The organism is Streptacidiphilus sp. MAP12-33, from assembly GCF_041261265.1.
Taxonomy (GTDB): Bacteria; Actinomycetota; Actinomycetes; order Streptomycetales; family Streptomycetaceae; genus Streptacidiphilus.
Genome location: NZ_JBGCCA010000039.1, coordinates 1 through 101,790 on the forward strand (window position 1 = coordinate 1; position 101,790 = coordinate 101,790).

General features: G+C 71.3%; 91 protein-coding genes, 9 tRNA genes, 1 pseudogene and 1 riboswitch. Of the genes and pseudogenes, 53 read left to right on the forward strand and 48 right to left on the reverse strand.

What is annotated here, in order from left to right:
* Positions 1-143 precede the first annotated feature (143 nt).
* The 4 genes from ABH931_RS31760 to ABH931_RS31775 all read right to left on the reverse strand — a co-directional run bounded on the left by ABH931_RS31760 (position 144) and on the right by ABH931_RS31775 (position 967).
* Positions 144-219 (reverse strand) — tRNA-Gly (locus ABH931_RS31760).
* Between the two features lie 24 nt (positions 220-243).
* Positions 244-316: transfer RNA gene (locus ABH931_RS31765), tRNA-Gly, on the reverse strand.
* 97 nt (positions 317-413) lie between these two features.
* Positions 414-485 (reverse strand) — tRNA-Gly (locus ABH931_RS31770).
* Between the two features lie 158 nt (positions 486-643).
* Positions 644-967, reverse strand: a complete 324-nt coding sequence (locus ABH931_RS31775; protein ID WP_370121032.1) for an Lsr2 family protein — start codon at positions 965-967, stop codon at positions 644-646.
* A gap of 341 nt (positions 968-1,308) precedes the next feature.
* On the opposite strand from ABH931_RS31775, the gene purS reads away from it, so the two are divergent.
* From purS to ABH931_RS31795, 4 genes are all read left to right on the forward strand, one after another.
* Positions 1,309-1,560: a phosphoribosylformylglycinamidine synthase subunit PurS gene (gene purS / locus ABH931_RS31780; RefSeq protein ID WP_042453769.1), complete on the forward strand. Its 252-nt coding sequence runs from the start codon at positions 1,309-1,311 to the stop codon at positions 1,558-1,560.
* The gene (gene purQ / locus ABH931_RS31785) at positions 1,557-2,237 is read left to right on the forward strand and encodes a phosphoribosylformylglycinamidine synthase subunit PurQ (protein ID WP_111503152.1); all 681 of its coding nucleotides are present in this window, start codon (positions 1,557-1,559) and stop codon (positions 2,235-2,237) included. The genes purS and purQ overlap by 4 nt, the downstream gene beginning before the upstream one ends.
* Positions 2,234-4,489, forward strand: coding sequence for a phosphoribosylformylglycinamidine synthase subunit PurL (gene purL, locus ABH931_RS31790; protein ID WP_370121036.1), 2,256 nt, complete (start codon positions 2,234-2,236; stop codon positions 4,487-4,489). The genes purQ and purL overlap by 4 nt, the downstream gene beginning before the upstream one ends.
* A gap of 82 nt (positions 4,490-4,571) precedes the next feature.
* On the forward strand, positions 4,572-5,462 hold the full coding sequence (locus ABH931_RS31795; protein WP_370121039.1) for an RNA polymerase sigma-70 factor: 891 nt from the start codon (positions 4,572-4,574) through the stop codon (positions 5,460-5,462).
* Here the strand turns inward: ABH931_RS31795 and ABH931_RS31800 are convergent.
* A complete protein-coding gene (locus ABH931_RS31800) occupies positions 5,449-6,378 on the reverse strand; it encodes a DMT family transporter (RefSeq protein WP_370121042.1) in 930 nt (309 codons plus the stop codon). The genes ABH931_RS31795 and ABH931_RS31800 overlap by 14 nt on opposite strands.
* Positions 6,379-6,851: 473 nt before the next feature.
* On the opposite strand from ABH931_RS31800, the gene ABH931_RS31805 reads away from it, so the two are divergent.
* The 3 genes from ABH931_RS31805 to purM all read left to right on the forward strand — a co-directional run bounded on the left by ABH931_RS31805 (position 6,852) and on the right by purM (position 10,492).
* Positions 6,852-7,643, forward strand: coding sequence for a sterol carrier family protein (locus ABH931_RS31805; RefSeq protein WP_370121045.1), 792 nt, complete (start codon positions 6,852-6,854; stop codon positions 7,641-7,643).
* A gap of 101 nt (positions 7,644-7,744) precedes the next feature.
* The gene (gene purF / locus ABH931_RS31810) at positions 7,745-9,322 is read left to right on the forward strand and encodes an amidophosphoribosyltransferase (RefSeq protein ID WP_370121048.1); all 1,578 of its coding nucleotides are present in this window, start codon (positions 7,745-7,747) and stop codon (positions 9,320-9,322) included.
* Positions 9,323-9,415: 93 nt separating this feature from the next.
* Positions 9,416-10,492: a phosphoribosylformylglycinamidine cyclo-ligase gene (gene purM / locus ABH931_RS31815; protein ID WP_370121051.1), complete on the forward strand. Its 1,077-nt coding sequence runs from the start codon at positions 9,416-9,418 to the stop codon at positions 10,490-10,492.
* A 281-nt stretch (positions 10,493-10,773) separates the two neighbouring features.
* Here purM and ABH931_RS31820 read toward each other — a convergent pair whose 3' ends face one another.
* Both ABH931_RS31820 and ABH931_RS31825 read right to left on the reverse strand, forming a co-directional pair.
* Complete coding sequence (locus ABH931_RS31820; protein WP_370121054.1) at positions 10,774-11,025, reverse strand: DUF3073 domain-containing protein; 252 nt, start codon at positions 11,023-11,025, stop codon at positions 10,774-10,776.
* A 353-nt stretch (positions 11,026-11,378) separates the two neighbouring features.
* A complete protein-coding gene (locus tag ABH931_RS31825; RefSeq protein ID WP_370121057.1) occupies positions 11,379-12,506 on the reverse strand; it encodes a Glu/Leu/Phe/Val dehydrogenase dimerization domain-containing protein in 1,128 nt (375 codons plus the stop codon).
* A 265-nt stretch (positions 12,507-12,771) separates the two neighbouring features.
* Between ABH931_RS31825 and ABH931_RS31830 the strand changes: the two genes are divergently transcribed.
* Positions 12,772-13,788, forward strand: a complete 1,017-nt coding sequence (locus tag ABH931_RS31830; protein WP_370121060.1) for a hypothetical protein — start codon at positions 12,772-12,774, stop codon at positions 13,786-13,788.
* Between the two features lie 673 nt (positions 13,789-14,461).
* On the forward strand, positions 14,462-14,668 hold the full coding sequence (gene bldC, locus ABH931_RS31835; protein ID WP_033321412.1) for a developmental transcriptional regulator BldC: 207 nt from the start codon (positions 14,462-14,464) through the stop codon (positions 14,666-14,668).
* Positions 14,669-14,908: 240 nt separating this feature from the next.
* Here bldC and ABH931_RS31840 read toward each other — a convergent pair.
* Together ABH931_RS31840 and ABH931_RS31845 are read right to left on the reverse strand one after the other, a co-directional pair.
* A tRNA-Asp gene (locus ABH931_RS31840) sits at positions 14,909-14,982 on the reverse strand.
* 80 nt (positions 14,983-15,062) lie between these two features.
* Positions 15,063-15,803 (reverse strand): VIT family protein, encoded by a 741-nt coding sequence (locus ABH931_RS31845; RefSeq protein WP_370121063.1) that lies wholly within the window; start codon positions 15,801-15,803, stop codon positions 15,063-15,065.
* A 368-nt stretch (positions 15,804-16,171) separates the two neighbouring features.
* Between ABH931_RS31845 and ABH931_RS31850 the strand changes: the two genes are divergently transcribed.
* Complete coding sequence (locus ABH931_RS31850) at positions 16,172-16,891, forward strand: M23 family metallopeptidase (RefSeq protein WP_370121066.1); 720 nt, start codon at positions 16,172-16,174, stop codon at positions 16,889-16,891.
* Between the two features lie 154 nt (positions 16,892-17,045).
* Positions 17,046-18,143, forward strand: a complete 1,098-nt coding sequence (locus ABH931_RS31855) for an alpha/beta hydrolase (RefSeq protein WP_370121069.1) — start codon at positions 17,046-17,048, stop codon at positions 18,141-18,143.
* Positions 18,144-18,219: 76 nt separating this feature from the next.
* On the opposite strand, the gene ABH931_RS31860 is transcribed toward ABH931_RS31855, so the two are convergent.
* On the reverse strand, positions 18,220-18,912 hold the full coding sequence (locus tag ABH931_RS31860; protein WP_370121072.1) for an NAD(P)-dependent oxidoreductase: 693 nt from the start codon (positions 18,910-18,912) through the stop codon (positions 18,220-18,222).
* A gap of 81 nt (positions 18,913-18,993) precedes the next feature.
* Between ABH931_RS31860 and ABH931_RS31865 the strand changes: the two genes are divergently transcribed.
* Positions 18,994-19,641 carry a TetR/AcrR family transcriptional regulator gene (locus ABH931_RS31865; protein ID WP_370121075.1) on the forward strand — a complete coding sequence of 216 codons (648 nt, stop codon included), beginning with the start codon at positions 18,994-18,996 and terminating at the stop codon, positions 19,639-19,641.
* 118 nt (positions 19,642-19,759) lie between these two features.
* Positions 19,760-20,194, forward strand: coding sequence for a hypothetical protein (locus ABH931_RS31870; protein ID WP_370121077.1), 435 nt, complete (start codon positions 19,760-19,762; stop codon positions 20,192-20,194).
* A gap of 93 nt (positions 20,195-20,287) precedes the next feature.
* Here the strand turns inward: ABH931_RS31870 and ABH931_RS31875 are convergent, their stop codons facing one another.
* Complete coding sequence (locus ABH931_RS31875) at positions 20,288-20,488, reverse strand: hypothetical protein (RefSeq protein WP_370121080.1); 201 nt, start codon at positions 20,486-20,488, stop codon at positions 20,288-20,290.
* A gap of 62 nt (positions 20,489-20,550) precedes the next feature.
* On the opposite strand from ABH931_RS31875, the gene ABH931_RS31880 reads away from it, so the two are divergent.
* A complete protein-coding gene (locus ABH931_RS31880) occupies positions 20,551-21,549 on the forward strand; it encodes a helix-turn-helix transcriptional regulator (RefSeq protein ID WP_370121082.1) in 999 nt (332 codons plus the stop codon).
* Positions 21,542-21,829 carry a hypothetical protein gene (locus tag ABH931_RS31885; RefSeq protein ID WP_370121085.1) on the forward strand — a complete coding sequence of 96 codons (288 nt, stop codon included), beginning with the start codon at positions 21,542-21,544 and terminating at the stop codon, positions 21,827-21,829. The genes ABH931_RS31880 and ABH931_RS31885 overlap by 8 nt, the downstream gene beginning before the upstream one ends.
* On the opposite strand, the gene ABH931_RS31890 is transcribed toward ABH931_RS31885, so the two are convergent.
* From ABH931_RS31890 to lepB, 3 genes are all read right to left on the reverse strand, one after another.
* Positions 21,814-23,001, reverse strand: coding sequence for a damage-control phosphatase ARMT1 family protein (locus ABH931_RS31890; RefSeq protein ID WP_370121088.1), 1,188 nt, complete (start codon positions 22,999-23,001; stop codon positions 21,814-21,816). The genes ABH931_RS31885 and ABH931_RS31890 overlap by 16 nt on opposite strands.
* A 215-nt stretch (positions 23,002-23,216) precedes the next feature.
* The gene (locus ABH931_RS31895) at positions 23,217-24,899 is read right to left on the reverse strand and encodes a hypothetical protein (protein ID WP_370121091.1); all 1,683 of its coding nucleotides are present in this window, start codon (positions 24,897-24,899) and stop codon (positions 23,217-23,219) included.
* Positions 24,900-25,127: 228 nt separating this feature from the next.
* A complete protein-coding gene (gene lepB / locus ABH931_RS31900) occupies positions 25,128-25,874 on the reverse strand; it encodes a signal peptidase I (RefSeq protein WP_370121094.1) in 747 nt (248 codons plus the stop codon).
* A gap of 96 nt (positions 25,875-25,970) precedes the next feature.
* Between lepB and ABH931_RS31905 the strand changes: the two genes are divergently transcribed.
* From ABH931_RS31905 to ABH931_RS31930, 6 genes are all read left to right on the forward strand, one after another.
* Positions 25,971-26,141 (forward strand): hypothetical protein, encoded by a 171-nt coding sequence (locus ABH931_RS31905; RefSeq protein ID WP_370121096.1) that lies wholly within the window; start codon positions 25,971-25,973, stop codon positions 26,139-26,141.
* Between the two features lie 550 nt (positions 26,142-26,691).
* Complete coding sequence (locus ABH931_RS31910; RefSeq protein WP_370121099.1) at positions 26,692-27,390, forward strand: hypothetical protein; 699 nt, start codon at positions 26,692-26,694, stop codon at positions 27,388-27,390.
* A 66-nt stretch (positions 27,391-27,456) separates the two neighbouring features.
* Positions 27,457-29,628 (forward strand): N-6 DNA methylase, encoded by a 2,172-nt coding sequence (locus tag ABH931_RS31915; RefSeq protein ID WP_370121102.1) that lies wholly within the window; start codon positions 27,457-27,459, stop codon positions 29,626-29,628.
* A gap of 93 nt (positions 29,629-29,721) precedes the next feature.
* On the forward strand, positions 29,722-31,335 hold the full coding sequence (locus ABH931_RS31920; protein WP_370121105.1) for a type I restriction-modification system subunit M: 1,614 nt from the start codon (positions 29,722-29,724) through the stop codon (positions 31,333-31,335).
* Positions 31,335-32,573, forward strand: a complete 1,239-nt coding sequence (locus ABH931_RS31925; RefSeq protein WP_370121108.1) for a hypothetical protein — start codon at positions 31,335-31,337, stop codon at positions 32,571-32,573. The genes ABH931_RS31920 and ABH931_RS31925 overlap by 1 nt, the downstream gene beginning before the upstream one ends.
* Complete coding sequence (locus ABH931_RS31930) at positions 32,570-35,809, forward strand: type I restriction endonuclease subunit R (RefSeq protein WP_370121110.1); 3,240 nt, start codon at positions 32,570-32,572, stop codon at positions 35,807-35,809. Before ABH931_RS31925 ends, ABH931_RS31930 begins: the two co-directional genes overlap by 4 nt.
* A gap of 113 nt (positions 35,810-35,922) precedes the next feature.
* Here ABH931_RS31930 and ABH931_RS31935 read toward each other — a convergent pair.
* Together ABH931_RS31935 and ABH931_RS31940 are read right to left on the reverse strand one after the other, a co-directional pair.
* Positions 35,923-36,828, reverse strand: a pseudogene (locus ABH931_RS31935) (phosphorothioated DNA-binding restriction endonuclease); the annotation flags it as partial.
* Positions 36,829-36,950: 122 nt separating this feature from the next.
* A complete protein-coding gene (locus ABH931_RS31940) occupies positions 36,951-37,424 on the reverse strand; it encodes an NUDIX domain-containing protein (RefSeq protein WP_370121113.1) in 474 nt (157 codons plus the stop codon).
* Between ABH931_RS31940 and ABH931_RS31945 the strand changes: the two genes are divergently transcribed.
* Both ABH931_RS31945 and ABH931_RS31950 read left to right on the forward strand, forming a co-directional pair.
* Positions 37,423-37,659 (forward strand): hypothetical protein, encoded by a 237-nt coding sequence (locus ABH931_RS31945; RefSeq protein ID WP_370121116.1) that lies wholly within the window; start codon positions 37,423-37,425, stop codon positions 37,657-37,659. The genes ABH931_RS31940 and ABH931_RS31945 overlap by 2 nt on opposite strands.
* Positions 37,660-37,919: 260 nt before the next feature.
* Positions 37,920-38,510: a hypothetical protein gene (locus tag ABH931_RS31950; RefSeq protein ID WP_370121118.1), complete on the forward strand. Its 591-nt coding sequence runs from the start codon at positions 37,920-37,922 to the stop codon at positions 38,508-38,510.
* Here the strand turns inward: ABH931_RS31950 and ABH931_RS31955 are convergent.
* The gene (locus ABH931_RS31955; RefSeq protein WP_370121121.1) at positions 38,428-39,258 is read right to left on the reverse strand and encodes an IS5 family transposase; all 831 of its coding nucleotides are present in this window, start codon (positions 39,256-39,258) and stop codon (positions 38,428-38,430) included. The genes ABH931_RS31950 and ABH931_RS31955 overlap by 83 nt on opposite strands.
* A 299-nt stretch (positions 39,259-39,557) precedes the next feature.
* Between ABH931_RS31955 and ABH931_RS31960 the strand changes: the two genes are divergently transcribed.
* Positions 39,558-39,914: a hypothetical protein gene (locus ABH931_RS31960; RefSeq protein ID WP_370121124.1), complete on the forward strand. Its 357-nt coding sequence runs from the start codon at positions 39,558-39,560 to the stop codon at positions 39,912-39,914.
* Positions 39,915-39,990: 76 nt separating this feature from the next.
* On the opposite strand, the gene ABH931_RS31965 is transcribed toward ABH931_RS31960, so the two are convergent.
* The 7 genes from ABH931_RS31965 to ABH931_RS31995 form a co-directional block, all read right to left on the reverse strand.
* Positions 39,991-40,497, reverse strand: a complete 507-nt coding sequence (locus ABH931_RS31965) for a hypothetical protein (protein ID WP_370121126.1) — start codon at positions 40,495-40,497, stop codon at positions 39,991-39,993.
* A gap of 446 nt (positions 40,498-40,943) precedes the next feature.
* Positions 40,944-42,128: an NADAR family protein gene (locus ABH931_RS31970; RefSeq protein WP_370121129.1), complete on the reverse strand. Its 1,185-nt coding sequence runs from the start codon at positions 42,126-42,128 to the stop codon at positions 40,944-40,946.
* 34 nt (positions 42,129-42,162) lie between these two features.
* Positions 42,163-43,599 (reverse strand): SMI1/KNR4 family protein, encoded by a 1,437-nt coding sequence (locus ABH931_RS31975; RefSeq protein ID WP_370121132.1) that lies wholly within the window; start codon positions 43,597-43,599, stop codon positions 42,163-42,165.
* Between the two features lie 335 nt (positions 43,600-43,934).
* Positions 43,935-44,003: transfer RNA gene (locus tag ABH931_RS31980), tRNA-Phe, on the reverse strand.
* A gap of 96 nt (positions 44,004-44,099) precedes the next feature.
* Positions 44,100-44,618, reverse strand: a complete 519-nt coding sequence (locus ABH931_RS31985; protein ID WP_370121135.1) for a hypothetical protein — start codon at positions 44,616-44,618, stop codon at positions 44,100-44,102.
* A 450-nt stretch (positions 44,619-45,068) separates the two neighbouring features.
* A complete protein-coding gene (locus ABH931_RS31990; protein WP_370121138.1) occupies positions 45,069-46,313 on the reverse strand; it encodes a helix-turn-helix domain-containing protein in 1,245 nt (414 codons plus the stop codon).
* A complete protein-coding gene (locus ABH931_RS31995) occupies positions 46,310-46,630 on the reverse strand; it encodes a putative quinol monooxygenase (RefSeq protein WP_370121140.1) in 321 nt (106 codons plus the stop codon). Before ABH931_RS31995 ends, ABH931_RS31990 begins: the two co-directional genes overlap by 4 nt.
* A 218-nt stretch (positions 46,631-46,848) precedes the next feature.
* On the opposite strand from ABH931_RS31995, the gene ABH931_RS32000 reads away from it, so the two are divergent.
* Genes ABH931_RS32000 through xerC form a run of 3 tightly spaced genes read left to right on the forward strand, consistent with a single transcriptional unit; the run spans position 46,849 to position 49,762 of the window.
* Positions 46,849-47,163 (forward strand): hypothetical protein, encoded by a 315-nt coding sequence (locus ABH931_RS32000; protein WP_370121143.1) that lies wholly within the window; start codon positions 46,849-46,851, stop codon positions 47,161-47,163.
* Positions 47,160-48,551 carry a replication initiator protein RepSA gene (gene repSA, locus ABH931_RS32005; protein WP_370121146.1) on the forward strand — a complete coding sequence of 464 codons (1,392 nt, stop codon included), beginning with the start codon at positions 47,160-47,162 and terminating at the stop codon, positions 48,549-48,551. The genes ABH931_RS32000 and repSA overlap by 4 nt, the downstream gene beginning before the upstream one ends.
* Positions 48,536-49,762 (forward strand): tyrosine recombinase XerC, encoded by a 1,227-nt coding sequence (xerC, locus tag ABH931_RS32010; protein ID WP_370121149.1) that lies wholly within the window; start codon positions 48,536-48,538, stop codon positions 49,760-49,762. The genes repSA and xerC overlap by 16 nt, the downstream gene beginning before the upstream one ends.
* Positions 49,763-49,848: 86 nt before the next feature.
* Here the strand turns inward: xerC and ABH931_RS32015 are convergent.
* From ABH931_RS32015 to ABH931_RS32025, 3 genes are all read right to left on the reverse strand, one after another.
* A tRNA-Phe gene (locus ABH931_RS32015) sits at positions 49,849-49,922 on the reverse strand.
* A 28-nt stretch (positions 49,923-49,950) separates the two neighbouring features.
* Positions 49,951-50,024 (reverse strand) — tRNA-Asp (locus ABH931_RS32020).
* 56 nt (positions 50,025-50,080) lie between these two features.
* Positions 50,081-50,153: transfer RNA gene (locus ABH931_RS32025), tRNA-Glu, on the reverse strand.
* Between the two features lie 168 nt (positions 50,154-50,321).
* Between ABH931_RS32025 and ABH931_RS32030 the strand changes: the two genes are divergently transcribed.
* A complete protein-coding gene (locus ABH931_RS32030; RefSeq protein WP_370121151.1) occupies positions 50,322-50,672 on the forward strand; it encodes a metallopeptidase family protein in 351 nt (116 codons plus the stop codon).
* A gap of 271 nt (positions 50,673-50,943) precedes the next feature.
* Here the strand turns inward: ABH931_RS32030 and ABH931_RS32035 are convergent, their stop codons facing one another.
* Positions 50,944-51,144, reverse strand: a complete 201-nt coding sequence (locus tag ABH931_RS32035) for a hypothetical protein (protein ID WP_370121154.1) — start codon at positions 51,142-51,144, stop codon at positions 50,944-50,946.
* A gap of 297 nt (positions 51,145-51,441) precedes the next feature.
* On the opposite strand from ABH931_RS32035, the gene ABH931_RS32040 reads away from it, so the two are divergent.
* The 3 genes from ABH931_RS32040 (at position 51,442) to ABH931_RS32050 (ending at position 55,189) form a co-directional block, all read left to right on the forward strand.
* Positions 51,442-53,655: a DEAD/DEAH box helicase gene (locus ABH931_RS32040; RefSeq protein WP_370121157.1), complete on the forward strand. Its 2,214-nt coding sequence runs from the start codon at positions 51,442-51,444 to the stop codon at positions 53,653-53,655.
* A 434-nt stretch (positions 53,656-54,089) separates the two neighbouring features.
* Complete coding sequence (locus ABH931_RS32045) at positions 54,090-54,803, forward strand: DNA polymerase beta superfamily protein (protein WP_370121160.1); 714 nt, start codon at positions 54,090-54,092, stop codon at positions 54,801-54,803.
* A 313-nt stretch (positions 54,804-55,116) separates the two neighbouring features.
* Positions 55,117-55,189 (forward strand) — tRNA-Lys (locus ABH931_RS32050).
* 81 nt (positions 55,190-55,270) lie between these two features.
* Here ABH931_RS32050 and ABH931_RS32055 read toward each other — a convergent pair.
* Positions 55,271-55,771 carry a hypothetical protein gene (locus ABH931_RS32055; protein ID WP_370121163.1) on the reverse strand — a complete coding sequence of 167 codons (501 nt, stop codon included), beginning with the start codon at positions 55,769-55,771 and terminating at the stop codon, positions 55,271-55,273.
* A 186-nt stretch (positions 55,772-55,957) separates the two neighbouring features.
* Between ABH931_RS32055 and ABH931_RS32060 the strand changes: the two genes are divergently transcribed.
* The 6 genes from ABH931_RS32060 (at position 55,958) to ABH931_RS32085 (ending at position 61,270) form a co-directional block, all read left to right on the forward strand.
* Positions 55,958-58,933: a glycine--tRNA ligase gene (locus ABH931_RS32060; RefSeq protein WP_370121166.1), complete on the forward strand. Its 2,976-nt coding sequence runs from the start codon at positions 55,958-55,960 to the stop codon at positions 58,931-58,933.
* 74 nt (positions 58,934-59,007) lie between these two features.
* Complete coding sequence (locus ABH931_RS32065) at positions 59,008-59,511, forward strand: pyridoxamine 5'-phosphate oxidase family protein (protein ID WP_370121169.1); 504 nt, start codon at positions 59,008-59,010, stop codon at positions 59,509-59,511.
* 112 nt (positions 59,512-59,623) lie between these two features.
* Positions 59,624-60,061 (forward strand): hypothetical protein, encoded by a 438-nt coding sequence (locus ABH931_RS32070; protein ID WP_370121171.1) that lies wholly within the window; start codon positions 59,624-59,626, stop codon positions 60,059-60,061.
* On the forward strand, positions 60,058-60,285 hold the full coding sequence (locus tag ABH931_RS32075) for a hypothetical protein (protein ID WP_370121174.1): 228 nt from the start codon (positions 60,058-60,060) through the stop codon (positions 60,283-60,285). The genes ABH931_RS32070 and ABH931_RS32075 overlap by 4 nt, the downstream gene beginning before the upstream one ends.
* Positions 60,286-60,359: 74 nt before the next feature.
* Positions 60,360-60,533 (forward strand): hypothetical protein, encoded by a 174-nt coding sequence (locus ABH931_RS32080; protein ID WP_370121177.1) that lies wholly within the window; start codon positions 60,360-60,362, stop codon positions 60,531-60,533.
* 98 nt (positions 60,534-60,631) lie between these two features.
* Entirely contained in the window at positions 60,632-61,270 is a 639-nt protein-coding gene (locus tag ABH931_RS32085) for an alpha/beta hydrolase family protein (RefSeq protein ID WP_370121180.1), read from the forward strand.
* On the opposite strand, the gene ABH931_RS32090 is transcribed toward ABH931_RS32085, so the two are convergent.
* The gene (locus ABH931_RS32090) at positions 61,267-61,590 is read right to left on the reverse strand and encodes a cupin (protein ID WP_370121183.1); all 324 of its coding nucleotides are present in this window, start codon (positions 61,588-61,590) and stop codon (positions 61,267-61,269) included. The two genes, ABH931_RS32085 and ABH931_RS32090, sit on opposite strands and share 4 nt — an antisense overlap.
* Before the next feature lie 210 nt (positions 61,591-61,800).
* Here ABH931_RS32090 and argS point away from each other — a divergent pair, with 210 nt between their 5' ends.
* A complete protein-coding gene (gene argS / locus ABH931_RS32095; protein ID WP_370121185.1) occupies positions 61,801-63,531 on the forward strand; it encodes an arginine--tRNA ligase in 1,731 nt (576 codons plus the stop codon).
* A 210-nt stretch (positions 63,532-63,741) separates the two neighbouring features.
* Here argS and ABH931_RS32100 read toward each other — a convergent pair whose 3' ends face one another.
* Complete coding sequence (locus ABH931_RS32100) at positions 63,742-63,969, reverse strand: hypothetical protein (RefSeq protein WP_370121187.1); 228 nt, start codon at positions 63,967-63,969, stop codon at positions 63,742-63,744.
* 171 nt (positions 63,970-64,140) lie between these two features.
* On the opposite strand from ABH931_RS32100, the gene ABH931_RS32105 reads away from it, so the two are divergent.
* Positions 64,141-64,740, forward strand: a complete 600-nt coding sequence (locus ABH931_RS32105; RefSeq protein WP_370121269.1) for a DedA family protein — start codon at positions 64,141-64,143, stop codon at positions 64,738-64,740.
* A 17-nt stretch (positions 64,741-64,757) separates the two neighbouring features.
* Here the strand turns inward: ABH931_RS32105 and crcB are convergent, their stop codons facing one another.
* Genes crcB through ABH931_RS32125 form a run of 4 tightly spaced genes read right to left on the reverse strand, consistent with a single transcriptional unit; the run spans position 64,758 to position 67,575 of the window.
* Positions 64,758-65,126, reverse strand: coding sequence for a fluoride efflux transporter CrcB (crcB, locus tag ABH931_RS32110; RefSeq protein ID WP_370121190.1), 369 nt, complete (start codon positions 65,124-65,126; stop codon positions 64,758-64,760).
* Entirely contained in the window at positions 65,126-65,458 is a 333-nt protein-coding gene (locus ABH931_RS32115; RefSeq protein ID WP_370121193.1) for a DUF190 domain-containing protein, read from the reverse strand. The genes crcB and ABH931_RS32115 overlap by 1 nt, the downstream gene beginning before the upstream one ends.
* Positions 65,455-65,919: a CrcB family protein gene (locus tag ABH931_RS32120; protein ID WP_370121195.1), complete on the reverse strand. Its 465-nt coding sequence runs from the start codon at positions 65,917-65,919 to the stop codon at positions 65,455-65,457. The genes ABH931_RS32115 and ABH931_RS32120 overlap by 4 nt, the downstream gene beginning before the upstream one ends.
* 9 nt (positions 65,920-65,928) lie before the next feature.
* Positions 65,929-67,575 carry an LCP family protein gene (locus tag ABH931_RS32125; protein ID WP_370121198.1) on the reverse strand — a complete coding sequence of 549 codons (1,647 nt, stop codon included), beginning with the start codon at positions 67,573-67,575 and terminating at the stop codon, positions 65,929-65,931.
* Positions 67,576-67,829: 254 nt separating this feature from the next.
* Between ABH931_RS32125 and ABH931_RS32130 the strand changes: the two genes are divergently transcribed.
* The 3 genes from ABH931_RS32130 to ABH931_RS32140 are packed head-to-tail and all read left to right on the forward strand — an operon-like array spanning position 67,830 to position 70,284.
* The gene (locus ABH931_RS32130; RefSeq protein WP_370121201.1) at positions 67,830-68,963 is read left to right on the forward strand and encodes an ABC transporter ATP-binding protein; all 1,134 of its coding nucleotides are present in this window, start codon (positions 67,830-67,832) and stop codon (positions 68,961-68,963) included.
* Positions 68,960-69,619 (forward strand): ABC transporter permease, encoded by a 660-nt coding sequence (locus tag ABH931_RS32135; RefSeq protein WP_370121204.1) that lies wholly within the window; start codon positions 68,960-68,962, stop codon positions 69,617-69,619. The genes ABH931_RS32130 and ABH931_RS32135 overlap by 4 nt, the downstream gene beginning before the upstream one ends.
* Entirely contained in the window at positions 69,616-70,284 is a 669-nt protein-coding gene (locus ABH931_RS32140) for an ABC transporter permease (protein WP_370121207.1), read from the forward strand. The genes ABH931_RS32135 and ABH931_RS32140 overlap by 4 nt, the downstream gene beginning before the upstream one ends.
* 153 nt (positions 70,285-70,437) lie before the next feature.
* On the opposite strand, the gene ABH931_RS32145 is transcribed toward ABH931_RS32140, so the two are convergent.
* Genes ABH931_RS32145 through ABH931_RS32160 form a run of 4 tightly spaced genes read right to left on the reverse strand, consistent with a single transcriptional unit; the run spans position 70,438 to position 74,600 of the window.
* A complete protein-coding gene (locus ABH931_RS32145) occupies positions 70,438-71,070 on the reverse strand; it encodes an ATP/GTP-binding protein (protein ID WP_370121209.1) in 633 nt (210 codons plus the stop codon).
* Positions 71,009-71,470 (reverse strand): DUF742 domain-containing protein, encoded by a 462-nt coding sequence (locus ABH931_RS32150; protein ID WP_370121271.1) that lies wholly within the window; start codon positions 71,468-71,470, stop codon positions 71,009-71,011. Before ABH931_RS32150 ends, ABH931_RS32145 begins: the two co-directional genes overlap by 62 nt.
* A gap of 41 nt (positions 71,471-71,511) precedes the next feature.
* The gene (locus tag ABH931_RS32155; protein ID WP_042453731.1) at positions 71,512-71,952 is read right to left on the reverse strand and encodes a roadblock/LC7 domain-containing protein; all 441 of its coding nucleotides are present in this window, start codon (positions 71,950-71,952) and stop codon (positions 71,512-71,514) included.
* A complete protein-coding gene (locus ABH931_RS32160) occupies positions 71,949-74,600 on the reverse strand; it encodes an ATP-binding protein (protein ID WP_370121212.1) in 2,652 nt (883 codons plus the stop codon). The genes ABH931_RS32155 and ABH931_RS32160 overlap by 4 nt, the downstream gene beginning before the upstream one ends.
* 320 nt (positions 74,601-74,920) lie before the next feature.
* Here ABH931_RS32160 and ABH931_RS32165 point away from each other — a divergent pair, with 320 nt between their 5' ends.
* Entirely contained in the window at positions 74,921-75,883 is a 963-nt protein-coding gene (locus ABH931_RS32165; RefSeq protein WP_370121215.1) for an ABC transporter substrate-binding protein, read from the forward strand.
* Between the two features lie 90 nt (positions 75,884-75,973).
* Here ABH931_RS32165 and ABH931_RS32170 read toward each other — a convergent pair whose 3' ends face one another.
* The gene (locus tag ABH931_RS32170; RefSeq protein WP_370121218.1) at positions 75,974-76,540 is read right to left on the reverse strand and encodes a MarR family winged helix-turn-helix transcriptional regulator; all 567 of its coding nucleotides are present in this window, start codon (positions 76,538-76,540) and stop codon (positions 75,974-75,976) included.
* Between the two features lie 117 nt (positions 76,541-76,657).
* On the opposite strand from ABH931_RS32170, the gene ABH931_RS32175 reads away from it, so the two are divergent.
* The 5 genes from ABH931_RS32175 to ABH931_RS32195 all read left to right on the forward strand — a co-directional run bounded on the left by ABH931_RS32175 (position 76,658) and on the right by ABH931_RS32195 (position 81,932).
* A complete protein-coding gene (locus ABH931_RS32175; protein WP_370121221.1) occupies positions 76,658-77,962 on the forward strand; it encodes an MFS transporter in 1,305 nt (434 codons plus the stop codon).
* A 202-nt stretch (positions 77,963-78,164) separates the two neighbouring features.
* Positions 78,165-79,085, forward strand: a complete 921-nt coding sequence (locus tag ABH931_RS32180) for an undecaprenyl-diphosphate phosphatase (protein WP_370121224.1) — start codon at positions 78,165-78,167, stop codon at positions 79,083-79,085.
* A 68-nt stretch (positions 79,086-79,153) separates the two neighbouring features.
* Positions 79,154-79,726: a thioredoxin family protein gene (locus ABH931_RS32185; RefSeq protein ID WP_370121227.1), complete on the forward strand. Its 573-nt coding sequence runs from the start codon at positions 79,154-79,156 to the stop codon at positions 79,724-79,726.
* A 120-nt stretch (positions 79,727-79,846) separates the two neighbouring features.
* Positions 79,847-80,911, forward strand: coding sequence for a bile acid:sodium symporter family protein (locus ABH931_RS32190; protein WP_370121229.1), 1,065 nt, complete (start codon positions 79,847-79,849; stop codon positions 80,909-80,911).
* Positions 80,912-81,012: 101 nt separating this feature from the next.
* Positions 81,013-81,140, forward strand: a riboswitch (cyclic di-AMP (ydaO/yuaA leader).
* A 12-nt stretch (positions 81,141-81,152) separates the two neighbouring features.
* Positions 81,153-81,932 (forward strand): M23 family metallopeptidase, encoded by a 780-nt coding sequence (locus tag ABH931_RS32195; RefSeq protein ID WP_370121232.1) that lies wholly within the window; start codon positions 81,153-81,155, stop codon positions 81,930-81,932.
* 230 nt (positions 81,933-82,162) lie between these two features.
* Here the strand turns inward: ABH931_RS32195 and ABH931_RS32200 are convergent, their stop codons facing one another.
* From ABH931_RS32200 to ABH931_RS32225, 6 genes are all read right to left on the reverse strand, one after another.
* The gene (locus tag ABH931_RS32200) at positions 82,163-82,462 is read right to left on the reverse strand and encodes a hypothetical protein (protein ID WP_370121235.1); all 300 of its coding nucleotides are present in this window, start codon (positions 82,460-82,462) and stop codon (positions 82,163-82,165) included.
* A gap of 20 nt (positions 82,463-82,482) precedes the next feature.
* Positions 82,483-84,072, reverse strand: coding sequence for a hypothetical protein (locus ABH931_RS32205; protein ID WP_370121237.1), 1,590 nt, complete (start codon positions 84,070-84,072; stop codon positions 82,483-82,485).
* Positions 84,073-84,187: 115 nt separating this feature from the next.
* Complete coding sequence (locus ABH931_RS32210; RefSeq protein WP_370121240.1) at positions 84,188-86,023, reverse strand: PrsW family glutamic-type intramembrane protease; 1,836 nt, start codon at positions 86,021-86,023, stop codon at positions 84,188-84,190.
* Between the two features lie 62 nt (positions 86,024-86,085).
* Complete coding sequence (gene trmB, locus ABH931_RS32215) at positions 86,086-86,832, reverse strand: tRNA (guanosine(46)-N7)-methyltransferase TrmB (RefSeq protein ID WP_370121243.1); 747 nt, start codon at positions 86,830-86,832, stop codon at positions 86,086-86,088.
* A 29-nt stretch (positions 86,833-86,861) separates the two neighbouring features.
* Positions 86,862-88,055 carry an L-2-hydroxyglutarate oxidase gene (gene lhgO / locus ABH931_RS32220; RefSeq protein ID WP_370121246.1) on the reverse strand — a complete coding sequence of 398 codons (1,194 nt, stop codon included), beginning with the start codon at positions 88,053-88,055 and terminating at the stop codon, positions 86,862-86,864.
* Positions 88,056-88,269: 214 nt separating this feature from the next.
* Positions 88,270-89,766 (reverse strand): MFS transporter, encoded by a 1,497-nt coding sequence (locus ABH931_RS32225; RefSeq protein WP_370121249.1) that lies wholly within the window; start codon positions 89,764-89,766, stop codon positions 88,270-88,272.
* A 697-nt stretch (positions 89,767-90,463) separates the two neighbouring features.
* Between ABH931_RS32225 and ABH931_RS32230 the strand changes: the two genes are divergently transcribed.
* From ABH931_RS32230 to ABH931_RS32240, 3 genes are all read left to right on the forward strand, one after another.
* Entirely contained in the window at positions 90,464-93,196 is a 2,733-nt protein-coding gene (locus ABH931_RS32230; RefSeq protein WP_370121252.1) for an asparagine synthase-related protein, read from the forward strand.
* 248 nt (positions 93,197-93,444) lie between these two features.
* A complete protein-coding gene (locus ABH931_RS32235; RefSeq protein WP_370121254.1) occupies positions 93,445-93,933 on the forward strand; it encodes a universal stress protein in 489 nt (162 codons plus the stop codon).
* A 73-nt stretch (positions 93,934-94,006) separates the two neighbouring features.
* On the forward strand, positions 94,007-94,642 hold the full coding sequence (locus ABH931_RS32240; RefSeq protein WP_370121257.1) for a DsbA family oxidoreductase: 636 nt from the start codon (positions 94,007-94,009) through the stop codon (positions 94,640-94,642).
* Between the two features lie 39 nt (positions 94,643-94,681).
* On the opposite strand, the gene ABH931_RS32245 is transcribed toward ABH931_RS32240, so the two are convergent.
* Together ABH931_RS32245 and ABH931_RS32250 are read right to left on the reverse strand one after the other, a co-directional pair.
* Positions 94,682-96,580, reverse strand: coding sequence for a sigma-70 family RNA polymerase sigma factor (locus ABH931_RS32245; RefSeq protein WP_370121259.1), 1,899 nt, complete (start codon positions 96,578-96,580; stop codon positions 94,682-94,684).
* 304 nt (positions 96,581-96,884) lie between these two features.
* Complete coding sequence (locus tag ABH931_RS32250; protein WP_370121262.1) at positions 96,885-97,634, reverse strand: TetR/AcrR family transcriptional regulator; 750 nt, start codon at positions 97,632-97,634, stop codon at positions 96,885-96,887.
* 287 nt (positions 97,635-97,921) lie between these two features.
* Between ABH931_RS32250 and ABH931_RS32255 the strand changes: the two genes are divergently transcribed.
* Positions 97,922-99,250, forward strand: a complete 1,329-nt coding sequence (locus ABH931_RS32255) for an NAD(P)/FAD-dependent oxidoreductase (RefSeq protein ID WP_370121264.1) — start codon at positions 97,922-97,924, stop codon at positions 99,248-99,250.
* A gap of 276 nt (positions 99,251-99,526) precedes the next feature.
* Positions 99,527-101,470 carry a SpoIIE family protein phosphatase gene (locus ABH931_RS32260; protein ID WP_370121267.1) on the forward strand — a complete coding sequence of 648 codons (1,944 nt, stop codon included), beginning with the start codon at positions 99,527-99,529 and terminating at the stop codon, positions 101,468-101,470.
* Positions 101,471-101,790 lie beyond the last annotated feature (320 nt).

Genomic DNA, 101,790 nt, shown 5'->3' on the forward strand with positions numbered 1-101,790 from the left:
TCCCACCCCGCGGCGACCGCCCCCCCCCCCGGCCCCGCCGGGCGCCCCCCCCGGGGGGGGGGGCCCCCCCGCCCCCCCCCACCTCGGGCGTGCACTGTGAGGCAATGCAAGAAGGGCACCTCATTCGAGGTGCCCTTCTTTGCTGGAGCGGACGACGAGATTCGAACTCGCGACCCTCACCTTGGCAAGGTGATGCTCTACCAACTGAGCCACGTCCGCACGATATGAGGTTGTGAGATTGAGAGCGGACGACGAGATTCGAACTCGCGACCCTCACCTTGGCAAGGTGATGCTCTACCAACTGAGCCACGTCCGCAGTTACACCCGGGACCCGTGGGCCTCGGTGTGTCCTCCACTCTACCCCATCCCCGAGGGGGCTTTCGCCACCCTTTTGGTGAAGTAGAACGGATGAGAGCAGGTGACAGGGATCGCACACTGTGCCTTCCCCCTGGAAGAGGGACGCTCTGCTACTGAGCTACACCTGCGAGAGCCGCCCCGCTGACCTGCGCCTTTCGGCGCCGTCCGCGGTGCGTTCCGCTGAGAAGAACATTAGCCCATCTCGCGGGCCGTGATCACCACGGCGGGGCGGTATGTCCGTATTGTCCCGAAAGTCGCAATCGGGGAAGTGAGGGTCGGGGAGTTCTCAGCTCGCCTGCGCGAACGCCTCGTAGACGTGCTTCGGCAGGCGGCCGCGGGCCGGCAGGTCGATTCCGCGCGACTGCGCCCACGCGCGGACGGTCGCCGGGTCGGGCGCGATCTCGGTGCGGCGCGGGGCCGCCTTCAGGGCGCCGCGGGCCTGCTTGCGCCCCGCCTGCACATAGGGAGCGAGCGCGGTACGGAGTTTTTCCGCGTTCTCGGCGGACAGGTCGATCTCGTACGACTTTCCGTCGAGACCGAAGGAGACCGTTTCCTCGGCGGTTCCTCCGTCCAGATCGTCGGAGAGCGTGACCACAACGCGCTGAGCCATGGGAGCCAATCCTCTCGGGCTTTGCCGTGCGACCGCAGGTGCTGGTCGCGACCGGCGCAGCCATTCTGCCCCGCCGACCCCCCGGAATCGAAGAGGCAAGTTTTTCTGCTTCTATTTTCGTGTCGTTTCGGTACCGCGTCGATACCGGTGCGAAACCTCAGAATCGTGCATTTTCGGCAGGCGTGTCGCCGAGGCGAGGAGTCGGACCCCGGGAGCCCGCCTTGTGTGAACCTCCGCACGATCCGCTGTTCTACGCGCGTCACGCTGGATGAGTCTCCAAGATCGCATTTTCGCCCCGGTAGGCTGGGAACTCCCCGCACCACTTATCACCGGGAGTACCCGTGGCACGCGTCGTGGTCGACGTCATGCTCAAGCCCGAGATCCTCGACCCGCAGGGCCAGGCGGTGCAGCGCGCACTGCCGCGTCTGGGCTTCGAGGGCATCGCCGACGTCCGGCAGGGCAAGCGTTTCGAGCTCGAGGTGGAGGGTCCGGTCGACGAGGCCGCGCTCGCCCGCATCCACCAGGCAGCCGAGACCTTCCTCGCCAACACCGTGATCGAGGACTTCGTGGTCCGCGTCGAGGAGGGGCAGTGACCGCCCGCGTAGGCGTCGTCACCTTCCCCGGCAGTCTCGACGACCGTGACGCGCTGCGCGCCGTGAAGCTGGCCGGCGCCGAGCCGGTCGCGCTCTGGCACCGCGACAAGGACCTGCACCAGGTCGACGCCGTGGTGCTGCCGGGCGGCTTCTCCTACGGCGACTACCTGCGTGCCGGTGCCATCTCCCGGTTCTCGCCGGTGATGGAGACGATCATCGAGCAGGCCAAGGGCGGGATGCCGGTCCTCGGGATCTGCAACGGCTTCCAGGTGCTGACCGAGTCGCACCTGCTCCCGGGCGCCATGCTGCGCAACAACCACCTGCACTTCGTCTGCAAGGACCAGAAGCTGCGGGTCGAGAACAACACGACCGCCTGGACCAGCGACTACGCGCAGGGCCAGGAGATCATGATCCCGCTCAAGAACATGGACGGCCGGTTCACCGCGGACCGCCGCACCATCGACGAGCTGGAGGCCGAGGGCCGGGTCGTCTTCCGCTACCTGGACGGCAACCCGAACGGCTCGATCGACGACATCGCCGGCATCACCAACGCCGCGGGCAACGTCGTCGGCCTGATGCCGCATCCCGAGCACGCCGTGGAGCCGCTCATCGGCACCGGCGGCACGGACGGCACCGGCTTCTTCACCTCGATTCTCAAGCGACTGGTGAACGCATGACTCTCGACACCGTCAAGAACGCCTCCGAGACCCCCGACGTCGCGCTCCCCTGGGCCGCGCTGGGTCTCAAGGAGGACGAGTACCTCAAGATCCGCGAGATCCTGGGGCGTCGTCCCACCGGCGCCGAGCTGGCCATGTACTCGGTGATGTGGTCCGAGCACTGCTCCTACAAGTCGAGCAAGGTGCACCTGCGCCAGTTCGGTGAGAAGGCCCCGCAGTCCGACGCCATGCTCGTCGGCATCGGCGAGAACGCCGGCGTCGTCGACGTGGGCCAGGGCTACGCGGTCACCTTCAAGATCGAGTCGCACAACCACCCGTCGTACGTCGAGCCCTACCAGGGCGCGGCCACCGGCGTCGGCGGCATCGTCCGCGACATCATCTCGATGGGCGCCCGCCCGGTCGCCGTGATGGACCCGCTGCGCTTCGGCGCGCCGGACCACCCGGACACCAAGCGCGTGCTGCCCGGCGTCGTGGCCGGCATCGGCGGCTACGGCAACTGCCTGGGCCTGCCGAACATCGGCGGCGAGGTCGTCTTCGACGCCTGCTACCAGGGCAACCCGCTGGTGAACGCCCTCGCTGTGGGCGTCATGAAGCACGAGGACATCCACCTGGCCAAGGCGTCCGGCGCCGGCAACAAGGTCGTCCTCTACGGTGCCCGCACCGGCGGCGACGGCATCGGCGGCGCCTCGATCCTGGCCTCGGAGACCTTCGAGGGCGGCACGCCCACCAAGCGTCCCGCGGTCCAGGTCGGCGACCCGTTCCAGGAGAAGCTGCTGATCGAGTGCACCCTGGAGGCCTTCCGGGCGAAGCTCGTCGTCGGCATCCAGGACCTCGGTGCGGCCGGTCTGTCCTGCGCGACCAGCGAGCTCGCCTCCAACGGCTCCGGCGGCATGCGCTGCGACCTGGACGACGTCCCGCTGCGCGACAACACGCTCACTCCTGAGGAGATCCTCATGAGCGAGTCGCAGGAGCGCATGTGCGCCGTCGTCGAGCCCGAGAAGATCGAGGCGTTCCTCGCGATCTGCGAGAAGTGGGACGTCACCGCGACCGTCATCGGTGAGGTCACCGACGGCGACCGCCTGGAGATCTTCTGGCACGGCGAGAAGATCGTCGACGTGGACCCGCGCACCGTCGCCCACGACGGCCCGGTCTACGAGCGCCCGTACCACCGCCCGTCCTGGCAGGACGCCCTTCAGGCCGACGCCCCGACCGCCGAGCGCCTCGCGCGTCCGGCCACGGGCGACGAGCTGCGCGCGGCCGTGGTCGCGCTGGTCGGCTCGGTCAACCAGGCCGACAAGAGCTGGATCACCAGCCAGTACGACCGCTTCGTGCTCGGCAACACCGTGCTGGCCATGCCGGAGGACTCCGGCATGATCCGCGTCGACGAGTCCACCAACCTGGGCGTCGCGATCGCCACGGACGGCAACGGCCGCTACACCAAGCTCGACCCGTACACCGGTTCGCAGCTGGCGCTGGCGGAGGCCTACCGCAACGTCGCCGCGACCGGCGCCAAGCCGCTGGCCGTCTCCGACTGCCTCAACTTCGGCTCCCCGGAGGACCCGGAGGTCATGTGGCAGTTCGCCGAGGCCACCCGTGGTCTCGCCGACGGCTGCCTGGAGCTCGGCACCCCGGTCACCGGCGGCAACGTCTCGCTCTACAACCAGACGGGCACGCAGGCGATCCACCCCACGCCGGTCGTGGCCGTGCTCGGTGTGATCGACGACGTCACCCGCCGCACCCCGATGGCGTTCGCGGAGGAGGGCCAGCTGGTCTACCTCCTCGGCACCACCGAGGACGAGCTCGGCGGTTCGGCGTGGGCGCAGGTGGCCCACGACCACCTCGGCGGCCTGCCGCCGAAGCTGGACCTCGACCGCGAGAAGCTGCTCGCCGAGATCCTGATCGCCGCCTCGCGCGACGGCATGATCGACGCGGCGCACGACCTCTCCGACGGCGGCCTGATCCAGGCCGCGGTCGAGAGCGCGCTCAAGGGCGGCCAGGGCCTGCGTCTGATCGTCCCGGACGGTCTGGACCCCTTCGTGTTCCTCTTCTCCGAGTCGGCCGGCCGCGCGATCGTCTCCGTGCCGCGCAGCGAGGAGCTCCGCTTCACCGAGATGTGCGGCGTCCGGGGTCTCCCGGCCACCCGCATCGGTGTCGTCGACGGCGATGTCGTCGAGCTCCAGGGCCAGTTCACGCTGCCGCTCGCCGAGCTGCGTGAGGCGAACACCGGCGTGATCGAGGCGCTGCTCGCCTGACGGGTGCGAGAACCGCCACGGGCCCGGCCGCATCACCTGCGGTCGGGCCCGCGGCACGTTCGGCGCGGGTAACGTCGAAGGCGTGACCGACAGCGCCGTTCTGACGACCTTCGAGGAGCACCGTCCCACGCTCTTCGGTATCGCCTACCGCATGCTCAGCAGCGTCGCCGACGCCGAGGACATCGTGCAGGACGCCTGGCTGAAGTGGAGCTCGGTCGATCTCGACCGGGTCGAGAGGCCCCGCGCCTACCTCGCACGGACCGTCACCAACCTCTCGCTCAACAAGCTCCAGTCGGCCGCCGTGCAGCGTGAGTCCTACGTCGGGCCGTGGCTCCCCGAGCCACTGGTGACCGCGCCCGACGCCAGCGGCGACGTCGAGCAGGCGGAGACGGTCTCGCTGGCGATGCTCGTGGTGCTGGAGACGCTGTCGCCGCTGGAGCGGGCGGTCTTCCTGCTCAAGGAGGTCTTCGGGTTCTCCTACGCCGAGATCGGCGGCATGCTGGACCGCTCCGAGGCAGCGGTCCGTCAGGTCGGCAGCCGCGCCCGCTCGCACGTGCAGGAGCGGCGTCCCCGCTACGACGCCCCCGTCACCCAGCGGAAGGCGGTGACGGAGGAGTTCCTGGCGGCCTGCGTCGGCGGCGACCTGAACCGGATGATGGAGCTGCTCGCCCCCGAGGTCACCGCATGGTCCGACGGCGGCGGCAAGGTCCGCGCGGCGCTGCGCCCGCTGCACGGCGCGGACAAGGTGGCCCGCTGGATCCTCGGCGTGCTGCAGACCCCGATCCCGGATCTCGCGATCCACCAGGTCGACGTCAACGGCCGGTTCGGCCTGCTGTTCACCTCGGCCGGGGTGGCCGACGACGTGGTGACCATGGAGCTGGACGAGTCCGGCGCGATCGCGGAGATCCGCCTGGTCCGCAACCCGGACAAGCTGCGGCGCGTCACCGCGCCGCAGGCGCCTACCGCTTCGTGAAGCGGGCCACCGCCACGCCGCCGAGGCAGAGCACGCCGCCGCCGACCGCCACCCAGGTCGGCGTCTCGCCGAGCATCAGCCAGCCCAGCAGGATCGAGATCGGCGGCACCAGATAGGTGGTCACGCCGAGCCGGCCCGCGTTCGTGCGGGCCAGCGCGTAGGCCCAGGTGGTGAACGCGATCGCGGTCGGCACCGCGCCGAGGTAGACGGCCCAGGCGAGGGCGGAGGTGTGTGCCTTCGGCATCTCGTGGACCAGCTGCGGCGCGTACGGCAGGCAGGCGAGCATGCCGACGGCGCAGGCCAGGAAGGTCATCTGCAGCGCGGATACCCGGCTGAGCGCGGGCTTCTGGACGATCGTCGCGGTCGCGTAGGCCACGGCCGAGCCGAAGCAGAGGCCCGCGCCCAGCCAGTCCGTGTGCCCGTGCCGCGCCGAGCCGAAGCCGATGACCAGCACACCGGCGAAGGACACCGCCATGCCGAGGAGCAGCGACTTCGGCAGCCCCTCGCGCAGCACGATCCCCGCGATGACCGCGATCAGGATCGGGCTCACGTTCACCAGCATCGACGCCGTGCCGGCGTCGACCCGCTGCTCGGCGGCGTTCAGCATCACGTTGTACGCGCCGAACCAGAGCACCCCGACGATCACGATCCGCGGCAGGTCCCTGCGGGACGGCCACGCCTCACGCCGCACCAGCACCATCGCCCCGAGCAGGACCGTCCCGACGGCGAGCCGGAGCAGCGCCAACGGCCCGGCCGAGAGATCGTGCCCGGCGGACCGGATCCCGACGAAGGCGGAGGCCCACAGCACGACGGTGACACCCGCCGCGAGGGCGGCGAGCCGCGCGGGCCTGGCGGCGACGGGGGAGACGGCGGGGGAGTCGGAGGCGAGGGGCGGGGTGGTGCTTTCCGTGGTCACAGCTCCAGGGTTCCCGCGTCCACAGGGTGGGGACAAGCGGTAAACCGCCATGACACTACTGACATCCCGCCAACGTGAGGATTCGCTCCCGCAGCTCGCTGCGCCTCCCCGGGGGCGCGAGCGGTGGTATTCGCTCCCGCAGGTCGCTGCGCCTCCCCGGGGGCGTGAGCGGTGGTATTCGCTCCTCCCGCAGGTGGTTGCACCTCGCCGGGGGTGTGAGGCTGTGCCGATGTGCGGCTCCTCCCCCAGCCTTCGGCCGGGAGGTGCCCCTGAGGTGGCCCCTGGGTGGGCGCGAGAATCCCCCAGCCTTCGGCCGGGAGGTGCCCCCTCCGGCGTGCGGATGGTCCTCATCGGACAGGGCCATCCGCCTCGGGTGGGTTGTTCGCGCCCACCGGCGGAGCCGCACATCGCCACAGCCTCGCGCCCCCGGACAGTGCGACGTCCTGCGGGAGCGAAGCCCTAGAGTGCCTGGCATGCCGTCCCGTGCCCGTACCTACGACCGTCTCAAGTCCCGTGCCGCGCTGCGTGTGCAGGCGCGGGCGCTCGGGGAGGTGGTGGCCGGGCTGGACGACGCGCAGCTCGAGCTGCCCACCCGCCTCGGCGGTTGGCGGGTGCGGGAGCTCGTCCTGCACGTGGCCGGCGCGCTGGACGCGCTGCCGCGGTTCCTCGCCGCGCCCGACGACGGACGCTCCGCGTCCACGATCGGGGACTGGGCCGCCGGGACCGCCGGCTCCGCCACCGCGATCGAGGAGGACGCGTTCGAACGCGCCGGGGCCGCGGGTGATCCGCGGGTGGCGTTCGCGGCGGCCGTGGGCGCGGCCCTGGCGGTGCTGGACGCCGACCTCGGCCCACAGGCGCGGATCGTCCACCGCCGGGGCGCCATGCTGCTCGACGACTACCTGGTCACCCGTCTCGTCGAGACCGTCGTCCACGCCGACGACCTCGCGGACGCGCTGAAGCTCGACGCCTTCCCGCACGACCGGCACGCCCTCGCCTCCGCGGTCCGCGTCCTCGCCGACGCCCTCGCCGCCAAGGCGCCAGGCGGCTCCGTCGAGCTGCGGATCCCGCCGTTCGCGGTGGTCCAGTGTGTCGAGGGGCCGCGGCACACCCGCGGCACGCCGCCGAACGTGGTGGAGACCTCGCCGCTGCCCTGGATCCGCCTCGCGACCGGCCGTCTGACCTGGGCGGATGTGCTGGACGTGGCGGAACTCACGGCCAGTGGTGAGCGCAGTGATCTGTCCTCGCTACTGCCTGTGATGGCCTGAGGCGGATCTACGCGCGTCCACCCTGCCCCCGGGACCGCTCCCAGCGGAAGGCGATCTTCACCGGTCGGCCCGGCGTGTCCACCTGCCCTAGACTCGATGACGTGCCACGCGGTGACGGACGACTCAGCCATGACCTCCTCCCCGGCGAGAAGGGCCCGCAGGACGCCTGCGGCGTCTTCGGAGTCTGGGCCCCCGGCGAAGAGGTATCCAAGCTCACTTACTTCGCTCTCTACGCCCTGCAGCACCGTGGACAGGAGTCCGCGGGGATCGCGGTGAGCAACGGCTCCCAGATCCTGGTCTACAAGGACATGGGCCTGGTCTCGCAGGTCTTCGACGAGACCTCCCTCAACTCCCTCCAGGGCCACATCGCGGTCGGCCACTGCCGCTACTCCACCACCGGTTCCTCGGTGTGGGAGAACGCGCAGCCGACCTTCCGCGCGACCGCCAGCGGCAGCCTCGCCCTCGGTCACAACGGCAACCTGGTCAACACCGCCGAGCTGGCCCAGATGGTCGCCGAGCTGCCCGGGGAGGAGCACGTCTCCCGCTCCGGCCGCGCGGCCGTCACCAACGACACCGACCTGCTCACCGCGCTGCTCGCGGGCCAGCCGGACCTCTCCATCGAGGAGACGGCCCGCCAGGTCCTGCCCAAGGTGCGCGGTGCGTTCTCGCTGGTCTTCATGGACGAGCAGACCCTCTACGCCGCCCGTGACCCGCAGGGCATCCGCCCGCTGGTGCTGGGCCGCCTGGAGCGCGGCTGGGTCGTCGCGTCGGAGACCGCCGCCCTCGACATCGTCGGCGCCTCCTTCATCCGCGAGGTCGAGCCGGGCGAGCTCATCGCCGTCGACGAGAACGGCCTGCGTACCTCCCGCTTCGCCGAGGCCGCGCCCAAGGGCTGCGTCTTCGAGTACGTCTACCTGGCCCGTCCGGACACCACCATCGCCGGCCGCAACGTGCACCTCTCCCGCGTGGAGATGGGCCGCACGCTGGCCCGTGAGGCCCCGGTCGAGGCCGACCTGGTGATAGCGACCCCGGAGTCCGGCACCCCGGCCGCGATCGGCTACGCGGAGGCCTCCGGCATCCCGTTCGGCTCCGGCCTGGTCAAGAACGCCTACGTGGGCCGGACCTTCATCCAGCCCAACCAGACGATCCGCCAGCTCGGCATCCGGCTCAAGCTGAACCCGCTGAAGGACGTCATCCGCGGCAAGCGGCTCGTCGTCGTCGACGACTCGATCGTCCGCGGCAACACCCAGCGCGCGCTGGTCCGCATGCTGCGCGAGGCCGGCGCGGCCGAGGTCCACATCCGGATCTCCTCGCCGCCGGTCAAGTGGCCCTGCTTCTACGGCATCGACTTCGCCACCCGCGCGGAGCTGATCGCCAACGGGCTGTCGGCCGACGAGATCGCTGCCTCGCTCGGCGCCGACTCGCTCGCCTACATCACCATCGACGGCATGATCGCCGCCACCGCCCAGCCCAAGGACCGGCTCTGCCGGGCCTGCTTCGACGGGGAGTACCCCGTCGAGCTCCCCGACCCGGAGCTGCTGGGCAAGCACCTGCTGGAGGCGGAGATCTCCGCCGCCAAGCAGCCCCCGGCCGTGCGCGGCGGCAACCGCTCGGACGTCGACGGCGTGCAGTCGCTGCTCGGCGGCCCCGGCGCGGCGGACGCCCTCCGGCGTCCGTGAGCCCCTTGATTTCACCAGCCAGCCCGTCGCCCACCGCCACCCTTGTTCGAGGCGCTTCGCGCCGTACCTCCCGTGACCCGAAAGGGCCGTCCCGTGTCTGACCAGTCCACCGGTGCCACCTACGCCGCCGCCGGCGTCTCCATCGAGGCCGGGGACCTGGCCGTCGAGATGATGAAGAAGTGGGTGGCCAAGGCCACCCGCCCCGAGGTCGTCGGCGGCCTCGGCGGCTTCGCCGGGCTCTTCGACGCGAGCGCCTTCAAGCGCTACGACCGCCCGCTGCTGGCCACGGCCACCGACGGTGTCGGCACCAAGGTCGCGCTCGCCGCGGCGATGGACAAGCACGACACCATCGGCCACGACCTGGTCGGCATGGTCGTCGACGACCTGGTCGTCTGTGGCGCCGAGCCGCTGTTCATGACGGACTACATCTGCGTCGGCAAGGTCCACCCGGAGCGGGTCGCCCAGATCGTCAAGGGCATCGCCGAGGGCTGCGCCCTGGCCGGCTGCGCGCTCGTCGGCGGCGAGACCGCCGAGCACCCGGGCCTGCTCGGCCCGGACGAGTACGACGTGGCGGGCGCCGGCACGGGCGTCGTCGAGGCGGACCAGCTGCTGGGCGCGGAGCGGGTGCGCGCGGGCGACGTGGTCATCGCGATGGCGGCGTCGGGTCTGCACTCCAACGGCTACTCGCTGGTCCGGCACGTGCTGCTGAACCAGGCCGGCTGGGCGCTGGACCGGGACGTCCCGGAGTTCGGCCGGACCCTGGGCGAGGAGCTGCTGGAGCCGACGCGGATCTACTCCCTGGACTGCCTGGCGCTCGCGCGGGCGACCGAGATCCACGCCTTCTCCCACGTCACGGGTGGCGGCCTGGCGGCCAACCTGGCCCGCGTCATCCCGAGCCACCTGCACGCGCGCCTGGACCGCGGCACGTGGACGCCGATGCCGGTCTTCCAGACGGTGGCCGAGGTGGGCCGGATGCAGACGCTGGAGATCGAGAAGACGCTCAACATGGGCATCGGCATGGTCGCGGTCGTCCCGCAGGAGTCCGTGGACGCCGTCCTGGCGGTCCTGGAGGACCGCGACGTCGAGGCCTGGATCCTCGGTGACATCGTCGACCGCACAGGCGACTACGCCAAGGCTGACGGCGCCGCGCTGTACGGCTCCTACGCCTGACCTTCAGCTGCACGACCTCAGGGGCGCGAGGCCCTGCCGATACGCGGCTCCTCCGCGTGAGCGCGAGAAACCACTGACGTGCGGATGGCTCTGTCCGATGAGGACCATCCGCACGCCGGTGGTTTCTCGCGCTCACGCAGGGGGCACCTCGGGCACCTCCCGGCCGAAGGCTGGGGGAGGAGCCGCATATCGGCAGGGCCTCGCGCCCCTGAAGACAGAAACGACGAAGGGCCGACCCAGCTTCGCTGGATCGGCTTCGTCGTTTTCAGGGTGTGGTGACGTCAGGCGCGTTTGCGCGAGGGGCTCTCGTCCACGTCCTCGTCGTCGTCCACGTCGTTGTACAGCTGTGCGTACGAGGCGTAAGGATCGTCGTCCTCGTCCTCGTCGTCCTCGAACGGCTCCGGATTGACCGTGTCGCTCGGATCCGACACGCCCAGCTCATTAGCCAGGCGTGACGCGTCGAAGCCGCCGCTGTTGTACTTCAGCTGGCGGGCGACCTTTGTCTGCTTGGCCTTGGCCCGGCCGCGCCCCATGGCTCGACCCCCTCAACGACGGAGCCCTTGGCTCCGAGTCTTGTCACGCGTTCATGATTCGGAACGGCTCCTCGCGGAAGATGAGAGAGCCGGTCCTTAGAGCAACAACGGTACCTGCTTCCAGCGCCGTACGGTACGCCGCCTGTGCGACGTGGCGCATGCCACCCCAGGTTGTGACCATATTGATGCAGGTCAAGGCCGCAAGAAGGGGCTTGGAAGCCAGTGTCGACCGCGCGTCCCAAGTGACCGTTCCGACACGATTATCCCCCGTACGGGCAAGGGGTATCCCCCGGACGGGGGCGTCAGGTGAGAACGCCGTTCCCGTCCGGGGGTACCCCATGGAGCCCTCGGTCCTAGCGCGAGCGCGGCAGGAGGATCGTCCGGAGGCGGCCGACCTCGGCCATCCGGCGCTCGGCGAGGCGGTCCGCGGCGACGGCCGGCGGGACGCCGTCCGAGTCCGCGAGGGCGAAGATCTCCAGGGTGGTGTCGAAGATCTTCGAGGCCTTGGCCTTGGCGCGGTCGAAGTTGAAGCCCTCGATCTCGTCCGCGACCTGGATCACGCCGCCGGCGTTGATCACGTAGTCGGGTGCGTAGAGGATGCCGCGGTCGGCCAGGTCCTTCTCCACGCCCGGGTGCGCCAGCTGGTTGTTGGCGGCGCCGGCGACGATCTTCGCGGTCAGCGCGGGGACGGTCTCGTCGTTGAGAGCGCCACCGAGCGCGCAGGGGGCGTAGACGTCCAGGTTCGCGCGGATCAGCGCGTCGGTGTCGGCGACGACCTCGACGCCCGGGTGTGCGGCGCGCACGCGGTTGACGGCGTCCTCGCGCACGTCGGTCACCACGACCTGGGCGCCGTCCTCGATCAGGTGCTCGACCAGGTAGTGGCCGACCTTGCCGATGCCGGCGACGCCGACGCGGCGGCCCCGCAGCGAGGGGGAGCCCCACTTGTGCTGCGCGGCGGCGCGCATGCCCTGGAAGACGCCGAAGGAGGTGAGCACGGAGGAGTCGCCCGCGCCGCCGTACTCGGGGGAGCGGCCGGTCACGAAGTCGCACTCGCGGGCGATCACGTCCATGTCGGCGACGTAGGTGCCCACGTCGCAGGCCGTGACGTAGCGGCCGCCGAGGGACTGCACGAAGCGGCCGTAGGCGCGCAGCAGCGCCTCGGTCTTGATCTTCGTCGGGTCGCCGATGATGACGGCCTTGCCGCCGCCGAGGTCGAGCCCGGCCATCGCGTTCTTGTAGGACATGCCGCGCGACAGGTTGAGGGCGTCCTGGACGGCCTCCTCCTCGGTCGCGTAGGGGTGGAACCGGGTTCCGCCGAGGGCGGGGCCCAGGGCGGTGGAGTGGATCGCGATGACGGCCTTCAGGCCGGTGTCGCGGTCGTGGCACAGGACGACCTGCTCATGGCTGTCGCCGGGCGCCGCGTTGGGATCTGTCGCGAAGATCCGGCTGAGTACGCCGGAACGCTCACTGACATCGGTCACGGTGGTGACTCCATTGTCGACGTGTGTCCGCGGGCTGTGGTGCGGACGTTCTGGGTGAAGCGTAGGTCCGCCCCGGGGGTGCGCGGTACGGGGTCCAGCAGGCGGACCGGCCGGCGTGCGGCCCCCGCGACCCCGCCCCGGCCCCGTCCGCGACCCGCCCCGCCCCGCCCCGCCCCGCCCCGCCCCGTCCGCTCCCGCCCCGGCCCGGGGAGCGGACCGGTCGCTTCCGGGGCGCCGGAGGTGTCCGCCGTGCGACGATGCCAAGGTGCCTACGTTGCGGACCTCGGTGCATCCTCCTTACGCCGCCTACTTGCGCGTCTACGAGCCCCTGGCCGCCTTCGCCGAGCCGGAGCGTTCGTACTGGCAGAGCTATGCCGCCGACGGACCGCGGTTGGGCGCCGTCGACGAGCACCGGGCGCGACTGGCCGACCTGACCGCCGTCCCGCCGCTCGCCGTCCCGGAGCGGGAGAGCCGTGACGCGTTCGTGCACGAGGCCGACGGCGTCCTCTACCTCTGCCCGTGGCAGACCCGGCTGCGCAGCTGGCTCGCCCTGGCCGAGCTGCGCGAGGAGCTGCCCGCCTCGCTGCTGGACGCGGTGGTACCGCCGGTGGTGCGGACGCAGGCCGAGTCGGACTGGGACCGCTGGCGTGCCCAGCACCCCGACGGCCGCCCCTGGATCCTGACCAGTACCTGGAGCATCCCGGTGCGTTGGTTCCTGCTCTTCGCCGAGGAGGAGCGCGAGTACATCCCCGCCGGGGCGGAGCTCCCGGCCCCGGCGGCCGACCCGTCCGCGGGCGCGGGTGACCGCGTGGACGGCAGTTCCGGCGAGCGCGCGGACGCGGGCCGGGGCGGCGGCCCCGGCGGCCCCACCGGCGGCCCGGACGGCGGTGCCGCGCCGGACGCACGGGAGGAGGGCACGGGCGTGAAGCGGAGCTCCGCGCCGGTGCTGCGCTACCGCACCCCGATGGCCCAGGCCCGCCGCCGGGTGGCCCGGGGGTTCCGGGTGCTGCGGGAGACCCTGGACGCCGGCCCGCTGGTCGACGGCGTCGAGGAGGTCGGTCGCTGGCTGGAGGAGTTCCACCCGCGCTCGCTGGTCGAGCTGGACTACGGCGGGCTGGTGCACGCCATCCCGGAGCAGCGCCTGGTCGCGGACCGCTCCGCCGAGGAGGTCGCCGAGGGTGTGGCGGCCCTGCGCGACGGCGACCCGGTCCGGGCCGGCCGTTGCTACCGGGCGCTCACGGAGCGCTGGCGGCGGGTCCAGGAGCTCCAGTTCGCCAACTGAGACCCAGGGCCCCGTCCGCGTCTCGGGAACGGCGTACGAGGCGTGCCACCACGGCTGATGGTCACAGCATCAGCACAGCTCAGAGGCGGGATGGCGTCGAAGCGACGGTCTACGCGCGTCCACGCCTGGCGGGGTTCCGCCACGACCGATCACGCCATGGACGGCCGCCGGACCTGTCGGACATGCGTGGCACCATCTCCTCAGACGTCACAGGGGCGCTTATCCCATCTCCACATGGGACCAAGGTCCCAGATCGGGTCAATCCCCCATCAACGTGACGTGACTCACCGTTGACGCGAAGGTCGCACTGGGTGTCAAAATAGGACAACCAGCCTCACCGCAGGGGCATTCTGCCCACGTAAGAGTGGTTCTGCGGACATTGAGGGCCTTCGCGGGGGAAGCGGGGGTTCTGTTTGCCGTGACAGGGGGTCGCTTTGCGGTGACTGTCCGTTATGGCATGGTCCATCGTCATCCGTCGACCTTGGCCCCTGAGGGGCCAATTCCGCCGGTTTGGCTGATTGGACTGGACGGATGGTGTAGTTGTAGTGCCAAGGACAAGCCGTTCGTCCTATTACCGACTTGGTGGGTGATGGCCATTTCGGACATCGCACACCAAGGTGCAGAATTTCTAGGAAAGAACCGTGTTGGTTCGGTTCTCCCGAGGAGGCCGCTCATGACCGCTCGTACCCCTGATGCCGAACCCCTGCTGACGCCGGCCGAGGTCGCCACCATGTTCCGCGTTGACCCCAAGACGGTCACTCGCTGGGCCAAGGCTGGCAAGCTCACCTCGATCCGGACGCTGGGGGGTCACCGCCGCTACCGCGAGGCGGAGGTGCGCGCTCTGCTCGCGGGCATTCCGCAGCAGCGCACGGAGGCCTGAGAGGCTTCGAGTAACGCTTTAGGCTGCACCGGACTCCGCCGGGTCCGGTGCAGCTTTTTGTTTTCCCGGAATTAGCTTTTCCCGCGTGTGCAATTGTACATATAAAATGAGCGGCCCGCCGGAGGGCTCGAACGCGAGCCATGGTCAAGAAAAGTTAAGTGACTCGCGTCACACCATGCTCAGGCGTCCCGTGCAAACAGATCAGCCCGGATCCGAGTGGATCCGGGCTGATCTTCAAGGCGACCTCGACGGGACTTGAACCCGCGACCTCCACCTTGACAGGGTGGCGAGCTAACCAACTGCTCCACGAGGCCTTGCTGTGAGTAGGACTCTACTGCATCCCGGCGGCCTTGGTCGAATCGCCCTTCGAGTCGCCCCGCAGGCCACGCGCAGGTCACCGCGAGGCGTTGAGCAGAACGCCCGCCGCATAGGTGATCGCCATGGCGAGCGAGCCCCCGACGACGTTGCGGAGCACCGCCGGCGCGACGCGTGCCCTTCCCAGTCGCGCGCTCAACCACCCGCACACCACGAGCGCCGCCAGGACCGCCAGCACGGTCACCCAGATCCGTACGCTCGCGGGCGGCAACACGATCGCCAGCAGCGGCAGCATCGCGCCCACCGTGAACGCGAGGAACGAGGCCCAGGCCGCGTGCCAAGGGTTCGTCAGCTCCTCCGGGTCGATGCCCAGCTCCGTCTCCGCGTGCGCGGCCAGCGCGTCGTGGGCCGTCAGCTGGACCGCGACCTCGTGCGCGAGCTCACGGTCCAGGCCCTTGGCCATGTAGAGCCCCGTCAGCTCTTCCAGCTCGGCCTCAGGGGTCCGGGCGAGCTCCCGCCGCTCCATGTCGAGGGCGGCCTGCTCGGAGTCGCGCTGGGTGCTGACGGAGACGTACTCTCCGGCGGCCATCGACAACGAGCCGGCCAGCAGGCCGGCGAGCCCGGCCGTCAGCAGCTCGCTCGCGGAGCCCGCGGCCCCCGCGACGCCCACGACGAGTCCGGCGGTCGACACCACCCCGTCGTTCGCCCCGAGCACCCCGGCCCGCAGCCAGTTCAGCCGCGCCCCGAGGTCGCCCTGATGGTGGGGCTCGCCCGAGTGTGGACTCGGCACGTCGGGAACCGGCTGCTCGTCGCTGCTCACACGGGCAGTCTTTTCCACAATCGACGCGGTTGCACTACCTCCGGGGCGTGAGGCTCTGCCGATGTGCGGCTCCTCCTCCAGCCTTCGGCCCGGAGTTGCCCCGGAGGTGCCCCCTGTGTGGGCGCGACAACCCCCGGCCTTCGGCCGGGGACCCCCTCCCTGGGCCTTGAGATCCCGAGCGCGCAGGGCCATCCCCTCGGGTGGGTTGCTCGCGCACGCAGTTGCCCTCGGGCGGGTTGCTCGCGCACACAGTTGATCGAGCAGAGCCTCGCGCCGCTGGGGAGTGCAACGACCTGTGGGAGCGAACGCTGGGCCGAACGGGTGCCGCGGCTTTGGTGCCGGAGGCACGTCCCCGGTAGACGTGGGGCGTGGCACTGCTCCCGGATCCCGTGTGGATCTCACCCCGGACGGGTTGGGGCGCCGCGCTGACCGTCGGTGTCGGCGCGCTCCTCCCCGCCGCGCTCGGCGTTGCGCACCCGCCCGCCACGGCGGTCCCGTCCCGCGCGCCGCGCCTCGCGCAGGACGCCGTGCTCGCACGCTTCGGCGAGCGGGTCGCCGTCGGGCGAGGCAGGCTGCGGCTCGCGCCGGGGCCGTTGCCGGTCGCCGTCGCGGCGTGGCCGGTGCCCGTCGCCGCGCCGACCCTCCCGGAGCCGCCGGTGGACACCGGCCCCTGCGGGGAGGCGGGCTGGTTCAGCCCGGCGCCGGGGGCGGCGATCAGTCAGGTCTTCGGCGTCCCGGACGCCGAGTACGCGGCGGGGTATCACACGGGAGTGGACTTCGCGGTCTTCACAGGCACCCCACTGTTGGCCGTCGCGGACGCCGTGGTCGAGGTCGCGGGCTGGGGTGGTGCCTACGGCAACTGGATCGTGCTGCGGCTGCCCGACGGTCACTTCGCCCTCTACGCGCACATGTCCCGCCTCGACGTGCACACCGGCGACCACGTTCCGGCCGGGCGCCGGCTCGGGCTCTCGGGTGAGTCGGGCAATGCCCGCGGGCCGCACCTGCACTTCGAGATCCGGACGGAGAACCGGTACGGCGCCGTCATCGACCCGCTCCCCTACCTGCGCGCCCACCAGTGCCACCTGTGACCCGCACGGGTGCACCCGACGCTTGGTGAAGAAGTCGGCAAGAGTTTCCGATCACGCAGGAAACACCCAGTGTTCTCCCAGGTAGGCTGCGCCGGGCGTGGACACGGCGAGGCCACGCGAGCACGCGCACGCAGCCACGGAGCAGGGACCGATCATGAGCCTCACCGGCACGCCGTTCTTCGTTGTCACCCTGGTGGTGATGATCGTGGCGATGGCCCTGCTGGCCGTCGTCTGGAACCGCATACCCGGGCCGCGCCCGGTGCGGTTCGCCGGGCGCATGGGCGCCACGATGTTCAGCCAGGTCACCGCCGTGGTCGTGGTCCTGGTCTACGTGAACAACACCATGGGCCCGTTCTACGAGAGCTGGCAGGACCTCTTCGGCGAGGACGACAACCAGTCCGCGTCCGCGACCAACCTCGGTGGTGGCGGCGGTGACGGGATCAGCGGCCCGGCGGGCGAGAAGCTGACGTTCAAGGCCTACCTGCCGGGCGTGCAGACCGCCGTGGCGCACGGTCGGGCCTCCGGTGTCACCGGCAGCCTCTACGTGTGGCTGCCGCCGCAGTACGACGACCCGGCCTACGCGCACACCTCCTTCCCCGTCGTCGAGCTGCTGCCGGGCACCCCCGGCACGCCGCAGGCCTGGTTCGGGTCGATGAAGGTGCAGGACGCGATCAAGCCGCTGATGGCGGACGGCAAGGTCAAGCCGGTGATCCTGGTGGCGGCGAAGCTCAACGTCATACCCGGCGGCGTCGACCCGGGTTGCGCGGACGTGCCGGGCCCGGGCGGGGCGAAGACCGCGACCTGGCTCGACAGGGACGTCCCGGATCTGATCGCGGCCAACTTCCGTGCCGCGAAGGGCCCGAAGCACTGGGCCATCATGGGCTACTCGGCCGGCGCCTACTGCGCCGTCAACCTGACCGTCCAGCACCCGAACACCTACCATGCCGCCGTGAGCCTCTCCGGCTACAACGCCCCCGACTCCCGGCTGGTCACCGGCAACCCGGCGCTGGACCGGGCCAACAACCCCTTCCTGGTACTCGAGCACGAGAAGCACCAGCCGGACATCGCCGTGCTGATGGCCGGCAGCGACCAGGATCCCGGTACCGTGCCCGCCGCCAAGGCGCTGCTCTCCGTGCTGCACACGGCGGGGCCCAACCAGCTGCTGACGGTCCGGTTCGGCGGCCACACCACCAACGTCTGGCGCTCGATGCTGCCGGACGCCCTCATCTGGCTCTCCGCCCGCCTGGCCTGAGTCGCCTGGCCTGAGTCGCCGGGCCTGGGCCGCCTGGCCTGAGTCGCCCGGCCTGGGCCGCCGGCCGCCGACGGGCTCAGCGCTTGCGCAGCACCTCCTCGCGCAGCAGCTTGCCGAAGCCCGGCCGGGTCTCGACGGTGACGACGCCCATCGCGCCGCGGACGAAGACGTTCTCCTCCAGCTCGCGCAGCATCGCGGCGGCGAGGTCGGCGCGGGCCGTGAAGACACCGTCGGCGCTCCCGGGAGCGGTCCGGTAGGCGGTGACGGTGGGGTGGTCGAAGAGGCCCGACGGGCGGACCACGGTCCAGTCCAGCGGGCTCGCGGCCAGCAGCGCCTCCATGCGGTGCATGTCCTCGTGCGCGGTACGGGCGACGCGCCGGTTCACGTACGGGTCGAGCAGGTGGTTGAAGAGGAACTCCCCGCTGGGCCGCCACGCCGGGTCGAGTGCGCTGGAGCTGATCGCCAGCAGGCGTTTGACCCCGTGCCGCTCCATGGCCGCCACCGCGCCCGCGATGCCCGCCGAGTAGAGCGAGACCGGCGCCCGGCCCGGCTGGACGCCGAGCGCCGACAGCACGGCGTCCGCGCCCGCGACGGCGTCGTCGAGGACACCGGCCCGCGTCACGTCGGCGGCGAGGGTGGTGAGGCCCGCGCGGGCGGGCAGCGTGTCCGCCCGGCGGGCGACGGCGGTGACTGTGTGGCCGGCGACGAGGGCCTGGGTGGTCAGGACGCGGCCGGTCGGGCCGGTGGCGCCGAGGACGACGAGACGCATGGGAACTCCGTAAGTCGCGTGGGGTCGTGGACGAGCTGACGGCTTGACGGTCGCATCGGACAGCGTTGATATTCAACGGTGATGAATAAAACCGAAGCGCCGCCGCGTCCCACCGCCCGCCGCCGAGGCCGCCCGCAGGGACACCCCAACGGCCACCCGCAGACCCGGACGCGGATCCTCGCCGCCGCGGAGCCGCTCTTCCTGGAGCACGGCTACCGCGCGACGACCCTGCGCGCCGTGGCTTCGGCCGCCGAGGTCGACTCGGCCCTGATCAGCTATCACTTCGGGTCCAAACGCGGGTTGTTCGGCGAGGTCACGCAGATCAGCTGCGCTCGCGCGCTGGACCTCGGGCGGGCGCTGACGGGCGACCAGGAGGGCCTCGCGGACCGGCTGCTGCTGGTGGTCACCGAGCTGTGGGACGCGGCCGAGGTGAACCGCCTGGCCGTGGAGAACGAGGAGGTGATGCGCGCGTTCCGGGAGTACCTGGAGGGCGAGGTGGTCGCGCGTCTCGCTGAATTCCTCGGCGGCCACGACGCCTCCCGGCGCGCGCTCGCGGCGGTCACCGTGATCGGCGGGCTGATCTTCACGCGGTACCTGAACCCGCTGCCGTCGGCGGCCGCGCTCCCCTCCGCGGAGGCCCGCCGGATGCTCCGCCCCGCGCTGCGCGCGGCCCTCGCGCCGACCCGTCCCGCGGTGTGGGGTGCACTCGGCTCCCGGGGTGGGGTGTAGCTGGCACCACCCCCAACTCGGCTGTTGGAGCTACCGATTTGGACGCCCGTTCCCGGAAGGCTGGTCACTGTGCCCGGGAGTTCCCGGGCGGTGGGGATCGGGAGCTTCAGGGGGAGCCATGGCGAGCACGTTCGCACTGCACAGCGGGGCCGCGCTCCAGGGTCGCGCCGCCCACGGCCGCGTGGTCCAGGGCCGTTCGGGCCACCGTCGTCCGCTCCGGGCGATGCTGCCGGCACTGCCGACGGCGCTGGTCGGCATGGGCCTGGCGCTGCTCCCCTGGATGTGCCTGCTGGCCGCGCAGGGGGAGTGGAGCTGGGTCGGGCTGGACGTGCTGGAGGCGGCCGGCCTGATCGCGACCGGTCTGCTGCTGCGCCGCGGCGACGCCCGCGCCGCCCTCACCGCCGCCGCGACGACGGCGCTGCTGCTGACCGACGCCTGGTTCGACGTCACCACCTCCCACGGTGCCGAGCTGGTGCAGGCGTGGGTGCTGGCGCTGCTGCTGGAGCTGCCGATCGCGGCGCTCTGCGGACGTCTGGCGCTGCGCACCCGCTGAGGCGGCCGGGCCGGGCACGGATGGGCGGAGTCGGGGGGCTCCGCGGTCCGTGCCCGGCCTCGGCGTTTCCGCCGCGGTCGTCGCCCGCCCGCGCTACCGGGTCGTGGCCGGCTGATCCACAGGCTGTGGGCGGCGGGTGAGCTGCTGCACCCAGTTGGTCTCCCAGGTGCGGCCGTCGTCGGTCGAGAACGCCTGCTCCCATCCGGCGGTGTCCTCCCCTCGGCCCGAGAGCGGTGCGGTGAGGCGGCGGTTGACCACGTCCCACTCGCCGTGCAGGAAGTCGAAGTCGTCCATGCCGGGAGAGTAGGCAGGCTTCGCTGACACCTGTTGTCAGCGGAGCGCGGGATACTTCCCGTATGCGTGCCGACCGGCTCCTCTCACTGCTCCTGCTCCTGCAGAACCGGGGGCGGATGACGGCCCACCAGCTCGCCGAGGAGCTGGAGGTCTCCGTCCGCACCGTCTACCGGGACGTCGAGGCGCTCAGCGCCTCCGGTGTACCGGTCGTCGCCGAGTCCGGGCACGCGGGTGGCTACCGCCTGCTCGACGGCTACCGCACCCGGCTCACCGGGCTGACGGCGGAGGAGGCCCGGGCCTCGTTCCTCGCCGCGCTGCCCGGCCCGGCCGCCGAGCTCGGCCTCGGCGCTGCCCTCGCGGCCGCCCAGCTGAAACTCCGTGCGGCCCTGCCCGATCCGCTGCGGGAGCAGTCCGACCGCATCCGTGAGCGGTTCCTGCTCGACGCCCCCGGCTGGTACGACGACCGTGCCGAGACCACCCCGCACCTCCCGGCCGTGGCTGCGGCGGTGTGGGAACGCCGGGCCCTCACCGTCCGCTACCGGCGCTGGAAGGAGCCGACGGAGGTGGACCGGCGGCTGGAGCCGCACGGCCTCGTCCTGAAGGCGGGCCGCTGGTACCTCGTGGCCCGGTGCGAGGGCACGCTGCGCACCTACCGGGTCGACCAGATCCTCGCCCAGCAGCCGTTGGAGGAGATCTTCACCCCGCGCCCCGACTTCGACCTGACCGGGTACTGGCGCGCGCACCTCGCCGACTTCCACTCCAGGCGCCACACCGCCGAGGCCGTCCTGCGGCTCTCGCCCCAGGGCGTCGGCCGCGCCCGCACCCACCTCGACCCGGCCGTCTCCGCCGCCATCGCCGCCACGGGCACGCCCGCCCCGGACGGCTGGACCCTGGCCACCATCCCGATCGAGTCCGTCGACCACGCCCACGACTCCCTGCTCACCCTCGGACCCGACGCGGAGGTGCTCTCCCCTCCCGCTCTCCGCGCCCGCCTCACCGAGACGATCCGCAGCCTCGCCCTGCGCTACCTGCCCGAGGGCCCCGAGTGCGCTGATGGATGACCTGAACCGCGCGGTGGCGCTCTACTTCCGCCACATCCCCCTCGCGGTCGGAGCCGATCCCGAGCTCTTCGCGGCGGCGTTCGGCGACGACGCGACCGTGCTGGCGGCGAGGATCCAGTCGCTGGTGGGGGAGGTCTTCGCCATCGAGGTCGAGTGGGACGTGGGCGACCTGGCCCACTGGGCCGACCGGATCGCGGCGACGCTGGTGGCCCGTCATCCGGAGCTCACCTCCGACTCCGCGCGGCTGCTGGCGAACTACTGGTCCTACAACAACCGGTGACGGCTCCGGGACCAGGGGGCGCCTGCCAGCTGCAACAGACCGTGGGTGCCGGCCGTGCGCCAGCCCGGGACCGAGGCGTCCAGGCGGTCCGGCACCTCCGGCGCCAGCCCGACGACGACGTCCGACTTCAGCGTGCGCAGCGCCGCGACGGGGCCGGGGAAGTAGTCCGTGGCCTCGGCGAACGGGACAGTGGGCTCCCACCAGCGGTCGCCGACCAGGCGCCGGTAGTTGAGGTCGCCCTTCATGACCGTCACCGAGGCGGCGGCGAACGGGGTCCGCAGCCGCTCGGGCAGTGCGGTGTAGTCGAAGGGCGCGCAGAAGAACGCGTCCGTGCCCACCCGCAGCCGTCCGGCCGTCGAGGCCTCCCGCAGGCGGGCTTCGACCGCCCGGGCGGCAGGGCCCGCGGTCCGCAGGCGGTACCGGCACAGGCGCACGTCCGCCGAGGTCGCGTCGGAGACGTAGTAGGGAGCGGGTTTGACGTGCAGGACCACGTCCCCCGCCAGGCCGGTGGCGAGCAGGTGGTCGATCAGCACCAGGTCGGCGACCAGCTCGGCGCCCGCGTTGTCGGCGACCACGGCCACCGTGCCCCCGGGCGAGCCGCGCAGCACCTCCCAGAGCCGTTCGCTCTCGTCGGCCACCAACCCCGAGGCCTCCTGCGGCCGACCGGCCGTGAGCTGGAAGCCGAGATCCGCGCGGTTGCCCCAGAGACTCGCGAGCAGCAGCGCCCTGCCGCGCGCGTCCTCGTCCAGGTCGGCGAGGCCGTCCAACGCGGACAGCGTGGCGCTGACGCTCTCGCCGGCCAGTTCCGCCTCCTTGAACGGCGCGAAGACGTCGACCTGCCGCCAGGCACCGGCGTCGAAGTAGCCCGCCGCGTCGAGCAGCCGCCGGTAGAAGAAGGACTCCGCCCACAGGAACGGCGCCTCGGTCCACGGCCTCCCGAAGTACTCCCGCCCCCATCCGTCCCACAGCTCGGCGCCGTGCGCACCGGTCGGCAGGGGCCGGATCACCCCGTGGGCGCTCTCCTCGGCCAGCTCCCTGAGCCGGTGCTCCTGCTCCGGCCCGAACGACCAGGCCGTGAGCAGCCGTTCGACGAGCGCCGGGTGCCGGGTGACGAACACGTCCGTGGCGAACGGCGACTCGCTCGAAACGATCACTGGCGGCCGGTGCGTCATGAGCGGTCTTCCCTCTCGGCGGGCGGTACGAAGGACGGTGTCCCATCCGACGTTAGTCCCGCCGCCGTCCGCCGCCGTCCGGCGCCGTCCGGCGCCGTCCGCACCGGGACGCGCCGTCCGGCACCGGGAGACTGAACGGAAGAAAGCCCCGCCCGGATCACTCCGTTCGGGGCTCTGTTCCGGGGCGGCGGGTGCGGCCCCAGGGGTCGTGGGCGTCAGGCGTGGACGAAGGTCATCGGGCCTTCGCCGTCGGTGTGCCAGCTGTCCGGGGTCAGGTAGACCACGGACCAGGTGCCGCTCATGGGGGCCCGGGCCGACAGGAGGTAAGCGCCGTGGCTGTCCGTCCTGACCTTGGCCATCAGGTACCAGGTGGTGCTCTGGTAGGGCCGGAAGACCAGGTAGGCGTAGCTCGACGTGATCGGCGCCCAGGAGCCGTTCGGCCGCTGCTGGTACACGTGGCCGTAGAAGGAGACGTAGGCGTTGTGGGCCACCGTGGTGTGGTTGGGCTTGCCGCCCGTCACCGCGGTCGCGCTGCGCCAGATGTGGACCGGCTTGGTGATCGACGAGCTGTAGTCGGGCGAGCCGACATAGATGGCACGCCAGTAGCCGTTGCCCGTGCCGCCGTAGGTGGCGTAGCACTTGAACTCGTCGGCCCCGATGCCGCTACGGCCGATCTTCGTCGTGCCGACGTTGTGCCAGGTCGTACCGTTCGCCGAGTACTGGATGTAGATCGGCACCGTTCCGCCGGGGAAGGTACCCCCGCCGATGTACAGGTGCCCGTCGATCACGGCCTCGCCGTACACGTCCTCGGTGACCGAGAAGCCGGTGATGCTCGTGGGGGACGGGACGTGGACGTAGACAGGGTTGTTGTCGGTGTCCGTGTTCTGCAGGAACGGGTCGTAGTCCCAGTAGTTGCAGAAGTAGTAGGCCCCGGCACCGGACACGGGCAGCTGGAAGGTGCCGTCCGAGGCCGTGGTCACCTGCTGGGCACCACCGCAGCCGCCGGTCCCCGCGTAGATCGTCTGTGACGGTGTGCCGACCCAGGTGGATCCGTCGAGCCGCTCCAGGACACCCGTGATGACGGTGTGTCCGCCGACCGGAATCTTGACGTTGTACCCGCTGAGAATACGGATCCGCGTCTGGTCCGCCTGCGCGACGACGGTCACGCCGTTGGGGCTGACCCCGTCGAAGTGGTACGGGTAACCCGCGGTGCTGGTGCCGTCCGCGTTCCACGGCTGGTAGTCCGAGGTGCGCGAGGCGGTGACCGAAGCGGTCATGGTGCCTGACGCGTCCACCGTGCCGGTGAGGTCGGCCGAGGCGTTGTACGTACCGTCGTGCAGGGTGATCGAGACACCCGCCGGGTCCAGGGTGGCGCCGGTGCCCGGGTCGGTGACCGTGACCGGCGCGGTCAGCGAGTACACCCGGTGGTCGTAGTCGACCGTGCCGGTGCTCGCCGTGGGCGCGCCCACATGGACCTTGGCGGCGTACGTGTACTGGCCCGCGTCCGGAAAGGACTCCACGGCGCCACTGCTGTCCGTGACGTCGAGGTCGACGTCGTACACGCCCAGCGCCGGGAGCGTGATCGGCGACTGGGTGACCCAGCCGGAGTTGAAAGCGTCCGGCGCGAGGTCACTGGTGACGAACGAGTCCGGCGTGCCGTCCGCCGACCCGTGCGGCCGGAAGTGTGCGGTGATCTTCGAGACACCGTCGGGCGCGTAGGCCGACACCAGCAACTGCCAGTAGTCGTGCCAGTAGTTGCCGACCTGGCTGACGGAGTCCTGGTGCGTCGACGTGCCGGCAGGCGCGGCGGTGGCCGCTGCGGCGGTCGTCGGCAGTGCCAGCGCCCCCAGCATCAGCGCGCCCGCGGTGGCGGCAGGAAGTACGGTGCGCAGTCTCAACTGCTGTGCCCCCGGTACAGGAAAGAGAAGCAAAAAGGTGCTGCGCAGTCTAGGGAGAGCGGCACAGGACCAGATCGGTCGTATCCGACTTCTGCGTTTTGGGATCGGGCTTCGAAGCCCGATCGTTACCCCGCCCGACGGTCCGGCGCGGCCGGCGCCCTCGTAGCGGACACGAAAAAGCCCCTCGCCGAGTCTGCCGGGGTTGTCGTAAGGGTTGTCGTACGACAGTCACCCTCGCAATACGACACTGGTCGGCAGGCCGGTCCGCCGCACCCGGGAGCGCCGGACGAGCGCCAGCACGCCGGACACGAGCAGTGCGACGAGCCCGAGGGCGAAGAGCAGCAGTCCGGCGCCGAGGGCGAACAGGTACGTGCCCGCCTCGGTGTCGCCCACGCCACCGACCCAACCGCCGCTCGACGTCCAGAAGACCCGTTCCCGGACGGCGGACAGCGGCAGGGTGCCCTGCTGCTTGGACAGGCTCATCCGGGAGTCGACCGCGTCGGACCGGTTGTCCCCGAGCAGGAAGAGCCGCCCCGCCGGCACCGTGACCGAGTACCCGGGCAGGCCGCCGCCCGGGGACGCCGCGTAGGGCTCGACCAGCGCCGACCCGTTGACCGTGACCCCGCCCGCAGTGCAGCAGGCCACACGGTCGCCGCCGACGCCGATCACCCGGCGGAAGCTCAGCGCGGGGATGTTCCAGCCCGCTGCGTCCACCAGGACCAGGTCCCCGCGCTTGGGTATCGCGCCGTTCAGGGGCGCCGTCATCACGTGGTCGCCGGGCCGCAGGGTCGGGGCCATCGATGCGGAGCTCACGACGTAGTCGTGCAACTGCGCGGCCGTGAGGGCGCCGCCGACTCCGCCGAGCAGCACCCCGAGCCCGAGCAGCACCAGCCCCAGGCGGAACACCCACCTGCGTGGCTTCGGGGCCACCACCGGCGCCCCCTCCTGCGTCAGGACCCACTGCTGCGCGGTCATGGTGCTCCTGTCCATCCGTTGTGCGGCTGAGGCGGCGTGAATGTAGCAGGCCGAAGCCGCGCCAGTAGGGCTTGGATGTACCAGGGGCTGGCGGAGATGACTCGGCCTCAGGGCAGCCGACTTGCGCGCGAGCGGCGGAACAGGGGGAGCGACGAGTCCTCGATCGCCGGGCACAGCGACATCGGGGTGACCATGAAGGTCTACGCCCATGCGTCGCTCGATGAGCAACGGAAGGCCCTGGTCGCGCTCGGCCAGCGGCTCGGCTGACCCGGTTGGTGCAGTAACAACGAAAAAGCCCCTGGCGGACTACTCCGCTAGGGGCTTTCTGCTGGTCAATCGAGTGGCCAGGGCCGGGGTCGAACCGGCGACCTTCCGCTTTTCAGGCCAAGCCGGGGTGATGAGATGCCCCAGTTTGAACGCTTCTTCCGTCCAGGCAAGGTCACTGTCGAGCGACACCGTTCGAGCCGGTTGGCGTCAGTGTTGGCGTCAACCGACACCGCCCGTCTCCGCAGGGAACCCAAGCTTAGAAGGCTTGCCGATTGACTTATGAGACGCTGAGAAGCGGCCTTCTCGCTGATGTCGATTGACAGAGCAGGAAGGGGGACCACTACTCTTGGTCGTAGCTGCTAGAGCGTTGCTTCTATAAGCGGGCCTCTGGCCCAGAAACAGTTGTGCCCCCGAGTCCGCCTGAACTGGGCGGGCGGACTCGGGGGTCACAACCAAGCACTGCCAAGGACTGTATGCGGTGCAGTGACAGTTGTCCAAGGCTTACTCCGCGACCTTACCACGGACGGGTCGCAGGGCGAAAGGATAGGCGATGACGCAGGGTGAGCGTGGGGCGGATGAGCAGGGCCTGTTAATCGAGGCCATCTCTCCCAAGCGGTTCCAGCCTTTCCTGCACAAGTGCGGAGGCGACCGCACCCGTGCTCTGCGCCTGTACGCGTGGGACTCCGAAGTGGCCAGGGCCCTGCAGAGTCCCCTGCGTGACTTGGAAGTCAGCCTGCGAAACCGGCTCCACCGCCAGCTCGTAGGCCGTCATGGGCATGAGGCCTGGTGGGATGTGCCGAAAGCCCGGCCCAACTACAAGGGCCAGGACATGTTGGAGAGTGCGCGAGAGACGCTGGAGAACAGGCGCCCGTACCGTGCGTTCGGTCCGTGCGACATCGTGGCGCAGCTTCCGTTCGGCTTCTGGGTCAGCCTTCTCGGGCGTGGCGGCGGTGACAACTACGAGATGAAGTACTGGAACTCATCGCTGCGCCATCTGTTCCGTGCCCACTGCGGTGGTCGGGACGACTTGTACAAGAAGTTCCAGTTCATGCTCACCTTGCGGAACCGGATCGCCCACCACGAGTGCATCTTCCAGCGGCACCTCGCGCAGGACCTGGACACCGCGCTGACGTTGCTGCGGTACGTGTCGCCGGAGATGGCCGAACTGCATAAAAGGTACGGGCAGGTGCCCGAGGTGCTGGCGCGCAGGACTGCGGTCCTGTCGGGTCAGGAGCCGGTGCGGTTGTGACAGTCGCGAACATCGATGGCAAGGATCGTCACGAGGAAGACGCAAGCTGATGGGATGGGAGCGAGTGTGAGCACGCGGGCGCTGGGTGAAGCGGAGGGCGTCTCGCTGGTTTCCCTGGGCGAGATCAAGGAACTCGCTGAAGTTGGTCGGCCCACCGTCAGTAACTGGAGGCGCAGGTTCTCCAAGGACTCTCCTCAGTTGGGGGGCGACAGGCGCCCGCCGTTCCCGGATCCGGTGGGTGGCAGCGTCAGCAGGCCCCTTTTCGACGCGGAGGCCGTGGCGGCCTGGCTGGATTTGCGGCTCATCCCGGACGCGGAGCCCGACGAGGATGGCTCCCTGCCGACCTACGGTGACCGGTTCCGACGCGGCCTGCGGCTACGTAGACTCGTCGCCCTGCGTCACGAACTGGGCTCGGCGGAGCGGCTCATCACCGACGCGCTGGCCGTATGCGCCACGGCAGGGCAAGGCGACGACCGGCACGCGAAGGCCCTCTCGGACGAGTTGCTGACGGACATGGAAGCCACCGACCCGCGTGTTGCGCGTGCGGTGCGGCAGCTCATCGAGGAACTGGGCTCGCCGGGAGCCGCCGCTGACACGGTGCTGGGTCTGGCCGAGCGGCTAGAGTCGGACCTGATCACGGACGCGACGCCGTCCCCGCTCGTGGAGCTGATCAGTAGACTGGCTGGCCCGCTGGACGTCGTGTCACCCGGCTCCGATCAACCCAAGGTGATCAATCTGTGCGCCAGCACCGGGGAGCTGCTGTTCGGCCTCGGCGACATCCGTGGGCACGAAGGCATCTTCGCGGTGGAGCCCGAGCCGCTGCGCCGCAAGCTCATCAGCTACCGGCTCCTCGCGCACCACTGCAGTGGCGTGAACGTCTGCGCGGACCTCGAGGAACTGGATACCTTGCGGCCGTCTGCGCAGCGGAACCCCGACCTGGGTCCGGAACACCCCTCGGGTACTACGTCCGGCGACGTCGTCATCGCCGACCCGCCCTATGCCGCAGGCGAGCGGGAATTCGACGACAAGGGACCGCTCAGCTGGGCCCTCGAAGCCGTGCGCCGACTGAACCCCGGCGGCCGGGGCTTGGTCGTTGTACCGTCCTGGACCTTGAGTCGACCGCGTGGCACGACGCCCACGCCGAATGCGCGGATGCGTGATGAACTGCTGAGCCAGGACGTGATCACGGCGGTCATCCAGTTGCCGCGGCGTATTCACCGATTCCGCACAGGAGCGGAACACGCGCTGCTCGTGCTGCGCAGCCAGGCAGGCCCGGAGAACCAGGGCCGGGCGCTGCTGGTCGATGCCGACCGGATCGCCCGTCGAGTCGGAGGCGCGTGGCCGGAGTACGTCGCGAAAGTGCTGGAGGGCGGAAGGTCACCGGTGGCTGAGGAGGCCAGGGACTTTCCCGTGTCGGCCGCAGGGCCGAGGGGAGAAGCCCTTTTCGACGGCCAATCGGTCCTGCCGGCGCACCGGCTCGGCACGAAAGAACAGGGCCTTGACCACTTCGCCGCCACCCTGGACGCACGGCGCGAGGCCGCGACGGCTCTGCCCCAGCTCAAGAAGTGGATCGGCGATCTCGGTGTCGCCAGGCGGGTCCCCGGCAGCGAGGTAACACATCGAAGGGTCGGCGAGCACCTGCGAGCGGGCCCGCTCAGGCTGCTGGCCGGGCACCGGATCCGCGAGTCGGACATAGGGGACGCCGGTCTGATGGTTGTTGGCCGTGAGGAGATGCTCGGCGGCCTGCCGCTCGGGCAGCGGCGGATCGCGTTGGAAGACCTGGCCGAGTACCCGCAGGCCCAGACTACCGAGCGTGGCGACGTCTTCCTGCTCACCGAGCACGGGGTACACGCGCTGGTGGACGATGCGGGCGGCTGTGTACTACTCGCACCCGTTCAAGGGCTGCGGATCCCGGCGTACCGGGAGTTCCTGGCCGGGAAAGTACTGCCGGAGAAGGTGTGGATGCGCCCGTACCCGCTCGCCCAACTGCTCGCAGCCCCGCGCAACCAGCATCGTGGCAGCGGCTCGCTGGTGCGCAGGGTGAGCGTGCGGGACATGGACCTGCCCGAGCTGGCGCCCGAGGAGGTTGCCGAACTGGAGGCCATCCTGAAGGAGACCGACCGACAGCGCGCCGACGTACGGCGGCAACTTGTGGCGCTGGACAACCTGGCCCTGCGGCTGGCGGCCGGCGTCGCCGACGGGGACCTGGCGCTGCGCCGCAGACCCGGCGGCGCCTGAGGCGCGTCGGGCATAGCGACGAGAAGCACGGCTGCGCCGGCCAACACGGCGTACGACGAAGAACACCACAATCAGGAAAGAAGTGAGGCACCCGTGCCGCCACGGACGAAAAAGACGGTTGAACCCCAGGACATGAAGAAGGTGCTCTGGGCGTCGGCGGACAAGCTGCGCGGCAGCCTCGACGCTGCCGGGTACAAACACTTCGTCCTGGGTCTGGTCTTCCTCAAGTACGTTTCAGCCGCCATGGCCGAGAAGCGGGCCCAGCTGGAGGCCGAGCTGCGCGAGGAGGGCGGCTGGAGTGAGCAGGACATTCTTGCCACCCTGGAGGAGCGCCGCGAGTACACCGGCTCCGGGATCTTCTATGTTCCACCGACCGCCCGCTGGGAGAGTGTGCTGGAGCGGGCGAAGGGCACAGTCGAGGGTCAGAGCGTGGGTGAGACCCTCGACGCCGCCATGCGCGCCATCGAGAAGTTCAACCCTGCGCTGAACCGGACCCTGCCGAAGATCTACAACAGCGGCCAAGTGGACGAGGAACGCCTCGCCGGCCTGGTGAAGCTGCTGGACCGGCTGGTCTTCCAGGAGCAGCTCGGCGAGGACGGCAGGCGCAAGGGCGCGCGGGACATCATGGGCGAGGTCTACGAGTACTTCCTCGCCGAGTTCGCCCTGAAGGAAGGTCGCAAGGGCGGCGAGTACTTCACCCCCGAAAGCGTGGTGAAGCTCCTGGTGGAGGTTCTGGAACCGAAGCAGGGCGAGCGGGTCTACGACCCGGCATGCGGCTCGGGCGGCATGTTCGTCCAGGCGGAAAAGTTCATCGAGACCCAGGGCGGAAATCCGCTGAACGTCGCCGTCTATGGCCAGGAACTCAACCAGACCACCTGGCAGCTGGCCCACATGAACCTCGCGATCCACGGGGTCGAGGCCAAGCTGGGTGACGAACCGGCCGACACCTTCCGCAACGACCAGCATCCGGATCTGAAGGCGGACGTGGTCATGGCCAACCCGCCCTTCAACATCTCTGACTGGGGCGGGGAACTGCTTGGCATGGACAAGCGGTGGGTGTACGGCACCCCACCAGCTGGCAACGCGAACTACGCGTGGCTCCAGCACATGATCAGCAAGCTCGCCCCGGGTGGGCGGGCCGGTGTCGTCTTGGCGAATGGCTCGATGAGCAGCAAGCAGTCGGGCGAGGGTGACATCCGCCGCGCGATCGTCGAGGCCGACCTCGTGGCCTGCATGATCGCCCTGCCGGGACAGCTGTTCCGGTCCACTCAGATCCCTGCGTGTTTGTGGTTCCTGGCGGAGGGCAAGGGACGGCACTCGGCTTGGGCGCCCGGCCGCAAGGGCGAGGTGCTGTTCATCGACGCGCGCGAGTTCGGTGAGATGGAGAACCGCACGGTGAGAAGGCTGACGGAGGAGGAGATCGTCCACCGGATCGGCGACACGGTGCGGGCGTGGCGGGGCGTGGAGGGGACTAGTCCTTACGAGGACGTGCCGGGCTTCTGCGTGAGCGCTGCGCTGGATGTCATCGCTCAGCACGACTTTGTGCTGACGCCGGGGCGGTATGTGGGTACGGCTGACGCGGAGGTGGACCCGGACGCGGAGCCGGTCGATGCGAAGATCGCCCGACTGACGGCTCTGCTGCGGGAGCAGTTCGCGGAGTGGGAGCGGTTGGCGAAGGTTGTGGATGAGCAGTTGGGGCGGGTGTGATGGAGGACTGGAAGGTCTATAAGTTCTGCCAGCTTGTCAGTGAATCCAAGGATGGTGACTGGGGGGTGGGAGAGCTAACCGGAGGGTTTGTTCCTTTCCATGTCATCCGAGGTACGGACTTCGAGGCAGTTAGGCGCGCTGATGTTTCCGATGTGCCTCTCCGCTACCTCTCGGAGAAGACTGCCTGGCGGCGTGTACTGCGTTCGGGCGATATCTTGTTGGAGACAGCGGGTGGGTCAAGGAACCGCCCCACAGGTCGGTCGCTGCTTGTCAGTCAACGAGTCCTGAATTTGTTTTCAGGTGAAGTGACATGTGCGAGCTTTGCTCGTTTCCTCAGGGTGGATTCAGCCATCGCTGATCCGAGATTTATTTACTGGCTTCTGCAGAATCTCCATTTGTCGGGTGCGATGTGGAATCATCAGGTGCAACACACTGGCGTGGCACGTTTTCAGTACACGCGCTTCGCAGAAACACAGGATGTCCTTCTTCCGTCGCTGGGCGCTCAGCAGGCCATCGCTGATCTGCTCGGCGCCTTGGATGAGAAGATTGCGCTCAACGAGCAGATCCGTGAAACGACTTTGAGCCTTGCTGAAGCCTGCTATGAGGCGGCAGGGATCAGCGGTGAGTCGGGGCTTATCGGTGACCTTGCTGAGCTCTTCGACGGTCCGCACGCCACTCCGCAAAAGACGGAGAGTGGCCCGTGGTTCCTCAGTATCAGCAGTCTCAAGAACGGATATCTCGACCTCTCCGAGTCCGCGCATCTCTCCGAAGAGGACTTCCCTCGCTGGACGCGGCGCGTGCAACCGCGAGCCGGGGACGTTCTCTTCTCGTATGAAACCCGGCTCGGTGATGCAGCACTCATGCCGTCCGGAATTCGCGGCAGTCTTGGGCGCCGGATGGCGCTGCTGCGCAGCAAGTCTGCCGCCGTCAGCGGATCCCTGCTACTGCACGCATACCTCAGTCCTGCCTTCCAGGAGGAGATCAAGCGGAGGACTGTCCATGGCGCTACGGTCGACCGGCTGCCACTCAAGGAGATGCCCGGCTGGCGAATTTCGCTGCCCGCCCAGGGAGAGCGAGAGCGACTGTCTGCGAAGCTCGACGCACTGCACGCCTCGGTGACGCACGCCGCGAACGAGAACCGCACCCTAGCCGACCTCCGAGACACCCTCCTTCCCCAACTGCTCTCCGGCAAGCTCCGTGTCAAGGACGCGGTCCATGCCGTCGAGGAGGTCGCATGACCGCAGGTGCCGAGCCGTCGACGATCGGTGAGCCCCTGATAGACCGGCTCACCGAGAAGGAGTTGGAGTCGCACACGCTCGAACTGCTCGCCGAGTACGGGTGGCAACACATTCCGGGGCTGGAGCTCGGCCCTGCCTACGGCGTGCGGTCGGACTGGGACGATCTGGTCCTCCGCCCGCGCCTGCTTAAGGCCATCCGCAACCGGTACCCGCGCCTGCCCGACCACGTCGCCGACGATGCCGTCAACGAGCTGCTCCGATGGCACACCCGGAACGACCTCCGCGAGAATCACCGGTTCTACGAGCGCCTGACCGGCGGCGTCCGCATCCCCTACGACGACATCACCACCGGCGAGAAGCGTTACGCCACCATCCGAGCCGTCGACTTCGCCGACCCGCAGGGAAACGACCTCGTGGCTGCCTCTCAGGTACGGGTGCGCAGCACCAAGAACCGGACCTTCGTCTTCGACATTGTCCTGTACGTCAACGGCCTGCCCATCGCTGTCGTAGAGCTGAAGAAGGCCGACAGCAACGACAGCGCCCGTACCGCGTACGACCAGCTCCAGGGCTATCGGCGCGAGCTGAAGGAAGCCGGCACCTTCGCCACGCTCCTCGTCACCCTCGTCTCTGACGGCATCACCGCCCGCATAGGCACCCCGTTCACGCCCTGGCAGCACATGGCCCCCTGGAATGCTGACGAGCACGACGTGATGCTCCGCAAGGAAGAACGTCAGGACGGTCGCGCGCTGGAGCGGATGATCTACGGTGCGTTCGAGCCCACCCGCTTCCTGGATCTGGTCGCGAACTTCCTGTCCTACTCAGCCTCGGAGTCAGGTGCCGTCGACACGGTAAAGCTTGCCAAGGCCCACCAGTACATCGGTGTCAACGCAGCAGTCCGGGCCACCGAGTCCGCCGTGGCCACCGACGGTCGCGCCGGGGTCGTCTGGCACACGCAGGGCGCTGGCAAGAGCGAGGAGATGCTGTTCTACGTCGGCAAGGCAGCCCGGACTCCCGAGCTCTCCAATCCAACCTTCGTCCTCCTGACGGACCGCATCGACCTGGACACTCAGCTCTACAAGACCTTCGCCGCCAGCCGCACCCTGGAGAAGATCACCGGGTCTCCTGAGAAGGCGGAGGACGCCGGCCAATTGCGGCGACTGCTCCAGCGGCAGGAGGGTGGCGGCGGAGTCGTATTCACCACGCTGCAGAAGTTCCGTCTCACTCCAGAGGAGCGAGCAGCGGGTGTCCGACACCCGCTTGTCTCCCCGCGCCGCGACGTGATTGTTGTCGTCGACGAGGCTCACCGCAGCCACTACGACTTCATTGACGGCTACGCCCGCAACCTGCGCGACGCACTGCCGAACGCCACCTTCATCGCGTTCACCGGCACCCCCATCGAGACCCGCATCGGTAGCACCAGGGGTGTCTTTGGTGAGGACATTCACACCTACGACCTCACCCAGGCCGTGGACGACGGGGCGACGGTTCCTGTCTTCTACGAGCCGCACCTGGTCCGGGTGGACCTGCCCGCCAACGTCGACCTAGACGACCTGGACGCCCGCGCCGAGGGATTGATAGAGGGGTTGTCCGAGGAGGAGAAGCGTAAGGCCCGTCGGCAGTTCGGCGAGTACGAGAACCTGATCGGTGCTCCGGAGCGGATCAAGGAACTCGCCGGAAAGCTGCTCGACCACTGGGACGCGCGCAGCAGCGAGATGGTCAAGCTCACCGGGCGCCGGGGCAAGGGAATGATCGTCTGCGCGTCTCGTGTCATTGCCGCCCGGCTCTTCGAGGAGATCATTCGCCGCCGACCCGACTGGGCGGGCGAGCGCGACCCGAAGAGCCGGCTGCTGACGGACACCACCGGCCGGATCAGGGTGGTGTTCACTGGCAACCCCGCCAAGGACAGCCCGGAGATCGCCGATTACGTCCGAACCCCCGCCCAGCTCAAGAAGATCCAAGAGCGGGTCACCAATGCGGACGACGAGCTGGAACTCGTCATCGTCCAGTCCCTGTGGCTGACCGGCTTCGACGCTCCGCCGCTGCACACGCTCTACCTCGACAAGCGCATGCGAGGCGCGGCGCTCATGCAGGCCATCGCCCGCGTCAACCGCACCTGGCCGGGCAAGCCATCCGGCCTGGTCGTCGACTTCCAGGGCGTGATTCGTGAGATCAGGGAGGCCTTGGCCGAGTACTCCGCGCAGGACCAGAAGCACCCGATGCTCGGCGCCAACCTCGATGGGGCCGTCAAGCTCGTACGGGAGAGCCACCAGCACATCGACGCGATCCTTGCCGACTGCGCCTGGCGGAACATCCGCGACGCTAGCGGGCCCTCTGCCTACCGAGAGGCCCTGACGGAGGTACTGGAGTTTCTGATCGCACCAGAACCAGGGCTGGAGCCCGGCAAGGCCCCTCGCAGGCAAACGTTCATGCGCCACGCCAACCTGCTGCGTCAGGCCTTCTCCCTCTGTCCGACCGACCGGCGGGTACAGGATCTGCTCGCCGACATTCGCTTCTTCGAGGCCGTACGCACCTCGCGCGAGAAGTACGCCATGGATGAGAGGGAGGAGCAGGGGCTCGCCACGGCCGCCGACGTACGCCTGCTGATCGCCCAGTTCAACGAGTCCGTCGTCGCTACCGACGGCGTGGTGGACATCTACGACGCGGCCGGTCTGACCAAGCCCGACCTATCTCACCTAAACAGCCGGGTGCTGCGGGACCTCCAGAGCAGCAAGCACCCCAACCTGGCCATCGCAGCACTGCGACGCGCACTGATGAAGGAGATCAAGGACACCCACCCGAATAACATCACCCGTCAGCACACCTTCACCGAGAAAATGAAGCGCGCCATGAACCAGTACACCAACGGCCTGCTCACGGCCGCTGAGTTCATGAAGTTCCTGGTGGAGCTGGCGCGGGAGGTGTCGGCCGACCGGGGCAGGGCGAAGAAGCTCGGCCTAAGCGAGGATGAACTTGCCTTCTACGATGCCCTTGTGGCCGACCCGTCAGTGGTTGAGGAGATGAGAGACACGATCCTCGCCCAGATCGCCCACGAGCTTTATGAGCAGATCCGGAAGGACGTCACAGTCGACTGGAAGATGAAGGAGCAGGCCCGGGACCGGATTATGGCCCGAGTACTCCGTCTGCTGCGCAAGCACGGCTATCCGCCGGGTAAGCAACCCGCGGCGATTGAGCGCGTGCTGAAGCAGGCGGAGGAGATGGCGGAGGTCCTGGCCTGAATCGTACCTACCCTCTTGTCTTAACGCTCTTTCTCTTCGTCTAGATGCCATCTCAGCAGCGCTGCGACTGGGTGGCTTTGGGTAACCTGTGACCCAGTCAGTGCAGTTGTACCAACTGGCATTCGAGGCTCACCATGGAAAACCTGTCGAACGTGCCACTCGCGGTGCCGGTCAGCGACGGATGGAACGCCCGACTGTGGCCCTATCACCGGCCGCCCAGCTAGCGCGAGCACGTGCTGTCGGCTCGCCTCGCTGCGGCCGACGAACCGCTGCGAGACGAGGATGCGGTGCCCCTCGCCCAGGCCCAGGATGCCCTTGTCAAAGAGCTTGTGGTGCAGCGAGCAGAGGCACAGGCCGTTGTCGACCTCGTCCGGGCCGTCGTAGGACCACCACCGCACGTGCGCGGCTTCCAACCCGACACTGCTCGCGCCGAGCATCCCGTCGTAGCCGCAGAAGGCGCACTGGAACTCGTACGCCGTCAGGACCAGCTCACGCATCCGGCGGTCCCGCCGCCTGGCAGCGCTCTCCGCTTCACCCAGCAGGCCGGCCACGGGCGCGGTCTCGGCCAGCTCCAGGTCGAGGCCGACGGCCTCACAGAGATCGGTGTGCAGCGACGGTGGGAAGTTGACGTCCAGCAGTACTCTGGCGAGCCGCCCGAGCAGCGACGGCTCCCTGATGAGCGCTGTTCGCAACTCCGACGCGAGCCTGCCGGTGGCGCCACTGGACCGGAGGAGCCGGATACCGGTTCCCGGGCTTCCCGTCCCGTGGTCGGTCCGGATCTCCCAGACACCGTCATTGACCAGGTGGTGGAAGGGGTATGCGGGCGTCGTGGGATTCGGCGGTCCGTATTCGACCAGCAGCCGCTTCAGCTCCTCCTCGACCACGCTGTAGCGCAGCTCGCTGTCGGTGTCCTGCTGGAAGCTGCCGAGCGCGTATAACAGCAACAGCGGCTTGTGCGGGGCGCGGACGTCGTTGTTCCTCCACTGCCGCAGCTTCGCCACCCGATCGAGCCAGTCCATGAGCGTCAGCGTAATTCGTGGCACCGACGCCAACTACGCTCTGACGTCCAGCGTCTGCACTCAACAAGGGTGATCCGCTAGCTGAGTTGAACTCTCAGGTTCGAAGCGCCCGGGAACCTAGATCAACAGCGAGGCACCCCGTTCTCCAAGTAGGACGTTGCCGCGGCGGATCGTGCGTCAATCGCGGCGTGGACCCGCCGGGCCAGGCGAGGGATGAGGAGCTCGTCGATCTGGTCGGCGGCGTGGAAGGCGTACTCGCCGATCTCCAGTCCGTCCAGGTTGATCTGAGCGCGCTCCTCCGCGGGGAGGACCCCACCGTCGAAGACGAAGAGCAGCTTGTCCCCCTCGGTCGGGTGGGGCGCCCAGTCCGCGACGAGGAGGCGGCCGATGGGCGGGGTGACGCCGAGCTCCTCCTTGACCTCGCGGCCCGCGCCCTCGCTCGGGGTCTCGCCGGGGTGGAGGTAGCCGCCCGGGATCTCCCAGCCCGGCTTGTACGTGGGCTTCACCAGGAGCACGCGGTCAGCCTCGTCGAAGAACAGCCCGCCGGCGGCAGTGCGCGGCTGGGCAACGGCCTCGGGGGCGTCGGAGCCGCTCATGACCATGACTGTAGCCGTCCCCGGCGGGCTACCCCACGATGCGCAGTCGCTGGGCCACGCCCGCGAGCTGCTGGCTCGGCTTGCCGCGCTGCTGCCGGACTCAGGTGGTTACAAGGTGGTGCGGGACGTATGTGGTAACGGACTTGTTTGGGGCCAGTTCCTCGGCGTCCATTACAAGGGTGAGGGCCTCGTCCATGCGGTTCTGTGCGCTGTAGGCGCGGGCGACTTCGAGTGAGTGCCGCACTCGGCGTTCGAGCGGCAGGGCCGAGGAGTCCATGCGAGGGCCTTGGTCGAGGGCGATCTGGACGTCGCTGGGCTCCATGGTGGCCGAGATCCGGTTGATGGCCACGTTGGTGGGCCCGAAGGTACCTGCCTCAGAGCGTGGTGGTGAACCGGTCTGTAGCTCGATGGCCTGCAGCTTTCGGGTGGTGGCGGTGTCGGGGTGACCGGCTGCGGGCAGCCAGCGGAGGGTTGGTCTGGTCGTGGAGGTGCGGTGTGCCGTCGGTGATCGCTTTGCTGGAGGTCCGGGAAGCGCGGGCCCAGGAGGACCTGGAGTCGTGGCTGGAGGTGTTGCGCGAGGCCGAGGTGCAGGTGGAAGCCGCCCGACAGCGGCTGGAGCACGCGCGGATCGCCCGGGCGGAGGTGGCGCTGATGTTCGCCGAGGGAGCGGTCCCGATCCACGAAGGCGACGAGGTGTCCCTTGCGTCGGCCGCGCCGCGGGATCCCGTTCCCGTGGAGCGGCCGACGCCTGCGCGCCCGGTGCTGCGGGAGGGCTACGATGCCCGGCCGCCGCAATGGCGGGCCAGCCTGGATGCGGGCGCGTTGCGTGGGGCCTATCGGCAGGTCTTCGAGACGGCGCTGGCCGCCTCGGGGCCGGTCACGGTGCAGGAGTTGACGCGGGCGCTGGGGCGGGACGCGGACCGGTTGAATGAGGTGGAGAAGGTGCGTCACCGTGCCTACGCACTGGAGGCGCGGGGCTGGCTGGTGCGTGAGCGGGGCGTGTTCAGGCCGGCCGCGGGTCCAGGCGGTCGGGGCGGAACTCCGGCCAGTGCAGACGTTCTCTCGCCAGTTGCCGCGTCAGGGTGATCAGGCCCGCCCACCACACCATCTGGACGTGGTGGTCGGGCCGGCGCTCGTGGTCGCGGTTGCGCCGCTTGGCCCGGGAGAGCCAGCCCAGCGTGCGTTCCACGATCCACCTGCGCGCCAGGGCCACGAATCCCCTGGACCCGTCGGGGCGTTTGACGACCTCGACCCTGACGCCGTGGGCGGCGAACGCGTTCGCCAGCACCGGGCCCTGGTAGGCGGTGTCCGCCCAGACGAGTTTCAGCAGCCGTCCGGGCTCGGCCATGAACGCGTCGAGCAGTTCTGGGGCTGCCACCGAGTCGTGGATGTTCGCGGGTGTGACGGTGACCTCCAGCAGCAGGCCGCCGGTGTCGGTCAGGATGTGGCGCTTGCGCCCGTCACGGAGCTTGTTGCCGTCCGTCCCACGCGTGGCCGCGGTGCAGGTCTCCGAGCCGTCCACCGACTGGGCGTCCATCACGCCCGCGCTCGGCTCGGGCGCCCGCCCCTCCCGCCGGCGCTGCAGGCGACGTAGCCGCTGGTAGAGCTCGCGCACATAGCCGTGGCGTGACCAGCGGCGGAAGAAGTCGTAGACCTTGCGCGGGGCCGGCAGGTCGACGGGCATCGCCCTCCACTTCGCGCCGTTGTCGACGAGGTAGCGCACCGCGTCGACCATCTCACGGTGGCAATTCGCCTCGGGGCGTCCGCCTCGTCCCTCCAGCCAGGCCGGCACCGGCATCGAGGCTCTGACCTGGGCCCATTCCGAATCCGTCATGTCGGACGGGTAGTGCGGTGCCCGCCGCCCCGCCGCGATTGCCCCGTACTGGTGAACGTGGCAATCACACGGCAGAGTGGCCGAACTGGCACCGCATGCCTCGACGATGGTGAACTGGTCCAGCAACGGGCCTCCTGGGCCGGAGGGTTGGTCTCGACAACCGCACTCCTACCAAGAGGCTCGTTCGCCTATGCGCGTCCACCGGACAGCAACACCGTTCGACGCGTCACCCCATCGCCCCCGCCGAACACTGCCCGGTTCACCACCACGCTCTCAGTCTCTCGCCCGACAGCGGGGTGGTGGAGGACATCGGCGAGCGCTTCGCGTTCGAGGCGCCGATCTGGATCGGGGAGCACCCGGTGGAACTGGACGAGGCGTGGGGCGAGCAGGACCCGTACCCATTGGCGTTCCACCCCCTCGAACTCGGAGAGGAGGCACTGCGCGCCTTCTTCGGCTTCGTGCTGGAGGGTATGCCGGAGCCCGACGACATCGACCCGTACGAGGTGGCACTGCGAGGCTTCCACCTCACGGCGCCAGGTGGGCCCACGTCAGCGGACAAGGAGGCCGTGCGGCGGGCAGCCGTCAGCAGGATGGGACCGCCGCGGATGTTGACCTACGGTCCCGAAGGCACCTTGATCGTGGTCGACCGGCGGTGACCGGCATGGGTTTGAGCTGTCGGCCCCTCCCCGTAGCGCGAGGAGTGGCTGGAGCCAGTCCTGCATGAGCAGGCGGTCAGGTCGAGGCGGTCTCCTCCTCAGCGGGGACGTATCCGCAGTGCTCGGGGTCGCAGTGCGTCTTGTGGTCCCGGCCCCAGAGGCCGGTGTCCCGTTCGGTGGCGCGGGCGATGTGGGCGAGATGACGCTGTCTGAAGCGCGGCACTGTTGAGGGCAGGGCAATGAAGGTCTCGGGAAGTACGGCCAGCATGCTGGTGACCTGCTCGCCGTCGATCATCGTCAGGAGCATGCGGCACTGCCACCAGCGTCGCCCCGCCTCCGGGTCCGGCCAGTAGTGGTCGGCTGGATCGGGGAGCAGGTAGTGGGGCCCGCCGGGCGCGAGGTGAGCTTGGAGCCACGGACTGCTCCCGCCCAGGCCGAGCCGCAGGCGCCCGGCTTCCTCGTGGAGGGCGAAGACCGCGTCGTTGTCCAGAGGCTTCAGGACCCGCGCCTCGCGGGGTAGGGGCCGACGGCTGGCAGGGGTCTTCACCGGCCAGCCTGTCAGCAGGCCCAGGCGTTGCCGCACGCTGGGCGGGGGGACTCCCTTGCGCGGGGTCGGGAGCGGAGGCGGGGGAGTCCAACGGAGTCCGGCATTCTCGACGTGCGAAACGATCCAGGCGCTCTTCTCCGGGCCAGCAGTGTTCCAGAGCCAGCTCATCGGCCGCTCCCTCATTGCCCGTTCCCGCCTGCCGTCCTGCGTCCCACGGGCGGGACGTCGAGCGCGCGGCCAGGTGCCTACGGGCAGGTTGTGGCCCAGGTCGGCCAGGAGCCTGATGCGGTCGAGGGTGTCGTCGGACGAGAGCTCCTCCGGAAGCCGCCGAGCGCGACTGGCCAGGTACCGGATCTCGATGAACGCCTGGATCGCCAGGTGCGCGGCCAAGTCCCGGTCGTCGACCTCCCCCGAACGGGTGCTCCCGGTCGCGGGTGTCGACTTCGGCGCTGCTGGCGGTAGCCGGCCGTCGTGGGCACCCGTCATATCTGTGACCTCGTGGACTTCCAGGCCACTGTTGAACTCCCGGGATCTCGGTGGCCGCCGAGCGACAGCTCGGCTAGGAGTTCGGACCGGACGAGCTCAAGGAGGCGGCCCATCCAGTTCCGCCCGCGGCTGTCGGGAGCGTCCCGCCAGAAGGGAGAGTCCGAGAAGCCGGTGTAGCTGATCGTCGCGTCCCCGGTGGAGAGCAGGACTCCGGCGAGCTCGGGGTGCTGGGTGAACTTCGCGCGCAGCAGTCCGGCCATGACCGCGAGCCGGATGGCAGGCCAGTCCGCTCGTTGGACCGCCCGGCCGCCCAGGTCGTGAGCCTCCCGCCCGGACGGAGCCTCCTGGATCAGCCGGCGATCGGCCGCGTCGGCCGCCGACAGGGCCCAGTAGCCGTGGAGCACGGACGGGTAGGTCCCGCCGGCGAAGGCGATCTGCGCCGGGTAGTCGTTGCGGAGTACGAACAGGCCCAGCGCCTCGGGCCAGCCCTGCGGGAAGACGGTCTGGTGGGAGATGACGGCCGACTGGCCGGGCCCGCTCGGATCGTCGGCGTACTGGACGGCCCGCCTCTCCTGCTCCCGGGCCACGCCTTCGTCCCCGCGACGGAAGTAGTCCAGAGACTCCTGGTGCATGTCCGCCGTCACGACCGGGCCATCCCCGTCCACGGCCTCACCCAGGTCGGTGAGCAGGATCCGCAAGGGGCGGTCCTGAAGGTCCATGTCGCCGAGGACATAGATCCGCCGATGCGGTGGGACTGCCAGGTACGCGTCCCGAAGGAGCACGCGATTCCGCTCCTCGGGCTCCTGCTGGTAGCGACGGATCGCCTCCCAGCAGCGCTGCCCGGTGGTCGGTCGGCCGTTGAGTTCCTCGATCTTGTCGGCAACCTCGCTCAGGAAGCCCTCCGGGGTCAACGGCTCACCGTGGCGGGAGCGCCACTTCGAGGGTTCGTCAGGAAGAGCGGGAGCGCCGGGACGTGTCACGGAGATTCGGCCCGAGGTCAGGAGCTTCTTCAAGCCGGCCAGGTCGGTCCGGTCCTGGCACCTGACCGCGCCGTCCGCGAAGACGATCAGGTCGTCGAGGTGATACTCGGCATCCCAGCGACTCCGCTGCCAGACGTGGCACCAGGCCCCGTCGATTCTCTCCCCGTCCACCGTTCGATACGTCGGTCCCCGCCACGTCATGGGTGCACGCTACTCGGTGGGGCTGTCTTGGAACTCACCGACCGCGAGCTTGGCTGGTTGCCTTGGCCAGCCAGTCCAGGTACCACTCGCTGAAGCTGACGCGGTGACCGGCAGCGGGGAGCGGTTGGAGGGGGCCGTCGCAGGCCCGCAGGTCCTTCCAGAGGGTGCCACACTCTGGCCCGGTCACGACGAGCCATGTGTAGTAGCCGCATCCCTCGTGGCTGAGACATACCGCCCCGGCGGTCATCTCGTCGTTGAGCTTCTCCCACTCGTCGTCCCAGGCGCGGTACGCCGCGAGATAGGACTGCTCGTCAGAGAAGCTGTCCTTGACGGGCTCGCGAGCGTTCACAGCCTCCGCCCAGCGAGCCCGCTCCTCCGCGGAGGGGAACGGCTTCCCGAGGAGCGCGTTGTTGCTTCGGACCTTGCGGTGCTCCAACCAGTGCCAGCCCTGCCCGTCACGCCGCAGCGGGAAGATCCCGTAATGGGGACCGGCTCCGCCCGCGCCCACCTCGAGGAGGAAGGTGCGGTAGTCGGACGGAAGGATGACGCCAAGCTGCTCCTCGACTTCTGTCAGCTCGGCCTCGCTGAGCGGCGGCTCCAGTAGGAAGTCATGCCCGGAGCCCTGCCAACGAGCCCCGAAGACCTTTTCTGCGAACGGGGCGTCCCGCAGGGCCGCTACCCGCTCACGAACTCCCGACCAGTCCACTCCTGAGCCGAAGGTCGCCAGCTCCTGCTCATCGCTTGTCATGCTCTCTTTTTCCTCGTGATCTTTTGCTGAGTCAGGTCCGATCTGCCGAACTCCCGTACAGGCCACCAGCGAACCGCCGTCAGCGGCGAGGAAGACCACGAAGTGCCACGAGCCGTCCGGACTGTCGACGGACCCCAGCCGTACCGGCCGGTCACCGTAGTTGCTCAGGGCCGCCACGCTTTCCGACAGCCCGATGGTCTTGATCTCCTTGGCCCGTGTGAGCTCGAGCCGGACGGCGTAGGTGCCAGCCAGCGCGTCGGCGGGCACCGCCCCATCTCCGATCCGGCAAACGCCGCCTCCGAGCACCGCCTCCCGTGTCGCCCTACAGGCCGGAGTCTGATCCGAAAGGACGCGGAGCAGGGCCTCGGACGAGGGGTCGGTATCCAGCGGATCAAGATCCAGGTCATCCTCCCAGCCCACTGACAGCCCGGTTGCTGTGACGACCAGGTCATCAGCCAGGGCGAGAATCCGAACGCTTCCCGCGGGGAATGTCGCCTGGAAGCCGACTCGGCTGTCGATGGACCGCTGTCGGATGTGCTGGACGGAGGCGACCTTGCTGCCTGCGAACGGTGCCAGAGGGAACTCGTCCGGTGCGTCGCTGACCGTGACATGACCGAGCATGTCCATGCCGTAGGAGTCGTGGGGCCCTTCGATCCGGAGATCGAGTACGTGGTCCAGTGTGTGGAATCTGATCGGGCCGAGGCCCTCCATGTGCAGCCACATGTGCAACAGCTCGGGCTCACCACCGCCGTCGCGGACGTGGAACTACGAGCACGTCACGCGTTGCACTTGCCGACCGACGAGGTCCTCCGGAGTTACCACCGGGCGATCGTGTCAGCCTTGACTGGAGGGGATCAACGGGATTCTGCCGACGCCGGTCACCCCTGCGGAGCAGTTCCCTGTGATTGGCGTCACGTGCCCCCATTTCCGGGGTCAGCCATCTTGGCTGCTCAGATCCGGAGCGATTCGGGGCCGTTGGCGTCAGCGGTGGCGTCAAACGGCAGAAAAATGCCCCCGAAGCGAGCTGCTTCGAGGGCATCGTGCCTGGTCGGACTATGTGGCCAGGGCCGGGGTCGAACCGGCGACCTTCCGCTTTTCAGGCGAGTACATCGGCCGAGATGATCGCCCCGGAACGCCTGAGGGCGCACGTGGTGAGTCCCCGTGAGACACCGCGATGTACCGTGAGAGTCGATGGCGTTGCCGTCACACTGCCGTCAGAGCCGTCACGGGATCGTCTGGTCATGCCGGGACGGGCAATCGTCGTGCTGAAGGTGTAGGCGTCTCAGATCCTGAACGGCTGCGACGGGGTATGGGTAGCGCTTCCACTTCGCGAGGTACCCCTCCTCCCCGTGTTCGCGCCAGACTTCCTGGGCAGCCTCCAGTACCGCGTGCGCGACCACGCTGCGCGGCTGCTGACTTCTCCACCTGACTCGGCCGGCGTCTTCCGGGAGACCGAGTCCGAAGTCCGGGAACTGGTATACCGCCAGGAGCACGTCCGCCCCCTGGACGGTGAACACCCAGCGCAGCTCCTGCGGCTCCATGTCGAAGCAGCATCGCCGGACATCCTGCTCACCGTAGAGCCCACCCACGGCACCGACGAGATCGGCTAGCGCGTCGGTCAGATAGCTTGCGACCAGCTGTACCTGTGCGTCACCGTCGACCAGGTGGCACTTGGCCCACCCGCTGCCGCCCAGCTCCCATATGAGCCGCAAGCCGGACGCCTTGTCTCCCTGATCAGCCACGGCTCTCCTCGCTGCCATCCCGTCTGCCGTCGACCCACACGGTAGTGGAGCGGGCTTGCCCCTCGGGGTCCAGGTGGAGCGCCCTACTGTCCGAACGACCTGGACCCCGAGGGGCAAGGCTGCTCGGCTTTGCCTGGGTCGATGGCGGGCGGGATGGCAGTCCCCCAGCTCAACCACGAACGGTCGGCCACTGTAGGCACGGCCCCGGTCATCCCGGAGCCGGAGATCCTTCTTGCTGTCCGAACCGGTCAGCTCACCGCCTGCCTCCGCCTGCGGTCCGCCCCGCCGGGCGGCGCGGGGCGAAGACAGGAGCGCGCCCGAGCGGGGGCGGGCCGCGCCGCGCGAGCGGCGTGGTCCTTGAGCCAGTAGCGATATCCGTAACCAGTCCCAGCTCAGAACCCCATCTCCAGACCCTTCAATGGATCTCCGACTCCGGGATGGCCGGAGCCATCAGGGCTTGGCGTCGGCGCGTTCGGCGAGTGCCTTGAGCTCAGGGGACGCGGATCGTCCCGCAACGAGCATGAGCTCCCGGATGGTGCCACGGGATGCCACGTGCGTGTGGATGATCTCGGGTGCGAGTTCCTCGGCCTGGAGGAGACAGTCTAGGGCTTCGCCGCTTTGGCGCCGCTGGGCGTAGGCCCGGCCCATGTCCATCAGTAGCCGCGCTTGGCGCTCGACGGACAGGGCGCTGGCGTCGATGCTCTGGCCGGTATCGATGGCCTCGCCCGCGTCACCCAACTCCACGGCGATCGAGACAGCCTGGATCTCGACGTTGGTCGGCCCGAACTCCAAGTTGAAGTCGTTGCGGTCCTCGCCGATTCGTCGGGCCACGGTACGCGCCCGCTCGGTCTCCTGGCGGGCCTTCGCCCGGTCTCCCGCCCGCGCGTGGACGAGGGCCAGCACGAGGCGCAGCGACCCCAGCACCGACAGGGCTTCGGGCTCTGCGTCCGGGCCCTGGGTGTACTGCTCGACGGCGTTCACGGCCGTGGTGGCGGCGTGCTCGGCCTGGTCCAAGTGCTTGAGCCGGACGAAGGCTTGGGCAAGTCGGAAGACGCTCGCGAAGACGTGGAGCGGCTGGCCGGACTGCTCGGCGGCGTGAATCGCACGGTCTGCGGCGACCCATGCCGCGTCCGGGTCGTCCTGGCGGACGAAGGCGGCAGCAAGGGCCTGGTAGGTCCGGCTGAGCAGGAGGAAGAGTTCCGGGCGGTCCTTGGCTGGGGCCGTGCGGACGGCGCGCTCCAGACGCGGGACCAATGGGCCAAGAGCAGCGCTCAGCTCGGAGAAGCGGTCGTCGTGGGTCAGCTCCCAGATGCGCTCGACTGCCGCGCGTAGCTCGGGCAGGCTGCCGTGACTGCCTGTGGGCTGATGGCCCAACAGCACCTCGGGCACGGGGTGGCCGGAGATGACGAGGCGGGCTTGGTCGAGATCGTTCGATCCCTCGCCGTGCTCCTCGGGAGCGTTCCGCGGGGCCTCCGCCGGCACTTCGGGACGGAGCGTCTGGACGGAGACGCCGAGCCCATCGGCGAGCAGGCGCAGCACATCGAGGCGGTTGACCGGCTGGACGCCGCGCTCGACCTGGGAGACCCAGCTCGCAGTTCGGGAGATGGCTGCGGCCAACTCCTCCTGCGTCATGTCGCGCTGCTTGCGCAGCTCTGCCACGCGGCTGCCGAAGGCCCGGCGCTCCTCGGGGGTCACGGCGTCACCGGACCCTTTCCGGCCTGGGCCTGGAGGAAGGTGACCTGGAGGCCGCTGACGTACTGCTCTCGCTCAGCGAGGAAGTGCTTGGTGTGCGGCTGCTGCTCGTGAGCGTCGAAGGCGGCCCGGTCGGCGTACAGCTCGTAGAAGACACGGACGTTGGGCTCGTCCGGCACGGCGTGCACGACGTAGGCCAGGGTGCCCGGCTCCTGCGCCTTGATGCCGGGCAGCGTGCGGGACACCAGCTCATCGAAGCCCTCGGCCGCTGCTTCGTCGTGAAGTTCGAAGCGGACGACAAGGCCAAAACCGCTGCTCATCAAGCCTCCCTGGTAGTCGCAAATCAGCTTCGCAGAAACGCAGGACTGCTGCTAGTCGCAGAAACTCTTGACTCGCAGAAACACTGTTAGTACCTTCGTGGGGAAGCTGCTACTAGGGGTGAGATTCCTCCGGTCGGCTCGATGGTCCACACGCCGAGAGCGGCGCTCCACCGCCAAGCAGATGCGCCGCTCTCCGTCCCACGAAGGGAAGTTCCATCATGCCCGCAACGCTGCTCTCTTCGCTCTCCCTCGCCGACGACGCCTGCGGCGACTGCTCCGGCACGGGCGTCTACCAGGATGCGGACGGCTCGGTCTCCGGGTCGGTCGGTGCCCTCGTGCCCTGCGGCTGCTCCGACGAGGAGTTCGGCGCGTCCGCGCTCTGCCCGTGCCACATGGAGTGGTGGCCGACGAACGGCGGCTTCACCGGCTGGACGCTCACCCCGCGCTCGGAGCTGTCCGACGACTCCACGTTCCTGCGGCCCTGCCCGACGCACGGTCACCTCGCTCTGCCCCGGCTGGCGGTGGTCGCGTGACCAACGAACTGGACGCGGTCACCCTCGCCGACCTGGTGAGGGTGGCCACGGCCCCCGACTTTCCGCGCTGGCAATGGCAGATGGAGCGCACCGGAGGCTGTGCCCATCCGGTCCGGATCGCGGGATGGCGCAAGACGGTCGACAGGGCCACGGGCGAGATGATCGCCGAACGCTCCTACTCCACCGCTGACGAACCGGGCGGCGCGCTTCGCCTGGCCTGCGGCAATCGCCGGGCGTCCCGGTGCCCCTCGTGCGCCTGGCTCTACGCCGGTGACACCTTCCACCTGATCCGTGCGGGCCTGACTGGCGACCACACCAAGGGCGTTCCCACCGTGGTGCGCTCGCATCCCAAGGTGTTCGCCACGCTGACTGCACCCAGCTTCGGGCCGGTCCACAACATCCCTGAGTCCGGCCGCTGCCGGTGCCGTTTGCGGCATGCGGACGGAGATCCCCAGTTGGGTACGCCGCTCGACCCGGACCGCTACGACTACGCGCACGCCGTGCTGTGGAACAACCACGCCGGAGAACTGTGGCAGCGCTTCACGATCTACCTCGGCCGCGCCGTGGCCGACCGAGCGGGCATACCGCGCAGCAAGGCGGGTGAGCACTTCCGGCTCTCCTTCGCGAAGGTCGCGGAGTACCAGCGCCGGGGCGCGGTGCACTTCCACGCGATCGTGCGCCTGGACGGTCCAGAGGGTGCGGGGGAGGAGCCTCCTGCCTGGGCGACGGCGGAACTGCTGGCGGACGCGATCCGCTACGCGGCCGGGCGTGTCTCGGTCTCGGTGGCTGCTGCCGGGAGCCGTCCGGCTCGGATGCTGCGCTGGGGCTCGCAGGTCGAGGTGCATGAGATCACGCGCGTGGGCAATGGCGGGGAGCTGACCGAAGAGGCAGTCGCCGGGTACGTCGCCAAGTACGCCACCAAGGCGGCGGAGACGACCGAGACCGTTGACCGGCGCATCGGTGAGCTGGCGGAGCTGGACAAGCTGAGCATCCCGCCGCACACGCGCCGCCTGATCGAGGCGTGCTGGGAACTGGATGAGTACTACCCCGACCGCAAGTTGGCGCATTGGTCGCACATGCTCGGCTTCCGTGGCCACTTCGCCAGCAAGTCCAAGCGGTACTCGACCACGCTCGGGGCGCTGCGTCAGGTGCGGGCCGACTGGCGAGCGCGACAGGAACGGCGTGATCACGGGATGCCAGAGCAGGACGACGCCGACACGGAGGGCAGCACGCTCGTGGTCGCGCACTGGCGCTACGCCGGGTCCGGGCTGACGCCGGGGGAGTCGATGTTCGCAGCGGGCATCGCCCGGCAGCTCGCGTTCAACCGCGAGATGAGGAAGGAGCTACAAGCCACCTGGGAGGAAGAGGACGCATGGCTGGTCGCGTGAGCCGCAGGACGCGGCTGAACGGCGAAGGCACGGTGACGCTGCGGAAGGACGGGCGTTGGGAGGCTGCGGCCTACGTCCCGACTTCCGCCGGCACCATGAAGCGGGTCCGGAAGTACGGCCGGACGCGGGCCGAAGCCTTCGTGGAGCTGGTGAAGCTCCAGGCCCAAGCGGGCCAGGGCATCCCGGTGGCTGATCGGTCCTGGACTGTCGGCACCTACCTGGCGTACTGGCTGGAGCACGTGGTCACGCCGCGCCGTAGGCCCAAGACGGTGATCGCGTACGAGGGCGCTGTCCGGCTCTACCTGGTGCCGCTGCTCGGGGCCAAGCGGCTGGAGAAGCTGACGCCCCGTGACGTGCGCGCCATGCTCGACCGTTGCCGGAAGCTCTGCCTGTGCTGCGCGCGGAAGCTCGACGGTCGCCGTCCCGAAGAGGATCAGTGCTGCTCGCGTGGGAAGTGCTGTGAGCGTCGGCTGTCGATGCGCATGGTTCAGCTCGTACACGCCGTGTTGCGGAACGCGCTCCAGAACGCGGTCCGGGAGGAGCTGGTCACCCGCAACGTGGCCAAGCTCGTGCAGATCGAGGGGCCGGACTACGCCCGTGGGAAGGGGCTCACCCCGGAGCAGGCCCGGCAGCTGCTGGCTGTGGTGCGGAAGGACCGCCTGTACGCGCTGTACGCCCTGGCGCTGCTGCTCGGTCTGCGTAAGGGCGAACTGCTGGGCCTGCACTGGTCGGACCTGGACCTGGAGCGCGGGGAGTTGACCGTCAGCCAGAACCTCCAGCGGATCAAGGGCGAACTCGTCGTCGCGCTGCCCAAGACGCGCTACTCGAAGCGCACGATTCCGCTGCCCGCCCCGGTGGTCGCTGCGCTCAGGCAGCGCCAGCAGGACCAGCAGGCGGAGCGCGAGAGCTGCGGCTCGGAATGGCTGGACACCGGCTTCGTCTTCACGACGGCGGTTGGCTCGCCGTTCGACCCGAGGAACCTCAACCGCCACTGGTACGCGACCAGGAAGCGGGCCGGGCTCGACGCCTTCCGGTTCCACGATCTCCGGCACTCGTTCGTCTCGCTGCTGCTCGACTTGGGCGTCCCGCCTCACGTGGTCCGGGAGATCGCCGGGCACAGTGATCTACAGGTCACGATCGGGATCTACGCCCACGCGTCGGCGGCGGAGAAGCGCAAGGCGCTGACCAGCCTCTCGGAGCTGATCAAGTAGACCCACTGCCGTCATGCTGCCGTCAGCAGACACGAAAAAGCCCCGGCCGGATTACTCCGCTCGGGGCTTTCTGCTGGTCAAACGAGTGGCCAGGGCCGGGGTCGAACCGGCGACCTTCCGCTTTTCAGGCGGACGCTCGTACCAACTGAGCTACCTGGCCAGGATCCCTCGTGATGAGGGAGCCTGAGCGACTCCGACGGGACTTGAACCCGCGACCTCCACCTTGACAGGGTGGCGAGCTAACCAACTGCTCCACGGAGCCAGACGCACAGACTTCGTGCGAAGGCCTTGCTGCACTGCATGTACTGCCGTACTACGTGCCCCCAACGGGATTCGAACCCGTGCTACCGCCTTGAAAGGGCGGCGTCCTGGGCCACTAGACGATGAGGGCTGGTGGACCGTCCGGGTGCCTTGCGGCCGTCGGGGACGTTCAGAAGCATATGGGATGCGGGCGGGAACACCAAAATCGGTTTCGGGGCGGGTGTCCGTCCGGGCTGCCCGGGGCCAGGGGGCCGGTCCGGAGAAGGCGCGAGGAAGACGCGAGGAAACGGGGTGCGGCGTGCTGGAGATGGGCCGGGAGCGGTTCGAGGAGCTGGTCGGGGACGCACTGGACGGGATCCCGGTGGAGCTCACCCGTTTGATGGACAACGTCGTGATCTTCGTCGAGGACGAGGCGCCCGCCGGGGGGCCGGAGCTGCTCGGGTTGTACGAGGGGACGCCGCTGACCGAGCGCGGCGAGTGGTACGCCGGGGTGCTGCCGGACCGGATCACCGTCTACCGCAATCCCACGCTGCGCATGTGTGCCAGCGAGGCGGAGGTGGTGCGTGAGGTGGGGGTGACCGTCGTGCACGAGATCGGCCACCACTTCGGGATCCCCGACGAGCGGCTGCACGAACTCGGCTACGGGTGACGGCCGTGTCCTTTGGCGCGCTGTCCGCGTTGAGCCTGACGAGGGCGGGGACCAGGACGTCAGGCAAGGAAGCGGGGCCGGTCGCGGTGGGCAAGGTCGGAGCGGGGGTGCGTCGGGTCGCGGCGTGGGCGTTGGTGACCGGGGCCGCCGTCGGGGCGGTGGGGTCGCTGGCCGGGTGCATGGAGGTGGGTCCCGCCGTCGCGCCGGCCGGGGCCGACGGTCCGACGGTGGGTGCGGGCGACGTGGGCGGCTCGCAGGACGGCGTCGGCGCTCACCATGTCGGCGTGCGGCACCACCCCGGCGAGGCGCCGAGCGGCGGGACCTCCGCCAGTCCCGGGGCGAGCGCGGCACGGCCCAGTGCCGGTGCCACCGCGGTCGTGCCGGTGCCGGTCCTGACGACGCCCGCGGCCACGTCGTCCCCGGGTGGCTCGACGCAGACGACCCCGCCCGCGCAGCCGAGTCCGCCGCCCACGAGCCCGGCCGCAAGCCCCAGCGTGGCGCCCCCGCCACCCTCCTCCAGCCCGACCGCGGCGACACCTTCGGCGAGCTCTTCCGTCGGCTGACTCGGCGGGGTAGTGTGGCCTGGTTCGGCGCACGGTTTGGCGGTTCGGCCCCGTTGCGCTATCTTGGTAGATCGTTGTGTTAATTGCCCGGCGCCGTATCCATTTCAGGCGCACCTGGCGCGTTCCGGTACTCCGTGGCTTACCGCATTGAGGCGGTTTGGGAAATCTGCGGGTGTGGGCACGTGCCGACATTCGGAAGGTTTTTCATGTCCCTCGTTGACGACGCCCGCTTCGCCATGCCCGAAAACGGTCAGGACGCCTCTGGCGCCCTGGTCGAGCTCGAGGCCACCGAGGTCGAGGCCGACGCCGCCACCACCGCCGCCGACTCCACTGAGCAGGCCGCCGAGGTCGAGACCGAGAAGACGGTCACCTTCGGCGACCTGGGCCTGCCGGACGAGATCGTCCGCGGCCTGGCCAAGCACGGTGTGACCACCCCGTTCCCGATCCAGGCCGCCACCATCCCGGACGCGCTGGCCGGCAAGGACGTCCTGGGCCGTGGCCGTACCGGCTCCGGCAAGACCCTCAGCTTCGGCCTGCCGCTGCTGACCCGCCTGGAGCAGGGCCGCACCCGGGCCAAGCGTCCGCGCGGCCTGATCCTGGTGCCGACCCGTGAGCTGGCCATGCAGGTCTCCGAGGCGCTGGAGCCCTACGGCAGCGTGCTCGGCCTGAACCTCAAGGTCGTCTGCGGCGGTACCTCCATGCCGAAGCAGATCTGGGCCCTGGAGCGCGGCGTCGACATCCTCGTCGCCACCCCCGGCCGCCTGCGCGACCTGCTCGACCGCGGCGCCTGCACCCTGGACGAGGTCGAGATCGTCGTCCTGGACGAGGCCGACCAGATGGCCGACATGGGCTTCCTGCCCGAGGTCACCGAGATCCTCGACAAGGTCCCGGCCGGCGGCCAGCGGATGCTCTTCTCCGCCACGCTGGAGAACGAGATCGACAGCCTGGTCAAGCGCTACCTGGTCAGCCCGGTCACCCACGAGGTCGACCCGTCCGCCGGTGCCGTCACCACCATGACCCACCACGTCCTGGTCGTGAAGCCCAAGGACAAGGCGCCGGTCACCAACGCCATCGCCGCCCGCAAGGGCCGCACCATCATCTTCGTCCGCACCCAGATGGGCTGCGACCGTGTCGCCGAGCAGCTGCGCGACGCCGGCGTGAAGGCCGACGCGCTGCACGGCGGTATGACCCAGGGCGCGCGTACCCGCACCCTCGGCGACTTCAAGGACGGTTACGTCAACGTCCTGGTCGCCACCGACGTCGCCGCCCGCGGCATCCACGTCGACGGCATCGACCTGGTCCTGAACGTGGACCCGGCCGGTGACCACAAGGACTACCTGCACCGCTCCGGCCGCACCGCGCGCGCCGGCCGCTCCGGGACGGTCGTCACGCTGATCCTGCCGCACCAGCGCCGCAGCACCTTCCGCCTGCTGGAGGACGCCGGTGTCGAGGCCACCCGCCACATCGTCGGCGGCTCCTTCGACGCGGACCTGGTCCGCATCACCGGTGCCCGCTCGCTGACCGGCGTCCAGGCCGACTCCGCGGCCACCCAGGCCGCGCAGGCCGAGCGTGACGTCGTCGCGCTGACCAAGGAGCTGGAGCGGGCCACCCGCCACGCCGCCAACCTCCGTGACGAGGCCGACCGTCTGGCCGCCCGCGCTGCGGCCGAGCGTGCCGAGCTGGGTCTGGACGACGAGGACACGGACGAGGCCGCCGACGCGGCGACCACCCAGGCCGCCTCCGCCGACGAGACCTCGGCCCCGGCCGTGGCCGAGGCGGGCGACGAGCCGGTCGCCGTCGAGGCCCGTGCCCCGCGTTCGGAGCGTTCCTTCTCCTCCCGTGAGGAGCGCGGCCGTGACGACCGCGGTGGTTTCCAGCGTCGTGACGACCGTGGTGGTTTCCAGCGCCGTGACGACCGCGGCGGTTTCCAGCGCCGTGACGACCGTCGCGATGACCGTGGTGGTTTCCAGCGTCGTGAGGACCGTGACGGTGGCTTCCGCCGTGACGACCGTCGTGACGACCGTGGTGGTTTCCAGCGTCGTGAGGACCGTCCGTCCTTCGGTGACCGTGACCGTCGTGACGACCGTGGTGGTTTCCAGCGTCGTGAGGACCGTCCGTCCTTCGGTGACCGTGACCGTCGCGATGACCGTGGTGGTTTCCAGCGTCGTGAGGACCGTCCGTCCTTCGGTGACCGCGACCGTGACCGTCGTCCGTCCTTCGGCGACCGTGACCGCGACCGTCGCCCGTCCTTCGGCGCCCGCCGCGACGACCACCGCCCCGCCTCCTCGGGCAACTTCCGTCGTGACGACCGTCGTGACGACCGTGGCGGCTTCCAGCGCCGTGACGACCGTGGCCCCTCCGGCTACCGTGGCGGCTCCGGCGCCGGCTCCGCCGAGCGCAAGCCGCGCTGGAAGAGCTGACACAGCACAGCACGCAGCACGCAGTACGACCGACAGGCCGCTCCCTTTCCGGGGGCGGCCTGTCCGCGTTCCGGCCGGGCCGGTCAGCGGGCACAAAAAAGCGGCCCGCAGGCTTGCTCCCACGACCCCTGCGTCCAGGGGCCGGGGCATCGGGGACGATCCGATGAGCCTGCGGGCCGGGTGACTGCTCTGAATTGCGCTCGCGCGCCAGTGTTGGAGTGTCCTCGGACGGGAGCTACCCGCCGTCGGACGGGGCAGCGCTAGCGCGCAGCCACCTCACGCGTCCTGGTCGTACTCAACCTAGGATCACCTCCTTTCAGTGTGCGAACACAGTAGGCAGACCCCCTCCCGGGCCGCAACGGCTTTTTTCCCGGGGATCGACCCCGCCCGAAATCCGCTGGTCACGCCCCGGGGCCGCCCGCGACACTCGCACGATGAACGCGGCTTCGAACACCTCGAACACCTCGGCTGCCTCGCACACGGTCCTGTTGGAGGGCGTCGTCGGTTCGACGGCCTACGGTCTCGCCCACGCGGGTTCCGACGTGGACCGGCTGGGCGTGTTCGCCGTGCCGACGGAGCGGCTGTTCGGTCTGCACCGGCCGGGCGAGTCGATGGTGACGACGGCGCCGGACCGCACCCTGCACGAGGCGGCCAAGTGGTGCCGGCTGGCACTGAGCGCCAATCCCACCGCGTCCGAGCTGGTCTGGCTGCCGGACGACTGCTACCTGCTGCGCAGCCCGCTGGGCGAGGAGCTGATCGCGATCCGGGGGTCCTTCCTCTCGGAGCGGGCCGTCCGCAGCGCGTACCTGGGCTACGCCACCCAGCAGTTCCGCAAGCTCTCCGCCAAGGAGGAGCGCGGTGAGGCGCCGCCCGGCAGGCTGGCCAAGCACGCGCGTCACCTGCTGCGCCTGCTGGAGCAGGGCGTCCACCTCCACCGCAGCGGCGAGCTGCGGATCCGGGTGGAGGATCCGGAGCGCCTGCGCGCGGAGGGGGAGCGCATGGCCGCCCGGCCCTCGCTGGCCGGGGCACGACTGGCCGCGGCGGAGGAGGCCTTCTCCGCCCCGGGGGCGCTGCCGGACCGGCCGGACGAACGTCCGGCGGAGTCCTGGCTGCGGACGGTCCGCAGCAGCCTGCTCGTCGGGGCATGACAGTCGGGGCGTGACAGATGTCCCGAGGATCGCGGGAGCGGGGGCCCTGCCCGGGAACCGGGCGCGTGCCGGAGAGTTGAGCCACGGAGAACGAAGCCACGGAGAACGACGTCGCACGACGACCTGGGGGACAGTCACATGGACAAGCGTCAGCAGCGACGGCCGGAGCCGCTCCGGACGGTCTGCGCACCCCCGTCCCGGTCGGCTACCCGGGCCGTGGGTGATCGCCGCGCCGGATGACACACAACACCGGCCCCGGGACCAGGTAGGCTACGCCTGGCCGGGTCCGCCCCGGCCGGGCCGTACGCGGCCTGGGGCGCTAGCTCAATTGGCAGAGCTGCGGACTTTTAATCCGTAGGTTGTGGGTTCGAGCCCCACGCGCCCCACCGAACGACCAAGCCCCGGCCGGGGAGATCACCCACGGCCGGGGCTTCTCGTGTCTCCGGCCCGGAGGCCCTGGCCGAGCTCTAGCCGTGCGACCGGGCGTTCCTCGAGGGGATGGGAGGCAGGCCGCGGTCCCCGAACGGTTCGCTGTTCCGATGGGCGCGGGCTGAGAGCCACAACGCCCGTCCCGTCCAGCCGAGTCCCAGGCCCGCGGCCACGGCGACGAGCAGCGGTACCCACTCCTGCGTGGTGTTGTGGCCGGGAGAGTCCACGGTGCCGGTCGGATCGCTCGGGTCGTAGAGGACTTGGACCCTGGTGCCGTTGTCGCCACCGTCGATCGCTCCGGTCCAGGCGTCGACCGGGGTGCCGTCGGGGAGGGTGAAGCCCAGCAGGTAGTCCTCGTTCCGGCCGTTCTGCCGCTGGTCCACGATCACCGCGGTGGTCCGGGTGCCTGTCGCGTCGAGGTGGATTGCCAGGACGCTGCCGAGCACCCCGCCGAACGCGAAGAGGGCTCCGACGAGCCAGCACAGGATCGCCCCGCCGCGGGTGCGGGCTCGGCGCCATCGGCCGGAGGTCGTGTTCACGCGGACCATGATGCGCTCGGGCCCCGCACCGGACGGCACCGGGGGGCGTGGGCCACGAGGTCGGCACCGGGGGGGCGTGGACCGTGAGGTCGGCACCGGCGGCGGTTCGGCGTCAGTGCATAGAATCGCCGGACCGCGGGCCCGAAGGGCCAGTTCACCGACTTGTGGGGTTGCACCATGCTGACGATGCAGGAAGCTCTGCTCGCCCTCAACGCCTACTGGACGCAACAGGGCTGCCTAGTCGCCCAGCCGATGAACAGCGAGGTCGGCGCCGGAACCCTGAACCCGGCCACCTTCCTGCGGGTGCAGGGGCCCGAGCCGTGGCGCGTGGCCTACGTCGAGCCCAGTGTGCGCCCCGACGACTCGCGCTACGGGGAGAACCCCAACCGCCTGCAGACGCACACCCAGTTCCAGGTGATCCTCAAGCCCGAGCCGGGCAACGCGCAGGAGCTCTACCTGGGCAGTCTCAAGGCGCTCGGCATCGACATCGAGGCGCACGACGTCCGGTTCGTGGAGGACAACTGGGCCTCGCCCGCCCTCGGTGCCTGGGGGCTGGGCTGGGAGGTGTGGCTGGACGGGCTGGAGATCACCCAGTTCACCTACTTCCAGCAGGCCGGCGGCATGACGCTGGACCCCGTCTCGGTGGAGATCACCTACGGGCTGGAGCGCATCCTGATGGCGCTTCAGGGCGTCAGCCACTTCAAGGACATCGCCTACGCCCCCGGCATCACCTACGGCGAGGTCTTCGGCCAGGCCGAGTACGAGATGAGCCGCTACTACCTCGACGACGCGGACGTGGAAACCAACCGCGAGCTGTTCGAGGCGTACGCCAGGGAGGCACGCCGCCTGCTCGACCTGCGGCTGCCGGTGCCCGCCTACTCCTACGTGCTCAAGTGCTCGCACAGCTTCAACGTGCTCGACGCCCGCGGCGCCATCTCCACCACCGAGCGCGCCCGTTCGTTCGCCCGGATGCGCGGGCTCGCGCACGACGTCGCCGAGCTGTGGGCCGAGCGGCGGGCCGAGTTGGGGTACCCGCTCGGCACGGACGCCGCGACGGAGGAGGGCGCGGCCGCCCAGGAGGCGCCGGCGCCCGCCGGGCCGACGGGGCTGCGGACGCTCGCGTTCGAGATCGGCTTCGAGGAGCTGCCGCCCGCCGAGGCCACCCGTGTCGTCGACTCGGTGCGTGAGGCGCTCGAGACTGGGCTCGGGGCGGCCCGCCTCGGGCACGGCGCCCTGCACGTCGCGGCCACGCCGCGCCGGGTCGTGGTGACGCTGGAGGGTGTCGAGACCGCGGAGCCCGACCACGAGCAGACCGTCAAGGGCCCCAAGGTCGCCGCCGCCTACGACGCCGAGGGCGGGCCGACGCCCGCGCTGCTCGGCTTCGCCCGCAGCCAGGACGCCGACCCGGCCGAGCTCGGCCGCGCCGCGTTCGGCAAGAACGAGCACGTCGTGCTGACCCGCCTGGTGCGCGGCCGCCCGGCCGAGGAGGTGCTGGCGCAGTTGCTGCCCGGCGTCGTCTCGGGCCTGCGGGCGGAGAAGAACATGCGCTGGAACGCCTCCGGCCTCTCCTTCAGCCGCCCGATCCGGTGGGTGCTCGCGCTGCTCGGCGACGAGGTCGTGCCGTTCTCCGTCTCCGGCCTGGACGCGGGCCGCACCACCCGCGTCCACCGGACCGCCGCGCAGCCCGTGATCGAGGTCCCGGCCGCCGACGGCTACGTCGAACTGCTGGCCCGGCACGGCATCATCGCCGACACCGCTGCCCGCCGCGCGGCCATCGAGGCCGCCGCGCTGCGCCTGGCCGCGCAGGTCGGCGGCACCGTCGATCTGGAGGCCAACAGCGCGCTCGTCGACGAGATCGCCAACCTGGTCGAGTACCCCACCCCGATCCTCGGCACGTTCGACGAGAAGTACCTCGAACTGCCCGACCAGATCCTCACCACGGTCATGCGCAAGCACCAGCGCTACCTGCCCGTGCAGGGCGCGGACGGCGCACTGCTGCCCTGCTTCGTCACCGTCGCCAACGGCGCCTGCGACCAGGACGTGGTGCGGCGCGGCAACGAGGCGGTACTGCGGGCCCGTTACGAGGACGCCGCGTTCTTCTGGCGCGCGGACCTGGACACCCCGCTGGAGGCCATGCAGGAGCGGCTCCAGCTGCTCACCTTCGAGGACACCCTGGGCTCGATGGCGGACCGCGCCCAGCGGATCGGCTCGGTTGCCACCGAGTTCGCCTCGCAGCTGCCGATCGGCGCGCGCGACGTGATCACGCTGGAGCGGGCCGCCGGGCTGGTCAAGTTCGATCTCGGCTCGCAGATGGTCACCGAACTCTCCAGCCTGGCCGGGGTCATGGCCGAGGTCTACGCCCGCAAGGCCGGTCAGCCGGAGGAGGTGGCCCAGGCCCTCTTCGAGGGCGAGCTGCCGCGTCACTCCGCCGACCGGCTGCCGCAGACGACGCCCGGCGCGCTGCTCGCCCTCGCCGACCGCGCCGACCTGCTCGCGGGCCTGCTGCCGCTCGGCGGCGCGCCCACCGGCGGCTCGGACCCGTTCGGCCTGCGCCGGGCCGCGCTCGGGATGGTCAACATCCTGCGCACCCACCCCGCGCTCGCGCCGCTGACGGTCTCCTCCATGCTGCGCATCGCCGCCGAACGGCAGCCGGTGCCGGTCACGGACGAGAGCCTGGCCGAGGCCCAGCAGTTCGTCGTCCGCCGCTTCGAGCAGCAGCTGCTGGAGGCCGGGCACGCGGTCCACGACGTGCGGGCGGTGCTGGCGCAGGCGGACCGTCCGGTTCCCGCCGCGGCACGCCTCGCCGAGCTCGAAGCGGCCCACGGGAGCGAGGAGCTGGCGCTGGCCACGGCCGCGATCCAGCGGGTGCTGCGGATCGTCCCGGCCGGGACCGCGCCCACGCCCGACGCGGCCCTGTTCTCCACGCCGCTGGAGGGTGAGTTGCAGCAGGCGGTGGAGAAGACCCGCGCGGTCCTGGGGTCCATGCCCGACCTGCGGACCTTCCTCCAGGAGAGCGCGGTGCTGGTCCAGGCCGTCGACGCCTTCTTCGAGGGCGTCATGGTGATGGACGAGGACCCGGCGGTCCGCGCCAACCGCCTCGCGCTGCTGGCCACCGTCCTGGAGCTGACCACCCCGCTGCTCGCCTGGTCCGAGCTGAAGTGACGCCCGGGGCCGCCCCGCCGACTCCCTCGGCGGGGCGGCCCGGCTTCGCGGCGCCCGGTGGCGACACTGGGCGGATGAGCGAGCGAATCACCATCACGTGGGCGGAGCTGCGGGCGCGGCTGGCCGGGGCGCGCAGCTACTGGGTCTGCACCGCGTCGGCGGCCGGGGTGCCGCACGCCATGCCGGTCTGGGGCGTCTGGGTCGGGGGGCGGTTCTGGTTCTCCACCGGCGCCGGGACGGCGAAGGCACGCAACCTCGCGGTGAACCCGCGGGTCAGCGTCCACCTGGAGAGCGGGACGGAGCTGGTCTCCGTCAGCGGCGTCGCCGAGCAGGTGCCCGCACAGGCCCGTCCGCCGGAGGTGGACGCGGCGTACACGGCCAAGTACGTGCTGCCGCGCACCGGCGAGCCCGCGACGATCGTCGTCGGCGCCTCGCCGGTCTTCGCGGTCCGGCCGACCCGGGCGCTCGGCTGGTACGAGGGCGCCTTCGAGGAGTCGATGACGCGCTGGCGGTTCCCGGCCGGGGGAGAGGGTGAGCCCGTGGCAGAGCCGATCGGCTACCCGGCGGATCCCGCCTAGCCGCCGCGGCGTCCACCACAGAGAAACCACAAAGAGGCTTCCTACTCTCCGTGTGCCAGCGGGTGGACGCACCACCGCGTTCGCCCGCTCCGGAGTCTGTAAGGAGACGTCCATGCCTCTCGTCATGTCCAAGCGCGCCCGCCTCGCGGCGGCCGGACTCGCCCTCGCCGGCACGCTGCTCGCCGGCGGCCCCGCGTTCGCCGCGTCCGCCACGCCCGGCGCGTCCGGCGGTGCCGCGAGCACGGCCGCGCACGCGCCGAAGGGCGACGGCGCGCACGCGCTGTGCCTGCGCGTGCCCAAGCTGGAGCGCCGCATCGAGCGCGCGCTCGACCGCATCAACGGCGGCGTCACCGTGCGCGGTTCGATCGCGCACCTGGAGGCGCGCGTCGACAACGCGAAGAAGGCGAACCACACCGCGATCGCCACCTACCTGCAGGACCGTCTGAACACCCGCAAGGCGCTGGTCCCCACGTTGCAGCAGCGTGAGACCGACCTCAAGAGCGTCCAGGCCTGGTGCGGCGCGAACGACAACGGCAAGGGCGCGTCGTGAAGCTCCTCGCGGCAGGCGCGCTCGTGGTGGCCGCCCTGCTCGGGGTGACCGCCTGCGGCGGCAACGGTGGCGGCAGCGCCGCGCCCGCCGCCCCGGCGGGTTCGTCGGTCACCTCGACGGCGAACCCCGCCGGCGGCACGCTCCAGCAGCAGCAGGCCAAGGTCAACGCGGCCCAGTCCGCGGCGGACGCGGCGGACTCCGACGCGGCGTCGGACCCGAACTGACCCAGGGGCGCCCCGCGCCCGTGAAGCGCGTAAAGAGTTAGTGCAATGACTGAGCGTGTGTCACGCTCCGCCGCATGACCCCTCCCTCAGTGCCGCCGTTGCCGCGCCAGCTCGCGCGGACCCGCCGTTTCTCCCTCGGGACGCCCACGCGGCTGTCCCTCACCGCCGACGGTTCGACCGTCCTGTTCCTGCGGGGACGCGACGGCACGGACCCGCAGGCCTGCCTGTGGGCGCGGGACCTCGCCTGAGGCGAGGAGAGGGTGGTGGTGGACGGCACCGAGGGTGCCGTCGGCGAGTACGAGACCGACGCAAGCCCGTCGTCGCCCTGCGCCGGACGCCGCACCGGGTGGCCGGGCGACGGCTCTGCACGGCCGTGCACCTGCCGTCCTGGCACACCCCGGGAACCCGGCTGCCGGTCCTGCTCGACCCCTACGCCGGTCCGGCGATGCAGCGGGTCACGGCGGGCGCCGGCTGGACCGCCCACCTGTCGCAGTGGTTCGCCGAGCTCGCGGTGCTGCGCCGTCCGGACGTCTTCCACGCGGCGGTCGCGGGCGCGGGGGTGACCGACCAGACCTTCTACGACACCCACTGGCGCGAGCGCTTCCTCGGCCACCCGGTCACCTCGCCGGAGACCTACGCCGCGTGCGACATCGTCGCGGAGGCACCGAACCCCACCCGCCTGCTGCTGCTGATGCACGGCCTCGGCGACGACAACGTCTTCCCGGTGAGCACCCTGCGCCTCTCCGCGGCGCTGCTGGCGGCCGGCCGGCCGCACGAGGTCCTGCCGCTGAGCGGTGCGGGCCACCGGGTGACGCAGGAGGCGGTGGCGGAGAACCTGATCCTGCACCAGCTGGACTTCCTGCGGCGCTCGCTGGGCCTCCGGACGGACCGCCTCCGGACGGACCGCCTCCGGACGGACCGCCTCCGGACGGACCGCCTCCGGACGGACCGCCTCCGGACGGACCGCCTCCGGACGGACCGTTAGACCCCGGTGACGGTGGTGAGCAGCACGACCGAGTCGGCCAGCGCCATCAGGTCGTGCCGCTCCTGCGGCACCTCGGCGAGCTCGCCCGCGGCCAGCGAGACCATCCCGCCGGACTCGGTACTGATCTGCACGCTCCCGCTCAGCACGAGCACGCTGGCGGCGTGCGGGGCGTCGTGCTCACCCAGCACGGAGCCCTGGGTGAGGGCGATCAGGGTCTGGCGCAGCATGTTCAGATGCAGCAGGAGTCGTGCGGCCCGGCCGTGGGGGGACTGCCGCGCCTGTTCGAGCTGTCCTCGGGCGACGAGGGTGAGTTCGTCCATGGGATCAGTGTGAGGTCGGGCCGCGACATGTGCACTCCCAGGTAGGTGCACCCCCCAGGGGCGCGGGGAACTGCGCGGCAAGCCACCGGCGTGCGGACGGTCCCGATGCGGACAGGAACATCCGCCTCGGTTGGGTTTCTCGCGCAGTTCCCCGCGCCCCTGAGGAAAAAACCGTGTGCCGGAAGGCTCGCCGGGCTGCGACCATGCCGCATGGTCCTCTTCGCAGACGCGCCCGAGAGCGCGCACGCCGTTCACACGCCCGTCGAGTCGCTCGCGGTCGTGGTCGAGCGACGCGTCGCGGACGCGTTGGGTGGGGCGGAGCCCCTGCTGCGGCGGAGTGACCGGGCCGACTTCCAGGCCAACGGCGTGCTCCCGCTGGCCAAGGCGCGGGGGACGAACCCCGCCGCGCTCGCGGCGGAGGTCGCGGCGCGGCTCGTCGACGCCGGGCCCATCGTGCACTGCGTGCCGTCCGGCCCCGGCTTCCTGAACATCGGCGTCGGTGACGCCGCGCTGCTGCGGAACCTCGCCGCCCGGGCCGTCGACTCCCGGCTCGGGGTGCCGTACACCGCGGACCCCGGCGTGACCGTCGTCGACTACAGCTCGCCCAACATCGCCAAGGAGATGCACGTCGGCCACCTGCGGTCGAGCGTGATCGGTGACGCGCTGGCCCGGGTCCTCGACTTCACCGGTGAGAGTGTCGTCCGGCGGAACCACCTGGGTGACTGGGGGACCGGCTTCGGCATGCTCATCGAGCTCCTCTGCGAGGACGCGGAGGTCCCCGACGACGTGGCCGCACTGAGCGCGGCGTACCAGCGGGCGCGGGTGCGGTTCGACGCGGACGCGGACTTCGCGGAGCGGGCGCGGTTGCGGGTCGTCGCGCTTCAGGCGGGGGACGAGCCGACGCTGGCCGTCTGGCGGCGGCTGGTGGAGGTGTCGCAGGAGCACTTCCGGGAGGTCTACGCCCAGCTGGGCGTGCTGCTGGTGGACGCCGACGCGGTGGGCGAGAGCCACTACAACCCGATGCTGCCGCAGGTCTGCGCTGAGCTGGAGGCGGCGGGGGTCGCGACCGAGTCCCAGGGGGCCCTGTGCGTCTTCCGGGACGACGACGCGGGCGCGCCGCTGATCGTGCGGAAGGGTGACGGCGGCTACGGCTACGCGGTCACGGATCTGGCGGCCGTCCGGCAGCGGGTCGGCACGCTGGGGGCGCGGCGGTTGCTGTACCTGGTGGACGCGCGGCAGGCCCGGCACTTCGCGCAGGTCTTCGACGCCGCCCGGCGGGCGGGGTGGCTGCCGCAGGAGGTGACCGCGCGTCATCTGCCGTTCGGCATGGTGCTGGGGGCGGACGGCCGGCCGTTCAGGACCCGGTCCGGGGAGACGGTCCGGCTCCAGGAGCTGCTGGACCAGGCGACGGGGAAGGCGACGGAGATCGTTGCGGCGAAGAACCCGGGGCTGACCGGCGAGGCGCTGCGGACCCGGGCCCGGCAGGTGGGGATCGGGGCGCTCAAGTACGCGGACCTGTCCAACAACCGGATCAAGGACTACGTCTTCGACCCGGACCGGATGCTCTCGCTGACCGGGGACACCGCCACCTACCTCCAGTACGCCCACGCCCGGATGCGCTCGGTGCTGCGGAAGGCCGGGGAGGCGGGTGCCGTCTTCGAGGGCGCGCTGCTGGAGCCGGCCGAGCGGGCGCTCGGGCTGCTGCTGGACGAGTTCGGCGCGGCGGTCGCGGCGGTGGCGGAGACCTGCGAGCCGCACCGGCTCTGCGCCTACCTGCACGCGCTGGCCACCGCGTTCTCGGCCTTCTGGGAGCACTGCCCGGTGCTGAAGGCGGAGGACGAGCGGGTGCGGCGGAACCGGCTGCTGCTCTGCGCGCTGAGCGCGCGGACGCTGGAGCTGGGCATGAGTCTGCTGGGGATCGAGGCACCAGCCGAGCTGTGAGATCACGACTGAGCACTCCAGTGATCCACAGGCCGCGGTCGTGGACTGCGTCCCTGGGGAAATCGCGACGCTCGTCGTCGGCAACGACCTTCCGGCCGGCTCACTCGTCGTTCAGCAGTCCCTGTCCGGCCCCGGCGCGAGCCGTGCCACCGGCCCGTTCGGGTCTTTCGCCTCCTGCTCCCGCGACGGAAAGGGCGATATGGTGAAGCGTCAGATCGCTTTGTTCACAACGAAGTTGAGTTTGAGCATGGCCGGGGTGCCGGCCGGGGCGAGCCGCTCGGTGCGGCGGACGGCCGGCGGCGGCGCGGACCGCACCGCCCTGCCCGCGGGCCCGGTCGCGGTGCCGGCGAGTGGCGTCGCGACCGTCCGGGCGGTGACCCACGTCCCGGTGTCCGGCTCGTCCGACGGCGGAGTTATCCACAGCAGTGCGAGCCCCACGCCCGGATCTGTGGATAACCCGAACGGCCCAGCACTCCCGCATCCGGACCCGTCCGGCGGGCCTCTGGTACGTGAGGATGAGATCGCACGGGACCAGGGGCTGATGAACCTCATACCTGTCCGGGCTAACGTTCAGTCGTGCTGACCCACCTGTTCGCAGCGGTGAACCTGATGAACGGCTCCTCGCTGCTGTCCGCGTTCGGTGCGCTCGCCGTGCTGGTCGTGACCTTCGCCGAGTCCGGGCTGTTCATCGTGGGCTTCTTCCTGCCCGGCGACACCCTGCTGTTCCCTGCCGGTGTGCTGTGCGCGGCGCCGGCGGCGGGCGGCACGGCGCTCTCGCTGTGGCAGGTGCTCGTCTGCGCGGCGGTGGGCTGCTGCCTCGGCGCGCAGTTCAGCTACTACGTCGGCCGCCGCGGCGGCGTCGCGATGCTCGCGCGGTCGCGCAGCGCGCGGCTCAAGGTGGTCGTCGCCCGCGGCGAGGACCTGCTGGAGCGCTACGGGCAGCGCAAGGCGATCGTCATCGGACGTTTCATCCCCATGGTCCGCACGGTTCTCGGCCCCGTCGCGGGCGTCCTCCAGGTCCCGACCCGGACGTTCACCCTGTGGCAGATGGTGGGCGGCATCCTGTGGTCCCAGTCGCTGGTCCTGCTGGGCTACTGGCTCGGCGCGACGATTCCGGGCGTGGACAACTACCTGCTGCCGCTGGTCGCCCTGGTGGTCGTGGTGAGCTTCCTCCCGGTGCTGCTGCAGCGGTGGAAGAGGCCCCACTGATCCACCCGCGCGGGCGGCTACAGCACCGAGACCAGGGCCCAGCCCGCGCTCGCGGCGGCGAGGCCCGCGGCCAGCGAGCCCGCGACGTTGAGGGCGGCCATCCGCAGCGCTCCGCCGCTCATCAGCCGGACCGTCTCGTACCCGAAGGTCGAGAACGTCGTCAGCCCGCCGCAGATCCCCGTCCCGACGAACAGCCCGGCGTTGTTCGGCCACCCGTGCCGGGCCACGCCGCAGGCGATCATGCCGAGGACGGACGAGCCCACCACGTTGACCGTGAAGGTCCCCCAGGGGAACACGCTGTCGTGGCGCTTCTGCACGGCGCGGTCGGTGAGGTAGCGCAGAGGGGCACCCAGCATGCCGCCGAGGAAGACGAGAAGCACGGCCATCAGGGGACGATCTCCACGGGTTCCAGAGTGATCAGGCCGTTGTCCTCACCGAGAACCTCGCGCACCGACGGCACGAACGCGCGCACCAGGGCCTCCTCGTCGACCACCACGACGGCCACCGGCAGGTCCTCCGCCAGGTCCAGCAGCCGCGTCGTGTGGACGCGCCCGCCGCGGCCGTAGCCCTCGATGCCGCGGAAGACGCCCGCGCCGGCGAGGCCGGCGGCGTGCGCGCGGTGCACGATCTCGGCGTAGGCGGGCCGATGGTGCCAGCGCGCGCTCTCGCGCACGTAGACGGTCAGCCGCAGTCCGGTTTCCGCCGTCGGAGGGGTCATCGCAGCTGTCCTTCCCGCTCCGCCGCCCGCTCCTCGCGGCGGACCCGGCCGCCGCCGGTGGTCGCGCGGGTCAGGGCGGCGCCGCCGAAGACCGCGAGGATGCCGAGGACGACACTCGCCAGCAGATAGAGCCCGGCGGAGCCCAGGAGACCGTCGCTGAGCAGACCGCGCGTCTCCACCATCGCGGTCGAGAAGGTCGTGAACCCGCCGCAGATGCCGACGCCGAGGAAGGGGCGGCGGTAGCGCGAGGGCGGCCAGACCTCCAGGACGAGGTACATCAGCCCGCCCAGCACGGCGCAGCCGGCGACGTTCGTGACGAGGGTCGCCCACGGGAAGTCCCCGGCAGGCGTCGGGATGGCCCGGGCCAGCCCGTAGCGGGCGATGCTGCCCAGCCCGCCGCCGATCGCGATCACCGCGAGGACGTCGAGATCCCGCCGCTTCGCCGGTGATCGCTCTGCCATGGGACCAGCTTAGGGCGCGGAGTTCGGGACCTTCGGGCTGAGGTCGTACGCGCGGGTGGGGGTCATTCCGCCGTAGCCGGGGAGGGAGACCGTGTCGAAGGTGCTGACCTGGGCGCATCCGGACTCGCCGGCGGTCTGCGCGTGCGAGTCGGCCAGCGCCTGCTTGGTGTCGGCCGGGGCGGGCGCCGCGGTGCCGCCGGGGAAGGTGGCACCGGAGGTCCAGTCGGAGCCGATGAGCAGGACGATCGAGCCGCTCGCGCCCGACTGCCTGAGCGCGGAGGCCTTCAGGCCCAGCGACTTCGCGACGGCCTGCGCCGCGGCGGCCTGCCCGGCCGGGTAGCTGAGCGTCGTGGTGGTGGCGGAGGGGCCGCCGAGGGCGGTGGTGTTCTGGCTGTAGCCGTCGCTGACCAGCTTCTGGCTGACGGTGCTCGCGCGGCCGGACACGCCCGTGCCGTTCTCGACCTTGACCGCGACGTTCGCCCGGTTCACCGAGGGCGCGCTCGCGGACGGAGCGGCCTGCGCACCGCCCTTGCTCTGGCTTTCCTTCTTGATCTGGGTCAGCGACTGGTCGCCCGCTATCGCGTCGAAGAGCTGCTGCGCACCGGTGCCGACGACCAGGCGGGCGTTGTTCGCCGGGTCCGGAGCGGTCTGCATGGTGGCGAAGGTGATGTTGTCCATCGAGATGCCGCTCAGCTCCTGGCCGAGGCCGGCCAGCTTGAAGACGCTGTTGAGGCCGGTGTCGACGGTCAGCGCTTTGGTCGCGGCCTGGGCCAGGTCGTACATGGCGGGCACGTCGGTGAGCGTCCCGGCGCTCTTCATCTTCTTGACCATCTGCGACATGAACAGGTGCTGCGCGTAGGTGCGGCCGAGGTCGCCGCCGTCGCCGAAGCCGTGCCGGGTGCGGACGAACTTCAGCGCGGAGACGCCCTTGAGGGTGTGTGTGCCGGCGGCCAGCTTCAGGTGCGAATAGGGGTCGTAGACGTTCTTGTCGACGCAGACGTTCACGCCGCCCACCGCGTCGGACATGGCCACGACGCCGCCGAAGTCGACCTTCATGAAGTGGTCGATGGGTATGCCGGTCAGCTGCTGCACGGCCGCGACGCTACAGCCGGGGCCCCAGTTGAGCGCGCTGTTGATCATGTCGGTGTGGGCGGGCTGGCTCGCCGCGTCCTTGGTGGCGTCGCACCGCGGGATGGTGGTCTCCAGGTCCCGCGGGATGCTCATCACCGTCGCGTTGGAGCGGTCGGCGGAGACGTGCAGCACCATCTCGACGTCCGCGCGGGCACCGGGGCTGCCGCAGTCGCCGCCCAGGCTGCAGTCGGCGGCGCTGGAGCGCTCGTCCGAGCCGATCAGCAGGATGTTGATGGGGCTGCGCCCGAAGGCGTCGACCTTCTCCTTGGTCTTGCCGCAGCTGCCGCCCGAGCAGAGGCTGGACGAGCTGATGTTGCCGTTGAGCTGGTTCACCAGGTAGCAGCCGCCGGCCGCCGCGATCACCGTGAGCGCGCCGGCCGAGGCGAGCGCGATCTTGAGCCCCTTGCGCCGGCGGGCCTTGGCCCGCTTCCGCCCGCGCCGTGCGGCCGCGCGTCCGCCGACGGCGGAGGAACCAGCAGAGGCACCCGGCCCGGAGCTCGGCTCTTCGGCGTGGTTCTCGGACACGGTCACATCCTCTGCGGTCCCGCTGGGGTGGGCATGAGCGGCCGACTCTGCCATAGGTTCGCACCGAAACGGAATGTCGCAAATCACTTCTTGGAACGGGAACCCTGGCGGACCGACAGCAGACGTCATCGCGCTGTCACCTACGCGGATTGACGCTCCCCGTGCCACCACAGGAAGATGAGGGACCGTTACGCAACCCGGTCATCCCATCCGGTCATCGGACCGGCCCAAGGCCCGAAGGGCGCTGCGCACCCGTGATAGTGATCGACGCCGTGACCAAGCGGTATCCGGACGGAACCACCGCGGTCGACCGGCTCACGCTGGAGATACCCGACCGCTCGATCACGGTGCTGGTCGGCCCCTCGGGCTGCGGCAAGACGACCACGATGCGCATGATCAACCGCATGGTCGAGCCCAGCGAGGGCCGCATCCTGCTGGACGGGCAGGACGTCCGCGAGCGCCCCGTCAACGCGCTGCGCCGCTCGATGGGCTACGTCATCCAGCACGCCGGGCTCTTCCCGCACCGGACCGTGATCGAGAACATCGCCACCGTCCCGCGCCTGCTCGGCTGGGAGCGGTCCAGATCCCGCGGCCGCGCGCTGGAGCTGATGGAGCGCGTCGGCCTCGACACGGCGCTGGCCAAGCGGTACCCCTACCAGCTCTCCGGCGGCCAGCAGCAGCGCGTCGGCGTCGCCCGCGCGCTCGCCGCCGACCCGCCGGTGCTGCTCATGGACGAGCCCTTCTCCGCCGTCGACCCGATCGTCCGCAAGGGACTCCAGGACGAACTGCTGCGGATCCAGGCGGACCTCGGCAAGACCGTCGTCTTCGTCACCCACGACATCGACGAGGCCATCAAGCTCGGCGACATGGTCGCGGTGCTGCGCGAGGGCGGCCGCGTCGCCCAGTACGCCCCGCCCGCCGAGCTGCTCTCCGCGCCCGCCGACGCGTTCGTCGAGGACTTCCTCGGCGCCGACCGCGGCATCCGGCACCTCTCCTTCTTCGGCACCGACGGCCTGGAGCTGACCGCCGAGCCGATCGTCGCCGAGGACGCCACCACCGAGCAGGTCCGCGCCCACACCATCGCGCAGACCCCCTACGTGCTGGTCACCGACACCGAGGGCCGCCCGCGCGGCTGGACCCACGCCGCCGACCGCGCGGCCGGCCTGCCCACCGAACTGCTGCCCTTCGGCCACGCCTTCGTCTTCGGCAAGGACTCGCTGCGCGCCGCGCTCGACTCCGCCGTCCTGTCGCCCACCGGCTGGGCCGTCGCGGTCGACACCGAGGGCCGCGCGATCGGCGTCGCCGCCCAGGAGACCATCGCCGCCGCGATCCGCGGCGCCCACGCCGCGGCCGGGCCGCGCGACACCCCGCGGGGCGTGCTCGCGTGAGCTTCTTCGACCAGTTCTTCCAGGTCCCCAGCGACCTGCAGAACACGTGGTGGGGCCTGGTCGGCTGGCAGTTGCAGCTGACCCTGCTGCCGGTGCTGTGCGGCACGCTGATCGCGCTGCCGATCGCCCTGCTGTGCCGCCGCTTCGGCTGGATCTACCCGCCGGTGCTCGGCGTCGCCACCGTCTTCTACGCGATCCCCTCGCTGGCCTTCTTCGTCTTCCTCATCGACGTCTACGGCGAGAGCGACATCACCGTCGAGATCCCGTTGACCGTCTACTCGCTGGTGGTCCTGGTCCCCGCGATCGTCGACGGCATGCGGTCGGTCTCCGAGGACGTCCGGGCGGCGGCCACGGCCATGGGCTTCGGTACGCTCCGGCGCTACTTCCAGGTGGAGCTCCCGATCGCGGTCCCGGCGCTGATTGCCGGCCTGCGCGTGGCCACGGTCTCCGGGGTGAGCCTGGTCAGCGTCGGCATGCTCATCGGCAACGAGGGCGCGCTCGGAAACCTGCTCTCGGACGCGCTCAACTACCACCGGCCGCTGCTCGCCTGGGACGCGGTGCTCTCCATCGCCGTCATCGGCGTGCTGCTGGACGTCCTGCTCGTGCTGGCCCGCACCCTGCTGACGCCGTGGGCGAGGAAGGCGACCGCGAAGTGAACCTCTTCGGTTACGCCCAGCAGTTCTTCGACGCCCCCGGCCGCTGGTCCGGCGCGGACGGCATCCCCAACCGGCTGCTGGAGCACACCCAGTACAGCGCGCTGGCCCTGCTGATCGCGATGCTCATCGCGCTCCCGGTGGGCCTGATCACCGGCCACACCGGCCGCGGCGGCAACGTGCTCGCCGTCCTGGCGACGGCCGCCCGGGCGCTGCCGTCCTTCGGCCTGCTGGTGCTGCTGACGCTGCTGATGGGTCTCGGCATGACCCCGGTGATGGTCCCGCTGGTCGCGCTGGCGGTCCCGCCGATCCTGGTCACCACGTACGAGGCGATGCGCAGCGTCGACCCCTCCCTGGTGGACGCGGCGCAGGGCATGGGCCTGCCGCGCTGGCGCGTGCTGTGCCAGGTGGAGCTCCCGGTGGCGCTCCCGCTGATCCTGAGCGGCATCCGCTCGGGCGCGATCCAGATCGTCGCCACGGCGACGATCGCCGCCTACGTCTCCTTCGGCGGCCTCGGCCGCTACATCGTCGACGGCCTCAGCCAGGTCGACTACGCCAAGGTCGTCGGCGGCGCGGTCCTGGTCGCAGCGCTGGCACTGGCCACGCTGGGGGTGTTCTGGTTGCTCGGCCGGGTGCTGGTGTCGCCAGGTGTGCGACGAGGCAGGTAGTTGCACCTTCAGGGGCGCGAGGAACTGCGCGACAATCCCCCAGCCTTCGGCCGGGAGGTGCCCCCTCCGGCGTGCGGATGGTCCTCGACGTGCAGGGCCATCCGCACAGGGTGGTTTCTCGCGCAGTTCCTCGCGCCCCTGGGCTGAGTGCAACTACATCTCGGCGCGCTCCAACGCGAGCTCCAGAACGACGAGCAGCGCGTCGCGGACGCTGCCGCGTTCGCGGGCGTCGAAGAGGACGAGGGGGACCGTGTCGGGGATGTCCAGCGCCCAGCGGACCTCGTCCAGGTCGTGGTCGAGGTTGCCGTCGAAGACGTTGATGCCCACCGCGAACGGCAGACCCTTGTTCTCGAAGTAGTCCACCGCCGCGAAGCAGTCGTCCAGGCGCCGGGTGTCCACGATGACCAGGCCCCCGAGCGCACCCGCGACCAGGTCGTCCCACATGAAGCCGAAGCGGTCCTGGCCGGGCGTGCCGAACAGGTACAGCTTCAGCGTCGGGTCGAGCGTGATGCAGCCGAAGTCCATGGCCACCGTGGTGGTGGTCTTGTGGGGGGTGTGGGTGAGGTCGTCGACGCCCGCGGCGACCTCCGTGATGGAGGCCTCCGTGGTCAGCGGTTCGATCTCGGAGATGGAGGCGACGGTCGTGGTCTTGCCCACGCCGAAGCCGCCCGCGATGACCATCTTGACCGGCAGCGGCGGGCGGCCCGCGCCGGTGACGGAGGAGTTAGGCAGGGCGGTCGTTGTCACGCGTGAGGCCTCGTGAGTCGGGGACGGCACGCAGACCATCGATCACCCGGCGCAGGACGGAGAGATCGTGGGCGGTGCCGACCTGGGGTGCGTGGACGGTCAGCCGGCGCGCGGCACGCAGGTCACCGGCCAGCACCCGCACCACGTTGAGGTGCAGGTGCAGCCGGGCCGCGATCTCCGCGAGCGACAGCGGTTCGCCGCAGGTCGCGACGATGTCGTGCTCTTCGAAGGTGAGCGTCGGCAGGGCCGAGAGGCCCTCCGCCGTGGCGACGACCTGCGTCTCCAGCGGCAGCCGCTGCTCGTCGGTCACGCGCCCTGCGGTGACCAGGAAGGGTCGGACGGCGAGGCTGCGACGCACCGGCTCGCCCGCGGAGCCGGCTGCCCCGGCTCCGTGGGGCGACGCGGGTTCGTCCTCGGGGAGGGCGACGTAGGGCCGCAGGGGCCGCACCACCGCCTCCTCGCGTCCGGCGTCCGACGGACTCACGCCCCGACGCCGTTCTTCAACTCCATGATCAGCTGCGGGCTGAGCGCGGCGCCGGCGCGGTTGGCGAAGAGGGTCATCTCGTAGGCGATGTTGCCCAGCTTGGCCTCCTTGGAGGCGACCACACCGAGCACGCAGCCGTTGCCGATCGAGCTGACCAGCAGGTGCCCGCCCTCCAGGTCGATGATGACCTTGTTCAGGCCGCCCAGGCCGTAGTTGCCCGAGGCGCCGGCCGCCAGACTGGTGATGCCGGAGACGATCGCGGCCAACCGCTCCGAGTCGGCGTGGTCGCGCAGCCGGGAGACGGCGATGAGCAGGCCGTCCGAGGAGACCGCGATCGCGTCGACGACGCCTGCGGTGTCGGTGGCGAAGCGGCCCAGCAGCCAGGTGAAGTCCGCCGCGGCGCTCTGCAGGTCCTGCACGGTGGGCTCGGTGGTCACTGTCCCACTCCTTCCGTTCGCTCGGGATTGCTTGTCGCACCGGTGGTGCTCGTGGTGCGTGTCGTGCTCGTGCTGCTCACGTCGCTGTCGCGCTCGGCGCGGCTGACGGCGGCCTCGAACTCCTCCAGGGAGGAGCGGACTTCGTCCGGATCGGCCGGGCGGGCGGCCAGGCGGTCCGCGCCGCTGAGGCCCTCGCGCAGCGTCGCGCCGCGCACCCGCCGCCGCAGCCCGCCGCCACCTCCCGAGCGCTCCGAGCGCTCCGTACCCTCCGGGCGATCCGGGCGCTGGGCGCGCTCGGCGCGCGGGGGTTCGTCCGCCGTGGCCGGGCTCGGCGCCGCCGGGGGCGCCTTGCGCACCGGCAGGCCCGCGTCCGTGGTGCCCACCGCCGGGCCCGCCGTCGCGGCCGTCGGCCGGTCCGTCGCGCGGGTGCGGGGGAGGGCCGGGACCGGGTCCTCGGGGCGGGCGTGGGTGGAGTCCGGCTCGCGCCGGGGCGCGAACAGGTCCACCTCGGGCTCGACCTCGACCGCCACAGGCACCGGCACCGCCACAGGCACCGGCGCGGCCGGCTGGTGGCGGCGCGCGGCCGGGGGCAGCATCGTCGCCGTGGCGGCGGCCGGAGCCTCGATCGCGGCCCGGCCGGTCGCGGACGACGCTCCGGCCGGGGACCAGGTCAGTCCGGCCCGCGGCGCGCTCGGGGTGACCAGCTCGCTGGGCACCACGACGCGGCAGGTGACGCCGCCGCCGGGGGTGCGGCTGAGGGTGACCTGGATGTTCCAGCGCCGGGCCAGTACGCCGACCACGAACAGGCCGAGCACCCGGGTGGGGGCCAGGTCCAGACGCTCGCGGCGGACCAGCCGGGCGTTCTCCTCCGTCAGCCGCTCCGAGCTCATGCCCAGACCGTGGTCGACGATCTCCAGCACGGCCTGCCCGTGCTCCTCGCGGAGCAGCACGGCGACCTCGCTGTGCGCGGGGGAGAAGGAGACGGCGTTCTCCAGCAGCTCGGCCAGCATCAGCACCAGGTCGCCGACGACGTCCGGCGCCACCGTGGCGTCGACCCGGGCGGCGAGGCGGACCCGCTCGAAGCCCTCGATCTGGCCCAGCGCGGCGCGTACGACATGGCTCAACTCAGCCGGACGGCCGTCGAGTTCGGTCTCACGGATACCGGCCAGCAGCATCAGCGAGTCGGCGTTGCGCTGGAGGCGCACCGCGATGTGGTCGATCCGGTAGAGCTGGTCCAGCAGCTCGGGATCGGTCTCGCCGCGCTCGACGGAGTCGATCAGGCTGAGCTGGCGGCCGGTCAGGTTGGCGACCCGGCGGCCGATGTTGCCGAACATCTCGGCGATGTTCCGGCGGCTCTGGACCTGCCGCTCCAGCAGCGCCCCGGCGGTCGACTGCACCTGGTTGAACGCCTTGGCCAGCTCGCCGATCTCGTCCTCGGCGGGGATCGGCAGGTCCTCCAGTTGCGGCGGACCCTCGCCGTTGTCGACCGCGTCCTCGTCGGCGACGCGCGCCAGCTCCTGGGCGGAGAGCTCGGAGACCCGGCGGGCCGCCTCGGTCACCTGCTGGAGCGGGCCGAGGATCGAGCGGCGGATCAGCGCCAGCATCAGGACCCAGCCGAAGAACACGACGACGGCCAGGCCGAGCAGGATCGAGGCCCGCCACCAGGCGCGGGTGGAGGCCAGTTGGGCCTCGCCCGCGATCTGCGGGATCAGCTCGCCGACGACGGCGGCGCGCTTGGCGGACTCCCGGACCGCGGACGGCTGCAGGGCGAGGGCGGCGAGCCGGGCCTGCTTGAGCTCGGCGGGGCTTCCGTCGCTCAGGCTGGAGATCTTCAGCGAGAGCTTCTTGAGCGTGGTCTCCAACTGCAGCTCGTCCGGGCCGTACTGGATCGTCCCCAGGGTGTTGGAGCGGTCGGTCGGCGCGATCGTGGTGAAGCGTGCCACCTGGGCGTCGAAGAGCTGGAAGCTGCCCTCGGCGATGCCGAACTGGGTGGTGGCGTCGGAGTCCATGGTCAGCGCCGAGACGACGGCCGTCTCGAACTCCGCGTGGGATGCGTCGGCCCGCAGCAGGGCGTCGAGCTGGTCGGCGAGCCGCGCGGTGGTCTGGTTGCTCTGCGGCGAGCTCAGCCCGAGGCCGTCGATCAGGCTCTCGGCGATGTTGCCGTAGGCGGAGTCGATGTTGTCGGTCGGCAGCTGGCCGGAGGTGATGGTCTGCCGCGGGGTCTGCAGGCCCGCCTGGAGTCCCTGGATCGCGTAGGCCAGGTCCGCCGGCATCGCGTCGCCGAAGGTCCGCTGGACCTTGACCACCTGCGCGTCGGTGGCGGCCTGCGCGGCCAGGTAGGAGTCGCGGTCCGGGAGGCTCTTGGCCCGGTTGGTGGGCGACTCCCAGTAGCTCTCGTAGTAGAGGATCGCCTGCGCCTCTTCGCGCTGGACGTCGTCGGCGAGTTGGGCCACGGAGGCGCTGCGGCTGAGCAGATCGGCTTCGTTCGCCGCGGATTCGGCCTGATTGACCTGGCCGTTCACGTAGACGGCGAAGAGCGTCGAGACCATCACGAGCGGGACCGCGATCAGCGCGTTGAGCTTGCGCCGGAACGGCAGTCGGGCAAGACGGCGTCCGAGTCGGTCGGCCAAGGTGTCCAGGGAGGACAACGGGAACTCCTACTGTCCCTGCGAATCGTGCTAATTGACGATGTTTCCGGCGTCGGGTCGAACCTGAGCCCGCCCCCCGAACCCGTGACCGCGGGCGAGACTACCGGTTGAGCCGACTGTTTGTCAGAGTCGGCTGTGAACATTGCGCTACAAAGCCCCCATTGGTCTTCCGGTTTCGGCCAGAGACGGTCCACTATCGGTCGGTCCAGAGGGCGGATCGTGACCAGACCGGCGTTGACTCGTGTCTCTGGCAATGGATTTGATCAAACGTGACTGAGCAAGCGACAACAAGCGACAACAGCAGAAGCCGGATTGGAACCGTGACCCCCTTCCTCGTCTCCCGCTCCACCCGTACCCGCGCGGCCGCTGCCCTGGTGGCCTCCGCAGCCGCCGTCGCGCTCTCCGCCTGTGGCTCTTCCAGCTCCACCGCCACCTCGGGCAACCCGCTCGCCCCCACCACCGCGGCGGGCGGCGGCGCCATCACCGTGGGCAGCAACAACTTCCCCGAGAGCACGATCCTGGCCGACATCTACGGGCACGCCCTCGCGGCGAAGGGCTTCCAGGTCAAGTACCACGCCAACATCGGCAGCCGGGAGATCTCCTACGGCCTGATGAAGAACGGCCTGGTCACCCTGATGCCGGAGTACAACGGCGCGCTCCTGTCCTACCTGGACCCGACGGCGGTCCCGACCAGCACTGCGGACACCGACGCCAAGGCCTCCGCCAAGCTGGCCCCGATCCTGCAGCTGCTCAACCCGTCGGCGGCCGAGGACAAGGACTCGCTGACGGTCAACGCGGCGACCGCCAAGAACCTCAAGCTGACCTCGACCTCGACGATCAGCTCGCTCACCGAGAAGGTCGCCGGCACGCTCACGCTGGGCGCGGCGCCCGAGTTCCAGACCCGCGAGCAGGGCCTGGTCGGCCTGAAGGACAAGTACGGGCTGACCTTCAAGGGCTTCAAGGCGCTGGACGCCGGTGGCACGCTGACCGAGACGGCGCTGAACAACAACGACATCCAGGTCGGCGACATCTTCACCACGGACAGCTCGATCCAGAAGAACGGCTGGGTGACCCTGGTCGACGACAAGGGCCTGTTCGGCTTCCAGAACGTCGTGCCGCTGGCCAACAAGTCGCTCCCGGCCGGCGCGGCCTCGGTGCTGAACGACGTCTCGGCCAAGCTCACCACCGCCGCTCTGATCCAGCTGAACGCCCAGGTCGCCGCCCAGGGCGCCGACCCGGCGGCGGTCGCGGACACCTGGCTGAAGGCCAACGGCCTGTCCTGATTGCCGTGCGGCCCCCACGAGGGGCTCACGCCCGAGGGGCCCGGAACCGTCCTACGGTTCCGGGCCCCTCGGGCGTTCACGGCGTGTGCGTCACGCCTGCTCGTCCGCGACCAGGTCCGCGGTGCGTCCGTGCGCGTCGGGCTGGGAGTCCTCGACGCGGCGCAGCATCCGCTCCAGCGCGCCGGACAGCTCCGCGCGCTCCTCCGGGGAGGCGTCCTGGAGCAGGCTCTCCTCGAAGACGGCCGCCATCCGCATCGACTCCAGCCACTTCTCGCGCCCGAGCTCGGTCAGCTCGATGTTGACGCGGACCCGGTTGCTCTCGTCCCGGGAGCGGGTGACCAGTCCGGCGGTCGCCATCCGGTCCACCCGGTGCGTCATCGCCGCGGGCGTCAGTCCGATCCGCTTGGCGAGCTCGCCCGGCCCGAGCCGGTAGGGGGCCCCGGCCACGATCAGCGCCTTGAGCACCTCCCAGTCGGCGGAGGAGATGCCGAGGTCGTTGAGGTGCCGCCCGTAGGACACGGTCATCCGGCGGCTCAGCCGGCTGAGCGTCGAGACGATCGTCTCGACCTGCGGATCCACATTGGGGAACTCGCGCTGGTACACCGCGACCTGCTCGCTGATCGCGAGTTCGTGCGGCTCCGGGGACGACTCTGTCATGCGCCCAGTGTCTCATGCTCAAGCCTTACGGGATTAAAACTTGCGCTCTGAAGACTTTAGTAGTGTATTCTTTCGTTCGATACGAAGACGGAGTCAGTGGGAAGGGCGGTGTGGGACATGGTGATCACGAGGGAGAACGCGACGCAGGGGGCGCTTCGCCGCGTCCAGGTGGGGAACGCCCTGAGTGCCTTCGGCAGCGGGTTCACCCTGCCGTACATGTTCGTGTACGTGGAGCAGGTGCGCGGTCTGGGATCGCTGACCGCGTGGCTGGTCTTCACGCTGTTCGCGGCTGCCGCCCTGGTGGTGCTGCCGCTCGGCGGACGCGGCATCGACCGCTTCGGCCCGCGCCCGGTGCTCGTCGCCGGCGCGGTGCTGACCGCCCTCGGCGCGGCCTCCTTCGGGCTGGCCACCACGCACTGGACCATCCTGGCGGCGGCCTTCCTGTTCGGCGCCGGCGTCACCACCTGCCAGCCCGCGCTGGCCACGATGGTGGTCCGCTGCTCCACCCGCGCGACCAGGGCGCACGCCTTCGCGCTGCAGTTCACCCTGGTCAACCTGGGCATGGGCATCGGCGCGATGCTCGGCGGCCAGATCGTCGACGTCTCCCGGCCGGGCAGCCTGACGCTGCTCTTCTCGATCGAGGCGCTGATGTTCCTGGTGCTGGCCGCCGTCACCGGTACCGTCAGGCTCCCGGCGGCGCCGTCCGTCACCGAGGCCACCGCGGCGGAGCGGGGCCGCTCGGACTTCCGCACCCTGCTGGGCGACCGCGCGATGGTCAAGCTGTCGATCCTGGCCGGGCTGATCTTCTTCGCCTGCTACGGCCAGTTCGAGAGCGGCGTCGCCGCGTACGCGACCAGCACGGTCGGGATCTCCCCGTCCGCGCTCGGCCTCGGCCTCGGCGTCAACACCTTCGCGATCGTGCTGCTGCAGATGGTCGTCGTGCGGATCACCTCCCGCCGTCGCCGCACGACCGCCATCGCGGCGACCGGTGTGGTGTGGCTGGCCGCCTGGATCTTCGCGGCGGTCGCGGGCCTCTTCCACGGCGGCTCGTTCGCCGCGATCGGCTCGATGATGACGACCTACGCCCTCTTCGGCGTCGGCGAGGCGCTGCTCGCGCCGACGCTCGGCCCGATCGTCGCGGACCTCGCCCCGGCGCGCCTGCTCGGCACGTACAACGCGGCGTTCGCGCTGGTCAAGCAGGTCGCGATCGCGCTCGGCCCGGCGCTGGGCGTGCTCCTGGTGGGCGCCGGCCTGTCCACGCTCTACCTGGCCGTGCTCTCCCTGTTCTGCGTCGCCATCACGGTCGCGGCCTGGCGCCTGCGCCGCGTCCTGCCTGCGGCCGCGGACAACGCGGTCCCGGCCCGCTCGACGGTGGTCGCCGGCTCCCACCTCCAGCCGGCGGAACTGGCCACGGCGGCATAGCCACCTCAGGGGCGCGGGGGTTCCCCGCGCCCCGAGGCGAGGGGGACCGACCGCATCGACTGCCGCTCCGGCTCGCCCCGGTGAACATCACTCGACGGATGAATGAACACCCGTCATCTCGGCTCCTTGCGTCTACACGCTTGTAGTAATTTCGGGCTGATCGACGTCCACGTCCCTCCAGCAGCCCAAGGTCGCCATACCGATGTCCGTGATCACCTATCCCGAAGCGATCGGCGTCGGCCTGCTCCAGGGCGTCACCGAGCTGTTCCCGGTCTCCAGCCTCGGCCACAGCTTCCTGATCCCGGCGCTGCTCGGGAAGCCGTTCTCGGACGACCTCAACGTGGCGGGCGACAAGTCGCCCTACCTGAGCGTCCTGATCGGCCTGCACCTGGCGACCGCCCTCGCGCTGGTCGTCTACTTCCGCAAGGACTGGGCGCGGATCATCCAGGGGCTGTACAGCTCGATCCGGGACCGGCGCGTCGAGACGGTGAACCAGCGGCTGGCCTGGCTGCTGATCGTGGCCACCATCCCCGTCGGCGTCGCCGGGATCGCGCTGGACAAGTTCTTCCGCGAGCACCTGGGCAAGCCGGAGGTCGCCGCGTTCTTCCTGATGCTCAACGGCTTCGTGCTCTTCACCGCCGAGCGGCTCAAGCGCGGCGGCACCGGCCGCCGCCGGGCCGGGGACGCGGCCCTGCCGGGCGACGAGAACGTGGACCCCGACGTCCTCTCGGACCGGCGGATCGTCAAGCTCGGCTGGGTCAACGCGCTCTGGGTCGGCGCCGCGCAGATCGCCGCGCTGCTGCCGGGCATCAGCCGCTCCGGCGTGACCATGAGCGCCGGCATCTTCAAGGGCCTGCGCCACGAGGACTCCGCCCGCTTCGCCTTCCTGCTGGCCACCCCGGCGATCGGTGGTGCGGCCCTGCTGAAGATGCCCGGCCTGCTCGGCTCCGAGGGCGCGGGCATCCACGGCCAGCTGCTGGCCGGCAGCGTCGCCGCCTTCGTCGCGGGTTACGTCGCGGTGCGGTTCCTGGACAAGTACTTCGAGACCAAGACGCTGACCCCGTTCGCGATCTACTGCTTCGTCGCCGGTGCCGGCAGCCTCGCCTACCTGTCCTTGCAGTAGTCCCGTGGCCGGGCGGTGACGGCGCGTCGAACACTTTCCGGTGCCGCGCGGGTGTTGCACTGGACGATGTGCGACGACGACCACTGCGGGCCCTGTGCCTCCTCACACTGACCGCCCCGCTGCTCACGCTGGCCGGCTGCGTGGAGGTGGACGGGCGCGGGGCCGCCCTCGCACCGCACTACGCGCAGCCCTTCGTCAGCGTCGCGCCGGTCGCGCCCGCGCCGGTGCCGACCGGGTACGACGCCAAGGCCGACGCGGCCGGTGCGGTCGCCGCGGCGCTCGCGCGGTCGCGCCGGGACGGGCGGCCGGTCCTGGTGGAGTTCGGCGCCTCCTGGTGCGTGGACTGCCAGGCCCTGGCCCAGCGGACGACCGAGCCGGCCGTGAGGCTGTTGCTCCAGCGCGACTACCGGCTGGTCACCGTCGACGTCGGGCACTTCGACCGCAACACCGCCCTGGCGGCCCGCTGGATCGACCTCAAGCGCAGTGGCATCCCGGCGCTGGTGGTGCTCAACCCGGACGGCAGCGTCCGGGCCACCACCCAGGACGGCAGCTTCGCGGGCGCCCGCACGCTCTCCTCCGACGCGATCGCCGGACAGCTCGTGGCCTGGCTCTACCCTGTGCACCCCTCTTCCCGATCATGACGAGATTCGCTCGAAGTCATGAATCGTCGCAGGTCCGCTGGATGGTGCGGGTACGCACCTGATCTGATGCCGCCACAGGCGCACGATCAGTTGCGCACGTGTGCCGGAAGGCGGTCCACGATGAACTCCACCCTCTCCGTTCTGGTCGCGTCGGCCCAGCGACGGCTGCTCTGGATCATGTTGCTGGCCTACGCCCTCGCGGCGGGCTGGCCCGAACCGGGCCTCACGCTGCGTGCGGTGACGCCGCTCCACCTCGGCGGGGCCGCTGTCCCGCTGCAGGCCGGCCTGCTGGCCGCCGTGGTCTTCAACGCCGGGCTCACCGCCCGCGCCGAGGCGCTGCCCGGCCTGCTCCGCCACCCCCGGGCCCTGCTCGTCGGGATCGCCGCCAACGCGCTGGTGCCCACCGCCCTGCTCGCCGTCGGCGCCCTCGCGGCGGACGGCTGGCACAGCCCGCACGAGGCCCAGAGCCTGCTGGTCGGGCTCGCCCTGGTCGGCGCGATGCCGGTCGCGGCCGGGGCCACGGTCTTCGCCCAGGGCAGCGAGGGCAACGCGACGCTGACGCTGGGCCTGGTCATCGGCAGCACCCTGCTCAGCCCGCTCACCATCCCGCTCGGCCTGCACCTCGGCGGCTTCCTCGCCTCGGGCCCGTACGCGGCCGATCTGCACGCGGCGGCCGCCCACGCGTGCAGCGTCTTCGCCGTCGTGACGGTGGTCCTGCCGTGCGCGGCCGGTCTGGCGCTCGGCCGGTGGTCGCGGGCCCGGCACCCCGGCGCGCTCACCGCCGCGCTGCCCTCGGTCCGGGCGGCGAACCTGGCGGTGGTGGTCCTGCTCAGCTACACCAACGCCTGCGGCGGGCTGGGCCAGGTGGTCGCCCGCCCCGACCCGGACTTCCTGTTGCTGGTGGCCGTCGCCACCGCGGCCATGTGCGGGGGCTCGTTCCTGACGGGCTGGATCCTGGCCGGGCGCCTCGGCCTGCCGCGCGCGGACGCGATCGCGCTGGCCTACGCGTCCGGCATGAACAACAGCAGCGCGGGCGCGGTCGTCGCGGTCACCCGCCTGCCGGGGAACCCGGCGGTGCTGGTCCCGATCCTCGCGTACAGCCTGCTCCAGAAGCTGCTGGCCTCGGCATTGGGAGCGTTTGTCCGGCATGCCCGGTTCGATGACGAAACTTCAGTCGGACGGTGAGCCGGCGGGAGCAGTGGCCGCTGTGGTCCCAACTGCACCCCGGGAACCACTTGGATTCAGGCCGCTTTAGTATTAACTTTCCATAACAGTACGCACGGACGTCGTGTGTATCGCCTAATCCTCATGGAACCGGGGACCCAACGCACCTGGGGTGTATCGGCCTTACGGCCGTAGGAGACCTCCCTCTCCGAACCCGTCAGCTAACCCGGTCGGCGAAGGGACGGAAAGGAGCACGCCAGTCATGGCGGCATACCCGGCCGAGGTCGAGACCCCGGCGCCGACCGAGCAGCCCTCCCTCGCCCTGCCGCGCCAGCGCGGCGCCGCGTTGGGCCTGGCAGCGATGGCCGTCGGCGCCAGCAGCGTGATCGGCCTCGCGGGTCCCGCGCTGGCCGCGGACCACGGCGAGCGCGTCGAGCACGGCGGCGCCGCGGGTTCGCTCTTCGTCGACGAGCACGCACACGCGTCGGCGGCGCACGGCTCGGACGCCGGTTCCGCACTGCTGGACCGCATCCGCACCCAGGGCACCCCGGAGCAGCACACCGCCGCCGCGCCTGCGGCGGCATCGGCCCGCATCGAGGCCGCGGCCGCGGCCTCCGCCAAGGCCGCCGCGGCGGAGCGCGTCCGCGCCGTCGGCACCCTGGTCCCGCCGATCGCCTTCGCCGCGACGGGCCTCGGCCGCGATGCCTCCTACTGGTCCCACCTCCACCCGGGCCAGGACTTCCCGGCCCCCGCGGGCACCCCTGTCCGCGCGGTCGGCGCCGGCACCGTCACCTCGGCCGGCTGGGCCGGCTCCTACGGGTACCGCGTCGTGGAGACCCTGCCGGACGGTACGGAGATCTGGTACTGCCACCTCTCCGCGATCGCCGTCGGCCACGGGGCTGTCACTCCCGGCCAGCCCCTGGGCCGCGTGGGATCCTCCCGCGGCTTCACGTCCCCCCACGTCTACCTCGAGGTCCGCCCCGACGGCGCGGAGCCCGTCAACCCCACGGCCTGGTTCGCCGCCCACGGGCTCAGCCTGTAGGGGCAACAGGGGCACGGGGCCCTGCTCGACGTACCGCGTGCGCGACAATCACCCAGCCTTCGGCCGGGAGGTGCCCCTGAGGTGCCCCCTCCGGCGTGCGGATGGTCCTCACTGAGCAGGGCCGTCCGCACGCCGGTGGTTTCTCGCGCACGCCGTACATGAGCAGAGCCCCGCGCAGTTCCTCGCGCCCCGCAGGTTGCTGAGCTACCTGCGGGAGCTGACGGGAACCCTTACTTGCGGTCGGCCACAGCCCAGCTGGCCAGCGCCACCGTGCCCGCCACCGTGAGGACCGACGGCCAGGCGCCCAGCTTCTTCGCCAGCGGGTGGGAGCCCGCGAACGCGGCCAGGTAGAGGCCGCCCAGGCCCGCCGCCGCCTTCGGCCCGGCGGCCTTCTGCCACTGCCGCGCGGCCAAGCCGCCCGCCGCGGCGAGGGCGACGCCGCCGAGCTCACGGCGCTTCGTCGCGCGGGCGACGGCGAAGCCGCCCACGAGGCCGGTGGCGGCTATCAGCGAAGAGGGGACCTGAGCCATGGAAAGTGAACCTCCGTCAATCAGTTTGTGCGCGTGTTGTGAAGATGGAGTCCGACATAGCCGATGTAAATCCGGCCCGTTCCCGAGCAGTCGTCGTGGTAATGCAGTCGCGGTGCCGTACCGCCCCCGCCTATTCGCAGGTGGGCGCCCATGAAGACCCGGCCTGAGGAGTCGACCTCCACCGGGACGGGCAGCAGCCGCTCCCGCTTCCACTTGGCGTTCGTGCTCACCGTGCGGGACTCGCCGCGGATCACCTTGCGCGGCGGGAAGGGGTGGCAGTCGGGCGGGGTGTTCTCACACCAGCTGCGGAAGTCGCCGCCGGCCGAGCCCGCCTTCGCGGACTCCGCGTAGTCCTGGAGGGCCAGCAGCGCGTCCCAGGTCATCCGGACCCAGGTCGGGTGGTCGGTCTGCTCGTCCAGCTCCTTCGTCAGCCGCGCGTCGCCGGTGAAGTCGAGCAGCGGGAACTCGTCCAGGCGGTCCAGCAGCTCCGCGAAGGTCGCGGGCTCCGCGTCCTGCGGACGCACCGGGCGGCCGGAGAGCGTGCGCAGCTTCGTGCGGACCGCGCGCAGCTCGCTGTACTGCTCGTCGTACTCCGCCGCCAGCAGCGACTCGCGCTCCTCCGCGGCCCGCAACCAGCGCCGGACCTCCTGGAGCTCCTCCGCGCGGGCCCGCTGCTCGTGGGCCTCCTCCTCCTCGTGGTCCACGAGCAGGCCACCGGGCTGGATCGCGTCCGCCTCGGGCAGGCCCTCGGGCCGCAGCGGCGGCAGGCCGACCAGCTGGTCCGGCAGGGGAGCCTGCACCGCCAGCCGCCGAGGCAGCCAGGCCAGCAGCCCGGACGCCCGGCGCAGGTTCTCCTCGATCGTCGAACGGGACATCACCCGGTGCCGCGACGCTTCCGGCGCCCAGGCCGGGTCCAGGCCCGGCAGGTACGTGCGGACCGCCCCGCCGTAGACCCGGTGGTGCTCCAGCGCGGCGTTGAACGTCCGCTCCGCGCCGGGCGCGAGGGCGTAGAGGACGGCGATGCCGCTGCAGCTGCGCAGCAGCGGATCGACGGTGTCGTCGAGCCAGTCCTCGAAGTCGGTGTGCAGCGGCGTGCTGGCCACGACGATCGGCAGCCGCCGGTCCGGGTCGCACAGCTCGTCGAGGATGGTGTCGACGTCGGCGCGCTCGATCACGCCGGGCAACGCGTGCACCCGCGCCGAGCCGGGCTGCTCGCCCTCCGTCGCGTCCAGCACGTCCAGCAGGCCCCGGGCCAGCGCCGGGACCGGCGCCTTGGCGGGCTCCTCGCCGCGCACCGGCAGTTGCTCCGCGTCCAGCTGGACCCAGGTGCGGCCGTCCTTGGCCGTGGCCACGGTCAGCGAGGTCTGCCAGATCCCCTGCACGGTGAACTCGCGCAGCCGCCAGCGGGCCAGCCGCCCCTGCACGGCCTTGCCACGCGCCACCTGGTCGAGCACGGCCTGCGGCCCGACCCGGCGCCGCCCGTTTCCGGTGCCCGGCTCGTCGTAGTGCAGCGCCTTGAGCCATTGGCGCAACTGCTGTTCGGCCAGGGCAACAGTCTCCTGATGCCCGTGCCCACTGGTCACGGCCATCCGGTAGATGCCATCGGTCACCGGCGCTGCCTCCTGACGCTGTGTCGGCGTCGCCGCACGTCAGTGTGCGGATATCAAGAACAACGCGTCGGGGGGTGCTGATGGTTCCGGTACGGCCCAAGTCAGCGTGCGGGAATCACGGCCCGGCGGGCGGGTCTTGGGGTTGCCCGGCCTGGGGCTCGGCGGTGGCGGGCCGGGTCGCGGGGTAGTCGTAGGTCCGCGGCACCTCGGGCTGCTGCTGGTACTGCGGCTGCGCGGGAGGCTGGGCCTGCGGATACGGCTGGGTCTGCGGGTAGGGGCCGGCCTGCGGGTACGGCTGGTGCGCGTACGGCGGGTACTGGGGCTGCGGCTGCTGCGGGTAGGGGCCGGCCTGCGGATACGGGCGCGGCCCGGGCTGCCCGTAGGCGTGGGGCTGCTGCGGCTGGACTCCCGGCCGGCCGTACGGCGAGTACGGCCCGTACGGACTCGGCCCGTACGCGCCCTGCACCGGATACCCCGGAGCAGGACGCTGCATCGGCACGCCCATCGGCACGCCCATCGCGACCGGCCGACCGAAGGCCGGAACCAGCGGCGGGTGCTTGCGGAACCACTCCTGCTCGCCGACGCGGGCGAATACCGACCCCACCGCGTCCTTGCGCTCCCACAGGTGGTGCAGCAGCTCCTGCTCGCGCTCGGTGAAGTGCGCCACCGCGAGCCCGCGCGCGACCCGTTCGCGCAGCAGCGCCAGCGAGGTCGCAAAGGACAGGTACTCCCGCATCGCCCGGTCCCCGGGTGGACCCTGCTGGAACTTGGCCAGCGCCCGAGCCTGCTTGCGGGTCCGCATCGACGACAGCACGACCGGCACCGGCGCGCTCATCCAGCCCGCGGTCACGTAGACGGCCAGCTGGCGCCCGACCGTCCGCAGCTCGTTGCCCCGGGCCCAGACCAGCAGCCACACCATCAGGGCGAAGACCGGGACCATGAAGAGGAAGTAGACGGCGAAGAAGCCCGACGTGCCGAGCGAGGGGGAGCTGTTCCAGGTGCCGTGCATCAGCATCGCGAAGATCCAGCCCGCGATCGGCGCGCAGATCCGCTGCCAGCGCTTGCGGCTGATCGCCGCGACGCCGAAGCCCACCGCCGTCATCGAGGTGAACAGCGGATGCGCGAACGGGGACATCACCTCGCGCATCAGGAAGGTGAAGACCGTGACGACGACGGCACTCCCGCCGTCCGGGCTGCCCTCGGACACCGAGCGGCCGATGTAGAGGATGTTCTCGGTGAAGGCGAAGCCGGTCGCGGTGAAGCCCGCGTAGACCGCCCCGTCGACGATGCCGGTGAAGTCCCGGCGGCGGAACAGGAAGATCAGCAGCAGCGCCGAGCCCTTGCAGGTCTCCTCGACCAGCGGCGCGACCAGGCTCGCGCCCAGCGTCTCGCTCCCGCCGATCTGGTGGCTGACCAGCAGCGAGGTGAAGTAGTTGTTGGCCAGGTAGGCCACCAGCGCCGCCGCGCAGGCGCCCCAGCCGAAGCAGGAGAGCAGCAGCTTCCACGGCTTGGGCTCGACCCGGTCGAGCCAGTAGAACGCGCCGAGGATCAGCGGCACCGGCAGCACGGCCAGGGATATGCCGACCAGGAACCCGGAGGTGCCGGTCAGGTGCTGCACCTTGGCGAGGATGACCACCCCGCACAGGGCCAGCACCAGCACGACCGCGAGCAGGCGCAGCCACCGGTTCTCCAGCAGGTTGCGCCGCACCTTGTAGCGGAAGCTGGTGGGCGGGCTGAACGGCAGTGCGTCGGCGCCCCCGGCCTGAGGAGCCGCGGGCAGCCCCTCGGGCAGCGCGACATCGGCCCCGGCCCCGGCCCCGAGGCCGGCGGGTCGCGGTTGGGCTGTCGGTTGGCCTGTCGGCTCGGCTGTCGGCTGACCTGTTGGCTGAACCGCTGCTGTTGCTGCCCCCGCCGCCGGGTCGGCGGCGGGCCCCTCGTACGCGCTGCTCACCCCACGACCTTAGCGGGGGCGCGGAGCGGCGGATATGGAGTTCCAGTAGGAGTTGTCGCCGGTCAAACGCGCCGGAACAGCAGATCCCGGACGACGTGCCCCTTGGCGAGCCCCTGCCGCTCGAACTTGGTCACCGGCCGCCAGTCCGGCCGCGGCGCCCAGTCCGCGTGCAGGTTCGTCAGCTCCGGGGTCGAGCTCAGCACGTCGAGCATCTGCTCGGCGTAGGGCTCCCAGTCGGTCGCGCAGTGGACGGTCGCCCCGGAACGCAGCCGGGAGGTGGCGAGCGCGACGAACTCCGGCTGGATCAGCCGGCGCTTGTGGTGCCGCGCCTTGGGCCAGGGGTCGGGGAAGAAGATGCGCAGACCGTCCAGGCTCCGCTCGGGCAGCTGGTCCCGCAGCAGGACCACGGCGTCGCCCTCCGCGAGCCGCAGGTTGTCCAGCCGGTCGGACTCGATCCGGCGCAGCAGGTTCCCGTGCCCGGGGGTGTGCACGTCCACCGCCAGCACGCACCGGTCGGGCTCCGCCCCGGCCATGGTCGCGGTGGCGTCGCCCATGCCGAAGCCGATCTCCAGCACGACGCGGGCGCCCTCGCGTCCGAACCAGGCGTCGAGGTCGATCGCCCGCTTGCCGTCGACACGGATGCCGTACCCGTCCCACGAGCGCGCCAGCGCGTCGTGCTGGGCGGCGCTCATGCGCCCCTTGCGGGGGTGGAAGCTCCGGATCCGCTGCTCCCGGTGCAGCTCGGGGGAGAAAGGACTGCCCGGGCGGTCCTCGGCGGTCAGGGCGGGGGCGGTGGTCTGGGCGCTCACAATGCCGTCCAGTCTACGAGCCGGCGCAACTAACGCATGGCCCCCAGCGCCCGGGCGGCGATCTCGCGCCCGATCGGGAGGCTGGCCGTCGCCGCGGGGGAGGGGGCGTTCAGGACGTGGACGGTGCGGTCGCCCGTCGTGAAGGCGAAGTCGTCGACGAGAGCGCCGTCGCGGTCGACCGCCTGCGCGCGGACGCCCGCCGGAGCGGGGTGCAGGTCGTGCTCGGTGATGTCCGGCAGCAGCCTGCGCAGCGCCCGGGTGAAGGCCCGGCGGCTGACGGAGCGCCGCAGCTCCACCGTCTCTGCGCGCCAGTGCCGCGACGCCAGGGACCAGGTGCCCGGCCACGAGGCGGTCTCGACCAGGTCCCGCAGGCTGATCCGCCCCCAGCCGTACCCCTCGCGGGCGAGCGCGGGGACGGCGTTCGGGCCGACGTGGACACCACCGGTGAGGTCGCGCGTCAGGTGCACACCGAGGAACGGGAACGCCGGGTCCGGCACCGGGTAGACCAGCCCGCGCACCAGCGCGGCCGCCGCGGGCGAGAGCTCGTAGTACTCGCCGCGGAACGGCACGATCCGCAGCCCCGGCTCGTCACCGGCCAGCCGCGCGATCCGGTCGCTGTACAGGCCCGCGCAGTTGACCATGACCCGGGCGCGGACCTCGCCGAGCGTCGTGGTGACGGTCACCCCGTCCGCGCGGCGGTCGATCGCGGTGACCGCGTTGCCGGTGCGGATCCGCGCGCCGGACAGCTCCGCGTAGCGCCGGGCGACGGCGGGGAAGTCGGCCAGCCCGGTCGTCCCCACGTGCAGCGCGGCGACGCCGCGCACGTGCGGCTCGAAGCCGGCGATCTCGCCTGCGGCGAGCTCGCGGACCGGCAGCCCGTGCTCCCGCCCGCGCTCGGCGAGCGCGGCGAGACGCGGCAGCTCCGTCTCGTCGACGGCGACCACGAGCTTGCCGGTCACCTCGTACGGCAGCTCCTGCGTCTTGCAGAACTCCACCATCTCGGCCGCGCCCTCGCGGGCGAAGCGGGCCTTGAGGGAGCCGGGCTTGTAGTAGAGCCCGCTGTGGATCACGCCGCTGTTGTGCCCGGTCTGGTGGAGACCGAGCTGCGGCTCCTTCTCCAGCACGACCACGTCGATCCCGGGCCGTGCGAGCCCGAGCGCGTACGCGGCGCTGAGGCCGACGATCCCACCACCGATGATCACGACGTCACAGTCGAAGCCCATGCGGATGACTCTAGTTGCACTATCCAGGGGCGCGGGGCTCCGCTCGATCAACTGCGTGCGCGAGAATCCACCGCGCGCGGATGACCCTGGGCGCTCGGGGCTCTACCTGAGTGGGAGGCGGCACCTCGGGGCACCTCGGGGGCACCTCCCGACCGAAGGCCGGGGGATTGTCGCGCACGCAGGTGATCGAGCGGTTCCCCGCGCCCCTACCCGGCTACGCCGGGGCGGCGAGGGTGAGGCGGGCGCGTTCGACGAGTTCCTCCGCGATGCGTTCGCCCCGGTAGCGGTCCAACCGCTTGAGCATCTCGCCCAGGTACTCCCGGGTCCGCTGCGACGAGATCCGGCCGGCCACGTCCAGGGCGCGGTTGCCGGCCGCCACCGCGCGTTCCAGCTCGCCCTGGTCCAGCTCCGCCATCGCGGAGACGATGAGCCGCAGCCCGTGCGAGCGCACGTACTCCTCCGTCGGGCGGGCCAGCGCGCGCTCGGTGAACTCGCGGACCTTGCCGGGCATGCCGAGGTCGCGGAAGGCCTCCGCCGCGTCCGCGGCCAGGCGGTCCCAGGTGTGGAAGTCGATCCACGCCGGATCGGCGTCGCCTGTGCGCGCCCGTTCGAGCCAGCTCTCCGCGGCCGCCAGCGCCGCCGCGCACGCGGCCGCGTCGCCCGCGCGGGCGTGCGCCCGGGACTCGACGAGGCGGAAGAAGCTCATGGTGCGCGCGGTCGCCAGACCGCGGTTGCGTTCCACGGCGGCCTGGGCGAGGTCGACGCCCTCCTCCGCCGCGCCGCGATAGGTGGCCTGCAGGCTCATCGAGGCCAGGACGTAGCCGCCGAGCGGGACGTCGGCCGCCGCGCGGGCCAGGCGCAGGGCCTGGATGTAGTAGCGCTGCGCGGCCTCGTGCTGGCCGGTGTCGAAGGCCATCCAGCCGGCCAGACGGCTCAGCTCGGCCGTCGCGCCGAACAGCGCGCGGCCGACCTCGTCGCTGTAGGAGGCGAGCAGCAGCGGTGCCGCGTCGCGGCGCAGGCACTCGGGGACCATGGAGGAGCGCCAGTCGCCGCCGCCGTAGCGGGAGTCCCAGCGGCGGGCCTCCTCCGCGGCCTGGCGGAGCTTGGCCGCGTCGGCGTGGCCGACCCGGTACGGGCGGCCGTTGGCGTCCGCGAGGCGGGCCTGCTCGGCGGGCTCGTGCACGTCGGTGAAGGAGGCCCCGCCCACCGACGTGGCGGCGGCCGCGTCGCGGGCGACGGAGCCGTCGACGGGCGTGATCAGCCAGCGGGAGACGGGCGTCGCGTACGCGGCGACGGAGAAGGTTCCAGCCAGGCTGTCCCACCAACCGGGGCCGGCCAGGCCGGGCTTGCGCGCGCGCCCCGGGTCGAGCCGCCACAGCTCCGTCGCGGAGCGGACCGCGGCCGGGACGTCGCGTGGGAAGGAGAGGCCGACCTCGGGGGTGGGATCGGCGCTGCCCAGGCCGATCTCCTCCAGCGGGACGCCGCGCCCGAGCTTGCCGCCGATGGCTGTCGCGATCAGGTGCGGCACGGGCCCCTGCGGCACCATGCCCTTGGTGACCCAGCGGGCCACCGAGGTCTTGTCATAACGGAACGTCAGCCCCCGTTGGGCGCCGAGGTCGTTGACGCGCCGCGCCAGGCCCGCGTTGCTGATGCCGGCGAGCGCGAGCAGCGAGCCCAGCTTCTCGTTCGGTCCTCGCCCGCTGGTCACCATGCCCGGCTGCACCCCCTCGCCCGGTCGGCCCTCGCCCGGCCCCTGTCGGTCCGCGCCCCATGCTGCCCTGACAACACCCAGAGTAGTTCCCCGCGTTCCCAGGGTTAAGGGGTCTTGTTCCGGTTGGCCCGAACCGGTAGCGGCGGAGGCCGAGACGACCGACCTGCTGGGCGTGGTTTCCCGCAGGAAAGCTCGCACATCCGTACGGAGGGTGGTTGGCCTATGCCCCTGGCGCGTGCGGCGATGCGCCCCACTGTGCCCCCTCCCTGGCCCGTGGTCCCGGCAGTTGCATGGTGGCGTGGGTCGGCCTGCCGTCGAGGACCCGGCGGGTCGGGGGACGCCGCCGCCGTACATCCCCGCGCGGCGGCGGACCGGCCCGGGGGGTGTGCGGACACTCCCCGGGCCGTGAGGTGTCACGCAGTTCCGGAGCGGGTGTGGGGGCACGCCCGCCCGGGCCTTCCCGGTCCGCGGCCCCTGGGGTCGGGGCCCGGACCTGGGGGGTGGCGGCCGAGAGTCGCAGGAGCGCAGGAGATTTCCGCCGCTCTGTCCGCTTTGCCGGGAGCAAGGCGCTGACGAATGATCAACAACTCGGCCACGAACGAAAGTTGATCTCCGCGAGGCCACCGCCATCCGCACCGTGAGCTGGCACCATGTGAGCTGACGGTGCGGCACCGTGCTGCCCTGCGGGGAGGCGAGCATGCGGTGGGTGGTGGGCTGGAACGGGGTGCGCGGCGGCATGTCGGGGGCCGGGGCGGCCGCGCTGCGGCCGGTCGGCGGACGTCTGCTCTGGCCCGGGGCCGACCCGCTCTGGGTCGTCGGCGACTGGCGCCCCGACGAGATCCGCGGCGTCGCCGTCTACCGCTACCGCCGCCACTACCGGCACACCGTGCAGGTCGGCTTCCCCGAGCTCGACGAACGGCCCGAGTCCGCGCAGGCGGCGGGAGCCACCGCGCTGCCGCCCGAGGACGGTGCGCTGGCCCGCCTCTTCGTCCTGGGTCGCTGCGGTGCGGCCGACTCCGCGCTACGGACCGCTCTCCTGGCCACCACCGGTGGAGCCCTGCGTCACCTGACCACCTGGCCCGGCAGCTACGTCGTCGTCCTGCAACAGGGCGCACGCGTCGCCGTTCTCGGCGACCTGGCGGGCGTCCAGCCCGTCTACTACACCGGCTGGTGCGGCGGCACCGCCTGGGCCACGGCCGCGCTCCCGCTCGCCGACCTCGTCGACGCCCCGGTCGACCACGTCCACCTCGCGGCGCGCCTCGCCCTGCCGGACTCCCCGGAGGGCGTCGGCGACACCAGCCCCTTCATCGGCGTGCGCCGGGTCCCCCCTGGGCAGGCCCTCAGCGTCCGCGCGGGCGTCCCCGACATCGCCGTCTACGAGGCCCTGCCGGGCAGTGTCGGCACCTACGAGATGAGCGAGGCCTCGGCGACGGCCGAGGTCACCCGCTCCCTCCTGGAGTCCGTCCGGCTCCGGGTGCGCACACCCGCCCCACACACCACCTTCGGCCTCGGCGCCCTGCGGGCGGAACCCGCCCCCGAAGCCGGAGCGGCCCAGCCGGGCAGGGCCCGCCAGGGCACTGGCGCCGGAGCGGCCCACCCCGGCGCCGCCGCCCGCAAGGCCGACCCCGATCCGCCGCGGGCCGCGCGCGGCTTCCGCGCCCCGGGCGCCGACGGCTCCGCCGCGGGCCCGGACGGGCCCTTCGTCGGGCGGGCGTTCCGGCGGCGGGGCGGCGAGGCCGGGGGCGAGCACGGCGGTGAGCACGGGGGTGAGCTCGGCGGCGCGGTGCTCACGCCGCGACCGGCCGTCAGCGTGGACCTGTCCGGCGGCAGCGCCTCCACCGTGCTCACCCTGCTCGCGGCCGGCATCCCGCGCGCCGCCGCGCCCGGCGCGGTCCGGGCCGAACGCCCGGGCGGTACCTCGCTGTTCGGCCTCCGGAGCGAAGCCGAAGGCACCGGCCCGGACCCGGACCCGGAGCCGGAATCGGAACCCGAAGCGCAGGCCGCGCCTGACGGCGCGTCCGCGCGGCACCCGGCCCTCGGCACCTTCAGCGAGGAGCGCTGGGGCGATCCGCGCAGCTGGCGCACCCTGCGCCACGGCCCGCCGAGGCCGGAGCCCGCCGGGGCGAACGGGCACCCGCGCCGCACCGGCGCGGTCCGCGGCTCCTGGGCGCGGACCGGAAGTCCCGACGCGCCCGGCAGCGACGCGCTGCTGGCCATCACCTACACCGACGCCGAAGGCGTCACGGGCGCCCCGCCCAACCCCGCACGCGAGGCCGAGCTGCTGCGGGCCCGCGCCGTTGCGGAGGCCGCCGCCGACCGGATCGACCACGTCGTCGTCCCGGGTGGGCAGGAGGCGCTGCCCTTCTCCGACCTCGCCGACGACCCCCTGGCCGGGCCGCTCACCGACGAGCCGGGCCCGGCCCTGGTCACCGCCGTCCGCCAGCGCGCCCGCCTCGCCGCCGCCGGCGTCGAGCACATCAGCGGGCACGGCGCCCGCCAGGTCCTCGACGGTCACCCCGCCCGCCTCGCCGACCTGCTCCACGAACGTCGCCGCAGCCCGCTGCTGCGGCCCGTGGCCGCGCTGACCCGCGCCGACAGCGTGGCGCTCGGCGCGGCCGGGCTCGGCACCCCCGTCTCCGTCGTCCGCGCCGCGCGGCGTCTCGCCCGGACCGGCTACGTCGAGGGCCTGGCGGCCGCGGCGGACGCGCTGCTCAGCGACGGAGCCGCGGAACCCGCGCGCCCCGGCAGCGCGGGCGAGGCCTCGACCCGCGCGCTCGCCTGGTGCACACCCGGACCGGTGGCGGCCTGGCTCACCGAGGGCGCGCGCGGCGCGGTCGCCCAACGGCTGCGCCTCGCGGCGCAGGCCGGTGCCCCCGACGAGCGGCCCGGCGCCCGCCGCGCCCGCCTCGCGCTCCAGCGTCGCGCGGCGGACTTCCGGGTGCTGGCCCAGGTCGTGGAGTCCGCCCCGGAGGCGCGCGGCCGCCGACTGCACGCGCCGTTCCTCGACAACCAGGTCGTCCGCGCCTGCCGTCTCGTCCCGGACCGCGCCCGGATCCAGCCCGGTGCCCGCCAGCTGATCCTGCGCGCCGTGCTCGCGGGCGCGGGCGTCGACTCCGTCCCCGACGGTCTGCCGGCCTCCGGCCCCGCCCCCCACGACGCCTACCCCTCCACCGAGACGATGCGGGCCGGCCTGCGTCGGTCGGCAACCTCGCTGGACCGCCTCCTTGCCACGTCCCTGCTCGGCCGCTGGGGCGTCATCGACGTCCCCCTCACCCGCGCCAGCCTGGCCGCGGCGACGGCGACGGACGCCCCGGGGCCGGTCGACGGCCTCCCGGAGCTCATCGCCACTGAGCTGTGGCTCCGCCGCCTCCACAGCCGTCGCGGCAGCTGCTGGATCGCTCCGGCGAGCACGGCGGCCCAGTTGCACTGACCCCGGGGGCGCGAGGCTCTGCCGATCTGCGGCTCCGCCGCGCGGGCGCGAGTGGGTCAGTGACGATCTTGCCTGTGGTCGCACCACCGAGGGGCGCGGGGACTGCATGACAAGCCACCCACCCATGTTGAGCCCCGTGCGCGCCGGGCATCCGCACCGGGTGGTTGCCGGGCAGAGGCCCGCGCCCCTGTCGTGCCACTGAGCGTGTTGCCTGACGTTCCCTCACCGCCGCCCCGCATCATGGCCTCATGCGTCCCCTCCCCGTCTCCCACCAGCCGCCGCCTCCCGACGCCGCCCCCGGCGTCGTCGTCGGGGTCGACGGCTCGGACGGTTCGCTGTGGGCGCTGGAGCGGGCGTTCCACGAGGCGCAGGCGCACGCGCTGCCCCTCCGCGTCCTCGCCGCGGTCAATCCCGCGTCCGCCGTGGTGACCGCAGGGCTGGAGGACGTCGTGCAGGACAGTGCCGACCGTCTGCTCGCAGGGATGGCGGACGTCGTCCAGCGGGGGGTCGCCGCCGCGTCCGCCCGGGTCCCGGGCACGACCGTCGTGCCCGACCTGCACGTGCTCGCCGGCGACCCGGTCACCCTGCTGCTGGGTGCGTCGGCCCGGCAGCACACCCTCGTGCTGGGCGCCCGCGGCAACGGCGGGTTCTCCCGCCTGCTCCTGGGCTCGGTGGCGTCCGCGCTGCTCTTCCACGCCCTGTGCCCGGTGCTGCTCGTCCCGGGGCCCAAACGCTGAGCGGGAATGCGGGGGACCGCGGCCGCGTTCTCTGAGTGCGCAGAGAAACGTGAGCTGTGAGGAGTGCGCCCGCATGAAGGTCGAGATCTACTCGGACATCGCCTGCCCCTGGTGCTACATCGGCAAGCGCCGGTTCGACCGTGCCCTCGCCGCCTTCGAGGGCGCCGGGGACGTCGAGGTCGTCTACCGCCCCTACCAGCTCGTCCCGGACGCCCCCGCCGAGCCGAGCCCGCACCGTGCCTGGCTGGAGGAGCGCTACGGGCCGCAGTCGCGCGCCATGGACGACCGCGTCGCCGCGATCGGCAAGCAGGAGGGCATCGACTACGACTTCGACGCCGCCCTGCACGTCAACACCATCCACGGCCACCGGCTGCTCTGGCTGGCCGAGCACGAGTACGGCCCGGCGGTCCAGGGGGAGCTCAAGGAGCGGCTGCTGGCCGCGCACTTCTCCGACGGCGTCGACGTCGCCGACTTCGCCGCGCTGACCGAGGTCGCCGTCGCCGCAGGACTGGACCGGGCCCGGGTCGAGGCGTTCCTGCCGTCCGACGAGGGCCGCGCCGAGACCGAGCAGGAGCTCGACCAGGCCCGCCGGATCGGCGTCAGCGCCGTGCCGACCTTCGTCTTCGACGGCCAGTACGCCGTTCAGGGCGCCGAGGAGACGGAGACCTTCCTCTCCGCCCTTCGCCAGGTGGCCCAGCTCAAGGGCTGAGCCCCCGGACAGGCGAGCGGGAGGGCGGGACGGCGGGCGTCAGCAGGTGAAGCCGGCGTCCGCCCAGTCGGCGATCTGCCCGCCGAAGTGGCCGTGCGAGCCATGGACGACCAGCCGGATCGAGGTCAGCCCGTCGAGCGGGACGTTGAACGCCACGGCGGGATCACCACCGTGGATCACGTCGGAGCTCCACAGCACCGCACCCGAGTCGCCGTCCTCGACGGCGAACCGAGCCGCGCCCCAGCCCATGGTCAGGTCGTCGACGCCGACCGACCCCGAGAAGAGCGAGCAACTGCGGTTCAGGTCGATCACCGTTCTCGACGGCGCGGTGACGGTGATGCCGCGCCGGTACTGCGTGCCGCCGATGCTGACGCCGTCCGGACGCTGCCAGACCCAGTCGAAGGCGTCCGGTTCGATCGCGGGGCCGTCGGGGTTCGAGACGCCCTGGAACGGCAGGGAGTCGACGAAGTAGCTCTGCGGCGTCGGCGTCGGGGTCGGGGTGGGAGTCGGCGTCGGTGTGGGGGTGGGCGTCGGGGTCGGCGTCGGTGTGGGTGTCGGGGTGGGAGCCGGGCTCGGGGGAGGCGTCGGCCTGGGAGAGGGCTTGACCACGGCCACCGGAACCGGCGCCGGGGTCGGTGTCGGAGTGGACGGCGTGGGACGCGGGCTCGGCTTGGGCGCGGGCACGCTCGCCACCGGGTGCGGCGTGGGCCTGGCCGCCACCGGCTTGTGCGGCGGCGGCGTGCTGCCGGACAGCGCGTAGGCCAGGGCCACTCCGGCCGCCACGGCCACCGCCGTCGCGATACCGATCTTGGCGGGCAGCCCGACCCCCTCCGACGCGGCCGCACCGCCGGCCGCGCTCCCGCCACCGGCACCTCCACCGGCCGCACCGGCCGCACCGGCCGCGCCGCCCGCGGTCGCACCCGCGGTGGTGCCCCCGGCCGCACCCGCCGCCGCGCCCGCGACGGCCACGCCGCCGACCAGTCCCGCGGCCACGGCCGTGCCGTAGCCGGTGCCGAGCCAGACCAGCAGTCCGCCGGGCAGCAGCTCGCGCAGGCTGTGGTTGAGATCCACCAGCTCCAGGTAGGCGGCCGAACACCGGTCGCACTCCTGCAGGTGCGCACGCACCTCCGTCGACGCCCGCTTGCCCAACTGCCCGCGCGCGAACCCGCCCAGCTTGCTCGCGTGCCGCTCGCAGTCCGACGCCTGACTGTCCGAGACGTGCGCCTGGAGGAACGCCGTCGCCAACCGCTCGCGGGCGCGGTGCGCCTGAACCGCCGTGGCGTTGGCTGTCTTGCCCAGGAGCAGCGCGACCTCGCGCGGCGGCTCCTGCTCCACCTCGGTGTGCCACAGCAGCAGCCGGTCGTCCGCGTCGAGGTTCCGGAACGCCCGGACGATCAGCGACTGGTCCACCCCCGACATGGCCTGCGCGTCCGCGCCCGGGTCGGTCACGTCGACCGTCGCGACGACGGCGTGGGACGAGGCGAACACCTGGAAGTCGTCGATCAGTTGCTCGCGCCGGTCGCTGCGGCTCCAGGACGCGGCGATGTTGCGTACCGCCGTCAGCAGGTACGCGCGCACCGCGACGTCCGGCCCCTTGCCGGCGCGGAGCGCCTGGAGGGTGCGGGCGAAGACCTCGCCGGCGAGATCCTCCGCCGTGAAGGAATCCCGGCAGCAGGTCTTCGCATAGCGCCGCACGGCGGCCGCGTGCCGGCGGTACAACTCCTCGTACGCGTCGTCGTCGCCCCCGCGCACGGCGGCGGTCAACTCCGCGTCGGACGGCCCGAGCGCGTCCTCGTCGACCGGCCCACCGGGCGCCGGTACCGTCGCCTCCGGAAGGTCGTGCTCGGGCGCGCCATCGCCACGGTGCCGCCCACTGCCGTCGCCCTGCGGCGGAACCTTGGCAGCGGCGGCGGTCGCCTCCGGCTCCTCTGCGGCCATGACACGGACCCCCGCTCGCACTCTCTCGACCGGGAAACCATCCCACACGCCGGTGAGCCAACGGGAGGCGATGCCTGCGGGGCCACTCCTTCGGGGAATAGCTCTGTGATGCTCCCGCAGGTAGTGGCAACACCAAGGAGTGCGAGGCCCTGCCCGATGACCTGCGTGCGCGAGCAACCACCGGCGTGCGGATGGCCCTGCTCGTTGCGCGACTCACCACACAGGGTGGCTTGTCGTGCACGCAGTTGATCGAGCAGGGCCCCACGCCCCTCGGCGGAGTGCAACTACCGCCGGGAGCGGAGCGTCAGCTCCGCAGGCCGTCCAGCAGGAGCTGGAGCAGGCGGCCGGACGCGCTCCCGTCGGGAGACGTGTGCTGCGGCACCGCCGCGGTCAGGACCAGCACCACGTCGGCCACCGTCACCCCGGGCCGCAGCTCGCCGGAGCTCCTCGCGCCGTCGACCAGCTCAGCCAGCAGCTCCAGCAGCCGCGCCGGATCCGCGTCCGCGCCGAATTCGTCGTCCGTCGCACCCGCGGGTGCGACCGCCGCGTCCGGCGTCTCAGGCGTCCGCTGCACGGGCACCCGGACCAGCGCCTCCGCCTGACGGAACGTCTCCGGTGGCAGCAGGCGCCCCGCGCCGGAGGACGCCGCACGGGCCAGGAAGGAGGCGAGAGCCTCCCACGCACCCGCGCCGCCCGCCTGGACGGAGATCGCCTCGCGCGCCTGCTGGGTCAGCCAGACCACCTCCTCCGAGGCGATCCGCCGCACCAGCACCTCCTTGCTGGGAAAGCGCCGGTAGACCGTGCCGACGCCGACGCCCGCACGGCGGGCGACCTCCTCCATCGGCGCGCCGTAGCCGAGTTCGCCGAAGACCTCGCGCGCCGCACGCAGCACCGCCTCGAGGTTGCGCCGCGCGTCCACACGCAGCCGATTGCCCGGGCCGCCGTTCGCGCCCGCGCCGGTGCCCGCCCCCCGGCTGACACCGTTGGCCGCGACGCGCTGGACCGGAATCGTCCCGTCCACTGCTCGCGGCAGTACCTGCTCCTGCTGAACCATGAGGTTCGTCCTCCCCCGTAGACAGATCCAACGACGATAGTTGACAGCGCATCGACGGGAACAGGGGAACCCGAAAGGATTCGCCCCGTCCGCATCGGACGTGCCCACACCACCCTCGCAGCGCAGCGTAGGACATCTGCGCAGATCAGTGGAGTCAAGGGTCCCGCCGGGGTGCTCTCGGCCTCGTCCCACGCCCTCGGGGCGCGCAAACCCGTGGACGCTCGGGGTCCACTCATTCAGGTACGGAGTATGGACGCGCGGGCGTACGCGGGTGCGGAATAGGTTGCGTGCTCCCACCCGCGCGCATTCTGCTCATCGGCGGCGGCCAGGTCGGCGTCAACGCCGCCCTTCGGCTGCGTTCCCGGCTGCGGCCGGGGGAGGCCGAGGTCACGCTCGTCGACCCGACCTCCTATATGACGTACCAGCCGTTCCTGGCCGAGGCCGCGGCCGGCGCGATCGACCCGCGCCACGTCGTCGTGCCCCTGCGCCGCGCCCTGCCCGGCGTCCGGATCGTGCAAGGACGGCTCACCTCCCTCGACACCGCCGGCCGGCTCGCGCATCTCACGCTCCCCTCGCCGCTGCACCGCGAAGGGCCGCCGGTCGAGCTGACGCTCCCTTACGACCGGCTCGTCCTCGCGCCCGGCTCGGTCTCGCGCATCCTGCCCGTCCCCGGGCTGGCCCGCAGCGGGATCGGCTTCCGCAGCGTCGAGGAGGCGGTGAAACTGCGCAACCACGTACTCGGCCAGCTCGACGCCGCCGCCTCCACCCGCGACCCCGAGCTCCGGCAGGCGGCGCTCACCTTCGTCTTCGTCGGTGGCGGCTACGCCGGAACCGGCGCGCTCGCCGAGCTGGAGGACATGGCGCGGCACGCCGTCAGCCACTACCCGACCCTGCAACCCGAGGACCTGCGCTGGATCCTCGTCGAGGCAGGCAAGCGCATCCTGCCCGAGACCGAACCCCAGGCCGCTGCCCGCACCACCGCCGAACTGCGCGAACGCGCCGTCGACGTGCGGCTCGGCACCCGCCTCGCCGCCGTCGGCCCGGACGGGATCGTGCAGCTCACCGACGGCAGCCGACTCGCCGCCCGGACCCTGGTGTGGACGGCGGGCGTCCGAGCCAACCCCGTGCTCAAACAGACCGGCCTGGCCGTGGACGCCCAAGGCCGCCTGCGCTGCGACACCCACCTGCGCGTCCTCGGCGCCGAGGACGTCTACGCCGGAGGCGACTGCGCCGCCGTCCCCGACCTCGCCCGCCCCGGCGAGACCTGCCGCGCCAACGCCCAGCACGCCGTGCGCCAGGCCGTGGTGCTCGCCGACAACCTCGTCGCCGGACTGCGCGGCGAGCCCACCGTCGAATACCGGTACGAACTCAAGGGCTCGATCACCTCCCTGGGACTTCACAAGGGCGTCGCCCAGCTGCGCGGCCGCTCCCTGCACGGGCGACCCGCCTGGCTGCTGCACCGCGCCGTGCACCTGCGCCGCATCCCCACCTGGGAGCGCAAGGCGCGCGTCCTGTCGGACTGGCTGCTGGCAGGGCTGACGGGACGGGAGATGGTCTCCCTCGGCGAGCTGGAGGAACCACGCGCCGGCTTCGAACAGCTGATGGACGAGCGGTAGCGCGATCGCATATCGGCCGTATCGGACACCCGTCGGACAGCTGTGTGAAGAAGCGGTGTCCGATCCGGCCGGATTTGCCGATCTTCGAGACACCCCAGGTCAGCTGATTCCCCGTGACGCCCCTTTCGGCCACACTGGACCCCGACTCCGCGCGACCCTGAAGCCTGCCAAGCCTGCCTCGACCGAAGCCCGCCTCGATCGAGCCCGCTCGACCGACGCCCGTTCGACGACGCCCGCTCCCACAGCGTGCCCGCAGCCACAGCCCGAAGGACTCCGTTGAATCTCACACGCTGGAGCGTCCGGCTCCCCGGTGGACAGCGGCGCGCCTCCGCGTCGACGGACCGCGACCCCGGTGCCACCCCCAGCGTCCCGGCCAGCCGCGACTTCCCCGAGGAGCGGATCGCCCACGAGCACGCCGGCCACGAGCACCTCGCCGTCCACGACGTCCTCGGCCACCTACCGGCGCTCGTCGCCATCGGCTACGGCCCCGGCCACCGCCTCGGCTACCTCAGCCGCGCGTACACCGAGGTCTTCGGCCCCCGGCCGACAGGCGTCCCCGCCCACCAGGTCATGCCCGAGCTGGAGGAGCTCGGCCTGCTGCCGCTGATGGACCAGGTCTACCGGACCGGCCGCCCGCGCACGGTCAAGGCCCGCAAGATCCTCAACCACCCCGGCTCGGCCGTGGGCGCCGGCGGGGTCGGCGGCGGAGAACCGCGCTACTACACCTTCGTCTGCGCCCCCATCCGTGAGTCCGAGGACCTTGGCCGCCAGCTCGCGCAGCTCAGCCTCGGCGAGAGCGTCCTGGCACCGGGAGCCGTCGTGTCCGCGCCGACGGCCACTGCCGCCGCCGCTGTGAACGCCGCCTCGGCCGGTTCGGCCACCTTGGCCGGGTCAGCAGGGTCCGCCGGTTCGGCCGGTTCGGCCGGTTCGGGTGGTGCCGGTGGTGGGGCACGCCCGTCGCTCGGCCTCCCCTCCCTCGGCATCGGCACCTTCGCCTCACTGCGCCGCAGCACCGGCGCCTCCGACGTCTGCGGCGTCCTCGTCTTCGGAGCGGAGGTGACGGACCAGGTCCGTGTCACCGAGCGCCTGCGCGAGAGCGAACGCCGACAGCGCGAGGCCGCCGTAACCCTCCAGCGCAGCCTGCTCCCGCAGAAGCTCGAACAACCCGACGACCTCCGCGTGGCCGCCACCTACCAGCCCGGCGGCGCCGACACCGCGGTCGGCGGCGACTGGTACGACGTGATCACCCTCGGCGGCGGCCGAACCGCACTCGTCATCGGCGACGTCATGGGCCGAGGCATGCGCGCCGCCGCCGTCATGGGCCAGCTGCGCACCGCTGTCCGTGCCTACGCCCGTCTCGACCTGCCCCCGCACGAGGTCCTCCAGCTCCTGGACGGCATCGCGGCCGAGATCGACGCCATGCAGATCGCCACCTGCCTCTACGCGGTCTTCGACCCGAGCGAGCAGTCGGTCACCTACGCCTCGGCCGGCCACCTCCCGCTGATGGTCCGCTCCGCCGACGGCACGGTCACCCGTCCGGAGGAACCCGGCGGCCCTCCCCTCGGCACCGGCGGCTGGATGCACACCTCCGGCACCTTGCCCTTTCCACCCGGCGCCACCGGCGTCCTCTACACCGACGGCCTGGTCGAACGCCGCGACCGCGACATCGACCGCGGCCTCGACGCCCTCGCCAAGACCCTCGGCGGCGCCACCGGCACCCCGGACGTCATCTGCTCCCGCCTCCTGCGCGCCATGGGGGTCACCCCCGAGCACGACGACGACGTCGCCGCCCTCGTCTTCCAGCTGCCCCAGCGTGAGCAGGACTCCGCGGAGCTCTTCCGCAGCGCGTCACTGGATCTCCTCGGCGGCACGGAATCCGCGTCGAGCGCGCGCGCCTTCACCGGCGGGGTTCTCAGCAGCTGGCGCGTCGGTGACGACATCCGCGACATGGGTGTCCTGGCCGTGAGCGAACTGGTCTCCAATTCCCTCACCCACGGCCACCCCCCGATGCGCCTGCGCCTGCGCCGCACCGACCGCCGCCTCACGGTGGAAGTGACGGACGCCGACGATCACCTCCCGCGCCGCCGCCAGGCCTTGCCGGCCGACGAGTCCGGCCGCGGGCTGGCCATCGTCGCCACCATCGCCTCCACCTGGGGCACCCGCCGCACCCCTGACGGGGGCAAGGCGGTCTGGTGCGAGTTCCCGCTCCGGGAGGGTTGACACGGCCTGCGGGCGTGCGTAATGTTCTCCGAGTTGCCCCGCCCGCGATGCGGGTGTCCGGGCAGCCAACCCCCTCGAATCTGATCGTACGAATGGTTCATTCGTGCTGCCATTTTCGAGAATGGCTGGTGGATTTGGTTCCGACCGAAGAAATCAGCTAGAGTTTCACTCGTCGGAACGGGCCGGAGCGAAAAGCGAAGGCCGGAAGTTCTGATAGAGTAGAAAACGAAGGAAGCGCCCGGAGCGGCCCGAAAGGGAAGCAAAGGAAGCGACCGTTCCTTGAGAACTCAACAGCGTGCCAAAAGTCAACGCCAGTTACT

Coding starts and splice junctions, on each gene's coding strand:
- ABH931_RS31775 (WP_370121032.1), bottom strand. CDS start 967: ATGGCTCAGCGCGTTGTGGTCACGCTCTCCGACGATCTGGACGGAGGA.
- purL (WP_370121036.1), top strand. CDS start 2,234: ATGACTCTCGACACCGTCAAGAACGCCTCCGAGACCCCCGACGTCGCG.
- ABH931_RS31805 (WP_370121045.1), top strand. CDS start 6,852: ATGCCGTCCCGTGCCCGTACCTACGACCGTCTCAAGTCCCGTGCCGCG.
- ABH931_RS31820 (WP_370121054.1), bottom strand. CDS start 11,025: ATGGGGCGCGGCCGGGCCAAGGCCAAGCAGACAAAGGTCGCCCGCCAG.
- bldC (WP_033321412.1), top strand. CDS start 14,462: ATGACCGCTCGTACCCCTGATGCCGAACCCCTGCTGACGCCGGCCGAG.
- ABH931_RS31855 (WP_370121069.1), top strand. CDS start 17,046: ATGAGCCTCACCGGCACGCCGTTCTTCGTTGTCACCCTGGTGGTGATG.
- ABH931_RS31860 (WP_370121072.1), bottom strand. CDS start 18,912: ATGCGTCTCGTCGTCCTCGGCGCCACCGGCCCGACCGGCCGCGTCCTG.
- ABH931_RS31865 (WP_370121075.1), top strand. CDS start 18,994: ATGAATAAAACCGAAGCGCCGCCGCGTCCCACCGCCCGCCGCCGAGGC.
- ABH931_RS31870 (WP_370121077.1), top strand. CDS start 19,760: ATGGCGAGCACGTTCGCACTGCACAGCGGGGCCGCGCTCCAGGGTCGC.
- ABH931_RS31875 (WP_370121080.1), bottom strand. CDS start 20,488: ATGGACGACTTCGACTTCCTGCACGGCGAGTGGGACGTGGTCAACCGC.
- ABH931_RS31880 (WP_370121082.1), top strand. CDS start 20,551: ATGCGTGCCGACCGGCTCCTCTCACTGCTCCTGCTCCTGCAGAACCGG.
- ABH931_RS31885 (WP_370121085.1), top strand. CDS start 21,542: ATGGATGACCTGAACCGCGCGGTGGCGCTCTACTTCCGCCACATCCCC.
- ABH931_RS31890 (WP_370121088.1), bottom strand. CDS start 23,001: ATGACGCACCGGCCGCCAGTGATCGTTTCGAGCGAGTCGCCGTTCGCC.
- lepB (WP_370121094.1), bottom strand. CDS start 25,874: ATGACCGCGCAGCAGTGGGTCCTGACGCAGGAGGGGGCGCCGGTGGTG.
- ABH931_RS31905 (WP_370121096.1), top strand. CDS start 25,971: ATGACTCGGCCTCAGGGCAGCCGACTTGCGCGCGAGCGGCGGAACAGG.
- ABH931_RS31910 (WP_370121099.1), top strand. CDS start 26,692: ATGACGCAGGGTGAGCGTGGGGCGGATGAGCAGGGCCTGTTAATCGAG.
- ABH931_RS31925 (WP_370121108.1), top strand. CDS start 31,335: ATGGAGGACTGGAAGGTCTATAAGTTCTGCCAGCTTGTCAGTGAATCC.
- ABH931_RS31930 (WP_370121110.1), top strand. CDS start 32,570: ATGACCGCAGGTGCCGAGCCGTCGACGATCGGTGAGCCCCTGATAGAC.
- ABH931_RS31945 (WP_370121116.1), top strand. CDS start 37,423: ATGACCATGACTGTAGCCGTCCCCGGCGGGCTACCCCACGATGCGCAG.
- ABH931_RS31940 (WP_370121113.1), bottom strand. CDS start 37,424: ATGAGCGGCTCCGACGCCCCCGAGGCCGTTGCCCAGCCGCGCACTGCC.
- ABH931_RS31955 (WP_370121121.1), bottom strand. CDS start 39,258: ATGACGGATTCGGAATGGGCCCAGGTCAGAGCCTCGATGCCGGTGCCG.
- ABH931_RS31970 (WP_370121129.1), bottom strand. CDS start 42,128: ATGACGTGGCGGGGACCGACGTATCGAACGGTGGACGGGGAGAGAATC.
- ABH931_RS31975 (WP_370121132.1), bottom strand. CDS start 43,599: ATGTGGCTGCACATGGAGGGCCTCGGCCCGATCAGATTCCACACACTG.
- ABH931_RS31995 (WP_370121140.1), bottom strand. CDS start 46,630: ATGAGCAGCGGTTTTGGCCTTGTCGTCCGCTTCGAACTTCACGACGAA.
- ABH931_RS32000 (WP_370121143.1), top strand. CDS start 46,849: ATGCCCGCAACGCTGCTCTCTTCGCTCTCCCTCGCCGACGACGCCTGC.
- xerC (WP_370121149.1), top strand. CDS start 48,536: ATGGCTGGTCGCGTGAGCCGCAGGACGCGGCTGAACGGCGAAGGCACG.
- ABH931_RS32040 (WP_370121157.1), top strand. CDS start 51,442: ATGTCCCTCGTTGACGACGCCCGCTTCGCCATGCCCGAAAACGGTCAG.
- ABH931_RS32045 (WP_370121160.1), top strand. CDS start 54,090: ATGAACGCGGCTTCGAACACCTCGAACACCTCGGCTGCCTCGCACACG.
- ABH931_RS32060 (WP_370121166.1), top strand. CDS start 55,958: ATGCAGGAAGCTCTGCTCGCCCTCAACGCCTACTGGACGCAACAGGGC.
- ABH931_RS32065 (WP_370121169.1), top strand. CDS start 59,008: ATGAGCGAGCGAATCACCATCACGTGGGCGGAGCTGCGGGCGCGGCTG.
- ABH931_RS32070 (WP_370121171.1), top strand. CDS start 59,624: ATGCCTCTCGTCATGTCCAAGCGCGCCCGCCTCGCGGCGGCCGGACTC.
- ABH931_RS32080 (WP_370121177.1), top strand. CDS start 60,360: ATGACCCCTCCCTCAGTGCCGCCGTTGCCGCGCCAGCTCGCGCGGACC.
- ABH931_RS32090 (WP_370121183.1), bottom strand. CDS start 61,590: ATGGACGAACTCACCCTCGTCGCCCGAGGACAGCTCGAACAGGCGCGG.
- argS (WP_370121185.1), top strand. CDS start 61,801: ATGGTCCTCTTCGCAGACGCGCCCGAGAGCGCGCACGCCGTTCACACG.
- ABH931_RS32105 (WP_370121269.1), top strand. CDS start 64,141: ATGAACGGCTCCTCGCTGCTGTCCGCGTTCGGTGCGCTCGCCGTGCTG.
- crcB (WP_370121190.1), bottom strand. CDS start 65,126: ATGGCCGTGCTTCTCGTCTTCCTCGGCGGCATGCTGGGTGCCCCTCTG.
- ABH931_RS32115 (WP_370121193.1), bottom strand. CDS start 65,458: ATGACCCCTCCGACGGCGGAAACCGGACTGCGGCTGACCGTCTACGTG.
- ABH931_RS32120 (WP_370121195.1), bottom strand. CDS start 65,919: ATGGCAGAGCGATCACCGGCGAAGCGGCGGGATCTCGACGTCCTCGCG.
- ABH931_RS32145 (WP_370121209.1), bottom strand. CDS start 71,070: ATGGTCTGCGTGCCGTCCCCGACTCACGAGGCCTCACGCGTGACAACG.
- ABH931_RS32170 (WP_370121218.1), bottom strand. CDS start 76,540: ATGACAGAGTCGTCCCCGGAGCCGCACGAACTCGCGATCAGCGAGCAG.
- ABH931_RS32175 (WP_370121221.1), top strand. CDS start 76,658: ATGGTGATCACGAGGGAGAACGCGACGCAGGGGGCGCTTCGCCGCGTC.
- ABH931_RS32180 (WP_370121224.1), top strand. CDS start 78,165: ATGTCCGTGATCACCTATCCCGAAGCGATCGGCGTCGGCCTGCTCCAG.
- ABH931_RS32190 (WP_370121229.1), top strand. CDS start 79,847: ATGAACTCCACCCTCTCCGTTCTGGTCGCGTCGGCCCAGCGACGGCTG.
- ABH931_RS32195 (WP_370121232.1), top strand. CDS start 81,153: ATGGCGGCATACCCGGCCGAGGTCGAGACCCCGGCGCCGACCGAGCAG.
- ABH931_RS32200 (WP_370121235.1), bottom strand. CDS start 82,462: ATGGCTCAGGTCCCCTCTTCGCTGATAGCCGCCACCGGCCTCGTGGGC.
- lhgO (WP_370121246.1), bottom strand. CDS start 88,055: ATGGGCTTCGACTGTGACGTCGTGATCATCGGTGGTGGGATCGTCGGC.
- ABH931_RS32225 (WP_370121249.1), bottom strand. CDS start 89,766: ATGGTGACCAGCGGGCGAGGACCGAACGAGAAGCTGGGCTCGCTGCTC.
- ABH931_RS32230 (WP_370121252.1), top strand. CDS start 90,464: ATGCGGTGGGTGGTGGGCTGGAACGGGGTGCGCGGCGGCATGTCGGGG.
- ABH931_RS32235 (WP_370121254.1), top strand. CDS start 93,445: ATGCGTCCCCTCCCCGTCTCCCACCAGCCGCCGCCTCCCGACGCCGCC.
- ABH931_RS32240 (WP_370121257.1), top strand. CDS start 94,007: ATGAAGGTCGAGATCTACTCGGACATCGCCTGCCCCTGGTGCTACATC.
- ABH931_RS32245 (WP_370121259.1), bottom strand. CDS start 96,580: ATGGCCGCAGAGGAGCCGGAGGCGACCGCCGCCGCTGCCAAGGTTCCG.
- ABH931_RS32250 (WP_370121262.1), bottom strand. CDS start 97,634: ATGGTTCAGCAGGAGCAGGTACTGCCGCGAGCAGTGGACGGGACGATT.